This window comes from Kitasatospora sp. NPDC090308 (assembly GCF_044769485.1).
Classification (GTDB): Bacteria; Actinomycetota; Actinomycetes; order Streptomycetales; family Streptomycetaceae; genus Kitasatospora; species Kitasatospora fiedleri.
Map to the genome: position 1 here is coordinate 102,226 of NZ_JBIVXY010000009.1, position 110,381 is coordinate 212,606.

Annotated in this window: 115 protein-coding genes, 4 tRNA genes and 1 pseudogene (1 of these 120 running past the window's edge); 104 read left to right on the top strand and 16 right to left on the bottom strand. The window is 72.1% G+C overall.

The genetic code is table 11. From position 1 onward, the window contains the following. The 13 genes and pseudogenes from ACIQVD_RS21395 to ACIQVD_RS21455 form a co-directional block, all read left to right on the top strand. Window positions 1–793 (top strand): annotated as a pseudogene (locus ACIQVD_RS21395) (hypothetical protein); the annotation flags it as partial. Next, the gene (gene nuoH, locus ACIQVD_RS21400; RefSeq protein WP_100837764.1) at window positions 790–1,749 is read left to right on the top strand and encodes an NADH-quinone oxidoreductase subunit NuoH; all 960 of its coding nucleotides are present in this window, start codon (window positions 790–792) and stop codon (window positions 1,747–1,749) included. The pseudogene ACIQVD_RS21395 and the gene nuoH, both read left to right, overlap by 4 nt. After that, window positions 1,749–2,309, top strand: coding sequence for a NuoI/complex I 23 kDa subunit family protein (locus tag ACIQVD_RS21405; RefSeq protein ID WP_402291151.1), 561 nt, complete (start codon window positions 1,749–1,751; stop codon window positions 2,307–2,309). The genes nuoH and ACIQVD_RS21405 overlap by 1 nt, the downstream gene beginning before the upstream one ends. Then, window positions 2,306–2,953 (top strand): NADH-quinone oxidoreductase subunit J, encoded by a 648-nt coding sequence (locus tag ACIQVD_RS21410; protein ID WP_400687382.1) that lies wholly within the window; start codon window positions 2,306–2,308, stop codon window positions 2,951–2,953. The genes ACIQVD_RS21405 and ACIQVD_RS21410 overlap by 4 nt, the downstream gene beginning before the upstream one ends. Before the next feature lies 1 nt (window position 2,954). Beyond that, entirely contained in the window at window positions 2,955–3,311 is a 357-nt protein-coding gene (nuoK, locus tag ACIQVD_RS21415; RefSeq protein ID WP_402291153.1) for an NADH-quinone oxidoreductase subunit NuoK, read from the top strand. Then, window positions 3,308–5,326 (top strand): NADH-quinone oxidoreductase subunit L, encoded by a 2,019-nt coding sequence (locus ACIQVD_RS21420; RefSeq protein ID WP_402291155.1) that lies wholly within the window; start codon window positions 3,308–3,310, stop codon window positions 5,324–5,326. The genes nuoK and ACIQVD_RS21420 overlap by 4 nt, the downstream gene beginning before the upstream one ends. Window positions 5,327–5,369: 43 nt before the next feature. After that, complete coding sequence (locus ACIQVD_RS21425) at window positions 5,370–6,896, top strand: NuoM family protein (RefSeq protein ID WP_402291157.1); 1,527 nt, start codon at window positions 5,370–5,372, stop codon at window positions 6,894–6,896. 32 nt (window positions 6,897–6,928) lie between these two features. Further along, window positions 6,929–8,425: an NADH-quinone oxidoreductase subunit N gene (locus ACIQVD_RS21430; RefSeq protein WP_402291272.1), complete on the top strand. Its 1,497-nt coding sequence runs from the start codon at window positions 6,929–6,931 to the stop codon at window positions 8,423–8,425. Window positions 8,426–8,530: 105 nt separating this feature from the next. Beyond that, window positions 8,531–9,388 carry a zinc metalloprotease HtpX gene (htpX, locus tag ACIQVD_RS21435; RefSeq protein WP_400687374.1) on the top strand — a complete coding sequence of 286 codons (858 nt, stop codon included), beginning with the start codon at window positions 8,531–8,533 and terminating at the stop codon, window positions 9,386–9,388. A gap of 170 nt (window positions 9,389–9,558) precedes the next feature. After that, a complete protein-coding gene (gene ctaD, locus ACIQVD_RS21440) occupies window positions 9,559–11,265 on the top strand; it encodes a cytochrome c oxidase subunit I (RefSeq protein WP_400687592.1) in 1,707 nt (568 codons plus the stop codon). A gap of 168 nt (window positions 11,266–11,433) precedes the next feature. Beyond that, complete coding sequence (locus tag ACIQVD_RS21445; RefSeq protein ID WP_400687372.1) at window positions 11,434–11,853, top strand: SHOCT domain-containing protein; 420 nt, start codon at window positions 11,434–11,436, stop codon at window positions 11,851–11,853. Between the two features lie 174 nt (window positions 11,854–12,027). Beyond that, the gene (locus ACIQVD_RS21450) at window positions 12,028–12,429 is read left to right on the top strand and encodes a YccF domain-containing protein (RefSeq protein WP_402291160.1); all 402 of its coding nucleotides are present in this window, start codon (window positions 12,028–12,030) and stop codon (window positions 12,427–12,429) included. A gap of 133 nt (window positions 12,430–12,562) precedes the next feature. Then, window positions 12,563–13,348, top strand: coding sequence for a phosphotransferase enzyme family protein (locus ACIQVD_RS21455; RefSeq protein WP_400687369.1), 786 nt, complete (start codon window positions 12,563–12,565; stop codon window positions 13,346–13,348). 31 nt (window positions 13,349–13,379) lie between these two features. Here ACIQVD_RS21455 and mug read toward each other — a convergent pair whose 3' ends face one another. Then, window positions 13,380–13,967, bottom strand: coding sequence for a G/U mismatch-specific DNA glycosylase (mug, locus tag ACIQVD_RS21460; RefSeq protein WP_400687367.1), 588 nt, complete (start codon window positions 13,965–13,967; stop codon window positions 13,380–13,382). A gap of 189 nt (window positions 13,968–14,156) precedes the next feature. On the opposite strand from mug, the gene ACIQVD_RS21465 reads away from it, so the two are divergent. Beyond that, window positions 14,157–14,594 (top strand): hypothetical protein, encoded by a 438-nt coding sequence (locus ACIQVD_RS21465; protein ID WP_402291162.1) that lies wholly within the window; start codon window positions 14,157–14,159, stop codon window positions 14,592–14,594. A 103-nt stretch (window positions 14,595–14,697) separates the two neighbouring features. Here the strand turns inward: ACIQVD_RS21465 and ACIQVD_RS21470 are convergent, their stop codons facing one another. Continuing rightward, window positions 14,698–15,186, bottom strand: coding sequence for a YajQ family cyclic di-GMP-binding protein (locus ACIQVD_RS21470; RefSeq protein WP_100837775.1), 489 nt, complete (start codon window positions 15,184–15,186; stop codon window positions 14,698–14,700). 214 nt (window positions 15,187–15,400) lie between these two features. Here ACIQVD_RS21470 and ACIQVD_RS21475 point away from each other — a divergent pair. Next, window positions 15,401–15,481: transfer RNA gene (locus ACIQVD_RS21475), tRNA-Tyr, on the top strand. A 91-nt stretch (window positions 15,482–15,572) separates the two neighbouring features. Continuing rightward, a complete protein-coding gene (locus ACIQVD_RS21480; protein ID WP_100837788.1) occupies window positions 15,573–15,761 on the top strand; it encodes a hypothetical protein in 189 nt (62 codons plus the stop codon). Here the strand turns inward: ACIQVD_RS21480 and ACIQVD_RS21485 are convergent. Further along, window positions 15,758–17,011 (bottom strand): hydrolase, encoded by a 1,254-nt coding sequence (locus ACIQVD_RS21485; protein WP_402291165.1) that lies wholly within the window; start codon window positions 17,009–17,011, stop codon window positions 15,758–15,760. The two genes, ACIQVD_RS21480 and ACIQVD_RS21485, sit on opposite strands and share 4 nt — an antisense overlap. Before the next feature lie 329 nt (window positions 17,012–17,340). Here ACIQVD_RS21485 and ACIQVD_RS21490 point away from each other — a divergent pair. From ACIQVD_RS21490 to ACIQVD_RS21530, 9 genes are all read left to right on the top strand, one after another. Further along, window positions 17,341–17,413: transfer RNA gene (locus ACIQVD_RS21490), tRNA-Thr, on the top strand. Between the two features lie 42 nt (window positions 17,414–17,455). Further along, window positions 17,456–17,528, top strand: a tRNA-Met gene (locus ACIQVD_RS21495). A gap of 82 nt (window positions 17,529–17,610) precedes the next feature. Further along, complete coding sequence (gene rpmG, locus ACIQVD_RS21500; RefSeq protein WP_006604855.1) at window positions 17,611–17,775, top strand: 50S ribosomal protein L33; 165 nt, start codon at window positions 17,611–17,613, stop codon at window positions 17,773–17,775. A gap of 133 nt (window positions 17,776–17,908) precedes the next feature. Continuing rightward, complete coding sequence (locus tag ACIQVD_RS21505; RefSeq protein ID WP_400687362.1) at window positions 17,909–18,370, top strand: MaoC family dehydratase N-terminal domain-containing protein; 462 nt, start codon at window positions 17,909–17,911, stop codon at window positions 18,368–18,370. Beyond that, a complete protein-coding gene (locus ACIQVD_RS21510; protein ID WP_100837791.1) occupies window positions 18,367–18,795 on the top strand; it encodes a MaoC family dehydratase in 429 nt (142 codons plus the stop codon). Before ACIQVD_RS21505 ends, ACIQVD_RS21510 begins: the two co-directional genes overlap by 4 nt. A 116-nt stretch (window positions 18,796–18,911) precedes the next feature. Then, window positions 18,912–19,466 (top strand): TetR/AcrR family transcriptional regulator, encoded by a 555-nt coding sequence (locus tag ACIQVD_RS21515; RefSeq protein ID WP_400687590.1) that lies wholly within the window; start codon window positions 18,912–18,914, stop codon window positions 19,464–19,466. 133 nt (window positions 19,467–19,599) lie between these two features. Beyond that, on the top strand, window positions 19,600–20,973 hold the full coding sequence (locus tag ACIQVD_RS21520; protein WP_400687588.1) for a DHA2 family efflux MFS transporter permease subunit: 1,374 nt from the start codon (window positions 19,600–19,602) through the stop codon (window positions 20,971–20,973). Window positions 20,974–21,050: 77 nt separating this feature from the next. Continuing rightward, window positions 21,051–21,446 (top strand): DUF3291 domain-containing protein, encoded by a 396-nt coding sequence (locus tag ACIQVD_RS21525; protein ID WP_402291168.1) that lies wholly within the window; start codon window positions 21,051–21,053, stop codon window positions 21,444–21,446. A 93-nt stretch (window positions 21,447–21,539) separates the two neighbouring features. Continuing rightward, entirely contained in the window at window positions 21,540–22,577 is a 1,038-nt protein-coding gene (locus ACIQVD_RS21530; RefSeq protein ID WP_400687586.1) for a UDP-N-acetylmuramate dehydrogenase, read from the top strand. 23 nt (window positions 22,578–22,600) lie between these two features. Here the strand turns inward: ACIQVD_RS21530 and ACIQVD_RS21535 are convergent, their stop codons facing one another. Continuing rightward, a complete protein-coding gene (locus ACIQVD_RS21535; RefSeq protein WP_100837794.1) occupies window positions 22,601–23,629 on the bottom strand; it encodes an adenosine deaminase in 1,029 nt (342 codons plus the stop codon). A gap of 93 nt (window positions 23,630–23,722) precedes the next feature. Then, window positions 23,723–24,961 (bottom strand): pyridoxal phosphate-dependent aminotransferase, encoded by a 1,239-nt coding sequence (locus ACIQVD_RS21540; RefSeq protein WP_402291170.1) that lies wholly within the window; start codon window positions 24,959–24,961, stop codon window positions 23,723–23,725. 309 nt (window positions 24,962–25,270) lie between these two features. Between ACIQVD_RS21540 and ACIQVD_RS21545 the strand changes: the two genes are divergently transcribed. From ACIQVD_RS21545 to ACIQVD_RS21635, 19 genes are all read left to right on the top strand, one after another. Beyond that, a tRNA-Trp gene (locus ACIQVD_RS21545) sits at window positions 25,271–25,343 on the top strand. A gap of 142 nt (window positions 25,344–25,485) precedes the next feature. Beyond that, window positions 25,486–25,851, top strand: coding sequence for a preprotein translocase subunit SecE (secE, locus tag ACIQVD_RS21550; protein WP_100837796.1), 366 nt, complete (start codon window positions 25,486–25,488; stop codon window positions 25,849–25,851). A 177-nt stretch (window positions 25,852–26,028) separates the two neighbouring features. After that, window positions 26,029–26,937, top strand: a complete 909-nt coding sequence (gene nusG / locus ACIQVD_RS21555) for a transcription termination/antitermination protein NusG (RefSeq protein WP_400687353.1) — start codon at window positions 26,029–26,031, stop codon at window positions 26,935–26,937. A 166-nt stretch (window positions 26,938–27,103) separates the two neighbouring features. After that, on the top strand, window positions 27,104–27,538 hold the full coding sequence (gene rplK, locus ACIQVD_RS21560; RefSeq protein WP_100837798.1) for a 50S ribosomal protein L11: 435 nt from the start codon (window positions 27,104–27,106) through the stop codon (window positions 27,536–27,538). A 77-nt stretch (window positions 27,539–27,615) separates the two neighbouring features. Next, window positions 27,616–28,338 carry a 50S ribosomal protein L1 gene (rplA, locus tag ACIQVD_RS21565; RefSeq protein WP_402291173.1) on the top strand — a complete coding sequence of 241 codons (723 nt, stop codon included), beginning with the start codon at window positions 27,616–27,618 and terminating at the stop codon, window positions 28,336–28,338. Between the two features lie 185 nt (window positions 28,339–28,523). Beyond that, the gene (locus ACIQVD_RS21570; protein ID WP_402291175.1) at window positions 28,524–29,375 is read left to right on the top strand and encodes a hypothetical protein; all 852 of its coding nucleotides are present in this window, start codon (window positions 28,524–28,526) and stop codon (window positions 29,373–29,375) included. 100 nt (window positions 29,376–29,475) lie between these two features. Next, complete coding sequence (locus ACIQVD_RS21575) at window positions 29,476–30,279, top strand: hypothetical protein (RefSeq protein ID WP_400687348.1); 804 nt, start codon at window positions 29,476–29,478, stop codon at window positions 30,277–30,279. A gap of 314 nt (window positions 30,280–30,593) precedes the next feature. Beyond that, window positions 30,594–31,148 (top strand): 50S ribosomal protein L10, encoded by a 555-nt coding sequence (gene rplJ / locus ACIQVD_RS21580; RefSeq protein WP_014136320.1) that lies wholly within the window; start codon window positions 30,594–30,596, stop codon window positions 31,146–31,148. Window positions 31,149–31,231: 83 nt separating this feature from the next. Then, complete coding sequence (gene rplL, locus ACIQVD_RS21585) at window positions 31,232–31,615, top strand: 50S ribosomal protein L7/L12 (RefSeq protein WP_033214070.1); 384 nt, start codon at window positions 31,232–31,234, stop codon at window positions 31,613–31,615. A gap of 611 nt (window positions 31,616–32,226) precedes the next feature. Beyond that, window positions 32,227–35,700, top strand: a complete 3,474-nt coding sequence (gene rpoB / locus ACIQVD_RS21590) for a DNA-directed RNA polymerase subunit beta (RefSeq protein ID WP_100837803.1) — start codon at window positions 32,227–32,229, stop codon at window positions 35,698–35,700. 99 nt (window positions 35,701–35,799) lie between these two features. Next, on the top strand, window positions 35,800–39,693 hold the full coding sequence (locus ACIQVD_RS21595) for a DNA-directed RNA polymerase subunit beta' (protein ID WP_400687343.1): 3,894 nt from the start codon (window positions 35,800–35,802) through the stop codon (window positions 39,691–39,693). Between the two features lie 166 nt (window positions 39,694–39,859). Beyond that, window positions 39,860–40,528 (top strand): hypothetical protein, encoded by a 669-nt coding sequence (locus ACIQVD_RS21600; protein ID WP_400687341.1) that lies wholly within the window; start codon window positions 39,860–39,862, stop codon window positions 40,526–40,528. Window positions 40,529–40,631: 103 nt separating this feature from the next. Continuing rightward, complete coding sequence (locus ACIQVD_RS21605; protein WP_400687339.1) at window positions 40,632–42,086, top strand: WGR domain-containing protein; 1,455 nt, start codon at window positions 40,632–40,634, stop codon at window positions 42,084–42,086. Between the two features lie 90 nt (window positions 42,087–42,176). Continuing rightward, a complete protein-coding gene (locus ACIQVD_RS21610) occupies window positions 42,177–43,355 on the top strand; it encodes a sensor histidine kinase (protein WP_400687337.1) in 1,179 nt (392 codons plus the stop codon). Between the two features lie 56 nt (window positions 43,356–43,411). Further along, window positions 43,412–44,086, top strand: a complete 675-nt coding sequence (locus ACIQVD_RS21615) for a response regulator transcription factor (protein WP_111554903.1) — start codon at window positions 43,412–43,414, stop codon at window positions 44,084–44,086. A 140-nt stretch (window positions 44,087–44,226) separates the two neighbouring features. Continuing rightward, complete coding sequence (locus ACIQVD_RS21620; protein ID WP_400687333.1) at window positions 44,227–44,808, top strand: hypothetical protein; 582 nt, start codon at window positions 44,227–44,229, stop codon at window positions 44,806–44,808. Then, entirely contained in the window at window positions 44,805–45,554 is a 750-nt protein-coding gene (locus ACIQVD_RS21625; RefSeq protein WP_400687331.1) for an SIR2 family NAD-dependent protein deacylase, read from the top strand. The genes ACIQVD_RS21620 and ACIQVD_RS21625 overlap by 4 nt, the downstream gene beginning before the upstream one ends. 84 nt (window positions 45,555–45,638) lie before the next feature. Then, a complete protein-coding gene (locus ACIQVD_RS21630) occupies window positions 45,639–46,850 on the top strand; it encodes a cytochrome P450 (protein WP_402291180.1) in 1,212 nt (403 codons plus the stop codon). Between the two features lie 34 nt (window positions 46,851–46,884). Then, a complete protein-coding gene (locus ACIQVD_RS21635; protein ID WP_402291275.1) occupies window positions 46,885–47,859 on the top strand; it encodes an ADP-ribosylglycohydrolase family protein in 975 nt (324 codons plus the stop codon). A gap of 34 nt (window positions 47,860–47,893) precedes the next feature. On the opposite strand, the gene ACIQVD_RS21640 is transcribed toward ACIQVD_RS21635, so the two are convergent. The 4 genes from ACIQVD_RS21640 to ACIQVD_RS21655 form a co-directional block, all read right to left on the bottom strand. Beyond that, window positions 47,894–49,066 carry an ADP-ribosylglycohydrolase family protein gene (locus ACIQVD_RS21640; RefSeq protein WP_402291182.1) on the bottom strand — a complete coding sequence of 391 codons (1,173 nt, stop codon included), beginning with the start codon at window positions 49,064–49,066 and terminating at the stop codon, window positions 47,894–47,896. A 34-nt stretch (window positions 49,067–49,100) separates the two neighbouring features. Further along, the gene (locus ACIQVD_RS21645; protein WP_402291184.1) at window positions 49,101–50,417 is read right to left on the bottom strand and encodes a DUF2786 domain-containing protein; all 1,317 of its coding nucleotides are present in this window, start codon (window positions 50,415–50,417) and stop codon (window positions 49,101–49,103) included. A gap of 71 nt (window positions 50,418–50,488) precedes the next feature. Continuing rightward, a complete protein-coding gene (locus ACIQVD_RS21650) occupies window positions 50,489–52,108 on the bottom strand; it encodes a transporter (RefSeq protein ID WP_402291186.1) in 1,620 nt (539 codons plus the stop codon). Further along, entirely contained in the window at window positions 52,105–52,884 is a 780-nt protein-coding gene (locus tag ACIQVD_RS21655; RefSeq protein ID WP_400687321.1) for an ABC transporter ATP-binding protein, read from the bottom strand. The genes ACIQVD_RS21650 and ACIQVD_RS21655 overlap by 4 nt, the downstream gene beginning before the upstream one ends. Window positions 52,885–53,154: 270 nt before the next feature. On the opposite strand from ACIQVD_RS21655, the gene ACIQVD_RS21660 reads away from it, so the two are divergent. From ACIQVD_RS21660 to tuf, 7 genes are all read left to right on the top strand, one after another. Beyond that, a complete protein-coding gene (locus tag ACIQVD_RS21660) occupies window positions 53,155–53,706 on the top strand; it encodes a DUF1707 and DUF4190 domain-containing protein (RefSeq protein WP_400687319.1) in 552 nt (183 codons plus the stop codon). A gap of 186 nt (window positions 53,707–53,892) precedes the next feature. Further along, window positions 53,893–55,563, top strand: coding sequence for a hypothetical protein (locus ACIQVD_RS21665; protein WP_402291189.1), 1,671 nt, complete (start codon window positions 53,893–53,895; stop codon window positions 55,561–55,563). Further along, window positions 55,542–57,170, top strand: a complete 1,629-nt coding sequence (locus ACIQVD_RS21670) for a DUF2142 domain-containing protein (protein ID WP_402291191.1) — start codon at window positions 55,542–55,544, stop codon at window positions 57,168–57,170. The genes ACIQVD_RS21665 and ACIQVD_RS21670 overlap by 22 nt, the downstream gene beginning before the upstream one ends. Before the next feature lie 295 nt (window positions 57,171–57,465). After that, window positions 57,466–57,837, top strand: a complete 372-nt coding sequence (gene rpsL / locus ACIQVD_RS21675) for a 30S ribosomal protein S12 (protein ID WP_014144289.1) — start codon at window positions 57,466–57,468, stop codon at window positions 57,835–57,837. 2 nt (window positions 57,838–57,839) lie between these two features. Beyond that, a complete protein-coding gene (gene rpsG / locus ACIQVD_RS21680; RefSeq protein WP_030457432.1) occupies window positions 57,840–58,310 on the top strand; it encodes a 30S ribosomal protein S7 in 471 nt (156 codons plus the stop codon). A gap of 39 nt (window positions 58,311–58,349) precedes the next feature. Next, window positions 58,350–60,455: an elongation factor G gene (gene fusA / locus ACIQVD_RS21685; protein ID WP_100837819.1), complete on the top strand. Its 2,106-nt coding sequence runs from the start codon at window positions 58,350–58,352 to the stop codon at window positions 60,453–60,455. A gap of 205 nt (window positions 60,456–60,660) precedes the next feature. Further along, window positions 60,661–61,854 carry an elongation factor Tu gene (gene tuf, locus ACIQVD_RS21690; RefSeq protein ID WP_030457430.1) on the top strand — a complete coding sequence of 398 codons (1,194 nt, stop codon included), beginning with the start codon at window positions 60,661–60,663 and terminating at the stop codon, window positions 61,852–61,854. Between the two features lie 442 nt (window positions 61,855–62,296). Here tuf and rfbC read toward each other — a convergent pair whose 3' ends face one another. Further along, window positions 62,297–62,896 (bottom strand): dTDP-4-dehydrorhamnose 3,5-epimerase, encoded by a 600-nt coding sequence (gene rfbC, locus ACIQVD_RS21695; RefSeq protein WP_402291194.1) that lies wholly within the window; start codon window positions 62,894–62,896, stop codon window positions 62,297–62,299. Then, complete coding sequence (rfbA, locus tag ACIQVD_RS21700) at window positions 62,893–63,771, bottom strand: glucose-1-phosphate thymidylyltransferase RfbA (RefSeq protein WP_400687307.1); 879 nt, start codon at window positions 63,769–63,771, stop codon at window positions 62,893–62,895. Before rfbA ends, rfbC begins: the two co-directional genes overlap by 4 nt. Before the next feature lie 82 nt (window positions 63,772–63,853). On the opposite strand from rfbA, the gene rfbB reads away from it, so the two are divergent. The 43 genes from rfbB (at window position 63,854) to glmM (ending at window position 93,982) form a co-directional block, all read left to right on the top strand. After that, the gene (gene rfbB, locus ACIQVD_RS21705; protein WP_100837823.1) at window positions 63,854–64,831 is read left to right on the top strand and encodes a dTDP-glucose 4,6-dehydratase; all 978 of its coding nucleotides are present in this window, start codon (window positions 63,854–63,856) and stop codon (window positions 64,829–64,831) included. Further along, window positions 64,828–65,760 carry a dTDP-4-dehydrorhamnose reductase gene (gene rfbD, locus ACIQVD_RS21710; RefSeq protein ID WP_400687305.1) on the top strand — a complete coding sequence of 311 codons (933 nt, stop codon included), beginning with the start codon at window positions 64,828–64,830 and terminating at the stop codon, window positions 65,758–65,760. The genes rfbB and rfbD overlap by 4 nt, the downstream gene beginning before the upstream one ends. Further along, window positions 65,757–67,082 (top strand): hypothetical protein, encoded by a 1,326-nt coding sequence (locus tag ACIQVD_RS21715; protein WP_402291196.1) that lies wholly within the window; start codon window positions 65,757–65,759, stop codon window positions 67,080–67,082. The genes rfbD and ACIQVD_RS21715 overlap by 4 nt, the downstream gene beginning before the upstream one ends. 2 nt (window positions 67,083–67,084) lie before the next feature. Then, window positions 67,085–67,849 carry a glycosyltransferase family 2 protein gene (locus ACIQVD_RS21720; RefSeq protein ID WP_282205975.1) on the top strand — a complete coding sequence of 255 codons (765 nt, stop codon included), beginning with the start codon at window positions 67,085–67,087 and terminating at the stop codon, window positions 67,847–67,849. Beyond that, window positions 67,849–68,244: a DUF2304 domain-containing protein gene (locus ACIQVD_RS21725; protein WP_100837827.1), complete on the top strand. Its 396-nt coding sequence runs from the start codon at window positions 67,849–67,851 to the stop codon at window positions 68,242–68,244. Before ACIQVD_RS21720 ends, ACIQVD_RS21725 begins: the two co-directional genes overlap by 1 nt. Before the next feature lie 3 nt (window positions 68,245–68,247). Next, window positions 68,248–69,162 carry a glycosyltransferase family 2 protein gene (locus ACIQVD_RS21730; protein ID WP_402291199.1) on the top strand — a complete coding sequence of 305 codons (915 nt, stop codon included), beginning with the start codon at window positions 68,248–68,250 and terminating at the stop codon, window positions 69,160–69,162. Between the two features lie 13 nt (window positions 69,163–69,175). Continuing rightward, window positions 69,176–71,098 carry a hypothetical protein gene (locus ACIQVD_RS21735; RefSeq protein ID WP_400687298.1) on the top strand — a complete coding sequence of 641 codons (1,923 nt, stop codon included), beginning with the start codon at window positions 69,176–69,178 and terminating at the stop codon, window positions 71,096–71,098. Between the two features lie 426 nt (window positions 71,099–71,524). Further along, entirely contained in the window at window positions 71,525–71,833 is a 309-nt protein-coding gene (gene rpsJ, locus ACIQVD_RS21740) for a 30S ribosomal protein S10 (RefSeq protein ID WP_012785157.1), read from the top strand. A gap of 14 nt (window positions 71,834–71,847) precedes the next feature. After that, entirely contained in the window at window positions 71,848–72,495 is a 648-nt protein-coding gene (gene rplC, locus ACIQVD_RS21745) for a 50S ribosomal protein L3 (RefSeq protein WP_100837830.1), read from the top strand. 5 nt (window positions 72,496–72,500) lie between these two features. Beyond that, the gene (gene rplD / locus ACIQVD_RS21750; protein WP_100837831.1) at window positions 72,501–73,178 is read left to right on the top strand and encodes a 50S ribosomal protein L4; all 678 of its coding nucleotides are present in this window, start codon (window positions 72,501–72,503) and stop codon (window positions 73,176–73,178) included. Continuing rightward, a complete protein-coding gene (rplW, locus tag ACIQVD_RS21755) occupies window positions 73,178–73,495 on the top strand; it encodes a 50S ribosomal protein L23 (protein WP_099899929.1) in 318 nt (105 codons plus the stop codon). Before rplD ends, rplW begins: the two co-directional genes overlap by 1 nt. 44 nt (window positions 73,496–73,539) lie before the next feature. Next, window positions 73,540–74,376 carry a 50S ribosomal protein L2 gene (rplB, locus tag ACIQVD_RS21760; protein WP_100837832.1) on the top strand — a complete coding sequence of 279 codons (837 nt, stop codon included), beginning with the start codon at window positions 73,540–73,542 and terminating at the stop codon, window positions 74,374–74,376. Between the two features lie 11 nt (window positions 74,377–74,387). Then, window positions 74,388–74,669 carry a 30S ribosomal protein S19 gene (gene rpsS, locus ACIQVD_RS21765; RefSeq protein WP_014136283.1) on the top strand — a complete coding sequence of 94 codons (282 nt, stop codon included), beginning with the start codon at window positions 74,388–74,390 and terminating at the stop codon, window positions 74,667–74,669. 59 nt (window positions 74,670–74,728) lie between these two features. Then, complete coding sequence (gene rplV, locus ACIQVD_RS21770) at window positions 74,729–75,076, top strand: 50S ribosomal protein L22 (protein WP_014136282.1); 348 nt, start codon at window positions 74,729–74,731, stop codon at window positions 75,074–75,076. Next, complete coding sequence (rpsC, locus tag ACIQVD_RS21775) at window positions 75,076–75,912, top strand: 30S ribosomal protein S3 (RefSeq protein ID WP_100837833.1); 837 nt, start codon at window positions 75,076–75,078, stop codon at window positions 75,910–75,912. Before rplV ends, rpsC begins: the two co-directional genes overlap by 1 nt. Before the next feature lie 5 nt (window positions 75,913–75,917). Next, on the top strand, window positions 75,918–76,337 hold the full coding sequence (rplP, locus tag ACIQVD_RS21780) for a 50S ribosomal protein L16 (RefSeq protein WP_030457415.1): 420 nt from the start codon (window positions 75,918–75,920) through the stop codon (window positions 76,335–76,337). Then, window positions 76,337–76,561 carry a 50S ribosomal protein L29 gene (rpmC, locus tag ACIQVD_RS21785; protein ID WP_014136279.1) on the top strand — a complete coding sequence of 75 codons (225 nt, stop codon included), beginning with the start codon at window positions 76,337–76,339 and terminating at the stop codon, window positions 76,559–76,561. Before rplP ends, rpmC begins: the two co-directional genes overlap by 1 nt. After that, window positions 76,561–76,833 (top strand): 30S ribosomal protein S17, encoded by a 273-nt coding sequence (rpsQ, locus tag ACIQVD_RS21790; protein ID WP_014136278.1) that lies wholly within the window; start codon window positions 76,561–76,563, stop codon window positions 76,831–76,833. Before rpmC ends, rpsQ begins: the two co-directional genes overlap by 1 nt. A gap of 102 nt (window positions 76,834–76,935) precedes the next feature. Beyond that, complete coding sequence (rplN, locus tag ACIQVD_RS21795) at window positions 76,936–77,307, top strand: 50S ribosomal protein L14 (RefSeq protein WP_030300391.1); 372 nt, start codon at window positions 76,936–76,938, stop codon at window positions 77,305–77,307. Between the two features lie 15 nt (window positions 77,308–77,322). Then, window positions 77,323–77,634, top strand: coding sequence for a 50S ribosomal protein L24 (rplX, locus tag ACIQVD_RS21800; protein ID WP_033214113.1), 312 nt, complete (start codon window positions 77,323–77,325; stop codon window positions 77,632–77,634). Further along, window positions 77,634–78,203, top strand: coding sequence for a 50S ribosomal protein L5 (rplE, locus tag ACIQVD_RS21805; RefSeq protein ID WP_030457412.1), 570 nt, complete (start codon window positions 77,634–77,636; stop codon window positions 78,201–78,203). Before rplX ends, rplE begins: the two co-directional genes overlap by 1 nt. Before the next feature lie 3 nt (window positions 78,204–78,206). Continuing rightward, on the top strand, window positions 78,207–78,392 hold the full coding sequence (locus ACIQVD_RS21810) for a type Z 30S ribosomal protein S14 (protein WP_008747480.1): 186 nt from the start codon (window positions 78,207–78,209) through the stop codon (window positions 78,390–78,392). Window positions 78,393–78,660: 268 nt separating this feature from the next. After that, entirely contained in the window at window positions 78,661–79,068 is a 408-nt protein-coding gene (rpsH, locus tag ACIQVD_RS21815; RefSeq protein ID WP_100837834.1) for a 30S ribosomal protein S8, read from the top strand. Between the two features lie 22 nt (window positions 79,069–79,090). Further along, window positions 79,091–79,630, top strand: a complete 540-nt coding sequence (gene rplF, locus ACIQVD_RS21820) for a 50S ribosomal protein L6 (protein WP_100837835.1) — start codon at window positions 79,091–79,093, stop codon at window positions 79,628–79,630. A 3-nt stretch (window positions 79,631–79,633) separates the two neighbouring features. After that, window positions 79,634–80,017 (top strand): 50S ribosomal protein L18, encoded by a 384-nt coding sequence (rplR, locus tag ACIQVD_RS21825; RefSeq protein WP_014136272.1) that lies wholly within the window; start codon window positions 79,634–79,636, stop codon window positions 80,015–80,017. Between the two features lie 48 nt (window positions 80,018–80,065). Further along, window positions 80,066–80,686, top strand: a complete 621-nt coding sequence (gene rpsE / locus ACIQVD_RS21830) for a 30S ribosomal protein S5 (RefSeq protein WP_014136271.1) — start codon at window positions 80,066–80,068, stop codon at window positions 80,684–80,686. Then, window positions 80,686–80,868: a 50S ribosomal protein L30 gene (gene rpmD / locus ACIQVD_RS21835; RefSeq protein WP_014136270.1), complete on the top strand. Its 183-nt coding sequence runs from the start codon at window positions 80,686–80,688 to the stop codon at window positions 80,866–80,868. Before rpsE ends, rpmD begins: the two co-directional genes overlap by 1 nt. Window positions 80,869–80,870: 2 nt before the next feature. Beyond that, on the top strand, window positions 80,871–81,323 hold the full coding sequence (gene rplO / locus ACIQVD_RS21840; RefSeq protein ID WP_400687289.1) for a 50S ribosomal protein L15: 453 nt from the start codon (window positions 80,871–80,873) through the stop codon (window positions 81,321–81,323). A gap of 261 nt (window positions 81,324–81,584) precedes the next feature. Next, window positions 81,585–82,892 carry a preprotein translocase subunit SecY gene (secY, locus tag ACIQVD_RS21845; protein WP_100837837.1) on the top strand — a complete coding sequence of 436 codons (1,308 nt, stop codon included), beginning with the start codon at window positions 81,585–81,587 and terminating at the stop codon, window positions 82,890–82,892. Then, the gene (locus tag ACIQVD_RS21850; protein WP_400687287.1) at window positions 82,892–83,551 is read left to right on the top strand and encodes an adenylate kinase; all 660 of its coding nucleotides are present in this window, start codon (window positions 82,892–82,894) and stop codon (window positions 83,549–83,551) included. The genes secY and ACIQVD_RS21850 overlap by 1 nt, the downstream gene beginning before the upstream one ends. A gap of 115 nt (window positions 83,552–83,666) precedes the next feature. Further along, window positions 83,667–84,503, top strand: coding sequence for a type I methionyl aminopeptidase (map, locus tag ACIQVD_RS21855; protein ID WP_400687582.1), 837 nt, complete (start codon window positions 83,667–83,669; stop codon window positions 84,501–84,503). A 153-nt stretch (window positions 84,504–84,656) separates the two neighbouring features. After that, window positions 84,657–85,091: a large conductance mechanosensitive channel protein MscL gene (gene mscL / locus ACIQVD_RS21860; RefSeq protein ID WP_400687285.1), complete on the top strand. Its 435-nt coding sequence runs from the start codon at window positions 84,657–84,659 to the stop codon at window positions 85,089–85,091. A gap of 192 nt (window positions 85,092–85,283) precedes the next feature. Then, on the top strand, window positions 85,284–85,505 hold the full coding sequence (infA, locus tag ACIQVD_RS21865) for a translation initiation factor IF-1 (RefSeq protein WP_003956442.1): 222 nt from the start codon (window positions 85,284–85,286) through the stop codon (window positions 85,503–85,505). Window positions 85,506–85,540: 35 nt separating this feature from the next. Beyond that, window positions 85,541–85,654, top strand: a complete 114-nt coding sequence (rpmJ, locus tag ACIQVD_RS21870; protein WP_003956441.1) for a 50S ribosomal protein L36 — start codon at window positions 85,541–85,543, stop codon at window positions 85,652–85,654. Between the two features lie 179 nt (window positions 85,655–85,833). Next, window positions 85,834–86,214 carry a 30S ribosomal protein S13 gene (rpsM, locus tag ACIQVD_RS21875; protein WP_033250918.1) on the top strand — a complete coding sequence of 127 codons (381 nt, stop codon included), beginning with the start codon at window positions 85,834–85,836 and terminating at the stop codon, window positions 86,212–86,214. 72 nt (window positions 86,215–86,286) lie between these two features. Beyond that, window positions 86,287–86,694: a 30S ribosomal protein S11 gene (gene rpsK, locus ACIQVD_RS21880; protein ID WP_014136257.1), complete on the top strand. Its 408-nt coding sequence runs from the start codon at window positions 86,287–86,289 to the stop codon at window positions 86,692–86,694. A gap of 133 nt (window positions 86,695–86,827) precedes the next feature. After that, window positions 86,828–87,850 carry a DNA-directed RNA polymerase subunit alpha gene (locus ACIQVD_RS21885; RefSeq protein ID WP_030457404.1) on the top strand — a complete coding sequence of 341 codons (1,023 nt, stop codon included), beginning with the start codon at window positions 86,828–86,830 and terminating at the stop codon, window positions 87,848–87,850. A gap of 128 nt (window positions 87,851–87,978) precedes the next feature. Next, window positions 87,979–88,479, top strand: a complete 501-nt coding sequence (gene rplQ, locus ACIQVD_RS21890) for a 50S ribosomal protein L17 (protein WP_100837840.1) — start codon at window positions 87,979–87,981, stop codon at window positions 88,477–88,479. Window positions 88,480–88,570: 91 nt separating this feature from the next. Further along, on the top strand, window positions 88,571–89,545 hold the full coding sequence (truA, locus tag ACIQVD_RS21895) for a tRNA pseudouridine(38-40) synthase TruA (RefSeq protein WP_400687281.1): 975 nt from the start codon (window positions 88,571–88,573) through the stop codon (window positions 89,543–89,545). Window positions 89,546–89,587: 42 nt separating this feature from the next. After that, window positions 89,588–91,246, top strand: coding sequence for an ABC-F family ATP-binding cassette domain-containing protein (locus tag ACIQVD_RS21900; RefSeq protein ID WP_402291209.1), 1,659 nt, complete (start codon window positions 89,588–89,590; stop codon window positions 91,244–91,246). Window positions 91,247–91,483: 237 nt separating this feature from the next. Further along, on the top strand, window positions 91,484–91,927 hold the full coding sequence (rplM, locus tag ACIQVD_RS21905; protein ID WP_014136251.1) for a 50S ribosomal protein L13: 444 nt from the start codon (window positions 91,484–91,486) through the stop codon (window positions 91,925–91,927). A 47-nt stretch (window positions 91,928–91,974) separates the two neighbouring features. After that, complete coding sequence (gene rpsI, locus ACIQVD_RS21910) at window positions 91,975–92,481, top strand: 30S ribosomal protein S9 (protein ID WP_033213973.1); 507 nt, start codon at window positions 91,975–91,977, stop codon at window positions 92,479–92,481. A gap of 136 nt (window positions 92,482–92,617) precedes the next feature. Then, complete coding sequence (gene glmM / locus ACIQVD_RS21915) at window positions 92,618–93,982, top strand: phosphoglucosamine mutase (RefSeq protein WP_400687276.1); 1,365 nt, start codon at window positions 92,618–92,620, stop codon at window positions 93,980–93,982. 71 nt (window positions 93,983–94,053) lie between these two features. Here the strand turns inward: glmM and ACIQVD_RS21920 are convergent, their stop codons facing one another. From ACIQVD_RS21920 to ACIQVD_RS21930, 3 genes are read right to left on the bottom strand one after another with little or no spacing between them, the layout of a single operon-like run. Next, window positions 94,054–95,817: a phospholipid carrier-dependent glycosyltransferase gene (locus ACIQVD_RS21920; RefSeq protein ID WP_402291212.1), complete on the bottom strand. Its 1,764-nt coding sequence runs from the start codon at window positions 95,815–95,817 to the stop codon at window positions 94,054–94,056. Next, on the bottom strand, window positions 95,817–96,836 hold the full coding sequence (locus ACIQVD_RS21925) for a glycoside hydrolase family 26 protein (RefSeq protein WP_402291214.1): 1,020 nt from the start codon (window positions 96,834–96,836) through the stop codon (window positions 95,817–95,819). The genes ACIQVD_RS21920 and ACIQVD_RS21925 overlap by 1 nt, the downstream gene beginning before the upstream one ends. Continuing rightward, entirely contained in the window at window positions 96,833–98,293 is a 1,461-nt protein-coding gene (locus tag ACIQVD_RS21930) for a glycosyltransferase family 2 protein (RefSeq protein ID WP_402291278.1), read from the bottom strand. The genes ACIQVD_RS21925 and ACIQVD_RS21930 overlap by 4 nt, the downstream gene beginning before the upstream one ends. Before the next feature lie 456 nt (window positions 98,294–98,749). On the opposite strand from ACIQVD_RS21930, the gene ACIQVD_RS21935 reads away from it, so the two are divergent. Both ACIQVD_RS21935 and ACIQVD_RS21940 read left to right on the top strand, forming a co-directional pair. Continuing rightward, window positions 98,750–99,610, top strand: a complete 861-nt coding sequence (locus ACIQVD_RS21935; RefSeq protein WP_402291216.1) for a hypothetical protein — start codon at window positions 98,750–98,752, stop codon at window positions 99,608–99,610. A 26-nt stretch (window positions 99,611–99,636) separates the two neighbouring features. Further along, complete coding sequence (locus ACIQVD_RS21940) at window positions 99,637–100,710, top strand: glycoside hydrolase family 26 protein (protein ID WP_402291218.1); 1,074 nt, start codon at window positions 99,637–99,639, stop codon at window positions 100,708–100,710. A gap of 60 nt (window positions 100,711–100,770) precedes the next feature. Here ACIQVD_RS21940 and coaA read toward each other — a convergent pair whose 3' ends face one another. Beyond that, window positions 100,771–101,763, bottom strand: coding sequence for a type I pantothenate kinase (gene coaA, locus ACIQVD_RS21945; protein WP_111554935.1), 993 nt, complete (start codon window positions 101,761–101,763; stop codon window positions 100,771–100,773). A 138-nt stretch (window positions 101,764–101,901) separates the two neighbouring features. Between coaA and glmS the strand changes: the two genes are divergently transcribed. The 7 genes from glmS (at window position 101,902) to ACIQVD_RS21980 (ending at window position 109,126) form a co-directional block, all read left to right on the top strand. Continuing rightward, complete coding sequence (gene glmS / locus ACIQVD_RS21950; protein WP_400687580.1) at window positions 101,902–103,758, top strand: glutamine--fructose-6-phosphate transaminase (isomerizing); 1,857 nt, start codon at window positions 101,902–101,904, stop codon at window positions 103,756–103,758. A 61-nt stretch (window positions 103,759–103,819) separates the two neighbouring features. Further along, window positions 103,820–104,188 (top strand): holo-ACP synthase, encoded by a 369-nt coding sequence (locus ACIQVD_RS21955; RefSeq protein ID WP_100837848.1) that lies wholly within the window; start codon window positions 103,820–103,822, stop codon window positions 104,186–104,188. 166 nt (window positions 104,189–104,354) lie between these two features. Further along, window positions 104,355–105,794 (top strand): NAD(P)H-hydrate dehydratase, encoded by a 1,440-nt coding sequence (locus tag ACIQVD_RS21960; protein WP_402291220.1) that lies wholly within the window; start codon window positions 104,355–104,357, stop codon window positions 105,792–105,794. Window positions 105,795–105,909: 115 nt separating this feature from the next. Then, window positions 105,910–107,094, top strand: coding sequence for an alanine racemase (gene alr / locus ACIQVD_RS21965; RefSeq protein WP_402291222.1), 1,185 nt, complete (start codon window positions 105,910–105,912; stop codon window positions 107,092–107,094). 3 nt (window positions 107,095–107,097) lie between these two features. Next, a complete protein-coding gene (locus tag ACIQVD_RS21970; RefSeq protein ID WP_402291224.1) occupies window positions 107,098–108,252 on the top strand; it encodes an alpha/beta fold hydrolase in 1,155 nt (384 codons plus the stop codon). A 61-nt stretch (window positions 108,253–108,313) separates the two neighbouring features. Then, a complete protein-coding gene (tsaE, locus tag ACIQVD_RS21975; RefSeq protein ID WP_402291226.1) occupies window positions 108,314–108,823 on the top strand; it encodes a tRNA (adenosine(37)-N6)-threonylcarbamoyltransferase complex ATPase subunit type 1 TsaE in 510 nt (169 codons plus the stop codon). Window positions 108,824–108,925: 102 nt separating this feature from the next. Further along, window positions 108,926–109,126 (top strand): hypothetical protein, encoded by a 201-nt coding sequence (locus tag ACIQVD_RS21980; protein WP_402291228.1) that lies wholly within the window; start codon window positions 108,926–108,928, stop codon window positions 109,124–109,126. Between the two features lie 15 nt (window positions 109,127–109,141). On the opposite strand, the gene ACIQVD_RS21985 is transcribed toward ACIQVD_RS21980, so the two are convergent. Beyond that, window positions 109,142–109,711 (bottom strand): L,D-transpeptidase, encoded by a 570-nt coding sequence (locus tag ACIQVD_RS21985; protein WP_400687256.1) that lies wholly within the window; start codon window positions 109,709–109,711, stop codon window positions 109,142–109,144. 147 nt (window positions 109,712–109,858) lie between these two features. Between ACIQVD_RS21985 and tsaB the strand changes: the two genes are divergently transcribed. Continuing rightward, window positions 109,859–110,381, top strand: the 5' portion of a protein-coding gene (gene tsaB, locus ACIQVD_RS21990) for a tRNA (adenosine(37)-N6)-threonylcarbamoyltransferase complex dimerization subunit type 1 TsaB (protein WP_402291230.1). It continues 125 nt past the right edge of the window; 523 of the gene's 648 nt are visible here — the first part of the coding sequence; its start codon is at window positions 109,859–109,861; its stop codon lies beyond the right edge, outside the window.

A 110,381-nucleotide genomic window follows, 5' to 3' on the forward strand; every position in this document is an offset into this window, starting at 1 on the left:
CGAGCAGGTCGAGCAGGCTGGGCTGGTGAAGCCCGAGCAGGCTGAGCAGCGCGGGTCGGTGAAGCCGGAACGGCCGCAGGCCGGGCAGGCCGGGTCGGCAAAGTCCGAGCAGGTCGAGCAGGCTGGGCTGGTGAAGCCCGAGCAGGCTGAGCAGCGCGGGTCGGTGAAGCCGGAACGGCCGCAGGCCGGGCAGGCCGGGTCGGTGGAGAGCGAGCAGGCTGGGCAGGCCGGGTCGGCAAAGTCCGAACAGGTCGAGCAGGCTGAGCCGGTGGAGCCTGAGCAGCATGAGTCGGCGAAGCCGGAACAGCGGCGGCCTGAGCAGCCCGGATCGGTGGAGAGCGAGCAGGCCAGGCAGGCCAGGTCGGCAGAGCCCGGGCGGGCGGAGCCGGAGCAGGCCGGGCAGGCCGAATTGGCGGAGCTCGAACAGCCGAAGCCTGAGCAGGTCGAGCAGGCTGGGCTGGTGAAGCCCGAGCAGGCTGAGCAGCGCGGGTCGGTGAAGCCGGAACAGCCGCAGGCCGGGCAGGGCGGGTCGGTAGAGCCGGAGCAGGTGCAGCCCGAGTCGGCGCAGCCGGAGGCCGGGCGGGCGAGGCCGGGGCAGGCCGAGCAGGCCCGATCGTCGGAGCCGGAACGGCCGCAGCCCGAACAGTCGCCGCCCGGGTCGGCGCAGCCGGAGTCCGGGCCGACGCGGTCGGAGCAGTCCGAGCAGTCCGAGCAGTCCGAGCGGTCGGAACAGCCGCAGCCGGAGCAACCGCAGCCCGAGCACCCCACCGAGCAGGACGGAGACAGCGCGTGAACCTCCTCGACACGCTGCTGCGCTGTGTCGGCACGCTGGTGGCGTTCCTGGTGCTGCCGCTGGTGGTCGGCCAGGCCGAGCACAAGGTGATGGCGCACATGCAGGGCCGGCTCGGTCCGATGTACGCGGGCGGGTTCCACGGGTGGGCGCAACTGGTCGCGGACGGGGTGAAGTTCGTCCAGAAGGAGAACGTCGTCCCGTCCGGGGCCGACCGGCGGATCTTCCAACTGGCCCCGGCCGTCGCGCTGCTGCCGTACCTGCTGGTGCTGCTGGTGATCCCGGTCGGGCCGGACGGGATGGTCGGCCAGGTGGTCGACGCGGGCATCTTCTTCGTGCTGGCCGTGATGGGCGTCGGTGTGCTGGGCTCGCTGATGGCGGGTTGGGCGTCGGCCAACAAGTTCTCGCTGCTGGGCGCGCTGCGCACGGCCGCGCAGCTGATGTCGTACGAGCTGCCGATGCTGCTGGCCGCCGCCTCGGTGGCGATGGCGGCGGGCACCGTCTCGCTGCCGGGCATCGTGGACGCCTTCCACTGGTGGTGGGTGCCGTGGCAGTTGATCGGTGCGTTCGTGTTCTTCACGGCGGGGCTGGCCGAGTTGCAGCGTCCGCCGTTCGACATGCCGGTGGCCGACTCGGAGATCATCTTCGGCGCGTACACCGAGTACACCGGCCTGCGCTTCGCGCTGTTCCTGCTCGCCGAGTACGCGGGCATCGTGGTGCTCTGCGGCCTGACCTCGGTGCTGTTCCTGGGCGGCTGGCACGGCCCGTTCTCGGACGGCCTCGGCTGGCTGTGGACGCTGGTGAAGACCTTCGCGCTGGCCTTCGTGGTGCTCTGGCTGCGGGTCACCTACCCGCGGCTGCGCGAGGACCAGCTGATGCGCTTCGCGTGGACGGTGCTGATCCCGCTGGCGCTGGCCCAGCTCGCCCTGACCGGCATCATCAAGGTGGCGATCTCGTAATGGGAATTCCCGGCTCCGGCCTGGCCAAGGGCCTGGCCGTCACCCTGCGCACGATGGTGCGGAAGACCGTCACCGCGCAGTACCCCGACGTGCAGCCCGACCTGCCGCCGCGCTCGCGCGGCGTGATCGCGCTGCTGGAGGAGAACTGCACGGTCTGCATGCTGTGCGCCCGCGAGTGCCCGGACTGGTGCATCTACATCGACTCCCACAAGGAGACGCTGCCCGCCGCCGACCCGAACGCCCGCGCCCGCACCCGCAACGTGCTGGACCGCTTCGCGATCGACTTCTCGCTCTGCATGTACTGCGGGATCTGCGTCGAGGTCTGCCCGTTCGACGCGCTGTTCTGGTCCCCGGAGTTCGAGTACGCGGAGACCGACATCCGCGAGCTCACCCACGAGCGCGAGCGGCTGCGCGAGTGGATGTGGACCGTCCCGCCGCCGCCCGCGCACGACGCCGCGGCGGAGGAGCCCAAGGAGATCGCCATGGCCCGCAAGGCCGCCGACAAGCTGGCCGCCGCCGCAGCGGCGGCGGCTTCCGCCGAGGAGGGTGAGGAGAGTTGAGCACCCTGCTGGCCGCGGCGGGCCCGCTGGAGCCCGCCGCGCGCTCGTACCTCTCGCCGACCGGGCAGGAGATCGTCTTCCTGCTGGTCGGTGTGCTCGTGCTCGGCGCCGCCGTGGTCTCGGTGACCACCCGCCGGCTGGTGCACGCCGCGCTCTGGCTGGTGGTCGCGCTGGGCGGACTGGCGGTCGAGTTCCTGCTGCTGACGGCCGAGTTCGTGGCCTGGGTGCAGGTGCTGGTGTACCTGGGTTCGGTGATCGTGCTGGTGCTGTTCGGCCTGATGCTGACCCGCGCCCCGATCGGCCGCTCCCCGGACGCCGACTCCGGCAACCGCCCGGCCGCGCTCGCGGTCGGCCTGGCCTCCGCCGCGACCCTGGTCACCCTGGTGGTCGACGCGTTCCGCTCGTCCTGGATCGACCTGTCCGGCGCGGTCGGCACCACCCGGCTGACCGGCGAGTACCTGTTCTCGCACTGGGTGCTGCCGTTCGAGGCGCTGTCGGTGCTGCTGCTCGCCGCCCTGGTCGGCGCGATCGTGCTCTCCCGCACCGGGGACGGCCGGGCCCGGCCCCGGGCCGGGAAGCTGCGCACCGGGAAGCTTCGCACCGGGAAGCCGCGCACCGCCTCGACCCAGCCGAAGGAGCGCTGACGTGCACCTCGTCTACCCCGCCGTCCTCGCCGTGCTGCTGTTCAGCGTCGGCGTGTACGGCGTGCTCGCCCGGCGCAACGTCGTCCTGGTGCTGATGTCCGTCGAGCTGATGCTCAACGCCGTCAACCTCAACCTGGTCGCCTTCGACGTCTGGCTGCGCGACACCCTGCACGCCGGCCAGGCGCTCACCCTGTTCACCATCACCGTCGCCGCCGCCGAGATCGGCCTCGGCCTGGCCGTCGTGCTGCTGGTCTACCGCACCCGCCGCACCGCGGCCGTCGACGAGGTCACCGCGCTCGGCGACCGCCACGAGGCGGACGACCCCGCCGGTGCCGAGAAGGAGCGGGCCGCCGCATGAACCTCGCGCTGCCCATCCTCGTCCCCGTGCTGCCCGCGCTCGGCGCCGCCGCGGGCCTCGCCACCGGCCGCCGGTACCCCGGCCTGGCCCGCCCGCTGGCGGTGCTGCCGGTCGCGGTGTCCGCCGTGCTCGCCCTGGTCACCGCCCTGCAACTGGGCACCGGGAGCACCCTGGACGCCGGCACCCGGCTCGCCCCCACCGGCGGCCCCGACATCTCGCTCGCCCTGCACCTGGACGGCTTCTCCTCGCTGATCTCGGTGCTGGTCGGCCTGGTCGCCACCTGCGTGCAGGTCTACTCCACGGCCTACCTCAAGGACGACCCGCGCTACCCCTCGTACGCGGCCCTGGTCTCGCTGTTCACCGCCGCGATGTTCCTGGTCGTCTACTCCGGCGACCTGATCGTGCTGCTGGTCGGCTGGGAGGTGATGGGCATCTGCTCGTACTTCCTGATCGGCCACCACTGGGAGACCGCCGACGCCCGCACCGCCTCGCTCAAGGCGTTCCTGGTCACCAAGCTCGGCGACGTGCCGTTCCTGTTCGGCCTGTTCCTGCTCGGCGCCGACGCCGGGACGTTCCGGATCACCGACGTGCTGCACACCGCCGCCACCGGCGGACTCCAGCACCCCACCCTGATCGCCCTGCTGCTGCTCGGCGGCGTGGCCGGCAAGAGCGCCCAGTTCCCGCTGCACACCTGGCTGCCGGACGCGATGGCCGGCCCCACCCCGGTCTCCGCGCTGATCCACGCCGCCACCATGGTCGCGGCCGGCGTCTACCTGGTCGCCCGGCTGCTGCCGGTGTTCCTGCTGTCCTCCGCCGCGCTGCTGGTGCTCGCCGTGCTGGCCGCCGTCACCATGGTCGGCTCCGCGCTGTGCGCGCTCGCCCAGGACGACCTCAAGCGGGTGCTCGCCTACTCGACGGTCGGCCAACTCGGCTACATGACCGGCGCGCTGGCCGCCGGCGACCGGCAGGCCGCGGTGTTCCACCTGGTCGGCCACGGCGCGTTCAAGGCGCTGCTGTTCCTCACCGCCGGCGTGGTCATCCACGCCGCGCACACCAACTCGATCAGCGCCATGTCCCGGATCGAGGGCCTGCGCCACCGCGTCCCCGACGCCTACTGGACGATGGGCATCGCCCTGGTCGCCCTGGTCGGCCTGCCGCCGTTCACCGGCTTCTTCACCAAGGAGTCGGTGCTCACCGCCGCCGAGCACGCCGCCCACGGCGAGGCGCTCACCGGCACCCTCGGCCCCGCCTCGGCCGTCCCCGCCGCGGCCGGCTGGACGGTCCTGGCGGCCGGCCTGCTCACCGCGCTGCTCACCGCCGCCTACGCCGCCCGTTTCTGGCTGGTCGCCTTCCACGCCCGGCCGGTGGCCGCCCCCGCCGACGCCCCGTACTCCCCGGAGATCGACGAGGCCGACCCGGCGCACGCCGAACCGGCCGCGATGCGCTGGCCGCTGTGGGTGCTGGCCCTCCCCACCATGGGCTTCGGCCTGCTCGGGCTGCGCACCGACTGGCTGCCCGCCCTGCTCGACGGCGAACCGCTGCGCCCCGCCACCGCGACCATGGTGCTCGGCACCGGCGCCGCGGTGGCCGGCCTGCTGGTCGGCTACGCCGCCTGGCGCACCGCCGCCGCCCGGGCCGCCGCCGCCCCGCCCGTCCGGGTCCCCCCGCAGGCCGGTCCGCCCGCCGCCGAGACGCTCACCGCGCCCGCCGCGCCCCCGGCCGCCGCCGACCCCGGACGCCTGCTGCTCGGTCCGCTGTACGGGCCCGCCCAGCACGGCTTCGGCGTCGACCGGCTGTACAGCGCCCTGTTCGTCCGGCCCACCCGGGCCGCCGCCCGGCTGGTCCGCTTCCTGGACCGGGCCGTGGTGGAGACGTACGTGCGCGGCGCGGGCGCCGCCCCCGGCTGGCTCGGCCGCGCCGTCCGCCTCGCCCAGACCGGCAACGCCCAGGGCTACCTGAACGCGCTGCTGGCCGGGGCCGTGCTGCTCGCCGTCCTGGTGGCGGTCGGCTCATGACCCGTCCTCACCCCCCCGTCCCGGCACGCCCTTGGAGCCCCCGATGAACGCGGTCCTCATCGCCCTCCTGGCCCTGCCGCTGCTCGGCGCCGCCCTGACGCTCGCCCCGATCGGCGACCGGCGGGCCCTGCGCCTCGGCACCGCCGTCACCGGCGGCACCCTGCTGCTGGCGATCGCCCTCGCGGCCGGCTTCGACCACGGCGACCCGGGCCGGATGCAGGCCGTCACCGACGTGTCCTGGATCCCCGCCCTGGACGTGCGCCTGCACCTGGGCACCGACGGCATCTCGCTGCCGCTGCTGGTGCTCACCGCGCTGCTCACCTTCCTGTGCGCGCTGTACTCGCTGAAGAAGCTCCCCGCGGGCCCCGGCGGCCGGGCCTTCACCGGCCTGCTGCTCCTGCTGGAGACCGGCATGCTGGCCACCTTCGCGGTGCTCGACCTGGTGCTGTTCTTCCTGGCCTTCGAGATCGTGCTGATCCCGATGTACTTCCTGATCGCGCGCTGGGGCAGCGGGCAGAAGGTCGCGGCCGCGAACCGGTTCATCCTGTACACCCTGCTCGGCTCCGCCGTGATGCTGCTCGGCTTCCTGCTGATCGGCGTCCAGGCCGGGACGTTCGACATGGTGCGGCTCGCCGCCGCGCACGGCGGCGGCCTCTCGCACACCACCCAGCTGATCGCCGCGCTCGCCGTCCTGGTCGGCCTCGCCGTGAAGGCCCCGGCCTGGCCGCTGCACTCCTGGCTGCCCGACGCGCACACCGCCGCCCCCACCGCCGGCTCGGTGCTGCTGGCCGGCGTGATGCTCAAGATGGGCACCTACGGCCTGGTCCGCGTCCTGCTGCCGATCGTCCCGGACGGCACCGCGACCTTCGCCCCCTACCTGGGCGCGTTCGCCGCCGTCGGCATCGTCTACGGCTCGCTCGCCTGCCTCGCGCTGGCCCGGCCGGGCGCCAAGGGCGACCTCAAGCGGCTGATCGCCTACTCCTCGGTCGGCCACATGGGCTTCGTGCTGCTCGGCATCGCCTCGCTCACCCCGGCCGGCCTGAACGGCGCGCTGTTCGCCAACATCGCGCACGGCCTGATCACCGGCCTGCTGTTCTTCGTGGTCGGCGCGGTCAAGGACCGCTACGGCACCGCGGACCTCGACACCCTCGCCGGGGCCACCGGCGCCGCCCTGTACGGCCGCGCCCCCCGGATCGGCGCGCTGCTCGCGTTCGCCGCCGTGGCCAGCCTCGGCCTGCCCGGGCTGGCCGGGTTCTGGGGCGAACTGCTCGCCATGTACGGCGCGTTCGACCCGGCCGCCGGGCTCTCCCGGCCCGCGTTCCTCACCTACATGGTGCTGGCCGGCCTCGGCACCCTGCTCACCGCCGGCTACCTGCTGGTCGTGGTCAAGCAGGTCTGCACGGGCGACCCGAAGCAGCCCGCCCCGGTCGCCGCCCTGCCCGACCTCCAGGGCCACGAGGCCGCCAGCTGGACGCCGCTCGCCGCGCTCACCCTGCTCGCGGGCCTGTGGCCGGCCCTGCTCCTCGGCCTCTCCGACCCGGCCGTCAAGCACCTCCTCGGAGGCGGCTGATGACCACCGCTCACGACCTGGGGCAGCCCCTCATGACTCCGCTCGCCGTCGCCGACCCGGGCGGCCTGATCCAGTCCGTCGACTGGGTGGCCGTCGCCCCGCCGCTGATCGCCGCGCTCGCCGCCCTCGCCGTGCTGGTCACCGACCTGTTCCTGCCCGCGGCCCGCAAGCGCCTGCTGGGCCGGCTGAGCGCGGCCGGCCTGCTGGCCGCGCTGGCCGCGCTGATCCCGCTGGTCGGCGACACCCGCTCGACGTTCTGCTTCAGGAGCGGCGGCTGCTCCTACACCGCCGACCACTTCGCGCTCGCCTTCCAACTGCTCGCCCTCGGCGGCGCGCTGCTCACCGTGCTGCTCTCGCTGCACACCGTCGAGGACGAGAAACTGCCGGGCGGCGAGTACTGGTTCCTGCTGCTCTGCTCGGCCTGCGGCGCCGCCCTGCTGCCCGCCGCCCGGGACCTCGCCACCCTGGTGATCGCCCTGGAGGTGGCCACCCTGCCCGCGTTCGCCCTGGTCGCGCTGCGCCGGGACGGCCGGGGCGCGGAGAGCGCGCTCAAGTTCTTCCTCTCCTCGGTCACCGCGACCGCCGTGATGCTGCTCGGCGTCAGCTTCGTCTACGCCGCCGCCGGGACGCTCCAGCTCCAGGGCGTCGCCGACGGACTGGCGCACGCTCCCGGCCAGTTGAAGCCGCTCGCCGAGGCGGGCGCGGTGCTCACCCTGGTCGGCTTCGCGTTCAAGACCGCCGCCGTCCCGTTCCACTTCTGGGTGCCCGACACCTACGTCGGCGCCCCGCTCCCGGTGGCCGGCTACCTCTCGGTGGTCGGCAAGGCGGCCGGCCTGTCCGGCCTCGCCCTGGTCACCACGCTGGCCTTCCGCCCGTACGGCCACACCTGGGGCCTGGTGCTGGCGGTGCTCGCCGCGCTCACCATGACGGCCGGCAACGCCGCCGCGCTGCGCCAGCGCCCCGACACCCCGCACGGGGCGGTCCGGCTGCTGGCCTGGTCCTCGGTCGGCCAGGCCGGGTACCTGCTGGTGCCGCTGGCCGCCGCCGGGTACGCCGACTCGGCCGAGCCGCTGGGCGCGACCGTGGCGTACGCGCTGATCTACGGCCTGGTGAACCTGGGCGCGTTCGGCGCGGTCGCGCTGGTCGGCGGCTCCGGCCGGCTGGACGGCTTCCGCGGCCTGGCCGGGCGCGACCGCTGGGCGGCGCTCGCCCTGGCCTTCTTCCTGCTCTGCCTGGCCGGCCTGCCGCCCGGCGTGGTCGGCCTGTTCGGCAAGGTCGTGGTGTTCCGCGCGGCCGTGGACGCGGGCCTGGGCTGGCTGGCCGTGGTGATGGCGGTGAACGTGGTGATCGCGCTCGCCTACTACCTGAAGTGGACCGCCCTGCTGTTCGCGCCGTCCGCCGAAGCGGCCGAGCCGCGCCGTTCCCCGGCTCCGCTCCGGGCCGCGCTGGGTCTGGCGGCCTGCGGCGCGGCGGTGCTCTCGGTGGCCCCGCAGCTGGTCCTCCAGGTGGTGTCGGGCAGCCTGTTCTGACCTGTGGTCGAATGCCGAGGGGAACGAACCGGCCAGTTCGGGGCGTTGATCCCGGCAGAGGGAAGCGGTTCCACGGCTTCCACCGGCACCACAGGAGGGTCCGCAGTGCACAGCCACCACAACGGATTGCGGACGGCCGTCCTGTTGGGCGGCCTGTCCGCGCTGATCCTGGTGATCGGCAGCTTCTTCGGCCGCACCGGTCTGCTGGTGGCCCTGCTGGTCGCGGTCGGCACCAACGCGTACGCGTACTGGAACAGCGACCGGCTGGCGCTGCGCGCGATGCGGGCCCGCCCGGTCAGCGAGATCGAGGCCCCGCAGCTGTACCGGATCGTCCGCGAGCTCTCCACCTCGGCCCGCCAGCCGATGCCCCGGCTGTACATCTCGCCGACGCCCGCGCCGAACGCCTTCGCCACCGGCCGCAACCCGCGCAACGCGGCGGTCTGCTGCACCGACGGCATCCTGCAACTGCTCGACGAGCGCGAGCTGCGCGGCGTCCTCGGCCACGAGCTGAGCCACGTCTACAACCGGGACATCCTGATCTCCTCGGTGGCCGGGGCGCTCGCCTCGGTGGTGATGTTCCTGGTCAACTTCGCCTGGCTGATCCCGGTCGGCCGCTCGGACGACGACGACGGCCCGGGCCTGGTCGGCATGCTGGCGATCATGATCCTGGGCCCGGTCGCGGCCGGCCTGATCCAACTGGCCGTCAGCCGCTCCCGCGAGTACCAGGCGGACGCCGACGGCGCCCGGATCACCGGCGACCCGCTCGCCCTGGCCGACGCCCTGCGCAAGCTGGACACCGGCACCCAGCGGCTGCCGCTGCCGCCCGAGCCGCAGCTCCAGACCGCCAGCCACATGATGATCGCCAACCCGTTCCGCCCCGGCGAGCGCGGCGCGAAGCTGTTCTCCACCCACCCGCCGATGCGCGAGCGGATCGCCCGCCTGGAGCGGATGGCCGGGCGCTGACCGACCCGCCGCTCCCCGTGGTTCCTCCCGGGGCCGCTCCTCCCGTCGTCCGCGGGCACGCGCTGACCCCTTCGGGCGACCGTCCGGCGAGCGTCCCGGTGCCGCCGCCGCCCCGCTGGTAGGGCTGGACGCACTGCCAGACCCGAGGCCGGAGGTGCGGTGCGGTGACCATGCTGCCGAGCGATGCAGAACTGGGCCGGAGCGGTCCACCGCCGCCCCCGCCCCCGCACCGCCGCTTCGGCCGGGCCTCCCGCCCGCGCCGGGGCCGGGCGCTGGTGGTGTGGCTGACCACCACCGACCACAAGCAGATCGGCACCCTCTACCTGGCCACCTCGTTCGCCTTCTTCCTGCTCGGCGGGGTGCTGGCGCTGGTGATGCGGGCCGAGCTGGCCCGTCCCGGGACGCAGATCCTGTCGAACGAGCAGTTCAACCAGGCGTTCACCATGCACGGCACGATCATGCTGCTGATGTTCGCCACCCCGCTGTTCGCGGGCTTCGCGAACTGGTTCATGCCGCTGCACATCGGCGCCCCCGACGTGGCCTTCCCCCGGCTGAACGCCTTCGCCTACTGGATGTACCTGTTCGGCTCGCTGATCGCGGTGGCCGGTTTCCTGACCCCGCAGGGCGCGGCCGACTTCGGCTGGTTCGCGTACGCGCCGCTGAACAGCGAGGTGCACTCGCCCGGGGTCGGCGCCGACCTGTGGATCATGGGCCTGGGCTTCTCCGGCTTCGGCACCATCCTCGGCTCGGTCAACTTCGTCACCACGATCGTCTGCCTGCGCGCCCCCGGCATGACGCTGTTCCGGATGTCGATCTTCACCTGGAACATCCTGCTGACCTCGATCCTGGTGCTGATGGCCTTCCCGGTGCTGGCCGGCGCGCTGCTCTGCCTGGAGGCGGACCGCAAGTTCGGCGCGCACGTCTTCGACCCGGCCAACGGCGGGCCGCTGCTCTGGCAGCACCTGTTCTGGTTCTTCGGGCACCCGGAGGTCTACATCATCGCGCTGCCGTTCTTCGGCATCGTGACCGAGATCCTCCCGGTGTTCTCCCGCAAGCCGGTCTTCGGCTACTCCGGCCTGATCGCCGCCACCATCGCCATCGCGGGCCTGTCGATCACCGTCTGGGCGCACCACATGTTCGTCACCGGGCAGGTGCTGCTGCCGTTCTTCTCCTTCATGACCTTCCTGATCGCGGTGCCGACCGGTGTGAAGTTCTTCAACTGGGTCGGCACCATGTGGCGCGGCTCGCTGAGCTTCGAGACGCCGATGCTCTGGTCGATCGGCTTCCTGGTCACCTTCCTGTTCGGCGGCCTGACCGGCGTCCTGCTGGCCTCGCCGCCGATCGACTTCCACGTCTCCGACTCGTACTTCGTGGTCGCGCACTTCCACTACGTGGTGTTCGGGACGGTGGTCTTCGCGATGTTCGCGGGCTTCTACTTCTGGTGGCCGAAGATGACCGGACGGATGCTGGACGAGCGCCTCGGGCGGATCCACTTCTGGACGCTGTTCGTCGGCTTCCACACCACCTTCCTGGTCCAGCACTGGCTGGGCGCCGAGGGCATGCCGCGCCGCTACGCGGACTACCTGGCCTCGGACGGCTTCACCACGCTCAACACCGTCTCCAGCATCGGGTCCTTCCTGCTCGGCCTCTCCACGCTGCCGTTCCTCTACAACGTCTGGCGGACCGCCAAGTACGCGCCCAGGGTGGAGGTCGACGACCCGTGGGGCTACGGCCGCTCGCTGGAGTGGGCGACCTCCTGCCCGCCGCCCCGGCACAACTTCACCACCCTGCCGCGGGTCCGCTCCGAGTCCCCGGCGTTCGACCTGCACCACCCGGAGATCACCGAGTTCGACCGGCTGCAGAACGAACCGCGCTGACCTCCCGCCGCGAGGGCCGCGCCGGGGCCGCCTCGGGGCCGTACCGGCGTCGCACCGGCGGTCCGCCCCGGGTGCGGCGTCCGTTTCGCGGTGGTACGAATCGTTTCGTCCCCGTGCCGTCCGACGCGCGGGGGCGTTCGGTCTGACCGCGCGCGGGATCGGAGCGTCATGGACAACTATCCGCTGCTCGACATCTTCTGGACGATGCTGGAGCTGTTCCTCTGGATCCTCTGGTTCTTCCTGCTGTTCAAGATCATCACGGACATCTTCCGCAGCCACGACATGGGCGGCGGCGCCAAGGCGGCCTGGACGATCCTGGTGATCCTGCTGCCCTTCCTGGGCGTGCTGCTCTACCTCATCGTCCGCGGCGGCTCCATGCACGAACGCGACCTCGCCCAGGCCAAGCAGGCCGACGCCGCCTTCCAGGAGTACGTCCGCAAGGCGGCCGGCACCGGCGGCGGCCCGGCCTCCTCCGCGGGCTCCTCGGGCGGCCACGTGGCGGACCTGGCGAGGCTGGCCGACCTCAAGAACAGCGGCGCGCTGACCGAGGAGGAGTACCAGCGGGCCAAGGACAAGCTGCTCACCTGACCCCCGTCCGGCGCAGCGGCGCGCGGCCCGTCCCGACCCCGGGGCGGGCCGCGCGCCGTCCCCGGCCACCGCGCGCGCCGCCCCGCGCCCACCTGGTGACCCGCCCGTCACACCCCTGCCACAAGGCCGATCCGCCACCTGCCCCTTCCGGCCCCGGTGTGCGAGCCTGGAGGCATGAAGCTGATCAACTTCCTGCTCAACGTGATCTGGCTGTTGTTCTGCGGCCTGTGGATGGCGATCGGCTACGCGGTCGCCGGGATCGTCTGCTTCGTCCTGATCGTCACGATCCCGTTCGGCGTCGCGTCCTTCCGCCTCGCGGGCTTCATGCTCTGGCCCTTCGGCCGCACCACCGTGGTCCGCGCCGACGCCGGGGCCCCCTCCTGCGTGGGCAACGTGATCTGGCTGGTGTTCGCGGGCTGGTGGCTGGCGCTCGGGCACATCGTCACCAGCATCCCGCTGTTCCTGTCGATCATCGGCATCCCGTTCGACTGGGCCAACCTCAAGATGGTCCCGGTCTCGCTGACCCCGCTCGGCCGCGACATCGTCTCCACCGACCAGGGCTTCGGCGCCCGCTGACCGGGCCCCGCCGACCGGCCCCGCCGACCGGGCTGTGCCGGTTCGGCCCTGCCGGTCGGAAAGGGTTCGCGTCCCGGCGCCCGGCGGGGTAGAACCGTCCGGTCGGAGCAGGGCGGCGGACGAGGAGCGGCACGTGGCGGACGGCGAGAACGCGCCGGGCGGGATCATGGCGGGCGGGGTCAACCGGATCGAGCGCCGGGGCGACCGGGTGCTGCGGCCGACCGGGCCGTGGTCACCGGCCGTGCACGGGCTGCTGGCGCACCTGCGGGCGGCCGGGTTCACGGCGGGGCCGCAGTTCCACGGGATCGCCGAGGACGGGCGGGAGGTCCTGGACTTCCTGCCCGGCGAGGTGCCGAACTACCCGGCCACCCCGGCCTCCGCCTCCCGCACCGCGCTGCTCGACGCCGCCCGGCTGCTGCGGCGGTACCACGACGCCACGGCGGGCTACCGCGCCGAGGGCTGGATGCTGCCCGCCCGGGAGCCGGTCGAGGTGGTCTGCCACGGCGACTACGCCCCGCACAACTGCGTGCTGGACGGCGAACGGGTGGTCGGCGTCATCGACTTCGACACCGCCCACCCAGGCCCCCGGCTGTGGGACGTCGCCCACGCGGTCTACCGCTGGGCGCCCACCACCGCGCCGGGCAACGCCGACGGCTTCGGCACCCCGGACGAACAGGCCCGCCGGGTACGGGAGTTCTGCGACGCGTACGGCCTCGGCCGGGCCGACCGGGAGGGCCTGGTGGACGCGATCGAGGCCCGGCTGCACGCCCTGGTGGCGCACATGCGGGCCGAAGCCGCCGCCGGGAGCGCCGCGTTCGCCGCGCACCTGGCCGACGGGCACCACCTGATGTACCTCTCCGACGCCGCGTACGTGGTGCGCGAGCGCGCCCGCTTCGAAGACCTGCTCCTGGCGGAGTGACGGGGGCCGGCCCGGCGGCCGGCCCGCCCGTTCACCCGTCCGTCCGCTCCAGGTGCTCGCGCAGGGCCCGGAACTCGGCCGCGATCCCGTCCAGCGTGTAGTGCGCGTTCAGTCCGCTCGGGTTCGGCAGCAGCCACACCTCGGTGTCGCCGATCGGCTCCGGCTGCGGCCCGACCGCCGCCCGCGGCCGGCCGAACGCCGCCCGGTACGCCCCGATCCCGAGCACCGCCAGCGCGCGCGGGCGCAGCCGCCGCACCCGGGCCTCCAGGGCCCGTCCGCCCGCCAGGTACTCCTCGGCGGTCAGCTCGGCCGCCTTCGCGGTGGTCCGGGCCACCACGTTGGTGATCCCCAGCCCGAGCCCGAGCAGCTCCTGCTGCTCGTCCGGCCGCAGCTGCCGGGGGGTGAAGCCGGAGCGGTGCAGGGCGGGCCAGAACCGGTTGCCCGGCCGGGCGAAGTGCCGGCCGGTGGCGCCCGACCACAGGCCGGGGTTGATCCCGCAGAACAGCACCCGCAGGCCGGGCGCGGCCACGTCCTCGATGGCGGTGTCCTGGGCGGCGGCGAGCTGTTCGGGCGTGGGCTTGGCGCCGTTGGCCGGGCGCTGCGGCGGAGTACGGGTCACCCCGCCCACTCTGCCGTACCGGCGGGCGCGCGCACGTCGCCGAGCGCCCGCGAACGGTTTTCGGAACCGACCTCCGGGAAGGGCGTTCCGGCAGGTCGGGGCCGGTACGGCCGAGGTTCAGCATATCGGATGGATAGTCAGTTCGATTGTTTTCCTGACCTGATGACTTCTCTGGCGGAGAATGGGGCGGTGTCATACGAACTGAACGCGCTGGTCGCCACCGCGGAACTGATCGCGGTGGTCGCGGCCGAAGTCCCGCTCGCGCGCAGCGCGCCCCTGCCGCACGGCCTCGCGCTGGTGCCGATGACCGACGAACTCCACGACGCCCTCCAACACCCCTCCAACGCACCGGACTTCGGCTTCAAGCGGTTCCCCTCCGGATTCGCCCTGCGGATCGCCGGCTGGTCCAAGTCCGCCCCGATCGCCTACGCCGAGATCGACGAGGAGCACCCCGCCGGACGCCGCGCCGCGCTCTGGTACGACGGCCGGATCACCCTCGGCCCGCTCGCCCCCGCCGACGGCGCCCCGCTCGACCGCGTCCTGCGCGCCCTCGGCGCCACCGACACCACCGCCCCGGCGATCACCGCGGCCCTCGACACCCACCGCCGCCGCCCCGCCGGGGACTGACCCGGCCCCGCCCGACGCCTCCTGCGCGCACCGCGAACGCCAGGAGGGCGCACCGTCCCCGGTACGCCCTCCCTGGTGGCCCGTCCCGCCGCTCGGCAGTGGTTCAGCGGTAGTTGACGAACTGGATCGCGAACTCCAGGTCCTTGCCCTTGAGCAGCGTCTGCACGGTCTGCAGGTCGTCCCGCGACTTCGAGCTGACCCGCAGCTCGTCGCCCTGGACCTGCGCCTTGACGCCCTTCGGACCCTCGTCGCGGATGATCTTCGCGACCTTCTTGGCGTCCTCGGTGGTGATGCCTTCCTTCACGTCGGCGAAAATCTTGTACTCCTTGCCGGACAGCTGCGGCTCCGCCGCGTCCAGCGCCTTCAGCGACAGCCCGCGCTTGACGAACTTGGTCTGCAGCACGTCCAGGATCGCCCGGACCCGCTCCTCGCCGTTGGCCTTCATCTCGATCTTCTCGCCGGACCGCTTGATCTCGGCGCCCACGTTCTTGAAGTCGAACCGGGTGGCGATCTCGCGGGAGGTCTGGTTGATCGCGTTGTCGACCTCCTGCCACTCGACCTTCGAGACGATGTCGAAACTGGAGTCGGCCATGGGTGTTGGTCTCCTTGCACTACAGGCTGCACGGTCACGCCACCCGCCACCGGCGGGCGACGCCCCAGCCTATCCAGCGCCCCGCACCCCCGCCCGCAACAGCCGCGCGCCGACCTTGATCGCGACGTGACGGAACAGAGTGGCGGACCACCCCCCACCATCGGGTATCGTTTACGACGTCGAACGGGGCACCACCCCGCAAGACACCATCCCTGGCGGGTTGCCCGAGCGGCCAAAGGGAGCAGACTGTAAATCTGTCGCGCAAGCTACGCAGGTTCGAACCCTGCACCCGCCACTGGATCGCAAGGAAGCCCCCGGGCTGCGGAGACGCAGACCGGGGGCTTTTTCGTTGGCCCGGTGGGCCGGTGGCGGGGAAGGATGGCGGCATGGAGTTCACCGAGCGCCGGCCTGTCGCGCCGCGGATGCTGTTGGTGCGGCGGATAGGGCCGTGGTTCGTCCTGGCGCGGCCGGTGTTCATCCCGGCCGGGTGCCGGTTCTGGACGGAGCGGGGAGCGTTGGTGGTGGAGCACCCGACCGGGGAGCGGCGCAGGTACGCGGGGGAAGTCTGTCGCTAGCCCGGGTGGTTCTGGCGGGGGAGGGCGAGGGTGACGGTGTCGGCGAACTCGCGGACGGCGCTGGTGCGGGAGACGATGCGGCCGCAGTGGACGACCAGGCGGGAGTGGCCGGCGGTGAGGGCGCTGGTCAGGTCGTCGCCGCGGACGGCGAGGAGTTCGGCGGGGAAGCCGGCGTCGACCCGGACGGGGGGGAGGCCGAGGGTGGTGCGGGCCTGGGCGGAGACGGCGTCGTAGGCGGCTTCGGGGGAGAGGGCGCCGCTCGCGGCGAGGAGGCGGGCGGCGTCCAGCGGGTCGGCCCGGCCGACCGGGTTGGAGGTGTCGCGCAGGGCTCCGGCGCCGGCCGTGAGGGCGACCCGGGCCTGGGACAACTCCCGGACCAGGGACGGGCGCAGGCCGGTCGGCGGGTCGTCGAGGCCGGTGCAGCCGCCGTTCTGCGGCAGGCAGACCACCCGGACGCCGGCGCCGGCCAGCAGGCCCGCGCCGCCGGGCGGCAGCGCGCTGCACGGGCCGAGCGTGACCCGGGGCAGGTGGGGGGCCAGCGCGGCGACCAGGCGGGCGAGTTGGGCCGGGTCGGCGGCGGCGGTGTGCAGGTCGACCGGGCAGTCCGCCTCGGCCGCGGCGTCCAGCAGGACCCGGGCGTAGCCGACCGGGTCCGGGTCGAGGTCGGGGCAGCCGCCCGCCGCGTCCGCGCCGAGCTTGAGGGCGTCCCGGAGCAGGGCCCGCCCGTCCGCCCCGGCCCGGCCGGTGAGCAGCCGGGGCATCGCCACCGCCTGGAGCTCGGCCAGCCCGCGCAGCGACTGGCGCGCGGTCAGCACGGCCTCCAGCCGGCGCAGCCCGTGCCCGCCGCCGATCCGGACGTGGGTGCGCTGGGCGGTGGCCCCGTAGCCGAGCGAGGTGAGCGCGGACTCGGTGGTCCGGCGCACCAGTTCGGCCGGGCCGTCCCCGGCCGGTTCGGGCGGCCCGGCGCGGAGCGCGCTGTCGTAGTGTCCGTGCGGCTCGGCGGGGGCGGGCAGCAGCAGGTAGCCGGACAGGTCGATCCGGGCGCCGGTGGTGACCGTCGGCTGCCCGGGCATCGCGGGCAGCGGCCCGAGGCTGCCGGTCGCGCCGACCTCCTGGATCCGGTCCCCGCTGATCCGGACGTCCACCACCCGCCCGTCCAGCAGCCGGGCCCCGGCGAGCAGCAGGACCGGCCCGTGCCCGAGCGGGTTGGCGGACGGGGGCGGCTGGGGTTCCTCGCCCTGTTCGCTCATCGGCCCGCTCCTCCAGTCCCGTTGACCGCCCGGCGGCCTCGGGGGCCCGGTGCGGGGCGGCCGACCCGCGGCGCACCCGTGCGGCCGCGAGGGGCCACGTGAGAGGTCACTGACGGTCGAGCCTAGGCCGGACCCGGCGGGGACCGGTGGATGCGGGCCGCCCTGACGTGTCGGGACGTGTCGGGGCGGGCCGGGCGGGTTCCGGTTGCGGCGGAGGCCGAACGGGTGTCGGGTGACGGCCCGTCAGTGCGGGCCCGCCGACCTGCGGAGATCCACCGCGGATACGGATTTCACCTCTGGCCCGGAACCGTGTAATCTCTTCCTCGTTCGCCCCTATAGCTCAGTCGGTAGAGCGTCTCCATGGTAAGGAGAAGGTCTGCGGTTCGATTCCGCATGGGGGCTCTGGTGAGAAGCTCCCCGCCTCGGCGGGGTTCCGATCATCAAAGCGGTGTAGCTCAGTTGGTAGAGCAAGCGGCTCATAATCGCTGTGTCACCGGTTCAAGTCCGGTCACCGCTACTCCGCGTAGTCGATCGGGGGGTCACTCCCGATCGGCTACTCTTGTCTGTGTTCTTATTCGTTGTCCCAGGAAGGCACTCCCGTGGCTGCCACCGACGTCCGCCCGAAGATCACGCTGGCCTGCGTGGAGTGCAAGGAGCGGAACTACATCACCAAGAAGAACCGGCGCAACGACCCGGACCGTCTTGAGATGAAGAAGCACTGCCCGCGTTGCAACTCTCACACGGCGCACCGCGAAACCCGCTGACTTTGCCTCGACTCCAGGCCGCACCCCACCACGGGGAGCGGCCTGGAGTCATTTCTGCATGCCCCGCACGCCCCGCACGCCCTGCACGAACGGGCCGGACGCCGGGCCGGCCGTACGACCAGAGGAGTTGCCCATGCCGCTCGACCCCTCGTTCATCGGGCGGACCTACCCGCCCACCGAACCGTACGAGGTGGGCCGCGAGAAGATCCGCGAGTTCGCCGTCGCGATCGGTGACGCCAACCCGGCGTACACCGACGCGGAGGCCGCCAAGTCGCTCGGCCACCCGGACGTGATCGCCCCGCCGACCTTCCCCTTCATGCTGACCTTCCGGGCCGCGGCGCAGGTGGTCAACGACCCCGAACTCGGCCTCGACTACAGCCGGGTCGTGCACGGCGACCAGAAGTTCGCCTACACCCGCCCGGTGCGGGCCGGCGACCGGCTCTCGGTCACCGTGACCATCGACGCGATCAAGTCGCTGGCGGGCAACGACGTGCTGACCGTCCGCGGCGAGGTGGACGACGCCGGCGGGGAGCACGTCGTGACATCGACCATGACGCTGGTGGCGCGCGCCGCCGACGAAGCCGGGGAGGAGTGACCGTGGCGGTCCGCTTTGACGAGGTCCAGGTCGGCACCGAGCTGCCGGCGCGGTCGTTCCCGGTCACCCGGGCGACGCTGGTGCAGTACGCCGGAGCCTCCGGGGACTTCAACCCGATCCACTGGAACGAGAAGTTCGCCCTGGAGGTCGGCCTCCCGGACGTGATCGCGCACGGCATGTTCACCATGGCCGAGGCCGCCCGGGTGGTCACCGACTGGGTCGGCGACCCGGCCGCCGTCGTCGAGTACGGCGTCCGGTTCACCAAGCCCGTGATCGTCCCCAACGACGGCGTCGGCGCCACCGTCGAGGTCACCGCGAAGGTGGCCGCGCTGCTGGAGGACAACCGGGTCCGGGTCGACCTGGTCGCGACCAGCGCGGGCCAGAAGGTGCTCGGCATGGCCCGCGCGGTCGTCCGGCTGGGCTGAGGCGCTCCCGGCAGGGCCCCCGGCGGGCCCTGCCGGTCGGTCTGCGCCCACCCGCCCGCTTGCCAAAGTTATTGGCCAATCACTAATCTGTGGGTGTGGCCAGGAACAGCATCCGGATGTCCGCCGAGGAGCGGCGCGAGAGCGTCGTCCGGGCGGCCATGGTGGAGTTCGCCCGGGGCGGGTATCGGGGGACGTCCACCGAGGCGATCGCCCGCCGGGTGGGCGTCTCGCAGCCGTACCTGTTCCGGCTCTTCCCCAACAAGCAGGCGATCTTCGAGGCCGCGGCCGAGCACTGCATCGAGCAGACCTGGGGGATCTTCGACCGGGCGTCGGAGGGCCTGACGGGGGAGGCGGCGTGCGACGCGATGGGCGAGGCGTACCTGAACCTGGTCGAGGACCGGGAGCAGGTCATGATGCAGATGCAGATCTACGTCTCGGTGTTCGCGGCGGAGTCGGCCGGCGAGGAGGGCGTCGGCGAGACGGCCCGCGCGGGCTGGCTGCGGCTGTTCGAGCGGATCCGGGAGCGGATCGGCGACCGGGCGCTGGCCACCGAGTTCATGGCGCACGGAATGCTGATCAACACCCTGGTGGCCCTCGGGTACCCGGGGGAGCACCCGATCTGGTCGGGGTTCGACGAGCTCGACGAGAAGCGGGCCGGGAAGCAGGACTGAGGCGCTCCGCCCGGACGGCGGCGCGCCCTTTTTTCGGCCCACGAAAGTTATTGATCAATCACAACCTTTGGGGGAACCGCACGTGAACAGGCAAGCCGTCTGGACCCTGGTGGTCGTCAGCGTGGCGAGTTTCATGGCCGGACTCGACAACCTGGTGGTCACCACCGCACTCCCCGCGATCCGCACCGACCTGGGCGGCGCCCTCGCCGACCTGGAGTGGACGGTCAGCGCGTACACCCTGACCTTCGCCGTCCTGCTGATGCTCGGCGCGGCCCTCGGCGACCGCTTCGGCCGCCGCCGGATGTTCGTCGCCGGGCTCGCCGTCTTCACCCTCGGCTCGGCCTCCGCCGCGCTCGCCCCGACCATGGGCGCGCTGATCGCGGCCCGCGCCGTCCAGGGCGCCGGCGCGGCGGTCATGGTGCCGCTCACCCTGACCCTGCTGACCGTCGCGGTGCCCGCCGCCAGGCGCGGAACGGCCTTCGGCATCTGGTCCGGCGTCGCCGGGCTGGCCGTCGCCACCGGGCCGCTGATCGGCGGCAGCCTCACCGAGCACTTCTCCTGGCAGTGGATCTTCTGGGTGAACGTCCCGGTCGGCCTGGTGCTGCTGCCGCTGGCCCGCGCCGTGCTCGGCGAGAGCCGCAGCGCGGACCGCCGCCTCGACCTGCCCGGCACCGCGCTGGTCAGCGCCGGACTGTTCGGCCTCGTCCTCGGCCTGGTCCGCGGCAACCCCGACGGCTGGACCGACCCGCTGGTCCTCGCCGCGCTGACCGCCGGCACCCTGCTGCTGGCCGCCTTCGTCGGGTACGAGATCCGCCGGGCCCCGCAGCCGATGCTCCCGATGCGGCTGTTCCGCAGCCGGGCGTTCAGCGCCGTCAACGCCGCCAGCCTGCTGATGTACCTCGGCATGTTCGGCTCGATCTTCCTGATCAGCCAGTACTTCCAGGGCGTCAACGGCTACACCGCCGAACAGGCCGGCGTCCGGATGCTCCCGTGGACGGCCATGCCGCTGCTGGTCGCCCCGGTCGCCGGACTCCTCACCGACCGGATCGGCGGCCGCCCCATCGTCGTCACCGGACTCGTCCTCCAGGCCCTCGGTCTGCTCGGCATCGCCCTGCTCGCCCGGCACTCCGCCGGGTACGGGCAGCAGGTGCCGGTCCTGATGGTCTGCGGCGTCGGGATGTCCCTGTACTTCGCCCCCACCGCCAACCTGGTGATGGCCAGCGTCCGCCCCGCCGAACAGGGCATCGCCTCCGGCGCGAACAACGCCATGCGCGAGGTCGGCGGCGCGCTCGGGGTGGCCGTGCTGTCCGCGGTGTTCTCCGCCCGGGGCGGCTACGGCAGCACCGCGGCCTTCACCGACGGGCTCACCGCCGCGCTGCTGGTCGGCGCCGCCGCGATCGGGGCCGGCGCGGTCGCCGCGGCGCTCATCCCGCGGCGGCGGGACGGGCGGACGGTGAGGACCGCCACCGGGGAGCGGCCCGCGGCCGTCCCGGCCGGCCGGTCCTGAACCGGCGTCCCCCGAGCCCCCGAGCCCCCCGCACCGCAACGCACCGCACCGCACCGCACCGACGAGGAGGAACCACCGTGATCGCCATGACACTCCCCTGGACGCCGGGGCCCGCCGCGCAGCAGCCGCCGGATCGGCCCGTCGTGATGGCCGCCGAACTCCGGGTCCGCGGCCTGCGGCACGTCCCCGGCTTCCTGCGGCAGTCCCTGAAGGTCCGCGACCAGGCCCGCCGGGCCCCCGGCGCGCTCGGCGTCGGCCTGCGCGCCGCGCCCCTGCGCCGCACCTTCTGGGTGCTCTCCAGCTGGAGCGACCCCGAGACGCTCGCCGCGTTCGTCCGCTCCGAGACCCACCGGCGGGCGATGACCGCGCTGCGCCCCGCGATGGCCCACTCCGCGTTCGCCACCTGGGAGGCGGAGACGGCGGCCGAGCCGGGGTGGACCGAGGCCGAGCGGCGGTTGGCGGCCGACGGCTAGGCCCCGGGCCCCGGTCGGCCCGGTCGGCCCGGTCGGCCCGGCCGGTCCGGGGGAGCCGGGCGGGGGCGGGGCTTGGCTTACGCTGGGGCGGTGATCGAGGAGATGGATGCGCCGCTGGCCCCGTTGACGACGCTGCGGCTGGGCGGACCGGCGCGGCGGTTGGTGACGGCCCGGACGGACGCCGAGGTGGTGGCCGCCGTGCGCGCGGCCGACCGGGCCGGGGAGCCGCTGCTGGTGCTGGGCGGCGGCTCGAACCTGGTGATCGGGGACGCCGGCTTCCCCGGGACGGTGCTGCGGATCGCCACCGAGGGCTTCGCGCTGGACGGGACGCTGCTGGAGCTGGCCGCCGGCGAGGTCTGGTCGGACGCGGTGGCCCGCACCGTCGCCGCCGGACTGGCCGGGATCGAGTTCCTGGCCGGCATCCCGGGCTCGGCCGGGGCCACCCCGGTGCAGAACGTCGGGGCGTACGGGCAGGAGGTCGCCGAGACCGTCACCGAGGTGGACGCCTACGACCGCCTGCTCGGCGAGACCGTCACGCTGGCCAACGCGGACTGCGCCTTCTCGTACCGGCACAGTCGCTTCAAGGCGGACCCGGACCGGTACGTGGTGCTGCGGGTGCGCTTCCGGCTCGCGGACGAGGGCGGGCTGTCCTCGCCGGTGAAGTACGCCGAGGCGGCCCGTTCGATGGGCGTCGAGCCGGGGCAGCGGGTGAAGCTGGGCGACGCCCACGCCGAGGTGCTGCGGCTGCGCAAGGGCAAGGGCATGGTGCTGGACGCCGCCGACCACGACACCTGGTCGGCGGGCTCGTTCTTCACCAACCCGATCCTGACGGACGATCAGTTCGCCGCGTTCACCGCCCGGTTGGGCGACCTGCGGGCGCCGAGCTACCCGGCCGGGGAGGGTCGCGTCAAGACCTCCGCGGCCTGGCTGATCGACAACGCGGGCTTCCGCAAGGGCCACGGCAGCGGCCCGGCCACCCTCTCCACCAAGCACACCCTGGCCCTGACCAACCGGGGCTCGGCGACCACCGAGGACCTGCTCGCGCTGGCCCGCGAGGTGCGGGACGGCGTGCGCGCGGCGTTCGGCGTGGAGCTGGTGAACGAGCCGGTGATGGTCGGCGTCAGCCTCTGAGCCCGCGGGCGGGCGGGCGGGCCTTAGGCGGGCTCCGCCGCCAGCCAGGCGTCGACCTCGCCCAGCAGTTCCTTCACCACGTGTTCGGGGGCCTGCGAGGAGCGGATCGACTGGCGGGCGAGTTCGGCCAGCTCGGGGTCGGTGAAGGCGTGCGACTCGCGGGCCAGGGTGTACTGGTCGGCGAGCCGGGAGCCGAACAGCAGCGGGTCGTCCGCGCCGAGGGCGAGCGGCACGCCGGCCTCGAAGAGCGTCCGCAGCGGGACCTGCTCGGGGCTGTCGTAGACGCCCAGGGCGACGTTGGAGGCGGGGCAGACCTCGCAGGTGACCTGGCGGTCGGCGAGGCGCTGGAGCAGCCGCGGGTCCTCGGCGGCGCGCACGCCGTGGCCGATCCGGGTGGCGCCCAGGTCGTCCAGGCAGTCGCGGACGGACCCGGGCCCGGCGAGCTCGCCGCCGTGCGGCGCGGCGATCAGGCCGCCGTTCCGGGCGATCGCGAAGGCCCGGTCGAAGTCCCGGGCCAGGCCCCGGCGCTCGTCGTTGGACAGGCCGAAGCCGATCACCCCCCGGTCGGCGTACCGGACGGCGAGCCGGGCCAGCGTCCGGGCGTCCATCGGGGACTTCATCCGGTTGGCGGCGACCAGCACCCGGATGCCGACGCCGGTGGCCTCGGACGCCTCCCGGACGGCGTCCAGGACCAGCTCCAGGGTCGGGATCAGGCCGCCGAGCAGCGGCGCGTACGAGGTCGGGTCGACCTGGATCTCCAGCCAGCGCGAGCCGTCGGCGCGCTCGTCCTCGGCGGTCTCCCGGACCAGCCGGCGGATGTCGGACTCGTCGCGCAGGCAGGAGCGCGCGGTGTCGTAGAGCCGCTGGAACCGGAACCAGCCGCGTTCGTCGGTGGCCCGGAGTTTGGGCGGATGCTCGGAGCTGAGCGCCTCGGGCAGCCGGATGCCGTGCTTGTCGGCGAGTTCGAGCAGCGTCGCGGGGCGCATCGAACCGGTGAAGTGCAGGTGCAGATGGGCCTTCGGCAGGCCCCGGACATCACGCAGGCGATCCATTCACCGATCCTGCCGCAAAACCCCCCGGAACAGGAACCGCCCCCCGCACATCGCCCGAAGGGGTGAGGTGCGGGGGGCGGCCGTGACGGCGGGTCAGTCGCGGGCCTCGGCGAGCAGCTTCTGCAGCCGGCTGACGCCCTCGACCAGGTCGGCGTCGCCCAGCGCGTAGGACAGCCGCAGGTAGCCCGGGGTGCCGAAGGCCTCGCCGGGGACGACCGCGACCTCGGCCTCGTCCAGGATCAGCGCGGCCAGCTCGGCGGAGCTCTGCGGGCGCTTGCCGCGGATCTCCTTGCCCAGCAGGTCCTTGACCGACGGGTACACGTAGAACGCGCCCTCCGGCTCGGGGCAGAGCACGCCGTCGATCTCGTTCAGCATCGCCACGATGGTGCGGCGGCGGCGGTCGAACGCGGTCTTCATCTCGTCCACCGCGGCCAGGTCGCCGGAGACGGCGGCCAGCGCCGCGCGCTGCGCCACGTTGGAGACGTTCGAGGTGGCGTGCGACTGCAGGTTGGCGGCCGCGTTGACGACGTCCTTGGGGCCGATCAGCCAGCCCACCCGCCAGCCGGTCATCGCGTAGGTCTTGGCCACGCCGTTGACCACGACGCACTTGTCGGCCAGCTCGGGCAGCAGGGCCGGCAGCGAGGTGAAGGTCGCGTCGCCGTACACCAGGTGCTCGTAGATCTCGTCGGTGAGCACCCACAGGCCGTGCTCCAGCGCCCAGCGGCCGATCGCCTCGGCCTCGGCCTCGGTGTACACCGCGCCGGTCGGGTTGGACGGCGAGACGAACAGCACCACCTTGGTGTTCGCGGTGCGGGCGGCCTCCAGCTGCTCCACCGAGACCTTGTAGCCGGTGGTCTCGTCCGAGACGACCTCGACGGGGGTGCCGCCGGCCAGCTTCACGGCCTCCGGGTAGGTGGTCCAGTACGGGGCCGGGATGATCACCTCGTCGCCCGGGTCGAGGATCGCGGCGAAGGCGTTGTAGATCGCCTGCTTGCCGCCGTTGGTCACCAGCACCTGCGAGGCGTCCACCTGGTAGCCGGAGTCGCGCAGCGTCTTGGCGGCGATCGCGGCCTTCAGCTCCGGCAGGCCGCCGGCCGGGGTGTAGCGGTGGTTCGCCGGGTCCTGGCAGGCGGCGACCGCGGCGTCCACGATGTAGCCGGGGGTCGGGAAGTCGGGCTCGCCGGCGCCGAAGCCGATCACCGGGCGCCCGGCGGCCTTGAGGGCCTTGGCCTTGGCGTCGACGGCGAGGGTGGCGGACTCGGCGATGGCGCCGACCCGGGCGGAGACCCGGCGGTTCGCGGGGGGGACGTTCTCGGGGGTGGGTGCGCTCATGCCTGAATGCTCCCAGACCGCACGGGCGCCGGTCATCGCGGTTCCGGCGGGCGCTCCGGGGCGTTCCAGCGTCCGCGTCGCCGACCCGGACGATCTCGGGCGGAAGGCGATCGAAGCCGGAGGATCTCGGGCGGACGGCGTCGAAAGTCGGCGAATGTGGATCTCGGTGAATGAGGTTCGACCAATCGGCGAAGAACCCGTACACTCACTGCTCGATGGCTTCCGAAGTGCGGTTCCTTCGGCCGGGTACACCACACGGCCGACGGGATGCGGTAGGTTGGGGGCCGCAGCGGAACCGCGAGGCTCCGTAGGGCACTAGCTCAATTGGTAGAGCACCGGTCTCCAAAACCGGCGGTTGGGGGTTCGAGTCCCTCGTGCCCTGCTGCTTGATCCGTGACAAGCCCGTTCGCTCCGCAGAGCGAGCGGGCTTGATGCGGAGAGGGCCCCACCCAAGCACAGCTTTCGCCGGATCGCCCGTGCACCAGGCACGGACCTCCGCAGGACCCGGATTCAGGTGAGGACGAGTGACGGAGACCACGGGCTCCACCGCAACGCCTGAGAGCGGCAACCCCGAGGGGACCGAAGGCGCCGCGGACGAGACCACCGCCGAGGGCGGCAAGCTCTCCCGCCGCGAGCGTCGGCGGGCGAACAAGTCCGCCGACGGCGAGGGCGGCAAGAAGTCCGGCAAGCGGGCCAAGAAGGGCCTGTTCGCCCGGGCGGCGATCTTCTACCGCCAGATCATCGCCGAGCTCCGCAAGGTGGTCTGGCCCTCCCGCAGCCAGCTGATCCAGTACACCACCGTCGTGGTGACCTTCGTGATCGTGCTGATGCTGGTCGTCGCCGGCCTCGACTGGGTCTTCGCCAAGGGTGCCTTCTGGATCTTCGGCTGACGCCCGATCCGGCCGGACTCCGGAGGGGCCCGCAGGCCCCGCACCGCATACCTCACCCCGACCCGGGCCGAACACTTCGGCCCGGGTCGAGCTGTCGGCGCGAAGGACAGCGGGCGACTACCGTTGAGTCGGTACTGTTGAGGTATCCGTTCCACAACCAGGAAAGAAGCAGCGACCGTGTCTGAGTCCCCCCTGTACGACGCCGACGAGACCGTCCGCGAGGCGGATGTCGCCGCCGAGCTGGACGCGGCCGAGGCTGCCGACGTTGAGTCTTCCGCCGAGGAGACCGTCGATTCGGCCGAGGCGGACGCCGAGGAGGACGAGGTCGAGGCCGCCGACGAGCTGGAGGCGGGCGAGCCGGCCGAGGCCGCCGCCGTGCACGAGGTGGACGAGACCGAGGCCGCGGCCGGGGAGGCCCCCGCCGAGGCGGAGGCCGAGGAGGCCGAGGAGGCTGCGGAGGAGCCCGCCGAGGAGGTCGAGAGCGACCCGGTCGCCGAGTTCCGCGAGCAGCTGCGCCGCGCCCCCGGCGAGTGGTACGTCATCCACACCTACGCCGGCTACGAGAACCGGGTGAAGCAGAACCTGGAGCAGCGCTCCGTCTCGCTGAACGTCGAGGACTACATCTTCGAGTCCCAGGTTCCGCAGGAGGAGGTCGTCCAGATCAAGAACGGCGACCGCAAGACCATCCGGCAGAACAAGCTCCCCGGCTACGTGCTGGTCCGGATGGACCTCACCCCGGAGTCCTGGGGCGTCGTGCGCAACACCCCCGGTGTCACCGGCTTCGTCGGCAACGCCTACGACCCGTACCCGCTGACCCTGGACGAGGTCGTCAAGATGCTCGCCCCCGACGTGGAGCGCGCCGCCGCCAAGGAGGCCGGCAAGGCCTCGCCGGTGCGCCCGGTCGAGGTGCAGGTGCTGGACTTCGAGGTCGGCGACTCGGTCACCGTCACCGACGGTCCGTTCGCCACCCTGCAGGCGACCATCAACGAGATCAACCCCGACTCGAAGAAGGTCAAGGGCCTGGTGGAGATCTTCGGCCGGGAGACCCCGGTCGAGCTCTCCTTCGACCAGATCCAGAAGAACTGACCCACAGGTCTCCGGTGCCGGGGCGGGGCGAGAGCCTCCGCCCCGGCACCGTTTTGGTCCAGCACCGCCTCAGCGGTTAGCCTGGTCCGATGTGTGTCCTGGCGGCCGGGTTTCGCCCCGGGGCCGGGCACATCAGCAATCACCTCTCGGAAGGACCCGGAGAGACATGCCTCCCAAGAAGAAGAAGGTCACGGGGCTTATCAAGCTCCAGATCAACGCCGGTGCGGCCAACCCGGCCCCGCCGGTCGGCCCCGCGCTGGGTCAGCACGGCGTCAACATCATGGAGTTCTGCAAGGCGTACAACGCGGCCACCGAGTCGCAGCGCGGCATGATCGTGCCGGTGGAGATCACGGTCTACGACGACCGCTCCTTCACCTTCGTCACGAAGACCCCGCCGGCCGCTCGCCTGATCCTCAAGGCCGCGGGCGTCGACAAGGGCTCCAAGGAGCCGCACAAGACCAAGGTCGCCAAGCTGACCTCGGCCCAGGTGCGCGAGATCGCCACCACCAAGCTGCCCGACCTGAACGCCAACGACCTGGACGCCGCGGAGAAGATCATCGCCGGCACCGCCCGGTCGATGGGCATCACCGTCGAGGGCTGACCAGCCCGTACGTCCTTCCGTGGTAGGGCCCAGCGCGGCCCGTCGGTACCACGACTCCATTAATCACAGGAGCAGCAGTGAAGCGCAGCAAGGCCCTCAAGGCCGCGGACGCCCAGGTCGACCGCGCCCGGATCTACGCCCCGCTCGAGGCCGTCCGCCTCGCCAAGGCGACCTCCACCTCGAAGTTCGACGGCACCGTCGAGGTCGCCATGCGTCTGGGCGTCGACCCGCGCAAGGCCGACCAGATGGTCCGCAGCACCGTCATCCTCCCGCACGGCACCGGTAAGACCGCCCGGGTCCTGGTCTTCGCGAACGGTGAGCGTGCCGAGGCCGCGCGTGCCGCGGGTGCCGACATCGTCGGCTCCGACGAGCTGATCGACGAGGTCGCCAAGGGTCGTCTGGACTTCGACGCCGTCGTCGCCACCCCGGACCTGATGGGCAAGGTCGGCCGCCTGGGCCGCGTGCTCGGTCCCCGTGGCCTGATGCCGAACCCGAAGACCGGCACCGTGACCCCGGACGTCGCCAAGGCCGTCAACGAGATCAAGGGCGGCAAGATCGAGTTCCGCGTCGACAAGCACTCGAACCTCCACCTGATCATCGGCAAGACCTCGTTCTCCGACGAGCAGCTGGTCGAGAACTACGCCGCCGCGCTCGACGAGGTCCTCCGGGCCAAGCCGTCCGCCGCCAAGGGCCGCTACCTGAAGAAGATCACCTTCTCCAGCACGATCGGCCCCGGCATCCAGGTCGACCCGAACCGCACCCGCAACCTCCTCGTCGAGGAGGACCCGGCGGCGGTCTGACCCCGAGTCAGCCCCCGCGCGGAGCACGCCTGACCGGGCCCGCACCCCCTCGGGGGTGCGGGCCCGGTGGTCTGTGCAAACGGTTTGCGCGGCCGTCGGAGCGGTTCGGTAGAGTCCGGAGGTCATCACCAGGATGAGAATCCGATTAGAGGGGGACCTCCGTGCGCGCACTGCGTACCCTTGCCGTGGCCTGTCTGGCCCTCGGCGCCCTGACCGCCTGCAGCAGCTCCGGCTCGGCCGGCGCGACCGGTTCGGCCGGCCCGGCCGGCTCGACCGCCCCGGCGGGCGGCACCGGCAGCACGGGCGCCTCCGCCCCGGCGGCGGACGGAGCCGGCCAGGGCGGGACCAAGCTCGCGCCCAAGGAGGCCCTGCTCGCCTCGGCCGCGGTCATGGACAAGGCGGGCAGTGCCAAGCTGACCGTCAAGGGCGGCGAGACCGACGGCACCGCCGACTACGTCTGGACCTCCCCGTCCTCCTTCCTGCTCACCAGCAAGACCGAGGGCAAGGACGTCAACGTCCTGTTCACCAACGACCAGATGTACATCGGCGCCACCCCCGAGATGGCCGCCGTGGCCCAGGGCAAGAAGTGGATGGTCATCAGCACCAAGGACGCTGCCGGCGCCGACAGCGCCGAGGCCGGCTCCTTCGCCGCGATGATGCAGCTGATGAACCCGTCGGTGCAGCTGACCGCCGCCGCGCCGACCGCCACCCTGGTCGGCACCGAGACCGTGGCCGGCCAGAGCGCCACGCACTACCGCAGCGAGCTCAAGGTGGACGACCAGGTCGCCAAGATGCAGCTCGACCCGGCGCTCAAGGCCCAGGTGCTCGCCGAGCTCAAGAAGAAGGGCGGCACCGCCACCGTCGACCTGTGGATCAACGCCAAGGGCGAGCTGGTCCAGCAGTCCAGCGTCGACCCGACGGCCGAGACCGGCGACGCGACCAACGTGGTCACCTACGCCCAGCTGGGCTCGGTCAAGGCCACCCCGGCCCCGGCCGCCTCCGAGGTGTTCTCCCTCTCCGACCTGCTCCAGCAGTAGCGGTACCCGCGTCCGGGCCCCGGGGGTGGCTCCGGGGCCCGGACGGGCCGCATGGCATCGTGGGGGGGACGGACGGGCACGAGGGCGGGAGGAGGACCTGATGGCGGTACCGGCGCGCGGGGCCGCGGTCCTGCTGACGGCCGTCCTGCTGGCCGGCACGGCCGCCGCCTGCACCGGCGCGGGCCGGGCCGCGGAGCCGCCCGCCTCCTCGTCCAGCGCCGTCCCGTCCACCGGCCAGCCCAGCCCGACCGACCGCTCCCCGCACGGGGTGCTGCTCTCCGCCCAGCTGGTGCTGCACGACGCCCGGCGGGCCGAGTACACGGCGGTGCTCGGCGGCCAGGAGGCCGGGGGCGCGCTGTTCTGGGCCCCCAAGACGGTGCTGAAGTACCAGGCCGACGGCGAGGACCGGACGCTGATGGTGCTGGACACCTCCGCCTACCTGGGCGGCGACGCGGAGAGCGCGGCGCGGCTCGGCGGCCCGCACTGGCAGAAGTTCTCCAACGGCCGGATCCCGTACGCTGACCTGATCGACCGGCTCAGCCCGGTGGTCGCGGTGGCCGCCGCGGCCGCCGCGGACGACCCGCTGCTGGTCGGCGAGGAGAAGCTGCTCGACACCACCGTCCGGCACTACCGGGTCACCCTCGGCGCCGCCCGGTACGCCGCCGCGCAGACCCAGCTCGACCCGGCCCGGCGGCAGGCGCTGGAGACCGCGCTGGGCCCCGGCGACGTGGTGCTCGACCTCTGGCTCGACGACAGCGACCAGCTGGTCCGGCTGCGCCGGGCCGCCGCCGCGGTGGACACCGTCGACTACAGCGAGTTCGGCAGCTCCGCGCTCTCGGTCCAGGCCCCCGCCGAGGCCGACACCGCGCCCGGCACCGGCGCCAGCCCGCCGGCCTTCCCGTAGGGCGGTCCGGCTTCCCCGAGGGCGATTTGGTCAAACCCGTTCCGTCCGGTTAGGCTGGCCGAGCCAAAGACCGCTGGTTGTCGCCGTGCCCCGCGAGGGGAACGGCACCGAAGGGTCCGCACTCGCTGCGGATCGCCCGCGCAGGTTGTGGAGCCTAGTGAGGACTTCCGGACCGATCCGGTCCGTCGAGGTCACTGCGAGCCCCGTGCGCCTGCGCGCCGGGGCTTCTTCGTTTTCCCGGGGTCCGCGGCGATGGATGGTCGACTTCTCGAAGGTCGGCCCGACTTCGACATCACGGAAGGAGGCGTAAGCCTATGGCCAGGCCCGACAAGGCTGCCGACGTCGCCGAGATCACGGACAAGTTCCGTGCCTCCAGCGCCGCCGTTCTGACCGAGTACCGCGGTCTCACGGTGAAGCAGCTGAAGACGCTGCGTCGCTCGCTCGGCGGCAACGCCGATTACGCCGTGGTGAAGAACACGCTGACCAAGATCGCGGCCAACGAGGCCGGGATCTCCGAGCTCGACGACCTGTTCGCCGGTCCGACGGCTGTCGCCTTCGTCACCGGTGACCCGGTGGAGTCGGCGAAGGCTCTGCGTGACTTCGCCAAGGAGAACCCTGCTCTCATCATCAAGGGCGGTGTCCTTGACGGTAAGGCGCTGTCCGCCGATGAGATCAAGAAGCTCGCGGACCTCGAGTCCCGCGAGGTGCTGCTCGCCAAGCTGGCGGGCGCCCTGAAGGCCAAGCCCTCCCAGGCTGCCGCGGTCTTCCAGGCGCTCCCGTCCAAGCTCGTTCGCACCGTGGAAGCGCTGCGCGAGAAGGTCGAGCAGGGCGGTGCCGGTACTCCGGCTCCCGCCGAGGACGCGGAGTAACCACTCCCGTCCCAGCGGGCCCGTAAGCACGCCCGCCAACCCGTACATCCGGCACCTGCCGATTTAGTGGAAGGACGCCAATCATGGCGAAGCTCAGCACCGAGGACCTGCTCGAGCAGTTCGAGGGCATGACCCTGATCGAGCTCTCCGAGTTCGTGAAGGCCTTCGAGGAGAAGTTCGACGTCACCGCCGCCGCCCCGGTCGCCGTTGCCGCCGCCGGTGGCGCTGCCCCGGCCGCCGAGGCTGCCGAGGAGCAGGACGAGTTCGACGTCATCCTCGAGGGTGCCGGCGACAAGAAGATCCAGGTCATCAAGGAGGTGCGCGCCCTCACCTCCCTCGGCCTGAAGGAGGCCAAGGACCTCGTCGACACCGCCGGTGCGAAGGTCCTGGAGAAGGTCGCCAAGGACGTCGCGGAGAAGGCCAAGGCCCAGCTCGAGGGCGCCGGCGCCAAGGTCACCGTCAAGTGACTTCCTCCTCTCTCTGAGAGGTGCTCCACAGGCCGGGTCGGCCACCCTTCGGGGTGGCCGACCCGGCCTGCGCGCGTTCCGGGCCGGGCCGGCCGGGGTTGCTCCCGATGGCCCAAGCCGGACTCGGCCGCTGTCGGGGCCCGGGGGTAGGGTGATCGCTGTCACCGGCCCTCCCGCTGCGGGCGGCGTGTAACGCGCGGCGAGGTCCGGACGATGGGCAGTGCGAGGTCCACACCCTGGTGCGGGCCTTGACGAACAGCACGAGGCGCGCGATTCTCGAGGCGCGTGCCCAAGCGGAACCGCCTCCGATGCATATTCGGCGGCGGCACTGGGAAGGTTCCCGGTGACGCAGACGTGGGTGCGACGGCCCGGCCGGTGAGGGATCACTGCCCGGGTTGTCGGTTGTACGGGAGGAGCGTCCGATTCGGTCTCCGAATCAGGGCTTGCTAGCAGTGTCGCCTTTGGCTACACTGTCCCTTTGCGCTGCCTGTTAGCTGCTCCGTGACTCGTCGCCCGGAGTGGTCCCTGTCCTGACCTGGGGTTTTCCGCCTCGGCCAAGGCCCGGCCGGTATGCGCGTAGTGAGCTCCGAGCCCTCGGAAGGACCCCCCTCTTGGCCGCGCCGCGCAACGCCTCGAACAATTCCGCATCCACCGCCCCGCTCCGCGTCTCGTTCGCGAAGATCAAGGAGCCCCTCGAGGTCCCGAACCTCCTGGCCCTGCAGACCGAGAGCTTTGACTGGCTGCTCGGCAACGCGGCCTGGAAGTCCCGGGTCGAGGCTGCCCTGGAGAGTGGTCAGGACGTCCCCACCAAGTCCGGTCTGGAGGAGATCTTCGAAGAGATCTCCCCGATCGAGGACTTCAGCGGGTCGATGTCCCTGACCTTCCGGGACCACCGTTTCGAGCCGCCGAAGAACTCCATCGACGAGTGCAAGGACCGCGACTTCACCTTCGCGGCCCCGCTCTTCGTCACCGCGGAGTTCACCAACAACGAGACCGGTGAGATCAAGTCCCAGACCGTGTTCATGGGCGACTTCCCGCTCATGACCAACAAGGGCACGTTCATCATCAACGGCACCGAGCGTGTCGTCGTGTCCCAGCTGGTCCGCTCCCCGGGCGTCTACTTCGACTCCACCCTGGACAAGGTGTCCGACAAGGACATCTTCTCCGCCAAGATCATCCCCTCCCGCGGTGCCTGGCTGGAGATGGAGATCGACAAGCGCGACATGGTCGGTGTCCGCATCGACCGCAAGCGCAAGCAGTCGGTCACCGTGCTGCTCAAGGCCCTCGGCTGGACCACCGAGATGATCCTGGAGGAGTTCGGCGAGTACGAGTCGATGCGCGCCACCCTGGAGAAGGACCACACCCAGGGCCAGGACGACGCGCTGCTCGACATCTACCGCAAGCTGCGCCCGGGCGAGCCGCCGACCCGCGAGGCCGCGCAGACGCTGCTGGAGAACCTGTACTTCAACCCGAAGCGCTACGACCTGGCCAAGGTCGGCCGCTACAAGGTCAACCGGAAGCTGGGCAACGCCGAGTCGCTCGACTCCGGCGTGCTCACCGAGCCGGACATCATCAACACCATCAAGTACCTGGTGAAGCTGCACGCCGGCGAGACCGAGTGGCGCGATGACGAGGGCCGCGACATCGTCATCGAGGTCGACGACATCGACCACTTCGGCAACCGCCGCCTGCGCAACGTCGGCGAGCTGATCCAGAACCAGGTCCGCACCGGCCTCGCCCGCATGGAGCGGGTGGTCCGCGAGCGGATGACCACCCAGGACGTCGAGGCGATCACGCCGCAGACCCTGATCAACATCCGGCCGGTCGTCGCCTCCATCAAGGAGTTCTTCGGCACCAGCCAGCTGTCGCAGTTCATGGACCAGACGAACCCGCTGTCGGGCCTGACCCACAAGCGCCGGCTGTCCGCGCTCGGCCCCGGTGGTCTGTCCCGCGAGCGGGCCGGCTTCGAGGTCCGTGACGTGCACCCCTCGCACTACGGCCGCATGTGTCCGATCGAGACCCCCGAAGGCCCGAACATCGGTCTGATCGGCTCGCTCGCCTCCTACGGCCGGGTCAACGCGTTCGGCTTCATCGAGACCCCGTACCGCAAGGTCGTCGACGGCGTGGTCACCGAGTCGGTGGACTACCTGACCGCCGACGAGGAGGACCGGTACGTCATCGCGCAGGCCAACGCCCCGCTCACCGCGGAGCTGACCTTCGCCGAGCCCCGCGTCCTGGTCCGCCGCCGCGGCGGCGAGATCGACTACATCCCCGGCACCGAGATCGACTACATGGACGTCTCGCCGCGCCAGATGGTGTCGGTCGCGACCGCCATGATCCCCTTCCTCGAGCACGACGACGCCAACCGCGCGCTGATGGGCTCGAACATGATGCGCCAGGCCGTCCCGCTGCTGCGCAGCGAGGCGCCGCTGGTCGGCACCGGCATGGAGTACCGCTGCGCCGTCGACGCCGCGGACGTCATCACCGCCGACAAGGCCGGCGTGGTGCAGGAGGTCTCGGCCGACTACGTCACCGTCGCCAACGACGACGGCACGTACAACACCTACCGGGCCGCCAAGTTCACCCGCTCCAACCAGGGCACCGCCTTCAACCAGAAGGTCCTGGTGGACGAGGGCGCCCGGGTCGAGGCCGGCCAGGTGCTGGCCGACGGCCCGTGCACCGACGAGGGCGAGATGGCCCTCGGCAAGAACCTCCTGGTGGCGTTCATGTCCTGGGAGGGCCACAACTACGAGGACGCGATCATCCTGTCGCAGCGCCTCGTCCAGGACGACGTCCTCTCCTCGATCCACATCGAGGAGCACGAGGTCGACGCCCGCGACACCAAGCTGGGCCCCGAGGAGATCACCCGGGACATCCCGAACGTCTCCGAGGAGGTCCTCGCCGACCTCGACGAGCGCGGCATCATCCGGATCGGCGCCGACGTCGTCACCGGTGACATCCTGGTCGGCAAGGTCACCCCGAAGGGCGAGACCGAGCTGACCCCGGAGGAGCGCCTGCTCCGCGCGATCTTCGGCGAGAAGGCCCGCGAGGTCCGCGACACCTCGCTGAAGGTGCCGCACGGCGAGTCCGGCAAGGTCATCGGCGTCCGCGTCTTCGACCGCGAGGAGGGGGACGAGCTCCCCCCGGGCGTGAACCAGCTGGTCCGCGTCTACGTCGCCCAGAAGCGCAAGATCACCAACGGTGACAAGCTGGCCGGCCGCCACGGCAACAAGGGCGTCATCTCCAAGATCCTGCCGGTCGAGGACATGCCGTTCCTGGAGGACGGCACCCCGGTCGACATCATCCTGAACCCGCTGGGCGTCCCGTCCCGGATGAACCCGGGACAGGTCCTGGAGATCCACCTCGGCTGGCTCGCCATGCAGGGCTGGGACGTCTCCGGCCTCGCCGACGAGTGGGCCCAGCGCCTCCAGGCGATCGGCGCCGACACGGTCGAGGGCGGCACCAACCTCGCCACCCCGGTCTTCGACGGCGCCCGCGAGGACGAGATCACCGGCCTGCTGGACAACACCACCCTCACCCGTGACGGTGAGCGCCTGGTGAACTCCACCGGCAAGGCCCGGCTGTTCGACGGCCGCTCCGGCGAGCCGTTCCCGATGCCGGTCTCGGTCGGCTACATGTACATCCTCAAGCTGCACCACCTGGTCGACGACAAGCTGCACGCCCGTTCGACCGGTCCGTACTCGATGATCACCCAGCAGCCGCTCGGTGGTAAGGCGCAGTTCGGTGGTCAGCGCTTCGGCGAGATGGAGGTGTGGGCCCTCGAGGCGTACGGCGCGGCCTACGCGCTGCAGGAACTGCTCACCATCAAGTCCGACGACGTCCTGGGCCGCGTGAAGGTCTACGAGGCGATCGTCAAGGGCGAGAACATCCCCGAGCCCGGCATTCCCGAGTCCTTCAAGGTCCTCATCAAGGAAATGCAGTCGCTCTGCCTCAACGTGGAGGTGCTGTCCTCGGACGGCCAGTCCATCGAGATGCGCGACAGCGACGAGGACGTGTTCCGCGCCGCCGAGGAGCTCGGCATTGACCTGTCCCGGCGCGAGCCGAGCAGCGTCGAAGAGGTCTGACGGAGGCCGGGCCGACCCCTAGTCCGGGTCGGCCCGCCCCCAGGCCCCCCTCAGACCAACAGACAGACTCTCGAATCACGAAAGAGGGCTTGACGACCAGTGCTTGACGTCAACTTCTTCGACGAGCTCCGCATCGGACTGGCCACCGCCGACGACATCCGCCAGTGGTCGCACGGCGAGGTGAAGAAGCCGGAGACCATCAACTACCGCACGCTGAAGCCGGAAAAGGACGGCCTCTTCTGCGAGAAGATCTTCGGTCCCACCCGGGACTGGGAGTGCTACTGCGGCAAGTACAAGCGCGTCCGCTTCAAGGGCATCATCTGTGAGCGCTGCGGCGTCGAGGTGACCCGCGCCAAGGTGCGCCGCGAGCGGATGGGCCACATCGAGCTGGCCGCCCCGGTCACCCACATCTGGTACTTCAAGGGCGTCCCGTCGCGCCTGGGCTACCTGCTCGACCTGGCGCCGAAGGACCTCGAGAAGGTCATCTACTTCGCCGCCTACATGATCACCTGGGTGGACGACGAGCGTCGCCAGCGCGACCTCCCGTCCCTGGAGGCGCACGTCTCGGTCGAGCGCCAGCAGATCGAGAATCGGCGCGACGCCGACCTGGAGGCCCGGGCCAAGAAGGCCGAGTCCGACCTGGCCGAGCTGGAGGCCGAGGGCGCCAAGGCCGACGTGCGCCGCAAGGTGCGCGAGGGCGCCGAGCGCGAGATGAAGCAGCTGCGCGACCGCACGCAGCGCGAGATCGACCGCCTCGACGAGGTCTGGACCCGGTTCAAGAACCTCAAGGTCCAGGACCTGGAGGGCGACGAGCTGCTCTACCGCGAGCTGCGCGACCGCTTCGGCACCTACTTCTCCGGCTCGATGGGCGCCGCGGCCCTCAAGGACCGCCTGGAGTCCTTCGACCTGGGCGAGGAGGCCGAGCGCCTCCGCGAGATCATCCGCACCGGCAAGGGCCAGAAGAAGACCCGCGCGCTCAAGCGCCTCAAGGTCGTCTCCGCCTTCCTGCAGACCAGCAACAAGCCCAAGGGCATGGTGCTCGACTGCGTCCCGGTGATCCCGCCGGACCTGCGCCCGATGGTCCAGCTCGACGGTGGCCGCTTCGCCACCTCCGACCTGAACGACCTGTACCGCCGCGTCATCAACCGCAACAACCGCCTGAAGCGGCTTCTCGACCTCGGCGCGCCCGAGATCATCGTGAACAACGAGAAGCGCATGCTCCAGGAGGCCGTCGACGCGCTCTTCGACAACGGCCGCCGCGGCCGCCCGGTCACGGGCCCCGGCAACCGTCCGCTGAAGTCGCTGTCCGACATGCTCAAGGGCAAGCAGGGCCGCTTCCGGCAGAACCTGCTCGGCAAGCGCGTCGACTACTCGGCCCGTTCGGTCATCGTCGTCGGCCCGCAGCTCAAGCTGCACCAGTGCGGCCTGCCCAAGGCCATGGCGCTGGAGCTCTTCAAGCCGTTCGTGATGAAGCGCCTGGTCGACCTGAACCACGCGCAGAACATCAAGTCGGCCAAGCGCATGGTCGAGCGCGCCCGCCCCGTGGTGTGGGACGTCCTCGAAGAGGTCATCGCCGAGCACCCGGTGCTGCTGAACCGCGCGCCCACCCTGCACCGCCTCGGCATCCAGGCCTTCGAGCCGCAGCTGGTCGAGGGCAAGGCCATCCAGATCCACCCGCTCGTCTGCACCGCGTTCAACGCGGACTTCGACGGCGACCAGATGGCCGTGCACCTGCCGCTGTCCGCGGAGGCGCAGGCCGAGGCCCGCATCCTGATGCTGTCCTCGAACAACATCCTGAAGCCGGCCGACGGCCGCCCCGTCACCATGCCGACCCAGGACATGGTGCTGGGCCTGTTCTTCCTCACCTCGGACCGCGAGGAGGTCAAGGGCAAGGGCCGTTCCTTCTCCTCGACCGCCGAGGCGATCATGGCCTTCGACGCCCGCGAGCTGGACGTCCAGGCCCCGATCGACCTGCGCCTGGCCGGCGGCACCGTGCCGCCGCGCGGCTGGACCCCGCCGGTGGACGAGGACGGGCAGCCGGCCTGGACCGAGGGCGAGCCGTTCCGGATCACCACCACCCTGGGCCGCGCGCTCTTCAACGAGCTGCTGCCCGAGGACTACCCGTTCGTCGACTACGAGGTCGGCAAGAAGCAGCTGTCGGCGATCGTCAACGACCTCGCCGAGCGCTACCCGAAGGTCGTCGTCGCCGCGGCGCTCGACAACCTGAAGGCGGCCGGCTTCCACTGGTCGACCCGTTCCGGTGTCACCGTCTCGATCTCGGACGTCATCGTCCCGCCGAGCAAGCCCGCCATCCTGGAGGGCTACGAGGCGCAGGCGGAGAAGGTCCAGAAGCAGTACGAGCGCGGTCTGATCACCGACAACGAGCGCAAGTCCGAGCTGGTCGGCATCTGGACCCGCGCGACCAACGAGGTCGCCGACGCGATGGCCGCGAACTTCCCGAAGACGAACCCCATCTTCATGATGGTCGACTCGGGCGCGCGCGGAAACATGATGCAGATGCGTCAGATCGCCGGTATGCGTGGTCTGGTGTCGAACGCGAAGAACGAGACCATCGCGCGTCCGATCAAGGCCTCGTTCCGTGAGGGCCTGTCCGTGCTGGAGTACTTCATCTCCACCCACGGTGCCCGTAAGGGTCTGGCCGACACCGCGCTGCGCACCGCCGACTCGGGCTACCTGACCCGTCGTCTGGTGGACGTCTCGCAGGACGTGATCATCCGCGAGGAGGACTGCGGCACCGAGCGCGGCCTCAAGCTGTCGATCGGCTCGGTCGGCGCGGACGGCGTGCTGCGCAAGGCCGACGACGTCGAGACCAGCGTCTACGCCCGCATGCTCGCCGAGGACATCACCGTCGACGGCAAGCTGATCGCCACCGCCAACACCGACCTCGGCGACGTCCTGATGGACGAGCTGATCCGGCACGGCGTGAGCTCGGTCAAGGTCCGCTCGATCCTGACCTGCGAGTCCGCGGTCGGCACCTGTGCCTTCTGCTACGGCCGTTCGCTGGCCACCGGCAAGCTGGTCGACATCGGCGAGGCGGTCGGCATCATCGCCGCCCAGTCCATCGGTGAGCCCGGCACCCAGCTGACCATGCGCACCTTCCACACCGGTGGTGTGGCCGGTGACGACATCACCCAGGGTCTGCCGCGTGTCGTCGAGCTCTTCGAGGCCCGCACCCCCAAGGGTGTGGCCCCGATCTCGGAGGCGCAGGGCCGCGTCCGGATCGAGGACACCGAGAAGACCCGCAAGGTCGTCGTCACCCCCGACGACGGCTCGGACGAGATCGCCTACCCGGTCTCCAAGCGCGTCAAGCTGCTGGTCAGCGAGGGCGAGGCGGTCGAGGTCGGCCAGAAGCTGACCGTCGGCGCCACCAACCCGCACGACGTGCTGCGCATCATGGGCCAGCGGGCCGTCCAGATCCACCTGGTCGCCGAGGTCCAGAAGGTCTACAACTCGCAGGGCGTGTCGATCCACGACAAGCACATCGAGATCATCATCCGGCAGATGCTCCGCCGCGTGACGATCATCGAGTCGGGCGACGCGGAGCTGCTGCCGGGCGAGCTGGTCGAGCGCGGCCGCTTCGAGCAGGAGAACCGCCGGGTGGTCTCCGAGGGCGGCCACCCCGCCTCCGGCCGCCCGCAGCTGATGGGTATCACCAAGGCCTCGCTGGCCACCGAGTCCTGGCTGTCGGCCGCCTCCTTCCAGGAGACGACCCGGGTGCTCACCGACGCGGCGATCCACGCCAAGTCGGACCCGCTGCTGGGCCTCAAGGAGAACGTCATCCTCGGCAAGCTCATCCCGGCCGGTACGGGTCTGCCCCGCTACCGCAACATCCGGGTCGAGCCGACCGAGGAGGCCAAGGCCGCGATGTACTCGGCCGTCGGCTACGACGACTACGACCTGTCGCCGTTCGGCGCGGGCTCCGGTCAGGCCGTCCCGCTGGACGACTACGACTACGGCCCGTACACCGGCTGATCCTCCGGTCCCGATCGCAGGGCGGTCACCCCACTCGGGGTGGCCGCCCTGCGGCGTTTCCCCTAGGGGGATCCCCCGGGGGGAGGAGGCGCCGGAACCACTCTCCGGAGGGAGGCGGCCGGGGGAGGCGGGCCGGGAGACTGGTGGTCGTCGAGAGGAGGCCGCGGTGAAGCGGTTCGTGGGGGCGGCGGCGGTCGTGGGGCTGCTGGCGGTCGGGGCGGTCGGGTGCGGGCCGTGGGACGAGCAGCGCAAGACGGTGTCGTACGAGGTGCCCGGGCAGGTCACCGCGTTGGAGGTGACCGGGGAGGTCGGCGGGATCGAGGTGCGGGCCGGGGACGGGCCGGTGCAGGTGGTGGAGAAGCGCACCTGGCAGGACGAGGAGCCGCGGGCCGGCCACGAGCTGAGCGGCGGGGTGCTGAAGCTGACGTACTCCTGCTCGCAGTGCGGGATCGGCTACCAGGTGCGGGTGCCGGCCGGGACGGTGCTGCGGCTGGAGGAGACCACCGGCGGCATCACGCTGCGCGACCTGGGCGGCGACATCACCGCGCGGACCGTCACCGGCGGCGTGGAGGCGACCGGGCTGCGCGGGGCGAACGTCACGCTGGAGGCCGGGACGGGCGGCGTCAGCGCCCGGTTCGCGGCGGCGCCGACCCGGGCCGAACTGCGCACCGGGACCGGCGGGGTGGAGCTGACGGTGCCCGCCGGCGAGGCGTACACGGTGGACGCGCACGCCTCGGCCGGCGGCACCGAGGTGAGCGTCCCCTCGCAGGCCGGGGCCGGGCACGCGCTGGTCGCCCGGGCGGACACCGGCGGCGTGAAGGTCGCCACCGGCTGATCGCCAACTGTCGGTGCCGGGACGTAGATTGAGGGTGTCGGACGGAGGGCGCAGGCCCCGCCGGCACCCCTCCCGAACTCTGTGCCCGAAAGGGGCGTCGGCCATGTCCGCCACCGTTTCCGCCGACCCGCAGGTGACCTACCTGGAGCTCTCCGAGGACGAGGGGAGCGCCCACAAGTTCTACGAAGTCACGGTCAAGGAAGCCGAGTTGACCATCCGCTACGGCCGGATCGGCGAGCCGGGCACCACCAGGACCACGGTCTGCGCGAGCGCCGAGAAGGCCGCCGCGCAGGCCGCCAGGAAGATCGGCGAGAAGGTCCGCAAGGGCTACGCACCGGCCGTGCGGGGCGTGCGCCAGCGCCGGTCGGTGACCCGCCGGCAGATCACCTCGACCCGCTCCACCGCCCGCCAGGCCCCGCTGCTGTGGCGCTTCCGCTCCGGCTCGCCCGCGTTCGGGGTGTACGTCGGCGAGGAGCACGCCTGGGTCGGCAACGAGCAGGGCGACGTCTACACGCTGACCACGGACGGCCGGGTCACCGGCCGGTTCGGTCTGCCCGACGGCGTCAAGTGCATCGTCGCCGACGACTGGTGGATCTACGCGGGCTGCGACGACGGCAAGGTGTACGACCTCGGCGGGAAGGTGCCGCGGGTGGCGTACGAGATCGCCCAGGACGTGGACATCTACTGGCTGGACATCCACGACGGCGTGCTCGGCGTCGCCGACGAGCGCGGCGGGCTGACCACCGTCGACCACGAGGACGAGTTCCAGTGGCGGCGCAACGCCCAGGGCTCCTCCGGCTGGATGGTGCGCTGCGACGCCGAGTCGGTCTACCACGGCTGGTCGGCGGGCGTGGCCCGGTACGCCAAGCGCGGCGGCGACCAGCTCTGGCACACCCGCACCAAGGGCTCGGTGCTGTTCGGCTGGCAGGAGCGGGACGAGGTGTTCGCCGGCACCTCGCAGGGCTGGGTGCACCGGCTGCGCAAGTCCGACGGCGCGGAGACCGCCGCGTACCGGTGCGACGCCGCGGTGTTCTCCTGCGCGGCCTCCCCGGACGGGGAGTTCGTGTTCGCGGGCGACAACCACTCGTCCGTCTACTGCTTCGCCGCCGACGGCACCCGGCTGTGGAAGCTGGGCACCGGCTGCGGCTCGGCGTACAGCATGCAGTACCGCGACGGGCGGCTGTACCTGGTCACCACCGACGGCTCGCTGGCCTGCCTGGACGCCTCCCAGGGCGCCGTGCAGGCCGCCGAGCAGGGCACCCTGCCGGCCACCGCCGAGGTGAGCGGCGCGGGCGTCGAGCGGGTCGCGGCCGGCGCCGAGCTGGAGACCGTCAGCGCCGGCGCGCTGGCGGGCGCCGGGGGCGTCGAGGTGGAGTGCGTGGCCGAGGGCGGGCGGCTGCGGGTCCGGGTGGTCACGCCCGGCTACGACGCCGCGCTGCGGGTGCAGTTCCCCAAGGACGTCCGGGTCGCCGGGGCGCGGTACCTGGTCGCCGAGGTGCGCCGGTCCGAGTCCGGCGGGTTCTACCGGGCCCGCGGGGAGATCAAGCGGCTGCTGTGACGCCCCGGGGCGTTCGTCCGGGGCGCCCCCGGCGTTCCGCGCCGGGAGGCGCGCGCGGCGGCCGGCCGACGATGCGGGAGGATGCGGGCCATGGGGACGCGGGGGACGTGGGGGAAGCGGACGGACGGGCTGCTGGCCTGGGGGCGGGCCCGGCCCTGGGCGGTGGACGGGCCGCTGCTGGTGCTCGCCGTCGGCGTCTCGCTCTGGGGGGTGTACACCGACGAGCACGCGGCCGAACGGCAGTGGTGGGCCTACGCGCTGGCGCTGGCCGGGGCGCTGCCGCTGTGGTGGCGCCGCCGCGCCCCGTGGGCGGTGCTGCTGGCCTGCGCGGTGCCCACCTGCACGCTGTCGGTGGTCGCGCACTTCGCGATGCCGCAGATCCAGGTCGCCATGGCGGTCGCCGTCTACACCGTCGCCGACCGCGGCCGGGACTGGCAGCGCGCCGCGTTGCTGGCCTTCGCGGTGGTCGGCAACGTGGTCGGCACCCGCTCCTTCGGCGGCATGCTGTTCAGCCTGGTGGTGTCGGTCGGCAGCTTCGTGCTCGGCTCGCTGGTGCGGGAGCTGCGCCGACTGGCCGGCGTCGAGGCCGAACGGGCCCGGCAGGCCGGGCTGCGGGCCGCCAGCGACGCCGCCCGCGCGGTCGCCGAGGAGCGCGCCCGGATCGCCCGCGAGATGCACGACATCCTGGCCCACGCGGTCTCGCTGATGGTCGTCCAGGCCGAGGCCGGGCCGCTGGTGGTGCGCAGCGACCCCGACCGGGCGGTCCGCGCGTTCGACGCCATCGCCGACTCCGGGCGCGACGCCATGGTCCAGCTCCGGCGGTCGCTGGGCGTGCTGAAGGAGGGCGGCGCGGCGCCCGCGCTCGCCCCGCAGCCCCGGCTGGCCGAGCTCGCGGACGTGCTGCAGCGGGTCCGCGACTCCGGGGTGGCGGTCGACGCCGAGATCGAGGAGGCCGGGCCGGCCGAGGTGCAGGCGGCGGCCTTCCGGATCGTCCAGGAGGCGCTCACCAACGTGGTCAAGCACGCCGGCGCCCGGCGGGTCGGCGTCCGGGTCGCGGTCCGCGACGGGGCGCTGCTGGCGGTCGAGGTGGTCGACGACGGCGCGGGAGCGGGGGCGGGCGCGGCGGCCGGGGTCGACGGGCGCTCCGGCGGGCGCGGCCTGCTCTCCATCCGGGAGCGGGCGGCGGCCTGCGGCGGCAGCGCCGAGACCGGGCCCCGACCCGACGGGCCCGGCTACCTGGTGGCCGCCGTACTGCCGCTCGACGCCTGAGAGCTGCCGCTCGACACCTGAGAGCTGCCGATCAACGCCTGAGAGAGGGACGGAAGTTGACCATACGCGTGGTGATTGCCGACGACCAGGAACTGGTCCGGGCCGGGTTCGGCATGATCCTCGACGCCCAGCCCGACATCGAGGTCGTCGCCGAGGCCGGCGACGGGCGGCAGGCCGTGGAGGCCGTCCGCGCGCACGCCCCCGACGTCCTGCTGCTGGACGTCCGGATGCCCGTCATGGACGGCCTGGAGGCCGCCCGCCGGGTCTGCGCCGAGCACCCCGGCTGCCGGGTCATCATGCTCACCACCTTCGACGTGGACGACTACGTCTTCGACGCGCTGTACGCCGGGGCCAGCGGCTTCCTGCTCAAGGACGTCCGCCGCGACGACCTCGCCCACGCCGTCCGGGTCGTCCACTCCGGCGAGGCGCTGCTCGCCCCGTCCGTCACCCGCCGGGTGATCGGCGAGGTGACCGCCCGCAAGACCGGCGCCGCCCCGGCCGTCGCCCGGCCGCTCCGGCGCCTGCTGGAGTCGCTCACCGCCCGGGAGTCGGAGACCCTGCGGCTGGTCGCCCGGGGCATGTCCAACGCCGAGATCGCCGCCGAACTGGTGGTCAGCGAGCACACCGTGAAGACCCACGTCAGCAACCTGCTGCAGAAGCTCGGCCTGCGCGACCGCGTCCACGCGGTGGTCTTCGCGTACGAGGCGGGGGCGGTCACGGCGGGGGAGTGAGACCCGCCCGCCGCCGGGGCGGGCGGTGCGCTCCCCCGCGGGAGGGAGACCGGGCATCGCCGTCGCGGGGGAGGCGCGGCGGCGCCCGCCGCGGGAGGGTGGGGGTGTCAGGAAGGCACTCTCACGAGGGGGTTGGGGCGATGGTGACGGGACGTCGGGCGCTGGGCTGGGCGGCGGGGCTGCTGGCGGTGTACGGGCTGGTGCGGCTGCTGCCGGGCTCGCGCGGGGTGGGCGTCGGCTGGACGGCGGGGCACCTGGCGCTGTTCGCCGGGCTGGCGCTGCTGGGCGCGGGGCTGCCGGAGCTGTGGCGGCTGGGCGGCCGGGACGGGGCGTGGGGCCGGGCCTGGCTCGGCCTCGGCTGGGCCGGGGTGGCGGCCGGCCTGGCGCAGGCCGGGATCGACCTGTACGCGAACGCCGTCTCGGCCGACCGGGCGGCCCGCTCGGCGCTGTTCGACCGGGTGCAGTCGGTGCCGGGCGTGCTGCCGCTGGTGTACACCGTCGTCCCGCTGCTGCTGTACGTCGGCCTGCTCGGGCTGCTGGCCCGCCTGGCGCTCCGCCGGGCCGTCCCGTGGTGGAGCCCGGCGCTGGTGCTGCTGGGCACCCTGGCGATGGGCGCGTCGCTGGACTTCCTGGCGCTCGGCGCGGCGCTCTACCTGCTGGCGTTCCGGCCGGTGATAACCGCTGGCCGCGGCGGGCCGCGGGCCGTACCGTCCGGGGCATGAACGGGAAGCGGCCGCTGGTGGCGGTCTTGACGGGGGCGGGCATCTCCACGGACTCGGGCATCCCCGACTACCGGGGCCCGCAGGGGCTCTGGCAGCGGGACCCGAGCGCGCAGGAGCTGGTCACGATCGGCCCGTACCTGGCGAGCGCCGAGGTGCGGCGCCGGGCCTGGCTGATGCGGCGGGACGCGGGCGCGATCGGCGCCCGGCCGAACGCCGGGCACCGGGCGCTGGCGGACCTGGAGCGGGCGGGCGTCCCGGTGCGGGTGCTCACCCAGAACGTGGACGGGCTGCACCAGGCGGCCGGCGTCTCCCCGCGCAAGGTGCTCGAACTGCACGGCACGGCCACCGGGGTGCGGTGCGCGGGCTGCGGGGAGTCCGGCCCGATGGCGGCGGCGCTGGCGCGGGTCGCCGCCGGCGAGGACGACCCGGCGTGCGAGCGCTGCGGCGGGGTGCTGCGGCCGTGCACCGTGATGTTCGGCGAGGCGCTGGACGAGCGGGTGCTGGAACAGGCGGGCACGATCGCCCGGAACTGCCAGGTGTTCCTGGCGGTCGGCAGCTCGCTCCAGGTGCACCCGGCGGCGCTGCTGCCGCGGATCGCGCTGGAGCACGGCGCGCGGCTGATCGTGGTCAACGGCGAGCCCACGCCGTACGACGGGGAGGCGCACGAGGTGGTCCGCACGCCGATCTCGACCGCGCTGCCCGCGCTGGTGGCCCGCCTGGTGGACGGCGACCTGTCCGGTCCCTGAGCCGCCGCCCGCCCGGGGCGCCCGGCCCGCCGCGCGGCGGGCCGGGGCCCGTAGCATGGCGGCCCGACGAGCAGGGAGGACCCCATGGCGATCGACGCCTTCGACCCGTGGTCGGCCGCGTTCGTGGCGCACCCCTACCCGGCGTACGCCGCGCTGCGCGAGCGGGCGCCCGTCCACCACTACGCGCCGACCGGCCAGTGGCTGGTCTCCCGGCACGCCGACGTCAACGCGCTGCTGCGGGACCGGCGGCTCGGCCGCACCCACACGCACCGGTTCACCCACGAGGAGTTCGGGCGGCCCGCGCCGGACCCCGCCCACGAGCCGTTCCACACCCTCAACGACCACGGCCTGCTGGACCTGGAGGGCCCCGACCACGCCCGGATCCGCCGCCTGGTCGCCAAGGTCTTCACCCCGCGCACGGTCGAGTCGCTGCGCCCCGCCGTCCGCAGGCTGGCCGGCGAACTCGTCGACGGCCTGCTCGCCGAGGGCGGCGGCGACCTGATCGCCCGGGTCGCCGAACCGCTGCCGGTCGCGGTGATCGCCGAGCTGCTGGGCGTCCCCGAGCCGGACCGGCACCTGCTGCGCCCCTGGTCCGCCGACATCACCGGCATGTTCGAACTCCACCCGAGCGCGGAGACGGCCCGCCGCGCCGTCACCGCCAGCATCGAATTCTCGTCCTACCTGCGGGAGTTGATCCGCCGCCGACGCGCCGACCCGGGCCCCGACCTGATCAGCGCGCTGGCCCTGGCCGCCGAGGACGGGCAGTCGCTCAGCGAGCAGGAGGTGGTCTCCACCTGCGTGCTGCTGCTCAACGCCGGCCACGAGGCCACCGTCAACACCACCGGCAACGGCTGGCTCGCCCTGTTCCGCAACCCCGGCGAACTCGCCCGGCTGCGCGGCGCGGTGGACGAACTGCTGCCCACCGCCGTCGAGGAGCTGATGCGCTACGACACCCCGCTGCAGATGTTCGAACGCTGGGTGCTGGACGACATCGAGGTGGCCGGCACGCACATCCCGCGCGGCGCCGAGGTCGCCCTGCTGTTCGGCTCCGCCAACCACGACCCCGAGCGCTTCACCGACCCCGAGCGGCTCGACCTCGGCCGCACCGACAACCCGCACCTCAGCTTCGGCGCCGGAATCCACTTCTGCCTCGGCGCCCCGCTCGCCAGAATGGAACTCACCGAGTCCTACGGCGCGCTGCTCCGCAAGGCCCCCGGGCTGACGCTGCGGCGCGAGCCCGACCGGCGCCCCGGCTACGTGATCCGGGGGCTGGAGGAACTGCTGGTCGAGATCTGAGGGGGAACGCACGGTGAAGCGGGCGACCGGGGCGATGCTGGGGCTGGCGATCGGGGACGCGCTCGGCAAGCCCACCGAGTTCCTGGACCTGGACGAGATCGGGCGGATCAGCGCCGACTGGCGGCGCCTCCCGCTCCCGAAGAAGGCCGAGGTCACCGACGACACCCAGATGACGCTCGCGCTGGCCCGCGCCCTGCGCGACGCCCTGGCCGAGGGCCCGCTCGTCCCGCTGCGCCTCGAACTCCCGCTGCGCGAGGAGTTCGTGGACTGGTGGCGCTCCCCGGACAACGACCGCGCCCCCGGCACGACCTGCCTGCGCTCCTGCTTCCGGCTCTCCACCGGCCGCCCCTGGCAGGACGCCGGCGACCTCGGCTCCAAGGGCTGCGGCGCGAACATGCGGGTCGCCCCGCTCGGCCTGGTCCGCGAACTGACCGACCGCCAGGTCGCCGGCGCCGCCCAGTTGCAGTCCGGCCTCACCCACGGCCACCCCACCGCGCTGGCCGCCAGCGAACTCACCGCGTTCACCGTCCGCTGGCTCGCCCAGGGCGTCGAGCCGGCCGAACTCCCGGCCCGGCTGCGCGCCCACGCGCACCGACAGCGCACCCGCTACGACGAGTTCTGGCTCGGCGACCTCGCCGCCCGGGACCACACCGGCACCCCGGAGCAGTTCATCGCCCGCGGCTGGGACGACTGCCTGGACGTCCTGGACCGGCTCGACGCCGCGCTCGCCGCCCCCGACCTCGACGCCGACCCGTGCGAGCGCACCGGCGCGGGCTGGATCGCCGAGGAGGCCCTCGCCACCGCCCTGCTCTGCTTCCTGCTGCTGCCCGACGACCCGGTCGCCGCCGTCCGCCGCGCCGCGGTCTCCTCCGGCGACTCCGACTCGCTGGCCTGCCTGGCCGGTGCCTTCGCCGGGACCCGGCACGGCGCGGACGCCTGGCCGCGCGAGTGGACCGACCGGATCGAGTACCGCCGCGAACTGCTGGCCCTCGGCGCGCTCTGGGACTGAACCGCGGGCTCCCGGGCCGCCGCCGGGGAGCGGCTCAGGCTCGGCCGCGCGGCCGGAACCGCGCCCGCTCCGGCCCGCCCGGCCCGCCCGGCCCGCCCGGGGCGGCGGGGGCGGTGGGGACGGGTGCGGCAACGGCGGCGGGGACGGGCCCGGCGGCGGGTCCGGGCGCCGTCGCGGGCCGCGGGTAGCGGGCGTCCAGGGCCGACCGGTCGCCGCCGGTGGCGGCGGCCGCGGCGGCGGTGACGAGGTCGTCGGCGACCTGGAGGACCACCTCGCGGCCCTCCACCAGGGCGCACCAGTCGGCGGGCAGGCCGGACCGCCCGTGCAGGGCGCCGACCAGGTTGCCGCAGACCGCGCCGGTGGAGTCGCTGTCGCCGGAGTGGTTGACCGACAGCACCAGGGCGGCGCGGGCGTCCGGCCCGGCCAGGGCCGCGTACACGGCGATGGCCAGGCACTCCTCGGCGATCCAGCCCAGCCCCACCCGCTCCACGGCCTCCGCCGTGCCCGGGCCCTCCGCGGCGATCCGGACGGCCCGGCGCAGCGCGTCGCCGGTCTCCGCGCCCAGCCGGTGCGCGTCCAGCTGGGCGAGCACCGCGTCCACGGCCGGGCGCAGCGGCGTCCCGGCGGCGACCCGGTCGACCAGGGCCGCGAACGCGCCCGCCGCGAGGTAGCCGGTGGGGTGGCCGTGGGTCAGCTGCGCGGCCACCGCGGCCTGCCGGAACGCCTCCTCCGGGCCCAGCCCGAGCAGGCCGAACGGGGCCGAGCGCATCACCGTCCCGCAGCCCTTGGAGCCCGGGTTGACCGGGCCGTCCTGGCCGAACGGGGCGGCCGGCCGGTAGGCGGCGGCCACCCCGGTGGTGCAGGCGTTGCCCGGGGCCCGGGAGGCGTACAGGAAGTCCTGGGCGGCCAGCCAGCCGTCGGGGTCGCGCTCCGGTCCGGGCAGCCGCTGGGTGAGGAACCAGCGCCGGTAGGCGGCGTGCAGGTCCTCCGGGCGGCCGCCGCGCAGCAGGCCCTCCGCGGTGAACAGGGTCATCTGGGTGTCGTCGGTGACCTGCCCGCCGAGCCCGGCGTCCGCCAGGTCGGTCAGGCCGTCCGGCCCGAACCTCTCCCGGATCCGCTCCAGCCGCTGGAACTCGATCGGCCAGCCCAGGGCGTCGCCCAGCGCGCCCCCGAGCAGCGCGCCGCGCACCCGGTCGGTGAAATCCATCGGTCCTCCCCCGTCACGGGGTGCCGCCGGCCGGTCAGCGCGCGATGCGCCCCGAACCGCGGTGCAGGGAAGCCCGGTCGGCGGCGGCCCGGCCCTCGACCCAGCCCTCGCCGTCGCTCACCCGCACCCGCTGCGACACCAGTTTGGGGAACATCTTGCCCACAGCGTCGTCGACGGCCTCCGCCCGGGCCGCCAGTACCGGCAGCAGGCCGCCGTCCGGGACGGCCGGCAGCGGCGCGCGGTCCGGGTCGGCGCCGTCCGGGTGCCCGGCCGCGCCCCCGGCCGTGCGCCCGGCCGCGGCGTCCTCGTCGGCCTGCGCGGTGGCCCGCTCGGTGGCCTCGGCCAGCCGCTCCCGGATCCGGGCCGCGTACGCCACCAGGAAGGACTGCCGGAACGCCTTGGTCCGGGCCGCGCCGTCCTCGTGCTTGCGGCTGCCCGCCCGGTGCATCGCCGCCGTCGCCTGCACCAGCAGCGAGGTGTACAGCAGCTCCACCGCGTCCAGGTCGGCGTCGAAGCCGACCACCGTGCAGAACCCGAACTCCTTCGCCCACACCACCCGGCACCGGTTCGCCGCCGCCACCGCGTCCAGCAGCATCGTCTTGGGGCCCTCGTACGGGTTGTCCACCCCGATCCGGACCGCCGCCGGATCGTCCGCCGACCGGCCGCCGCCCGCCGCCAGCAGCGCCTCGTCGATCGAGTGGCGGGCCATCAGCTCCTGCGCCTTCGCGGTCAGCGCCTCCGCCTCGTCCGGGAACCCGGTCGACTCGGCCTTCGCCAGCAGCGCCCGGATCCGCCCCAGCATCCGCGGCTCGTCCGCGCGCGGCCCGCCCGCCCGCGGGGCCGACTGCCCGGGCCCCGGACCCACCGGCTGCACCGGCGGCAGCAGCGCCCAGGCCCGCAGCAGCTCCAGCGCCGCCGTCGCCAGCGCGAACCGGTCCAGCCGGTGCCGGGCCGCGAACTCCGACAGGTACGCCTCGTCGGACGGCCACCACGGGTGGGCGTCCAGCTCCCGCACCTGCTCGCGCCAGCGCCGGTCCAGCGCCGCCGCCGGGTGCCGCCGGCCCTCCGCCGCGATCAGGTCCACCGCCAGCGCGACCTGCACCGGGCCCAGCTCCCGCCGCGCCACCCGCACCAGGTCGGCCGGCTGCCACCCGGCCGCCCAGCAGCGGCCCACCGTCCGCTCGGCGGCCCCCAGCAGCGCCCGGCTCACCCCCGGCCACCGCTCCGCGGACGCCGCCAGCAGCGACGCCGCCCCGTCCACCACGTACTCCAGCCCCCCGGCCGGCGCCCCCGCCACCCGGGCCACCGCCTCCGCCACCAGCTCGTCCACGGGCTGATCGGTGCTGGCCACGGCGGTTCCTGCTTCCTACGAGGGGGACGGGGGAGGGGACGCCCTCCATGATGCCGGAGCCCGGCGGGCCGTCACCGCTCGATCACCCCGGCGAGGATCTCCGGCGCCCGCTCCACCAGTCGCCCCGAGGCCAGTCGGACGCCCAGCAGGGCCAGGCCCGCCCCGTACAGCACGCCGACCGGCAGCACCGGCCAGACCGGGTGGTGGCCGTGCAGCAGGAGGGCGAGCAGCGCGCCGAGCGGCAGGCAGAGCACCGCCACGCCGACCATCGAGCCGAAGGCGTTGAGCAGCACCGCGCCGTTCTGGCCGGGCGCCGCGTTGCGCATCGGGTTGCCGTCGGCGGGCAGCGCGTACGGGGCGCGGACGCTGATCACGCAGCCCAGGCCGACCGCGGTGCCGAGCACGGCCAGCGCCAGCCCGAGCGCCGGGGCCAGGCCGCTCCAGTCGCCGGTGAGGGCGGCCACCGGCGGGCCGAACAGCAGCAGCACCGGCACCGCGTACGCCAGGACCGCCAGCGCCCGGCCGCGCAGCTCGTCCCGGGCGTCCCGCCGGGTGGCGAGGGTGGCGGCGATCATCCAGAAGCCGGAGCCGTCCATGCCGAACAGGTTGCCGGCCTGCAGGCCGAGCATCAGCCCGCCGATCGCGATCACGTACACCGAGCCCCAGCCCTGCACCACCGACAGCACCGAGAAGACCGCGGTCATCCCGATGCCGGTGAACACCGCGGCCTTCGCCCGGGGCTCCCGCCAGGCGTACCGCAGCTGCCGCTGGGCGACCGCGCCGACCCGGCCCGGGGGCAGCAGCCGCCACCGGCCCGCCGCCCGGGCCGCGGCGGCGGGCGAGCGCTCCAGCAGGGTCGAGGAGTCGCCGCTGACCATCAGGTCCCGCAGGCTCCGCAGCCACCAGCGCAGCAGCCCGGCCAACAAAGCCGCGGTCAGCAGCAGCTGTCCGGCCGCGACCGGGTAGGCGCCCTCCCCGGCCGAGCGCACCGCGTCGATCGCCGCGACCGGCGGGAGCCACCGCACCACCGAGGCGTACGGGTGCAGCACCGACAGGTCGACGCCCGGGCCGGAGCCGTTCAGCGAGCTCTGCAGGGCGAGGTTGCCGCCCTGCGCCAGCACCGCGAACAGCAGGCCGCCGAAGACGGCGAAGTCCTTGCCGCGCCGGCTGGACAGCATCCGGGCGTTGGCCGCCCCGACCGCCCGGATCAGCGCGACCAGCACCAGCAGGGTCAGCGGCACCGCGAGCACCGCCACCACCGCCGAGGCCGCGCCCCGCCCGGCCGCCACCGCGGCGCCGGCCAGCAGCAGCAGGCTGACCAGCGGCCCCGGCCCGACCAGGCCGCCCAGCAGGGTGCCGCGCAGCAGCACGGCCGGCCGCAGCGGCAGCATGGTCAGCCGGGTCGGGTCGGCGCTCTCGTCGCTGGAGAAGAAGAACAGCGGCATCGCCGCCCAGGACGCCGTCAGCCCGGTGACCAGCACCGCGGCCGCGTCGGCCGCCCCCGCCCGGCCGTGCAGCACGGCCAGCCCGGCGGCGCCGCCCAGCCCGAACAGCAGCCCGACGACGAGGCCGAGGACGTACCCGGCGGCCAGCCCGGGCGTGCGCCGCAGCCCGTTCCGCAGCAGCCGGAGCTTGAGCGCGACGAGGGACCGGACGACGGCGCGGTCCCCGGCGGCGGCGGTGGTGCTCACCGGTGGCCCCCGCCCAGCCAGTCGAGCGCCTGCCCGTCGTCCTCGCGGACGCCGACCAGCCCGAGGAACGCCTGGTGCAGCGACGTCCCGCCGCGCACCCCGTCCAGCGGCCCGGCGGCGACCACCTGCCCGGCGTTCACCACCGCGACCCAGTCGCACAGCGACTCGACCAGCTCCATCACGTGGCTGGAGAACACCACCGTCGACCCGGAGGCGGCGTACCGGGTGAGCACGCCGCGGATGGTCTGCGCGGAGACCGGGTCGACGCCCTCGAACGGCTCGTCCAGGAACAGCACGTCCGGGTTGTGCAGCAGCGCGGCGGCCAGGCCGATCTTCTTGCGCATGCCGGTGGAGTAGTCGGCCACCAGCTTGTCGGCGGCGCCGGCCAGGTCGAGCACCGCCAGCAGCTCCTCGGCCCGCCGGTCGGTCTCCGGGCCGTCCAGCCCGCGCAGCCGGCCGTTGAACCGCAGCAGCTCGCGCCCGCTGAGCCGCTCGAACATCCGCAGCCCCTCCGGCAGGATGCCGATCCGGGCCTTCACCGCGACCGGGTCCCGCCACACGTCCGCGCCGTGCACCAGCACCGTGCCCCGGTCGGGCCGCAGCAGCCCGGTGACCATCGACAGCGTGGTGGTCTTGCCGGCCCCGTTCGGGCCGACCAGGCCGATGAACGACCCGGCGGGCAGGTCGAGGCTCAGCCCGGCGACGGCGGTCTGCGCGCCGAAGCGCTTCCACAGGTCGCGGATCGAGACGGCGGGCGGCGGGGTGGTCGCCTCCATGGCGGGTGGCCTCCTGGTCGAGGTCGGTCCGGACGGGTCCTGCGGTCCGGACGGATTTTTTTTCCGACGCGTTCCGGCCGGGCGCCCGGCCGGGCGGGGCGGCGGCCGGGGCGGGCCTGACGTGACCCTACGACCGTTCCTCCACCCGCACATCCCCCGTTCGGCGGTACGCCGTCCCTTCTCCCGCCGGGACCGGCAACTACCCGGGCCCTCCGTTCGTCCTGCATGCTGGGAGCGCACGCGCAGCACGGGGAACGGGAGGAGGCCGCGGTGGCAGGTCAGTGGGGGTCGCCGGCGCCGTACGGGCAGCAGCCCTGGCAGCCGGCGCCGACGCCGCAGTCCGCGATGCGGGCCGCCAACTCCGACCGGGAACGCACCATCGACGTGCTGAAGGCCGCCTTCTCCGAGGGCCGGCTGACCGCCGCCGAGTACGAGCACCGGATGTCCGCGGCCCACCAGGCCGCCACCTACGGGCAGTTGGCCTCGCTGGTGGCCGACCTGCCGTCCGGGCCGATGGTGCAGCCCTTCGGCGCGCCCGTGCCGGTGGTGCCGCCGACCTTCATGCCCGCCTACCTGCCGCCGCCCTCGCGGCCCGTCCGCAACAACGGCCTGGCGGTGGCCTCCGCGACGCTCGGCTGCCTGACCGTGCTCACTTTCGGCGTCACCGGGCTGCCCGCCGTGATCACCGGCCACATGGCCCGCAACCGGATGCGCGTCACCCGCGAGGACGGCGACGGCCTGGCGGTGCTCGGCCTGGTCCTGGGCTGGCTGTCGGTGGCCGGCTGGGTGCTCTTCCTCCTGCTGGCCCTCGTCTCGGCCTGAGCCGGGGTCGCCCGGCGCGTCCTGCCGCGCCCTACCTGCACCTGCGCCCGGACCGCGCACGCCCCCGGCCCGGCTTCCCCGGTGGTCGCGCCCGCAAACCCCCGTTCGTGGGCCGCCCAGTAGGATGCGAGATCGCTGCCCCCTCTGCGGCGCCGGACGACGACCAGCGATCGAGGAAGCCAACCAGTGACTGTCAGTACCGAAGGGTCGGCTGCCGTCGTGCCGGGCCCCGACAAGAACCGCGGCGCGCGCGGCCGCGGCGGGTCCGGATGGGCCCGGCTGCTGGGATCCCCGCCCGCACTGCTGGCCGCCGAGGCGGCGGTGGCCTTCGCCGCCGCGCTGGTCCTCCCCTACCTGGCGCACCGCTTCAAGCTCAACCCGCTGGACCGGATCGCCCAGGTCAGCGGCCTGGCCGCGATCCAGTTCCGGTTCGCCCTGCTGGGCCTGCTCTGCGTCGCCGCGGTGCTGCTGGCCGCCCGGTTCCGCCGCGGCCGGCACTTCGACCTGGTCACCCGGTTCGCCGCGGCCGCCGTGGTCGGCCTGGCCAGCGGCTTCGTCGCCGCGGGCGCCGTGGTCGCGCTGCTCGGCACGCCCTGGCCGATGTTCGGCCTGAACGGCGACAGCGGCCGGATCGTCGAGTGGGCGCACGCGGTCGCCAACGGGCAGCCGTCCGGCTCCCCGGTGTACCCGCCCGGCCCGCTCTACACCCTCGGCTACTACGCCGAGTGGTTCCGCGGCGGCAACACCGCCTACGCCTTCAAGGACCTCCAGATCCTGGGCGCGGCGGCGTTCGGCCCGCTGACCTACCTGGCCTGGCGGATGCTGCTCAGCCCGGTCCGGGCGCTGGCCTTCGGCGTCGCCCCCGCCTTCACCCTGATCGACGCCTACAAGCCGTACAGCCAGACCGTGCTCGCCGTGCTGATCCCCACCCTGGTGGCGATGGTGGTGGCGCTGCGCCGCAGCGGGAACCAGCGCTGGCCGCTGCTGCTGGCGGTCGGCGGCGGCTTCGGCGTGCTGCTGGGCGTCATGTTCCTCACCTACTCGGGCTGGTTCCTGTGGAGCGCGGCCGGCGTGCTGCTCGCCGCCCTGCTCTACTTCCCGTGGCGCACCGGCCGGTGGAAGGGCCTCGGCTACCTGGCCGCCTCGCTGGTCGGGTTCCTGGTGGTGGCCGGGAGCTACCTGCACGTGATGCTGGTCGAGGGCCAGAACACCAAGGACACGAACTTCCGGTTCGACAACTACACCGACCCCGCCTACTACCTGATGTGGCGCACCGACATGCCGGGCAAGAACGTCGGCGACTGGCCGCCGCTCGGCGAGTACGGCGGCGTCGGCCTGTTCGCGGTGGTCACCTTCGTCTGCCTGGGCCTGGTGCTCTGGATGGGCCTGCGCCAGCCGCTGCCGGTCACCATCGTGGCGATGTTCGTCAGCGCCTGGCTGATGCGGATGTACATCGCCTCGCACATGTACTCCACCCAGACCGTGCAGCTGTACACCCGCACCAACAACCAACTGCTGTACTGCGGCATGGTGGTGTGCGCACTGACCGTGCACCTGGTCACCAAGCGGCTGGCCGAGCGGCGGAACACCGCCGGCGACACCGACCCGGCCGCGCTGTTCGGCCCGGTCGGCCGCACCGGCGCGGTGGCCGGCGCCCTGGTCGGGCTGCTGCTCCTGCTCGGCACCGTCTCCTCCTCGATGGCGGACCGCTACATGCCCGCCCAGGACGGCACCTACCGGGTGCTGCCGTGGGTCTCCCACACCGTGCGCAAACTGGACGGCAGCTGCCCGAAGTTCGCGCCCGGCCACACCTGCTCCGCGGAGGGTGACCAGTCGTGGCTGAGCTACATCCGGTGAGGCCCAGCCGCCTCGCCGCCGGGCTGACCCGGCTGGCCGACTGGGCCGTCCGCACCCGCCGCCGCCTGTGGCTGTGCTCCTTCGCGGTGTTCCTCGCCCTCGCCGGGGCCTGGGCCGCGGCCACCCCGCTGGCCGCCTCCCCGGACGAGCACGCGCACTTCATCCGGGCCGCCGCGGTCGCCCGCGGCCAGTTCGGCGGCCCCGAGGTGATGGTCGAGCACACCGTCGCCGGGGTGGACTCGGAGTTCGCCGAGACCGGCGTCCGACTGCCCGGCTGGTATGCCCAACTGCCGCACGAGCACGAGTGCTACAGCTGGCAGCCCGCCGTCCCGGCGAGCTGCGCCCCGAAGATCGGCTCCGGCGGCCCGACCGTCCAGGTCACCACCGCGGCCGGCCGCTACCACCCGGCCTACTACCTGTACGCCGGACTGCCCAGCCTGGTCACCGACGGCCCGACCGCGCTCTACCTGATGCGCCTGCTGTCGGCGGTGCTCTGCGCCGCCCTGCTGGCCAGCGCGATGGTCACCGCCGCGGAGTGGCGCAGCCGGCGGCCCGCGATGACCGGCCTGCTGGTCGCCGCGACCCCGACGGCGCTGTTCCTGGCCGGCATGGTCAACCCCAGCGGCGGCGAGATCGCGGCGGGCATCCTGGTCTGGTCGGCGATGCTGGCGATGCTGCGCTCGCCCGACCCGCTGCTGCTCAACCGCCGGCTGGCCCGGCTCGGCATCGGCGGCCTGGTGCTGATCAACATCCGTCCGCTGGGCCTGCTCTGGTTCGCCGGCGCGGCCGTCGTCGGCCTGCTGGTGCACCGGCGCGGGGCGCTGCGCCCGCTGCTGCGCCGCAAGGCGCTGTGGGGCTGGACGGTGCTGCTCGGGACCGCCTCGGTCGGGGCGCTGCTCTGGTCCCGCAGCCACCCGGACCACTCGGTGATCACGCTCCCGCCCTGGTACAACTCGCCCGCCGTCGCGGCCAAGGACGCGTTCGGCAACAGCATGGACTACATCCACCAGATGATCGGCTGGTTCGGCTGGCTGGACACCAAGCCGACGGTCCTCACCTGGGTGGTGTGGACCGCGGCGATCGGCCTGCTCGCGGTGCTGACGGTGGTGCTGGGCCGCCGCCGGGACGCCCTCTCGGCGGTCCTGGTCGCGCTCGGCATCGTGCTCGCCCCGCCGCTCGCCCAGGCCGCCCAGTACCACCTCGGCCCGGTCTGGCAGGGCCGCTACCTGATGCCCTTCGCGGTCGGCCTGCCGCTGCTGTGCGGCGCCGTGCTGGCCGACCGGACGGCCTCCGGCGGCCCCGCGCTGCCCTGGCGCCGGCTCACCGCGACGGTGGTGCTCCCGCTGGCCCTGGCCAACCTGGCGGCCTTCTACTGGACGCTGCGCCGCTTCGGGGTCGGCACCAGCGGCTCGCTGTTCAACCGGCACGCGCACTGGCTGCCCCCGGGCGGCTGGGTGGTGTGGACCGCGCTGTACGCGCTGGCCGCGCTGCTGCTGGTCGTCCCGGCGTTCGCCTCCGACCACGCCGGCACCCCGTCCGCCGGGCGTCGCGCCGGACGCCGCCACCGGCTGCGCGCCGACGGCCCGCCGCTGGCGGCCGTGGACTGATCCACGGGCCCGCGCAACCGGGCGCACTCCATTTGTTTTGACCGCCGCCTGTGCGCTAGGTACGCTCTGACCTTGTGCCTGGGGTGTGCCCGGGTCCTTGTGCGTGCCAGCAGATCGGCCGCCGCAGCGGAGACTCCACCCGCTCGGTGTGCGCCGTAGCCGCAGCGCAGCTCATGGGATTCCGCGATTCTTCCCCCGAAGAAGGCCCAACACGCCCGACCGCGTGGGTCGGAGTGTGCGGGCCATACCGCAGGTTAGTTCCACCAAGCCTTGGCACACAGAAAACGGAGAAACGGTGCCTACGATCCAGCAGCTGGTCCGAAAGGGCCGGCAGGACAAGGTCGAGAAGAACAAGACGCCCGCACTGAAGGGTTCGCCCCAGCGCCGCGGCGTCTGCACGCGTGTGTACACGACCACCCCGAAGAAGCCGAACTCGGCTCTCCGCAAGGTCGCCCGTGTGCGCCTCACCAGCGGGATCGAGGTCACCGCTTACATTCCGGGCGAGGGCCACAACCTGCAGGAGCACTCCATCGTGCTGGTCCGCGGTGGCCGTGTGAAGGACCTTCCTGGTGTCCGCTACAAGATCATCCGCGGCTCGCTCGACACCCAGGGTGTCAAGAACCGCAAGCAGGCTCGCAGCCGCTACGGCGCCAAGAAGGAGAAGTAAGAATGCCTCGTAAGGGCCCCGCCCCGAAGCGCCCGGTCATCATCGACCCGGTCTACGGCTCCCCGCTGGTGACCTCGCTGGTCAACAAGATCCTGCTGCACGGCAAGCGCTCCACCGCCGAGCGGATCGTCTACGGCGCCCTCGAGGGCGTCCGCGAGAAGACCGGCGCCGACCCGGTGGTCGCGCTCAAGCGCGCCCTGGAGAACGTCAAGCCGACCCTCGAGGTCAAGTCCCGCCGCGTCGGTGGCGCCACCTACCAGGTGCCGGTCGAGGTCCGTCCGGGCCGCGCCAACACCCTGGCGCTGCGCTGGCTGGTCGGCTACTCCCGCGCCCGCCGCGAGAAGACCATGACCGAGCGCCTGCTCAACGAGATCCTCGACGCCAGCAACGGTCTGGGCGCCTCCGTGAAGCGCCGCGAGGACACCCACAAGATGGCCGAGTCGAACAAGGCCTTCGCGCACTACCGCTGGTAGTCCGAACCCCGTCACTAGACAGAGAGAGAACGAGCCACCATGGCTGCAACCTCCCTTGACCTCGCCAAGGTCCGCAACATCGGGATCATGGCGCACATCGACGCGGGCAAGACCACCACCACCGAGCGGATCCTGTTCTACACCGGTGTCTCGTACAAGATCGGTGAGGTCCACGACGGCGCTGCCACGATGGACTGGATGGAGCAGGAGCAGGAGCGCGGCATCACCATCACGTCGGCCGCGACGACCTGTCACTGGACCCTCGATGGCGTCGACAACACCATCAACATCATCGACACCCCGGGCCACGTCGACTTCACCGTCGAGGTGGAGCGCTCGCTGCGCGTGCTCGACGGTGGCGTGACGGTGTTCGACGGTGTCGCCGGTGTCGAGCCCCAGTCCGAGACCGTGTGGCGGCAGGCTGACCGCTACGGCGTCCCGCGCATCTGCTTCATCAACAAGCTGGACCGCACGGGTGCCGACTTCTACTTCTGCGTGCAGACCATCGTGGACCGCCTCGGCGCCACCCCGCTGGTCATGCAGCTGCCGATCGGCGCCGAGGGTGACTTCACCGGTGTCGTCGACCTGGTGAAGATGAAGGCCCTGGTCTGGTCCGCGGACGCGCCCAAGGGCGAGATGTACGACGTCGTCGACATCCCGGCCGACCTCGCCGACAAGGCCGAGGAGTACCGCGAGGCCCTGCTCGACACCGTGTCGAACGTCAGCGACGAGGTGATGGAGCTCGCCCTGGAGGGCGAGGACATCCCCGAGGAGCTGCTGGTCGCCGCGATCCGCAAGGGCACCCTGAACTCGGACTTCACCCCGATCTTCTGCGGCTCGGCCTTCAAGAACAAGGGCGTCCAGCCCCTGCTCGACGCGGTCGTGAAGTACCTGCCGTCGCCCCTCGACATCGAGGGCATCGAGGGTACGAAGCCGAACAACCCCGACGAGAAGATCGTCCGGCAGGCCTCGGACGACGAGCCGCTCGCCGCGCTCGCGTTCAAGATCATGTCCGACCCGCACCTGGGCAAGCTCACCTTCGTCCGCGTGTACTCCGGCCGCCTGGAGTCCGGCACCTCGGTGCTGAACTCCGTCAAGGGCAAGAAGGAGCGCATCGGCAAGATCTACCGCATGCACGCGAACAAGCGTGAGGAGATCGACTCGGTGGGCGCCGGCGACATCATCGCCGTGATGGGCCTCAAGCAGACCACCACCGGTGAGACGCTGTCCGACGAGAAGCAGCCGGTCATCCTGGAGTCCATGGACTTCCCGGCCCCGGTCATCCGCGTCGCGATCGAGCCCAAGTCCAAGGGCGACCAGGAGAAGCTGGGTGTCGCCATCCAGCGCCTGGCCGAGGAGGACCCCTCCTTCCAGGTCAACACCGACGAGGAGACCGGCCAGACGATCATCGCGGGCATGGGCGAGCTGCACCTCGAGGTGCTGGTCGACCGCATGCGCCGTGAGTTCAAGGTCGAGGCCAACGTCGGCAAGCCGCAGGTCGCGTACCGCGAGACGATCCGCAAGGCCGTCGAGCGCATCGACTACACGCACAAGAAGCAGACCGGTGGTTCCGGCCAGTTCGCGAAGATCCAGATCGCGATCGAGCCGCTGGAGTCCGGCGAGGGCTACGAGTTCGTGAACAAGGTCACCGGTGGCCGCGTTCCGAAGGAGTACATCCCCTCGGTCGACGCCGGTTGCCAGGAGGCCATGGAGTTCGGCGTGCTCGCCGGCTACCCGCTCCAGGGCGTCCGCGTGAGCCTGCTCGACGGTGCGTCGCACGACGTCGACTCGTCCGAGCTCGCGTTCAAGATCGCCGGTTCCATGGCGTTCAAGGAAGGTGCCAAGAAGGCGTCGCCGGCTCTGCTGGAGCCGATGATGGCCGTCGAGGTCACCACCCCCGAGGACTACATGGGCGACGTGATCGGCGACATCAACTCCCGCCGTGGCCAGATCCGGGCCATGGAGGAGCGTCACGGTGCCCGCGTCGTCAAGGCGCTGGTGCCGCTCTCCGAGATGTTCGGCTACGTCGGTGACCTGCGCAGCAAGACCTCTGGTCGCGCAAGCTACTCGATGCAGTTCGACTCGTACGCCGAGGTTCCGCGGAACGTGGCGGACGACATCATCGCCAAGGCCAAGGGCGAGTGACGTCCCGGTAATCGGGATGATTCAGACCCTTTAGGCTAGAAGGAGGGCACCCGGACGCTTGCCCGTCCGGGTTCCGCCCGGGAGCCCTCCGGCACCCCCACCCGCGGGACGGCAATGGGGCGCGACACCAGCGCCCCGTTCCAACAACCCGATCCAGACCAACTGACGTCGTACGGCGTACAGAACTGTCCTCAGGAGGACTGCAGTGGCGAAGGCGAAGTTCGAGCGGACGAAGCCCCACGTCAACATCGGCACCATCGGTCACATCGACCACGGTAAGACCACGCTGACCGCGGCCATCACCAAGGTGCTGCACGACGCGTACCCGGACATCAACCCCTTCACGCCGTTCGACCAGATCGACAAGGCGCCGGAGGAGCGTCAGCGCGGTATCACCATCTCCATCGCGCACGTCGAGTACCAGACCGAGGCGCGTCACTACGCCCACGTCGACTGCCCGGGTCACGCGGACTACATCAAGAACATGATCACCGGTGCGGCCCAGATGGACGGTGCGATCCTCGTCGTCGCCGCCACCGACGGCCCGATGCCGCAGACCAAGGAGCACGTCCTCCTGGCCCGCCAGGTCGGCGTCCCCTACATCGTCGTCGCCCTGAACAAGGCCGACATGGTGGACGACGAGGAGATCCTGGAGCTCGTCGAGCTCGAGGTCCGCGAGCTCCTCTCCGAGTACGAGTTCCCGGGCGACGACCTGCCGGTCGTCCGCGTCTCGGCGCTGAAGGCGCTCGAGGGCGACAAGGAGTGGGGCGAGAAGCTCCTCGGCCTGATGCACGCCGTCGACGAGGCCATCCCGACCCCGGCCCGCCTCACCGACCAGCCGTTCCTGATGCCGATCGAGGACGTCTTCACGATCACCGGTCGTGGCACCGTCGTCACCGGCCGCATCGAGCGCGGCATCCTCAAGGTCAACGAGACCGTCGACATCATCGGCATCAAGACCACCAAGACCACCACCACGGTCACCGGTATCGAGATGTTCCGCAAGCTGCTCGACGAGGGCCAGGCCGGTGAGAACGTCGGTCTGCTGCTCCGCGGCATCAAGCGCGAGGACGTCGAGCGCGGCCAGGTCATCATCAAGCCGGGTTCGGTCACGCCGCACACCGACTTCGAGGCCCAGGCCTACATCCTGTCGAAGGACGAGGGTGGCCGTCACACCCCCTTCTTCAACAACTACCGCCCGCAGTTCTACTTCCGCACCACGGACGTGACCGGCGTCGTGACCCTCCCCGAGGGCACCGAGATGGTCATGCCGGGCGACAACACCGCCATGACCGTCGCGCTGATCCAGCCCGTCGCCATGGAGGAGGGCCTGAAGTTCGCCATCCGTGAGGGTGGCCGCACCGTCGGCGCCGGCCAGGTCACCAAGATCGTCAAGTAAGTGCCGATCTGACCCCCGGTCAACCGCGAGGGCCCGGCCCCGTCCCGCAAGGGAGGGAGCCGGGCCCTCCGGCGTTCCCGGGGACCGGGCGCGAGCGCGTCCTACGTGGCTCCCCGCGGGGTGTCGCGCCCGCCGGGGACCCCGAACCGTCCGGGCGGCTCCGGAAGCCGCACAGGTGGGGTGACAGGACGGGGAGGACGCCGTGGGGCGCGACCAGCGGGCGAAGCGGCCGCCGCCGCGCCGCAGGCCGTTGCCGACGGGCGGGGCGGGGCGGTGCGGGACCCCGGAGCTTGGAGTGCCGGCGGGCGGCGCGCGACGACGGCGGTACCGGGAGCGGTCGGGGAGCCTGCCGGCGGTGGGTGCCGAACAGCCGGCGGGAGGGGCCCACCCGGCCGGGTGGGCCCCTCCCGCCGGGCTCGCGGAGGTCGGGGACTTCGTGGCGTCAGACGGCGCGCAGCGAGGCGTAGTACGCCTGGCACTCGTCCCAGCGCGGCAGCAGGCCGGAGGCCAGGGCCTCGGCCAGGGTGGGGGCCTGCTCGTCCTTGGCGGAGAGCTGCGGGGCCCCGGCCGGCCAGTCGATGCCGAGGTCCGGGTCCAGCGGGTGGATGCCGTGCTCGCCGGTCGGGTTGTAGGTCTCCGAGCAGACGTACGACAGCGTGGCGTCGTCGGTCAGCGCGCAGAAACCGTGGCCCAGGCCCTCGGGGAGGTACACCGCGCGGCGGTCGTCCTCGTCGAGCCGGACGAACTCCCAGCGGCCGAAGGCGGGGGAGCCGACCCGCAGGTCCACCACGACGTCCAGCACCGCGCCGCGCACGCAGCTGACGTACTTGGCCTGGCCGGGCGGCACGTCGGCGAAGTGCACGCCGCGCACCACGTCCTTCGCGGACACCGACAGGTTGCCCTGGGCCAGCCGCAGCGGGTGGCCGACCACCTCGGACAGCTTGTCGAAGCGGTACCACTCCATGAACAGGCCACGGGGGTCGCCGTGCTGCTGCGGGGTCACCTCGAAGGCGCCCGGGATCGACAGCTCGCGGAACTTCACCGCTCGTTCTCCTCCTCTTCCAGCAGACGGACCAGGTACTGGCCGTAGCCGCTCTTCAGCAGCGGCTCGGCGAGCCCGCGCAGCTCGGCGGCGCCGATCAGGCCGGCCCGCCAGCAGGCCTCCTCGATGCAGCCGATCTTGAAGCCCTGGCGCTCCTCGATGACCCGGACGAACTCCGACGCCTGCACCATCGAGACGTGCGTGCCGGTGTCCAGCCAGGCGGTGCCCCGGTCGAGGATGGTGACGTGCAGCTCGCCGGCGTCCAGGTAGGCCTCGTTGACGGCGGTGATCTCCAACTCGCCGCGGGCGCTGGGCCGCAGGCCGCGGGCGATCTCCACGACCCGGTTGTCGTAGAAGTAGAGGCCCGGCACCGCGTACCGGGACTTCGGCTCGGCCGGCTTCTCCTCGATGGAGATCGCCTGGCCCCGCTCGTCGAACTCGACCACGCCGTACGCCGTCGGGTCGGCCACCGGGTACGCGAACACCCGGCCGCCCTTGGCCTCGGTGTGCTCGGCGAGCCTGGTGCCCAGGCCGCTGCCGTGGAAGATGTTGTCGCCGAGGATCAGCGCCACCGGCTGGTCGCCGATGAAGTCTGCGCCCAGCAGGAAGGCCTGGGCGATCCCCTCGGGCTTCTCCTGGACGGCGTACTCCAGCCGCAGCCCGAGCTGGGAGCCGTCGCCGAGCAGCCGCTCGAACTGGGCTCGGTCCTCCGGCGTCGTGATGATCAGGACCTCGCTGATCCCGGCCATGACCAGGGTGGAGAGCGGGTAGTAGATCATCGGTTTGTCGAAGACGGGGAGCAGCTGTTTCGAGACTGCCCGGGTCAGCGGCCACAGGCGCGATCCGGTGCCGCCGGCCAAAAGGATTCCACGCATGGGTGCACCCTATGCGAAAGCGCCCGACGCCTCCGGGCCCGCCGCCGGGGCCTGCTCCACGGACGGTTAGACTCGCCCCACTATGCGCATCCTCGTGACCGGCGGTGCCGGCTTCATCGGTTCTGAATTCGTCCGCCAGCAGTTCGCCGCGGACGCGACGGCCCAGATCACCGTCCTCGACAAGCTGACCTACTCGGGCGTCGAGGAGAACCTCGCCCCGGTCGCGGGCCTGCCGGGCTACCGCTTCGTCAAGGGCGACATCTGCGATCCGCAGGTGGTCGGCGAGGTGATGGCCGGCCACGACGTGGTGGTCCACTTCGCCGCCGAGTCGCACGTCGACCGCTCGATCGCCGGCGCCGGCCCGTTCGTGATGACCAACGTGGTCGGCACCCAGGTGCTGCTGGACGCGGCCCGCGAGCACGGCGTCGGCCGCTTCGTCCACGTCTCCACCGACGAGGTCTACGGCTCGATCGACGAGGGCTCCTGGACCGAGGAGTGGCCGCTGCGGCCGAACTCCCCGTACTCCTCCTCGAAGGCCGGCTCCGACCTGCTGGCGCTCGCCTACCACCGCACCCACGGCATGGACGTGGTGGTCACCCGCTGCTCCAACAACTACGGGCACTACCAGTTCCCGGAGAAGGTCATCCCGCTGTTCACCACCAACCTGATCGACGGGCTGAAGGTGCCGCTGTACGGCAACGGCGGCAACATCCGCGACTGGCTGCACGTCTCCGACCACTGCCGGGGCATCGACCTGGTGATGCGCGGCGGCCGGGCCGGCGAGGTCTACAACATCGGCGGCGGCACCGAGGTCACCAACAAGGAGCTGACCGGCCTGCTGCTGGACGCGGCCGGCGCCGGCTGGGACATGGTCGAGCACGTCGAGGACCGCAAGGGCCACGACCTGCGCTACTCCCTGGACATCTCCAAGATCCGCACCGAGCTGGGCTACGAGCCGCAGGTCCGGTTCGAGGACGGCCTGGCCGCCACCATCGCCTGGTACCGCGACAACCGCGCCTGGTGGGAGCCGCTGAAGGCGAAGGCGGCGCTGCAGAAGTGACCGCCGCCCCGGACCTCTCCACCACCCCGGACGCCCCGGCCGGCCGCTGGCTGGTCACCGGCGCGGCCGGCATGCTCGGCCGGGACGTGCTCCGCGTCCTGGCCGCCGCCGGCGTCGGGGCCACCGCGCTGACCCGCGCCGAGCTGGACGTCACCGACCCGGCCGCCGTCGCGGCCGCCGTCCGCGGCCACGCCGTGGTGGTCAACTGCGCGGCCTGGACGGACGTCGACGGCGCGGAGGCCGACGAGGCCGCCGCCACCGCCGTCAACGGCACCGCCGTGCGCCACCTGGCCGCCGCCTGCGCCGCCTCCGGCGCCCGCCTGGTGCACGTCTCCACCGACTACGTGTTCCCCGGCGACGGCACCGAGCCCTACGCCGAGGACGCCCCGACCGGCCCGGTCAACGCCTACGGCCGCTCCAAGCTGGCCGGCGAGCTGGCCGTCCTGGAACTGCTGCCCGACACCGGCTACGTGGTGCGCACCGCCTGGCTGTACGGCGCCGGCGGCAACAACTTCGTCGCCACCATGCTCCGCCTCGGCGCCCAGCGCGACACCCTCGACGTGGTCGACGACCAGCAGGGCCAGCCCACCTGGACGTACGCGCTGGCCGAGCGGCTGGTCGAACTGGGGTGCAACCTCCGGGCCCCGGCGGGCGTCTACCACGGTACGGCGAGCGGCCGCACCACCTGGTTCGACCTGGCCCGGGCGGCCTACCGCCTCGGCGGGCTGGACCCCGAGCGGATCCGGCCCACCACCTCGGCCGCCTTCGTCCGGCCCGCCGTCCGGCCCGCGTTCAGCGTGCTGGGCCACGCGCGCTGGGCCGAGGCCGGACTGCCCCCGCTGCCCGACTGGCGGGAGCAGCTCGCACAGGCGCTCACCGACCCCGTCTTCACCGACCTCGCCGCTGCCGCGGGGAAGAACGACAGATGACATCCCTCCTCCGCAAGCTCGCCTCCGCGCTGCCTCCGGGGACCCTCGCGGTCGCCGGGGGCACCGTCGTGCTCGGCGCCGCCTCCTACGTCCACCTCGGGGTGGCCGGGCACAGCCTCGACACCGAGGACATGGCCAACGTCTCGGTGCTGTGGACCATCGTGATGTCGGTCGGCATCGGCGTGTTCTTCCCGATCGAGCAGGAACTCACCCGGATCGTCGCCGCCCGCGCGGTGCTCGGCCACGGCGCCGCCCCGGTGCTGCGCCGGGCCGCCGTGATGACCGCGGCGATCCTCGGCACCGTGCTGCTGGTGCTGGCCGTCGCGGCCGGCCCGATCGCGGACGGCCTGTTCCACGGCGACCGCGGCCTGGTGGCCGCGCTCGGCGGCGCCTTCGCCGGCATGGCGGTCTGCTACCTGACCCGCGGCGTGCTGGCCGGCCTCGGCCGGTTCGGCGCCTACGGCACCCAGCTGGGCGTCGACGGCGGCCTGCGGATGGTGCTGGCCTTCGGCTGCGCGGCGTTCGGCCTGCACTCCGCGCTGGCGTTCAGCCTGGTGCTGGCCGTCGCCCCGGTGATCGCCACGCTGGTCACCCTGCCGCCGCTGCTGCGCGCGGTCGGCCCCGGCGAGCGGATCGGCTGGCGCGAGCTGACCTCCGGCCTCGGCCTGCTGGTGTGCTCCACCCTGCTGTCCCAGGCGGTGGTGAACGCGGCGGTGCTGAGCACCAAGCTGCTGGCCCCGACCGACAGCGTGCTGATCGCCGCCCTGCTGAACGCCCTGGTGTTGGCCCGCGTCCCGCTGTTCGTCTTCGGCTCGCTCCAGGCCTCGCTGCTCAACGGCCTGTCCGCGGCCTTCGCGGCCGGCGACCGGGCGGCGTTCTCGGCGATGCTCCGCAAGATCGCGGTGGTGGTCGGCGGACTGGGCCTGCTCGGCGGCATCCCGGCGACCGCGCTCGGCCCCTGGCTGATCCAGGTGCTCTTCGGCGCCCAGCCGCGGCTCGGCTGCCTGGACTTCCTGCTGCTCTCGGCCGGCACCGTGGCCTACATGTTCGCGATGGTGCTGGGCCAGGCCCTGATGGTGTTCGAACGACACAACCTGCAGCTGGCCTGCTGGGGCCTGGGCACCGCGGTGCTGGTCGGCGTCACGGCCGTCCCCGGGGACGTCGCGACCCGGGTGATCCTGGCCTACGCGCTTGGATCGCTCGCCACCGTGCTCGGTATGCTGGCCGCGCTCAGGAGGAGTTTCCCGAGCGCACCGGAGCGTCGGCCGTCACCCCTCTCGGCGGACCCGGGTCGCCTGGTCGGCAACCCCATGGCGGACTGACCATGCAGAGCGACGCGAACCCCCCGATCAACCCGATCAACCCGGCCGACCAGGCCCGACTAGCCGATGCTGGAGCCACTGTGTCCGACTACGACGACGTCTGGCTGGTCATTCCGGCTTACAACGAGGGCCAAGTGATCGCCGAGGTGGTGGAGGCGGCCCGCAAGACGTTCCCCAACATCGTGGTGGTCGACGACGGCAGCGCGGACAACACCGGCGAGCACGTCGAGGGCACCGGCGCCCACCTGGTCCGGCACCCCGTCAACCTCGGCCAGGGCGCCGCCCTGCAGACCGGCCTGCGCTACGCCCTGGCCCAGCCCGGCGCCGAGTACTTCGCGACCTTCGACGCCGACGGCCAGCACCAGACCAAGGACGTCGAGGTGATGGTGCAGCTGCTGCGCACCGGCCAGGCCGACGTCGTGCTGGGCTCGCGGTTCATCGAGCAGAACGGCCAGGTGCCGTGGATCAAGCGGGTGGTGCTGCGCACCGCCGCCGCGGTCAGCCCCACCGCCCGCAAGCTCAAGCTCACCGACGCCCACAACGGCCTCCGGGTGCTCAACCGGGAGGCCGCCGGACGGCTCCGGATCACCATGAACGGCATGGCCCACGCCTCGGAGATCGTCAGCTTCCTCGCGGGCTCCGACCTGAAGGTCGCCGAGGTCCCGGTGGACGTGCTCTACACCGAATACTCCCGCGCCAAGGGGCAGTCCCTGATCAACGGCGTGAACATCCTCTTCGACATCTCGCTCCGGGAGCGTGGCCGGTAATGAAGTACTTCTGGATCCAGCTGGTCCTCATCCTGGGCTCGCTCTCCCTGGCACTGATGTTCATCCGCCGCTGGGACCGGGCCAACACCCGCGCCTGGAAGCGCATCGCCTTCTCGATCTTCGTGATCGTCAACATCTTCGCGGTGCTCCGCCCCGGCGACGTCACCTGGCTGGCCAAGCAGATGGGCGTCGGCCGCGGCACCGACCTGGTGCTGTACGTGATGGTGCTCGGCGTGGGCTTCCTCACCCTGAACACCTTCCTGCGCTTCCGCTCGCTGGAGAAGAAGATCACCGACCTGGCCCGCACCGTCGCCATCAACGAGGGCGCGCGCGCCAACGACGAGCGCCTCGGGGCCGACGAGGACCCCCGTCCCTCCGGCACCCTCAAGGTCTGAGCGATGGCCGGCTTCGACTTCATGCTCCCCTACTACGGGGACGTCAGGCAGATGCAGGACGCGGTGCGCAGCGTCCTCGCCCAGACCGACCCCGACTTCCGGCTGGTCGTCATCGACGACGGCCGGGAGCCGGAGGTCCCGGGCTGGTTCGCCCGGCTCGGCGACCACCGGGTGGAGTACCTGCGCAACGAGCAGAACCTCGGCATCACCAAGAACTTCCAGAAGTGCGTCCGGCTCTCCGAGGCCGACCACGTGGTGATCATGGGCTGCGACGACCTGCTGCACCCGCACTACCTGGAGACCGTCCGCAAGATCCTCGCCGACCACCCCGGCGTCGGCATGGTGCAGCCCGGCGTCGAGGTGATCGACGGCGACGGCCGGCCGGTCTCCGGCCTGGTCGACCAGACCAAGCGGCGGCTGTACGCGCCCAAGGTCGAGGGCCGGCGGCTGATGGGCGGCGAGGAGCTGGCCGCCAGCGTGCTGCGCGGCAACTGGCTGTACTTCCCCTCGATCACCTGGCGGGGCGAGGCGCTGCGCGCGGTCAACTTCCGCGACGAGTACTCGGTGATCCAGGACCTCGCGCTCGTCGTCGACCTGCTGGAACTGGGCGAGCAGATGGCGGTGGACACCAGCACCACGGTGTTCCAGTACCGCCGGCACGCGGTCTCCGAATCCTCGGTGCAGGCCTACTCGGGCACCCGCTTCAGCGAGGCCGAGCGCTACTTCGCCGCGGTCGCCGAACGGATGGACGCCCGCGGCTGGACCAAGGCCGCCAAGGCCGCCCGGGTGCACAGCGCCTCCCGGCTGCACGCGATGACGATGCTGCCCGGCGCGCTGCGCCGCGGCCGGTCCGACGGCGTGAAGGTGCTGGCCCGGCACGTGTTCACGGCCGGCGAGCGCCCGTCGCCGCGGGCCTGACTCAAGGATGATGATGACGGACCTGGCCTCCCACCCGGTGGGCTCCCACCCGGCACCCGGCACCCCGGGCGCCGCCGACCCCGGCCGCCCCTGGTGGCGGCGGCGCTGGGCGCCCGTGCTGGGCGAGGCGGTCGTGAGCGTGGGCGCCGCCGGCCTCTACACCCTGCTGTGCACCAGGATCAGCGTCAATCCGATCAACCGGATCGGCCAGGTCAGCGGCCTCGCCAAGCTCCAGGAGTACGTGGCCGTCCTCGGCCTGCCGCTGCTCGCGGTGCTGCTCTTCACCGCCTACCGCGGCAGCGCGCTCCGGCACCAGCTGACCAAGCGCCTGGTCTGCGCCGCGCTGGCCGGCCTGGCCACCGGCGTGGTGGCCGGCGGCGTGGTGGTCGCGCTGCGCGGCACCCCCTGGCCGCTCGGCGGCCAGGAGGGCGACCCGGGCGTCCTGATGGCGATGGCCACCACGATCATGGACGGCAAGGGCCTGCCCGGGGTCTACCCGCCCGGCTTCCCGGCGGTCATGGCCCTCTGGTCGGAGCTGTTCTACGGCGGCCGCACCGGCGCCGGCTTCGCCCTGCACGACCTGCAGATCCTGTTCACCGCGCTGTTCGGCCCGATGGCGTACCTGTCCTGGCGGCTGGTGCTGCGCCCGTTCTGGGCGCTGCTGATCGCGCTGCCCGCCTCGGTGGTCTTCCTCGACCCGATCCGCCCGTACAGCCACATCGTGATGGTCATGCTCGTCCCGGTGCTGGTGGCGTTCTTCCGCGCGATGGGCCGGGCCCCCGAACGCCGGCCGCGCACGGTGCTGCTGCTCGGGGCGGCCTTCGGGGCGGCCTTCGGCGCGCTGTTCCTCTGGTACTCCGGCTGGTTCCTGTGGGCCGCGCCCGGCGTCCTGCTGCTGGCGCTGTTCTGCTTCCCGTGGCGCCGGGGCGGCCGGTCGGCCAAGGCGCGGACCGGGCTGTACCTGGCCGGGGCGGCCGCGGGCTTCGCCGTGGTCGGCTCGCCGCTGCTCTACGAGCTGGCCAAGGCGAGCGGCTCGGTCCCCGACCGGTACGCCTTCCTGGCGGTCTACGCCGACCCGTCCTACGTGCTGAACTTCGTCTCCGACCGCAGCGGCGACCTGACGTACGACACCTGGCCCGGCACCGGCGACCTGGCCGGGCAGAGCGGCATCTCGCTGCTGCTGCTGCTCGGCGCCGGCCTGGCCCTGGGCCTGGCGCTGCGCCAGCTGACGGTGCGGGTGGCGGCGGCGGTGCTGATCGGCTCCTGGCTGCTGCGCTTCTACTACGCGGGCAGGATGGCGCACGACCGGGCGGTGCAGCTGTACCCGCGGACCACCTGGATCATCATGTACTGCCTGATGATCCTGGCGGTGTTCGGCGTGATGGCCCTGGTCAACCGGGGCAGCGGCTGGGGCGACCGGGTGCTCGCGGTGCGCGGCGCGGCGACCGAGGCGATCCCGCGCCGGGTGGTGCGGCAGGTCGCGGCCGGCATGGTCTGCGCGCTCGCGGTGTTCGGCACGATGGCGGCCGGCTGGTCGATCAACCGGTACATGCCGGAGGACCCGGCCAAGAACACCATGGGCATGGATGCCTGGCGGGCCCACCTGCTGCAGAAGCCGGACGGGAAGTGCCCGAAGTACGCCCCGAACGGCAAGTGCGTGGTGCACGAGGTCAAGGACCGCACCCAGTACCCGGACGACGGCGTGCTCTGGTGCGCCGGGATCGTCGCGGCGGAGTGGCCGACGGTCTGCGGCCGGAAGGCGCCCTTCGACGACCTGTCGACCAAGCCGTCCCCGACCCCGGCGCCCGCCCCGCCGGCGGCCCCGTCCGAGTCGCCGCAGCCGAGCGGCGCGGCGCAGGACCCGGCCAAGTCGGGGGAGTCGGCCAGGTCCGCGGAGTCCGCCAAGCCGTCCGCGACGAAGTCCGGCACCCGGTAGGCCCGGTCCGCCGGCCGATCGGCCCCCGACCAGGTGACCTGGTCGGGGGCCGATTGGCGTACGGCCCGCTTTCTGTGGCAGGATGTCCGGGTTGCTCGGTTGAGTACCGATGCTGCGCGCCTCCCGCCGGGAGGACCGGAAGCGAGTCCCATGTACTCGTCGTTCCCGTGAATGGCCGTTCATGTGCCCACGTGCTGTGTGTGGGTGCAGTGGTGTGTAAGCGACACCGCGGCAGCTGCGGGGCGAAAGTACGGGAATCTTCCGGGAAGCGTGTGCGGGGTACCGGCCCGGCTCACCCCATCCCAGCAGTTCGAACCGACGAGATGTCTCGCCGGTTTTTGCAAGCGCAAGGGCGACACGCCCGAGCGCGGGGGTCGGAGGAGGAGTCGTGCAGCAACGGACGACACAAAGGACTACGAAGTAGCCATGGCGGGACAGAAGATCCGCATCCGGCTCAAGGCCTACGACCACGAGGTCATCGACTCTTCGGCGAAGAAGATCGTCGAGACGGTGATCCGTACTGGTGCGCAGGTCGCGGGCCCGGTGCCGCTGCCCACTGAGAAGAACGTGTACTGCGTCATCCGCTCGCCGCACAAGTACAAGGACTCGCGCGAGCACTTCGAGATGCGCACTCACAAGCGTCTGATCGACATCCTCGACCCCACGCCGAAGACGGTTGACTCGCTGATGCGTCTCGACCTGCCGGCGGGCGTCGACATCGAGATCAAGCTCTGAGAGGCGCACCGAAGATGGCTAAGCAGATTAAGGGCATCCTGGGCGAGAAGCTCGGCATGACCCAGGTCTGGGACGAGAACAACCGGGTCGTCCCGGTGACCGTCGTCAAGGCTGGGCCCAATGTCGTGACCCAGGTCCACACCGCCGACAGCCCGGCCGGCTACGACGCCGTCCAGATCGGCTTCGGCGAGATCGACCCCCGCAAGGTGAACAAGCCCCTCCAGGGCCACTTCGCCAAGGCCGGCGTCACCCCCCGCCGCCACCTGGTCGAGCTCCGTACCGCGGACGCGTCCGAGTACACCCTGGGCCAGGAGATCACCGCCGAGACCTTCGAGGCGGGTGTCAAGGTCGACGTGACCGGCACCTCCAAGGGCAAGGGCTTCGCCGGTGTCATGAAGCGTCACAACTTCAAGGGCCTCGGCGCCGGTCACGGCACCCAGCGCAAGCACCGCTCGCCCGGCTCCATCGGTGGCTGCGCCACCCCGGGCCGCGTGTTCAAGGGCATGCGCATGGCGGGTCGGATGGGCCACGAGCGTGTGACCACCCAGAACCTGACCGTGCACGCGGTCGACGCGGAGAAGGGCCTGCTCCTCATCAAGGGCGCGATCCCGGGTCCGAACGGCGGCCTCGTCCTCGTCCGCACCGCGGCGAAGGGGCTGTGAAGGATATGAGCACCATTGACATCCTGTCGCCGGCCGGCGACAAGGCCGGCAGCGTCGAGCTGCCCGCCGAGATCTTCGACGCCAAGGTCAGCGTCCCGCTGATGCACCAGGTCGTCGTGGCGCAGCTCGCCGCGGCTCGCCAGGGCACCCACAAGGTCAAGCGTCGTGGCGAGGTCCGCGGTGGCGGCAAGAAGCCGTACCGCCAGAAGGGCACCGGCCGCGCCCGCCAGGGCTCGACCCGCGCCCCGCAGTTCGCCGGTGGTGGCGTCGTGCACGGTCCCGTGCCGCGCGACTACTCGCAGCGGACCCCGAAGAAGATGATCGCCGCCGCCCTGCGCAGCGCGCTCACCGACCGGGCCCGCCACGAGCGCATCCACGTCGTGACCGGCGTGACCGCGACCGAGGCTCCGTCGACCAAGGCCGCCAAGGTCCTGTTCGGCAAGATCTCCGAGCGCAAGAACCTCCTCCTGGTGGTCGAGCGCGAGGACGAGCTGGGCATCCTGTCCGCTCGCAACCTGCCGAACGTGCACATCCTGGACGCCGGCCAGCTGAACACCTACGACGTGCTCGTCTCCGACGATGTGGTCTTCACCCAGGCCGCCTTCGAGCGTTTCGTGGCCGGTCCGGCCGCGTCCGCCAAGGCCGTTGCTGCTGAGGGCGAGCTCGAAGGGACTGCCGCCTGATGAGCGAGATCACCTCCAAGACGTTCACGGACCCCCGTGACGTCCTGATCAAGCCGGTTATCTCCGAGAAGAGCTACTCGCTCCTCGACGAGAACAAGTACACGTTCGTCGTGGCTCCCGGTGCCAACAAGACCCAGATCAAGCAGGCCGTCGAGGCGGTCTTCTCGGTCAAGGTCGAGGCCGTGAACACGCTGAACCGCCAGGGCAAGCGCAAGCGCTCCCGCACCGGTTTCGGCAAGCGCAAGGACACCAAGCGCGCGATCGTGACGCTGGCCGAGGGCAACCGCATCGACATCTTCGGTGGTCCGGTCTCCTGACGTTGCGTCAGGGACCGCGATCGTCGTAAAGGACGAGGACAGAAATGGGTATCCGCAAGTACAAGCCGACTACGCCGGGCCGCCGTGGCTCCAGCGTGGCCGACTTCGTCGAAATCACGCGGTCCACGCCGGAGAAGTCGCTGGTTCGCCCGCTGCACAGCAAGGGCGGCCGTAACAACGCCGGTCGTATCACCGCTCGCCACCAGGGTGGCGGTCACAAGCGCGCCTACCGTCTGATCGACTTCCGTCGTCACGACAAGGACGGCGTGCCGGCCAAGGTCGCGCACATCGAGTACGACCCGAACCGCACCGCGCGCATCGCGCTCCTGCACTACGCGGACGGCGAGAAGCGCTACATCATCGCCCCCCGCGGCGTCGCGCAGGGTGACCGGATCGAGAACGGCGCGGGCGCCGACATCAAGCCGGGCAACAACCTGCCGCTGCGCAACATCCCGGTCGGTACCACCATCCACGCGGTGGAGCTCCGTCCCGGCGGTGGCGCCAAGCTGGCCCGCTCCGCGGGTGCCGGCATTCAGCTGCTCGCCCGTGAGGGCCGCATGGCGCACCTGCGCATGCCCTCCGGTGAGATCCGCCTGGTGGACGCGCGCTGCCGCGCGACCGTCGGCGAGGTCGGCAACGCCGAGCAGTCGAACATCAACTGGGGCAAGGCCGGCCGTATGCGCTGGAAGGGCGTCCGCCCGACCGTGCGTGGTGTGGCCATGAACCCGATCGACCACCCGCACGGTGGTGGTGAGGGTAAGACCTCCGGTGGTCGCCACCCGGTCTCGCCGTGGGGCAAGCCCGAGGGCCGCACCCGTCGCCCGAACAAGGCGTCGGACAAGCTCATCGTGCGCCGCCGCAAGACCAACAAGAAGCGCTAGGAGCAGGTCAGATGCCGCGCAGTCTCAAGAAGGGCCCCTTCATCGACGACCACCTTCAGAAGAAGGTGGACGTGCAGAACGAGGCGGGCACGCAGAACGTCATCAAGACCTGGTCCCGTCGTTCCGTGATCTCGCCGGCCATGCTCGGCCACACGATCGCGGTTCACGATGGCCGCAAGCACGTCCCGGTGTTCGTCACCGAGTCGATGGTCGGCCACAAGCTCGGCGAGTTCGCTCCCACGCGCACCTTCAAGGGGCACGTGAAGGAAGACCGCAAGTCGAAGCGTCGCTAATCGCTTCCGAGCTGTAGCGCCAGAACGACAAAGTGACTTACTCCATTAAGGGGACAACCATGGAAGCCAGGGCCCAGGCGCGGTACATCCGCGTCACGCCCATGAAGGCCCGCCGCGTGGTGGACCTCATCCGTGGCCTGCCGGCCACGGAGGCCCAGGCGGTCCTGCGTTTCGCTCCGCAGGCCGCCACCGTGCCGGTCGGCAAGGTGCTCAACAGCGCCATCGCCAACGCCGCGCACAACTACAACCACTCCAACGTGGACGACCTCTACATCTCCGAGGCGTACGTTGACGAGGGTCCGACCCTGAAGCGGTTCCGTCCGCGTGCCCAGGGCCGTGCCTACCGGATCCGCAAGCGGACCAGCCACATCACCGTGGTCGTCAGCAGCAAGGAAGGGACCCGGTAATGGGCCAGAAGGTTAACCCGCACGGGTTCCGCCTCGGCATCAGCACGGACTTCAAGTCCCGCTGGTACGCCGACAAGCTGTACAAGGACTACGTCAAGGAAGACGTCGCCATCCGGCGTCTCATGACGCAGGGCATGGAGCGCGCCGGCATCTCGAAGGTGGAGATCGAGCGCACCCGTGACCGCGTCCGCGTGGACATCCACACCGCCCGCCCGGGCATCGTGATCGGCCGCCGTGGCACGGAGGCCGACAAGATCCGCGGCAAGCTGGAGAAGCTGACCGGCAAGCAGGTCCAGCTGAACATCCTCGAGGTCCGCAACCCCGAGATGGACGCCCAGCTCGTGGCCCAGGGCGTCGCGGAGCAGCTGTCCTCCCGCGTCTCCTTCCGTCGCGCCATGCGCAAGAGCATGCAGTCGACCATGAAGGCCGGCGCCAAGGGCATCAAGGTCCAGTGCTCCGGTCGTCTCGGCGGCGCCGAGATGAGCCGTTCGGAGTTCTACCGCGAGGGCCGTGTGCCGCTGCACACCCTGCGCGCGAACGTCGACTACGGCTTCTTCGAGGCCAAGACCACCTTCGGCCGCATCGGCGTGAAGGTCTGGATCTACAAGGGCGACGTCAAGAACATCGCCGAGGTCCGCGCTGAGAACGCCGCCGCCCGCTCCGGCAACCGCCCGGCCCGTCCCGAGGGCGGCCGTCCCGCCCGCGGTGGCGAGCGCGGTGGCCGTGGTGGCGAGCGCGGTGGCCGTGGCCGTCGTCCCGCCGCTGCCGAGGCCCAGGCCCCGGCCGCCGCGGTGGAGGCTCCGGCCGCCGCTGAGAACACCGGAACGGAGGCCTGACCGCAATGCTGATCCCCCGTCGGGTCAAGCACCGCAAGCAGCACCACCCGAAGCGCCGCGGCGCGGCCAAGGGTGGCACCGAGCTGGCGTTCGGCCAGTTCGGCATCCAGGCCGTGACCCCGGCCTACGTGACGAACCGCCAGATCGAGTCCGCTCGTATCGCGATCACCCGTCACATCCGTCGTGGCGGCAAGGTCTGGATCAACATCTACCCGGACCGCCCGCTCACCAAGAAGCCGGCCGAGACCCGCATGGGTTCCGGTAAGGGTTCGCCGGAGTGGTGGATCGCGAACGTGCACCCGGGTCGGGTCATGTTCGAACTGTCGTACCCGAACGAGAAGATTGCTCGCGAGGCGCTCACCCGTGCCGCGCACAAGCTTCCGATGAAGTGCCGGATCGTTCGGCGCGAGGACGGTGAGAGCTGATGTCGGCCGCTACCAAGGCTGCTGAGCTTCGCGAACTGGACAACGAGGGCCTCGTTGCCAAGCTCCGTGAGGCCAAGGAGGAGCTGTTCAACCTCCGCTTCCAGGCGGCGACCGGGCAGCTCGACAACCACGGACGGCTCCGGCTGGTCCGTAAGGACATCGCGCGGATCTACACCCTGATGCGCGAGCGCGAGCTGGGCATCGAGACGGTGGAGAACGCCTGATGACTGAGAACACCAACGAGACGCGCGGCTTCCGCAAGACCCGTGAGGGTCTCGTCGTCAGCGACAAGATGGACAAGACCGTCGTCGTCGCCGTCGAGGACCGCGTCAAGCACGCGCTGTACGGCAAGGTCATCCGCCGTACCAACAAGCTGAAGGCGCACGACGAGCAGAACGCGTGCGGTGTCGGCGACCGTGTCCTCCTGATGGAGACCCGGCCGCTGTCCGCGACGAAGCGCTGGCGCGTCGTCGAGATCCTCGAGAAGGCCAAGTAACAAGGTTGTTCGCGGTACGGCCGTATGTGCACCAGGCCCCCAGGGGCGCGGGTGTGAGCAGCGGCCGGCCCGTCAACACTTGTTGACGATCAGGAGAAAGCTGTGATCCAGCAGGAGTCGCGACTGCGCGTCGCCGACAACACGGGTGCCAAGGAGATTCTCTGCATCCGCGTTCTCGGTGGCTCCGGTCGCCGCTACGCCGGTATCGGGGACGTCATCGTCGCCACCGTCAAGGACGCGATCCCCGGCGGTTCGGTGAAGAAGGGCGACGTCGTCAAGTGCGTCGTCGTTCGCACCGTCAAGGAGCGCCGCCGTCCGGACGGTTCGTACATCCGCTTCGACGAGAACGCCGCTGTGGTTCTCAAGAACACCGATGGCGACCCCCGCGGTACCCGCATCTTCGGCCCGGTGGGCCGCGAGCTGCGTGACAAGAAGTTCATGAAGATCATCTCGCTGGCGCCGGAGGTGCTCTGACCCATGGCGAACAGCATGAAGATCAAGAAGGGTGACCTGGTCCAGGTCATCACCGGCAAGGACAAGGGCAAGCAGGGCAAGGTCATCCAGGCCATCCCCGCCGAGAACAAGGTCCTGGTCGAGGGTGTCAACCGGGTCAAGAAGCACACCAAGCCGGGCCCCGGCACCCAGGGTGGCATCGTGACCGTCGAGGCCCCGGTGCACGTCTCCAACGTCCAGCTGGTCGTGGAGAAGGACGGCAAGAAGGTCGTCACCCGCGTCGGCTACCGCTTTGACGACCAGGGCAACAAGATCCGCGTTGCCAAGCGGACCGGTGAGGACATCTGATGTCTGAGACGACTGTTGAGAAGGTGACCCCCCGCCTCAAGGAGAAGTACCTCTCCGAGGTCAAGGGTCAGCTGCACGAGCAGTTCTCGTACGAGAACGTCATGCTGATCCCCGGCCTGGTCAAGGTCGTGGTCAACATGGGTGTCGGCGAAGCCGCCCGTGACAGCAAGCTGATCGAGGGTGCCATCAAGGACCTGACCGCGATCACCGGTCAGAAGCCGGCCGTCACCAAGGCCCGCAAGTCCATCGCGCAGTTCAAGCTGCGCGAGGGTCAGCCGATCGGCGCCCACGTCACCCTCCGCGGTGACCGCATGTGGGAGTTCGTGGACCGTCTGGTGTCGCTGGCGCTGCCGCGTATCCGTGACTTCCGCGGCCTCTCGCCCAAGCAGTTCGACGGCCGTGGCAACTACACCTTCGGTCTGACCGAGCAGGTCATGTTCCACGAGATCGACCAGGACAAGGTCGACCGTCAGCGCGGTATGGACATCACCGTCGTGACCACCGCTCAGACCGACGATGAGGGCCGGGCGCTCCTGCGCGCTCTGGGCTTCCCGTTCAAGGAGGCGTGAGCCATGGCGAAGAAGGCCCTGATCGCTAAGTCCGAGCGCAAGCCGAAGTTCGGCGTCCGGGCGTACACCCGGTGCCAGCGCTGCGGCCGTCCGCACTCGGTGTACCGCAAGTTCGGCCTCTGCCGCGTGTGCCTCCGTGAGATGGCGCACCGCGGCGAGCTGCCGGGCGTGACCAAGAGCTCCTGGTAGTCACTACCGGTCGTTCTGACATCGGCGAGTAGCGTGCCCGACCTCGACGCTTTTGGGTTCCCGGAGGGGATCCCGTAAGGTGTTGGGGTCGGGCCCCTGCTGCGGCGTCCCCTCCGGGGCGATCCGCGGCCCTCATCCGAGGGTCCGCACACACCCAGTCTTACTACGTCGCAGGTCCCCTGCGCTTGTGCCCCTTTCGCACTCCAGCGAGTGCGCGGAGGGGGACCTGGCGCGGAGAAACCACGGCGGGAGAGGCCTGAGGCCATCCATGACCATGACCGACCCCATCGCAGACATGCTCACTCGTCTGCGTAACGCGAACTCGGCGTACCACGACTCCGTGGCGATGCCGGCCAGCAAGATCAAGGCGCACGTCGCCGAGATCCTGCAGCAGGAGGGGTACATCTCCTCCTACAAGGTTGAGGAGCCCGCCGAGAACGAGGTCGGCAAGAAGCTGACCATCGAGCTCAAGTTCGGCCCCAACCGCGAGCGTTCCATCGCCGGCATCAAGCGCATCAGCAAGCCGGGTCTGCGTGTGTACGCAAAGTCCACCAACCTGCCGAAGGTGCTCGGCGGCCTGGGCGTGGCGATCATCTCCACGTCCTCCGGCCTCCTCACCGACAAGCAGGCCGCCAAGAAGGGCGTAGGCGGAGAAGTTCTCGCCTACGTCTGGTAATTCGGGAAACGGAGGTACAGCAATGTCGCGCATTGGACGGCTGCCCATCCAGGTTCCCGCTGGTGTGGACGTCACCATCGACGGCCAGACGGTCTCGGTGAAGGGCCCCAAGGGTTCGCTCACCCACGTCGTCGCCGCGCCGATCGAGATCGGCAAGGGCGAGGACGGCACGCTGCTCGTCACCCGCCCCAACGACGAGCGTCAGTCGAAGGCCCTGCACGGCCTGTCGCGCACGCTGGTGGCGAACATGATCACCGGCGTGACCGCGGGCTACCGGAAGTCGCTGGAGATCAGCGGCGTCGGCTACCGAGTCACGGCGAAGGGCTCCGACATGGAGTTCGCGCTGGGCTACAGCCACCCCATCCTGGTCACCGCGCCGGAGGGGATCTCCTTCGTCGTCGAGACGCCCACCAAGTTCCACGTGGACGGCACCGACAAGCAGAAGGTCGGCGAGGTCGCCGCGAAGATCCGCAAGCTGCGCAAGCCCGACCCGTACAAGGCCAAGGGCGTCAAGTACGCGGGCGAGGTCATCCGCCGCAAGGTCGGAAAGAGTGGTAAGTAAGCGATGAGCGTCTCTGTCAAGATCGGCAAGGGCAACGCCTACAAGAACGCCGCCCGCAAGCGCCGCGCCATTCGCGTTCGCAAGCGCGTCGTCGGCACCGAGGTGCGTCCGCGCCTCGTCGTGACGCGTTCGAACCGCCACATGGTCGCCCAGGTCATCGACGACGCCAAGGGTCACACCCTGGCGTCGGCGTCCACCCTCGACGTGTCCATCAAGGGCACCGAGGGCGACAAGACCGAGCTGGCCAAGAAGGTCGGAAGCCTGGTCGCCGAGCGCGCCAAGGCCGCCGGCGTCGAGTCGGTCGTCTTCGACCGCGCGGGCAACCGGTACGCCGGCCGCATCGCCGCCCTGGCGGACGCGGCCCGCGAGTCCGGGCTCGACTTCTAAGCCGCTCGTCGACCCTGTCGACGGACGTAAACGAGAGAGGTAATTCCAATGGCTGGACCCCAGCGCCGCGGTAGCGGCGCCGGCGGCGGCACCGGTGGCGAGCGGCGCGACCGCAAGCGTGACGACCGGGGCGGCGCCCCCGTCGCCGAGAAGACCGCTTACGTCGAGCGCGTCGTCGCGATCAACCGTGTCGCCAAGGTTGTCAAGGGTGGTCGTCGTTTCAGCTTCACCGCGCTGGTCGTGGTGGGCGACGGTGACGGCACCGTGGGTGTCGGTTACGGCAAGGCGAAGGAGGTTCCGGCCGCCATCGCCAAGGGTGTTGAGGAGGCCAAGAAGAACTTCTTCAAGGTCCCCCGTATCCAGGGCACCATCCCGCACCCGATCCAGGGCGAGAAGGCCGCCGGCGTCGTGCTGCTGAAGCCGGCGTCCCCCGGTACCGGCGTCATCGCCGGTGGCCCGGTGCGTGCCGTCCTGGAGTGCGCCGGCGTTCACGACATCCTGTCGAAGTCGCTCGGCTCGGACAACGCGATCAACATCGTGCACGCCACCGTGGCCGCTCTGAAGGGCCTCGTGCGCCCCGAGGAGATCGCCGCCCGCCGTGGCCTGCCCCTGGAGGACGTGGCCCCGGCCGCGCTGCTCCGGGCCCGTGCGGCTGGGGTGAGCGCCTGATGGCTCGCCTGAAGGTCACCCAGACCAAGTCGTACATCGGTAGCAAGCAGAACCACCGTGACACCCTGCGTTCGCTCGGCCTGAAGCGGCTGAACGACACCGTGGTGAAGGAGGACCGCCCGGAGATCCGCGGCATGGTCCACACCGTTCGCCACCTCGTCACGGTCGAGGAGGTGGACTGATCATGACGGACTCGCCGATCAAGCTCCACAACCTGAAGCCCGCCCCGGGTGCCAAGAAGGACAAGATCCGTGTTGGTCGCGGTGAGGGCTCCAAGGGCAAGACTGCAGGTCGTGGTACCAAGGGCACCAAGGCCCGCTACCAGGTTCCGCAGCGCTTCGAGGGTGGCCAGATGCCGCTCCACATGCGCCTGCCGAAGCTGAAGGGCTTCAAGAACCCGGCCCACAAGCAGTTCCAGGTCGTGAACCTGGACAAGCTGGCCGAGCTCTACCCGAACGGTGGCGAGGTCACCGTGGCCGACCTGATCGCGAAGGGCGCCGTTCGCAAGAACGAGCTCGTCAAGGTCCTCGGCCAGGGCGACATCGCGGTGGCGCTGCAGGTGACGGTCGACGCCGTCTCCGGCTCCGCGGCCGAGAAGATCGCCGCGGCCGGCGGTTCGGTCACCGAACTGCTCTGACGCGGTAGATCCGACGCACGGAACGACACCGGGCCCCGCGCCCCTCTTGCGAAAGGGGGGCCGGGGCCCGGTGCCGTTCCGGCCGGAGCCGCTGCTCCGTATTTGTGTGTCAAACCCGGGCAAGCCGTACCCCGTGAGTGGGGGAGCGGCCGCACGCGCTTCTTTCCGGGACCCGGGCACTGTTAGAGTCCGTGAAGTTCCCTTTCCCCACATCAGGACCGACCCTTCCGCCGACGACGCGCGGGAGGCGCAGGAGGCACCGTGCTCAGTGCGTTCGCGCGGGCGTTCCAGACGCCCGACCTGCGCAAGAAGCTGCTGTTCACGCTGGGCATCATGGTGCTGTTCCGGCTGGGCGCCCACGTCCCCATGCCCGGAATCAACTTCCAGGCCGTCCACGCGTGCGTCAACGGGCAGAAGGAAGGCCTGTTCGGGCTGGTCAACCTGTTCAGCGGCAACGCGCTGCTACAGCTGACCATCTTCGCGCTCGGCATCATGCCGTACATCACGGCCAGCATCATCCTGCAGCTCCTCACCGTGGTCATCCCGCGGCTGGAGGCCCTGAAGAAGGAGGGGCAGGCCGGCACCGCGAAGATCACCCAGTACACCCGCTACCTGACGATCGCCCTCGCCGTGCTCCAGGGCACCGGCATCCTGGCGACCGCCTCCAGCGGCGCGCTGTTCTCCGGCTGCGCCGAGGGCAACAACATCGTGCCGGACCAGTCGATCTTCCGGATCGCCACCATGGTCATCATCATGACCGCCGGCACCACCGTGATCATGTGGCTGGGCGAGCTGATCACCGACCGCGGCATCGGCAACGGCATGTCGATCCTGATCTTCACCTCGATCGCGGCGGGCTTCCCCGGCTCGATGTGGGCGATCAAGCAGTCCGGCAAGCTGCTGGACGGCTGGGGCGAGTTCGCCTCGGTCATCGCGGTCGGCATCATCGTGGTCTGCCTGGTCATCTTCGTCGAGCAGGCCCAGCGCCGGATCCCGGTGCAGTACGCGAAGCGGATGGTGGGCCGCCGGTCCTTCGGCGGCACCTCGACCTACATCCCGCTGAAGGTCAACCAGGCGGGCGTGATCCCGGTCATCTTCGCCTCCTCGCTGCTGTACATCCCGGCGCTGGTGGTGCAGCTGACCAACTCCCAGTCGGGCTGGGCGGTCTGGATCCGGAACCACTTCGTCAAGGGCGACCACCCGGTCTACATGGCGACCTACTTCGTGCTGATCGTCTTCTTCGCCTTCTTCTACGTCGCGATCTCCTTCAACCCCGAAGAAGTTGCGGACAACATGAAGAAGTATGGTGGGTTCATCCCGGGCATCCGGGCCGGCCGACCGACGGCCGAGTACCTGAACTACGTGCTCACCCGCATCACGTGGCCGGGTTCCCTCTACCTGGGCCTCATCGCGTTGATCCCGATGGTCGCCCTGGTCGCCTTCGGACAGCAGACCAACTTCCCGTTCGGCGGCACCTCCGTGCTCATCGTCGTCGGTGTCGGACTCGAAACTGTGAAGCAGATCGAGAGCCAACTCCAGCAGCGCAATTACGAAGGGTTCCTCCGCTGATGCGAATCGTCCTCGTCGGACCCCCCGGGGCCGGGAAGGGTACTCAGGCGCACGTCCTGGCCAAGACCCTGTCCATTCCCCACATCTCCACCGGTGACCTGTTCCGTGCCAACATCAGCCAGGGCACCCCCCTGGGTGTCGAGGCGAAGTCCTACATGGACGCCGGGCGCCTGGTGCCCGACGAGGTCACCATCGGGATGGCCAAGGACCGCATGCTCCAGCCGGACGCCGCCAAGGGCTTCCTGCTGGACGGCTTCCCGCGCAACCTGGGCCAGGCGGAGGCGCTCGACGCCTTCCTGGCCGAGCAGGGCATCGCGCTGGACGGCGTGCTGGACCTGGAGGTCTCCGAGGACGAGGTCGTCAAGCGGATCGCCGGCCGCCGGCTGTGCCGCAACGACGGCTCCCACGTGTTCCACGTGGTGTACAACCCGCCGAAGACCGAGGGCGTCTGCGACGAGTGCGGCGGCGAGCTGTACCAGCGCTCGGACGACACCGAGGAGGCCGTGCGGGTCCGGCTGGAGGAGTACCACTCCAAGACCGAGCCGATCATCGGCTACTACCAGGAGCAGGGCCTGCTGGTCACCATCCCCGCCCTCGGCAAGGTGGACGAGGTGACCGAGCGCGCGGTCGCCGCCCTGGAGCAGAAGAAGAGCGCCTGACGCCGCACGGCGCCGCGTGAGACGGCCGGGTCGCCCCGAAGCGGGCGGCCCGGCCGTCTCGTGCGTCGTACGGTGGAGGGCAGTCCGAATTCAGAACGTGGAAGGCGTGGACCAGATGGTGGAGATCAAGACCCCCGAGCAGATCGCCAAGATGCGGGCGGCCGGGCTGGTCGTCGCCGAGGCGCTGAAGGCCTGCCGCGAGGCGGTCGCCCCGGGGGTGACCACCGGCGAGCTGAACGAGGTCGCCGACGCGGTCATCGCCAAGCACGGCGCCACCTCCAACTTCCGCGCCGACCACGGCGGTCTCTGGTTCCCGGGCGTGATCTGCGCCTCGGTGAACGAGGAGGTCGTGCACGGCATCCCCGGCGAGCGGGTGCTGAAGGCCGGCGACCTGATCTCGATCGACTGCGGCGCGATCCTGGACGGCTGGCACGGCGACGCGGCGATCACCGTCGCGGTCGGCGGGACCGCCGCCGAGAACGTGATGCTGTCGAAGGTCACCGAGGGCTCGATGTGGGCCGGCATCGCCCAGATGAAGAAGGGCAACCGGCTGGTCGACGTCTCCCGGGCGATCGAGGGCTTCATCCGCCGCCAGCCGCTGCCGCCCAAGGGCAAGTGGGGCATCACCGAGGGCTACGGCGGCCACGGCATCGGCACCGCGATGCACATGGAGCCGCACGTGCTGAACTACGTCGCGGGCCGCGGCAAGGGCATGAAGCTGGTGCCCGGCACGGTGCTGGCGATCGAGCCGATGGTCTCGCTGGGCACCCCGCACACCGCGGTGCTGGAGGACGACTGGACGGTCGTCACCACCGACGGCACCTGGGCCTCGCACTGGGAGCACTCGGTGGCCGTCACCGAGCAGGGCCCGCTGGTGCTGACCGCCTTCGACGGCGGCAGGGCCGAGCTGGCCAAGCTGGGCGTCACCGCGGCGCCGGACCCGCTGGGCTGAGCGCCCCGGCGGGGGAGCGGACGGGTGCGGGCGCGCCGGGCTGAGGGACTTCTCTCACCGCGGCCGGATCGGGGCCCGGGGGTTTGGTCCTCCGGGCCCCTTGTCCTATTTTCGTCAGCTGACACCCGCAGCAACCCCAGGGGAGAGAAGACAGTGCTCAAGGGCTTCCGCGACTTCATGATGCGCGGCAACGTCATCGACATGGCCGTCGGTGTGGTCATCGGTGCCGCGTTCACCGGCGTGGTGACCGGCTTCGTCAGCGCGTTCCTGACCCCGGTGCTCGGCGTGGTGGTCGGCGCGGCCGGCGACTTCAGCGCCTACAAGTTCCACGTCGCGGGCGTCATCTTCCCGTACGGCCAGTTCCTGAACGTGCTGATCGCGTTCGTGCTGACCGCCGCGGTGCTGTACTTCTGTGTGGTGCTGCCGGTCTCCAAGGCCACCGCCCGGTACCTGCCGAAGAAGCCCTCGGTGCCCAAGCGCCCCTGCCCCGAGTGCCTGACCGAGATCCCGGAGGCGGCCCGCCGCTGCTCGGCGTGCACCGCCGTGGTCGAGCCGGCCGTCCCGGTCCAGGTCGCCGCGAAGCGCTGAGCCGGTGCGCGGCGCCGCCGGGCGCTGATTTCGCTCCGGCGCGGTGCTTGGTTTACGATGGTGCGTCGGCTCTCTCGTAGCGTGTTCCCGCACGCCCTCAGCCCAGGGGAATCCCCCGGGCGGAGGTGAAGCCTGGTTCGCACGAGCGTTCCGCATACGGTAGCCGGACCCGAAGGGTGGATCTCGCAGTTCATGGCTAAGAAGCAAGGCGCCATTGAGATCGAGGGCACCGTGATCGAGTCTCTTCCGAACGCGATGTTCAAGGTCGAGCTGCAGAACGGTCACAAGGTCCTCGCGCACATCAGCGGCAAGATGCGCATGCACTACATCCGCATCCTCCCGGATGACCGGGTCGTGGTGGAGCTCAGCCCCTACGACCTGACCCGCGGCCGGATCGTCTACCGCTACAAGTAACAACCGCCAGATCTAGACCCCGGAGAACCTGAATCATGAAGGTCAAGCCGAGCGTCAAGAAGATCTGCGACAAGTGCAAGGTGATCCGCCGCCACGGCCGGGTCATGGTGATCTGCGACAACCTGCGCCACAAGCAGCGCCAGGGCTGACGCCACCCCCCCAGCATTTCTCGTAGGACCTTCGCGCGACGCGCACCAACGTCATACGCGGGCCGCCCGATCCGTCCGATGGACGGACTGCCACCCCCGGTCAGAGGCCGGGGCTCCCTGTCGAGAGACAGCGAGTAGGCGGCACGTCAGACCTCTGAAAAGAACCACAGGAGCCTTGAATGGCACGCCTTTCCGGCGTTGATCTCCCCCGCGAGAAGCGGATCGAGATCGCCCTCACCTACGTCTACGGCATCGGCAAGACCCGCGCCCAGCAGGCGCTCGCCGAGACCGGCGTGAGCGGTGACATCCGCGTCCGCGACATCAGCGAGGACGACCTCGTCAAGCTGCAGAAGTTCGTGGACGCGAACTTCGAGGTCGAGGGTGACCTCCGCCGCCAGGTCGCCGCCGACATCCGCCGCAAGGTCGAGATCGGCTGCTACGAGGGCCTGCGCCACCGTCGCGGTCTGCCCGTCCGCGGCCAGCGCACCCACACCAACGCGCGTACCCGCAAGGGCCCGCGTCGCGCGATCGCCGGCAAGAAGAAGCCGGGCAAGAAGTAGTCCGTCCCGTCACCGGACATCCCTCCGGCCCGCGGGTCAGCGGACCGACCACCTCAGTAGGAGAACAGACTTATGCCCCCCAAGGGTCGTCAGGCTGCCGGCGCGAAGAAGATCCGCCGCAAGGAGAAGAAGAACGTCGCCCACGGGCACGCTCACATCAAGAGCACGTTCAACAACACCATCGTTTCGATCACCGACCCCTCGGGCAACGTGATCTCCTGGGCCTCGGCCGGCCACGTCGGTTTCAAGGGCTCGCGCAAGTCCACCCCGTTCGCCGCGCAGATGGCCGCCGAGGCCGCTGCCCGTCGCGCGCAGGAGCACGGCATGCGCAAGGTCGACGTCTTCGTCAAGGGTCCGGGCTCCGGCCGTGAGACCGCGATCCGCTCGCTCCAGGCCACCGGCCTGGAGGTGGGCTCGATCCAGGACGTCACCCCCACCCCGCACAACGGCTGCCGTCCGCCGAAGCGCCGCCGCGTCTGACGCGACGCCTGGGGTCACCAGGCGGTCGGTGTTTTAAACCTGGTACGGGGTCCCGTTCTTCGCGGGACCCCGTACGCTTGAGTTCTGTCGGCATCAAATAGTGGGTGCCGAAGACAACTGGAGGATCCAGAACATGCTGATCGCTCAGCGTCCGTCGCTGACCGAAGAGGTCGTCGACGAGTTCCGCTCGCGGTTCGTGATCGAGCCGCTCGAGCCGGGCTTCGGCTACACCCTCGGCAACTCGCTCCGCCGCACGCTCCTCTCCTCGATCCCCGGTGCCGCCGTCACCAGCATCCGGATCGACGGTGTCCTGCACGAGTTCACCACCGTGCCGGGCGTCAAGGAGGACGTCACCGACCTCATCCTGAACATCAAGCAGCTGGTCGTCTCCTCGGAGCACGACGAGCCGGTCGTGATGTACCTGCGCAAGCAGGGCCCGGGTGTGGTCACCGCCGCCGACATCGCGCCCCCGGCCGGTGTCGAGGTGCACAACCCCGAGCTGGTCCTCGCCACCCTGAACGGCAAGGGCAAGCTGGAGATGGAGCTGACCGTCGAGCGCGGTCGCGGCTACGTCTCCGCCGTGCAGAACAAGGCCTCGGGCCAGGAGATCGGCCGCATCCCGGTCGACTCCATCTACAGCCCGGTGCTCAAGGTCACCTACAAGGTTGAGGCGACCCGTGTCGAGCAGCGCACCGACTTCGACAAGCTGATCGTCGACGTCGAGACCAAGCCGGCCATGCGTCCGCGCGACGCGATGGCCTCGGCCGGCAAGACCCTGGTCGAGCTGTTCGGCCTGGCCCGCGAGCTGAACGTCGACGCCGAGGGCATCGACATGGGCCCGTCCCCGACGGACGCCGCCCTGGCCGCGGACCTGGCGCTGCCGATCGAGGAGCTGGAACTCACCGTCCGCTCCTACAACTGCCTCAAGCGCGAGGGCATCCACACCGTGGGTGAGCTCGTCGCCCGCTCGGAGGCCGACCTGCTCGACATCCGCAACTTCGGTGCGAAGTCGATCGACGAGGTCAAGGCGAAGCTGGCCGGCATGGGCCTGGCCCTCAAGGACAGCCCGCCCGGGTTCGACCCGACCGCCGCCGCCGACGCCTTCGGCGCCGACGACCTGGACGACCAGGGCTACGCGGAGACCGAGCAGTACTGAGTTTCGGCACCGGAGGCGGTCCGCTGAGGACCGCCTCCGGTGGCGCGAGAAAGTCGTGCGGACGCGGTGTCCGCACGCCCGCCGCGGTACCTGGTACGGCCGCGGTCGGAGATTCGAGGAGCTAAGTCATGCCCCGTCCCACCAAGGGCGCCCGCCTCGGCGGCGGCCCGCACCACGAGCCGCTGCTGCTGGCCGGCCTGGCCCGCGAGCTGTTCCAGTACGGCCGCATCACCACCACCGAGGCCAAGGCCCGCCGCCTGCGCCCGCTGGCGGAGAAGCTGATCACCAAGGCGAAGAAGGGCGACATCCACAACCGTCGCCTGGTGCGCAAGACCATCACCGACGTGTCGGTCCTGCACACCCTCTTCACCGAGATCGCCCCGCGGTTCGAGAACCGCCCCGGCGGCTACACCCGCATCACCAAGATCGGCGGTCGCCGCGGCGACAACGCGCCGATGGCCGTGATCGAGCTGGTCGAGGGCGAGATCGCCACCAAGGCGACCGTCGCCGAGGCCGAGGCCGCCACCAAGCGCTCCGTCAAGGAGGCCGAGACCAAGGCCGCCGAGACCAAGGCCGCCGAGGCCGAGGAGACCAAGGCCGACGAGGCCGCCGAGACCACCGAGGCCTGAGCCTCCCGGTAGGTCTTCGTCCGGGCCCGCCCTCCCGCTCGTCGGGGGAGCGGGCCCGTTCGCTTTCCGCTTGTCAGACAGGGGAGTTGGAGTGGTGAACGACTGCGCCGAGCTGCCGCCGGTGAAGGACGGCCCGGCGGACGGGCACACCCGGGTCCGGCTGGACCTCGCCTACCACGGCGCGGAGTTCTCCGGCTGGGCCCGGCAGCGCGAACGGCGCACCGTGCAGGGCGAGTTGGAGGACGCGCTGCGGATCGTGCTGCGCAGCGAGGAGAACTTCCCGCTGACCGTGGCCGGCCGCACCGACGCCGGGGTGCACGCCCGCGGCCAGGTCGCCCACGTCGACCTCCCCGACGGGCTGTGGGCCCAGCACGGCGCCAAGCTGCTGCGCCGGCTGGCCGGCCGGCTGCCGGCCGACGTCCGGGTGTACCGGGTCGCCGAGGCGCCGCACGGCTTCGACGCCCGGTTCGCGGCGGTCTGGCGGCGCTACGCGTACCGGGTGGCCGACCACCCCGGCGGGGTCGACCCGCTGCTGCGCGGCCACGTCCTCTGGCACGACCGGCCGCTGGACCTGGAGCGGATGAACGAGGCGGCGGCGCTGCTGGTCGGCGAGCACGACTTCGCGGCGTACTGCAAGAAGCGCGAGGGCGCGACCACCATCCGCACCCTGCTGGAGCTGCGCTGGGACCGGGTGCCGATCGACCCGTACGCGGCCCAGGAGGGCTCGCTGGCGGTGGCCACGGTGCGGGCGGACGCCTTCTGCCACAACATGGTGCGCGCCCTGGTCGGGGCGATGCTGCTGGTCGGCGACGGGCACCGGCCGGTGGGGTTCCCGGGCGAGGTGCTGGCCGGCGGGGTGCGCAACTCCGCGGTCAACGTGATCCGGCCGCACGGGCTGACCCTGGAGGAGGTCGGCTACCCGGCCGACGAACTGCTCGCGGAGCGCAACCGCGTCTCGCGCCGACTGCGGACGCTGGGCGAACCGGCCGGGAACGCCGCCGGGGGCGCCGTCGGGGACGCGACCGGGGGCGCCGCCGCGCGGACGCCGGGCGAACCGGCCGGGTAATCCGTTTTGTCGCGGGGTGGGGGCTTGGCACAATTCCGTGGCATGGGACACGTCGAGATTTCGCACCTTGAGTACTACCTGCCGGACGGGCGGGTGCTGTTCGACGACGCGTCCTTCCGGGTCGGCGAGGGCGCGGCCGTCGCGCTGGTCGGCGCGAACGGCGCGGGCAAGACCACGCTGCTGCGGATGATCGCGGGCGACACCCAGCCGCACGGCGGCTCGGTGACGGTCACCGGCGGCCTGGGCGTGATGCGCCAGTTCGTCGGCACCACCGGCCGGGAGAGCGCCGAGGACGCCCCGGGCGCGCTGCCCGCCGACGCCTCGGTGCGCGACCTGCTGGTCTCCGTCGCCCCGAAGCGGATCGCCGACGCGGCCCGCGCGGTGGACGCCGCCGAGCTGGCGATGATCGCGCAGGACGACGAGAAGTCGCAGATGGCCTACGCCCAGGCGCTGTCCGACTGGTCGGACGCCGGCGGCTACGAGTACGAGGCCGACTGGGACGTGTGCACCACGGCCGCGCTCGGCATGCCCTTCGACCGGGCGCAGTGGCGCGGCCTGAACACCCTCTCCGGCGGCGAGCAGAAGCGCCTCGTCCTGGAGGCCCTGCTGCGCGGCCCCGACGAGGTGCTGCTGCTGGACGAGCCGGACAACTACCTGGACGTGCCGGGCAAGCGCTGGCTGGAGGAGGCGATCCGGGCCACCTCCAAGACCGTGCTGTACATCTCGCACGACCGCGAGCTGCTCTCCCGCACCGCCGAGAAGATCATCGCGGTGGAGTCCGGCGCGGCCGGCTCCAGCGTCTGGGTGCACGGCGGCGGCTTCGAGTCCTTCCACCAGGCCCGCCAGGACCGCTTCGCGCGCTTCGAGGAGCTCGGCCGTCGCTGGGACGAGGAGCACGCCAAGCTGAAGAAGCTGGTGGTCAACCTGCGGCAGGCGGCCTCGGTCAGCCACGCCCTGGCGACCCGCTACGCCGCCGCGCAGACCCGGCTGAAGAAGTTCGAGGAGGCCGGCCGGCCGGAGGAGCCGCCGCGCGAGCAGTCGATCACCATGCGGCTCAAGGGCGGCCGCACCGGCGTGCGGGCGTTCACCCTGCAGGGCCTGGAGCTGTCCGGCCTGATGAAGCCGTTCGACCTGGAGGTCTACTACGGCGAGCGGGTCGCGGTGCTGGGCTCCAACGGCTCCGGCAAGTCGCACTTCCTGCGGCTGCTGGCGGGCGACGGGTCGGTGGAGCACGGCGGCAGCTGGAAGCTCGGCGCCCGGGTCGTCCCCGGCCACTTCCGGCAGACCCACGCGCACCCGGAGCTGCTCGGCCGGACGGTGCGCTCGATCGTCGAGGAGGAGCACGCGCTCTCCCGCGGGGCGGCGATGTCCGCGCTGCGCCGCTACGAGCTGGACCGGCAGGAGGAGCAGAAGTTCGAGTCGCTCTCCGGCGGCCAGCAGGCCCGGCTGATGATCCTCAAGCTGGAGCTGTCCGGCTCGACCGCGCTGCTGCTCGACGAGCCGACCGACAACCTGGACCTGGAGAGCGCCGAGGCGCTCCAGCAGGGCCTGGAGGCGTTCGAGGGCACCGTGCTGTGCGTCACCCACGACCGCTGGTTCGCCCGCAGCTTCGACCGCTTCCTGGTGTTCGGCTCGGACGGCCGGGTCTACGAGTCCCCGGAGCCGGTCTGGGACGAGGCCCGGGTGGTCCGGGACCGCTGATCCGCGGCTCCGGAACCCGCGCTGCCGGGCCGGTTTGGAATCCGCCCCACCGGCCCGGTATCGTTGGCCGCTGTTGTGCGTATTGGCTCGCTCTATCTCACGTGAGAGGTCGGTACGCCGGAGACGACAGGCCGAACTCCAGCGGCTGCCCGAATTGCGTCCGGGCGGATCGGCTGGAGGCCCCGGGCCTTGGTGCTCCTGTCAGGACCCACTCACTGAAAAGCGAAGGCTACGACCGTGCGTACGTACAGCCCCAAGCCCGGCGACGTCCAGCGTCAGTGGCACGTCATCGACGCGACCGACGTCGTGCTCGGCCGCCTGGCCTCCCAGGCCGCCAACCTCCTGCGGGGCAAGCACAAGGCGATCTACGCGCCGCACGTTGACACTGGTGACTTCGTCATCATCATCAACGCCGACAAGGTGCACCTCTCGGGCAACAAGAAGACCCAGAAGCTGGCCTACCGCCACAGCGGCTTCCCGGGCGGCCTCCGCTCGGTCCGCTACGACGACCTGCTCGCGAACAACCCGGAGAAGGCCGTCGAGAAGGCCATCAAGGGCATGGTTCCGAAGAACAGCCTGGGCCGTCAGATGCTCTCGAAGCTGAAGGTCTACTCGGGCGACCAGCACCCGCACGCTGCGCAGCAGCCGGTGCCGTTCGAGATCACCCAGGTCGCGCAGTAATTCCGGCCACCCGCACCCCGACTGACGTAGAAGAGCTGAGGAACACCGTGGCCGAGACTGCCATCGAGAGCACCCTCGAGGTCGACTTCGACGACGAGAACGTCGACGAGTACACCACCGAGACCGAGTACACCACCGAGTCGCTGGCCGGCCGCTTCGGCGAGGCCGTCCCCGGCGCCGGCCTCGGCCGCCGCAAGGAGGCGATCGCCCGCGTGCGCATCGTCCCCGGCACCGGCCAGTGGAAGATCAACGGTCGCACCCTGGAGAACTACTTCCCCAACAAGGTGCACCAGCAGACCGTGAACGAGCCCTTCAAGCTCCTCGAGCTGGACGGCCGTTACGACGTCATCGCCCGCATCGCCGGCGGCGGCGTCTCCGGTCAGGCCTACGCGCTGCGCCTCGGCGTGGCCCGTGCGCTGAACGAGGCGGACGTGGACAACAACCGCGGCCCGCTCAAGAAGGCCGGCTTCCTGACCCGCGACTCGCGCGCCGTCGAGCGCAAGAAGGCCGGTCTGAAGAAGGCCCGCAAGGCGCCGCAGTACAGCAAGCGCTAATCGCACCCTTCATGCGATCCTCGCCCCGGAGCACTCCCGTGCTCCGGGGCGTTGTGCCTCCCGGACCGGTGCGGAGTCCGCGGGGGCGGCACCACCCGAGCCAAGCACAGGCGCGACAGGACGGACGAACGCGAACATGACACGACTCTTCGGTACCGACGGAGTGCGCGGGGTGGCCAACGAGGGCCTCACCGCGGAACTGGCCCTGGGCCTGTCGGTGGCCGCCGCCCACGTGCTCGGCGACGCGGGCGCGTTCGAGGGCCACCGGCCGGTGGCCGTGGTCGGCCGGGACCCGCGGGCGTCCGGAGAGTTCCTGGAGGCCGCCGTGATCGCCGGCCTGGCCAGCGCCGGCGTCGACGTGCTGCGGGTCGGCGTGCTGCCCACCCCCGCGGTCGCCTACCTGACCGGCGCGCTCGGCGCCGACTTCGGCGTGATGCTCTCCGCCAGCCACAACGCGATGCCCGACAACGGCATCAAGTTCCTCGCCCGCGGCGGCCACAAGCTGGACGACGCGATCGAGGACGCGATCGAGGAGCACTACCGCCGCTACGGCGTCGGCGACGAGACCTGGCACCGCCCGACCGGTGCCGCGGTGGGCCGGGTCCGCCAGTACAACGAGGGCTTCGACCGGTACGTGGCGCACCTGGTCGCGGTGCTGCCCAACCGGCTCGACGGCGTGAAGGTCGTCATCGACGGCGCGCACGGCGCGGCCGCCCGGGTCGCCCCCGAGGCGTTCGCCCGGGCCGGCGCCGAGGTGGTGCACACCCTGGGCACCGAGCCGACCGGCCTGAACATCAACGACGGCGTCGGCTCCACCCACCTGGACAAGCTGCGCGCCGCGATGAAGGAGCACAAGGCCGACCTGGGCATCGCCCTGGACGGCGACGCCGACCGCTGCCTGGCCGCCGACGCCGACGGCAACGAGGTCGACGGCGACCAGATCATCGCCGTCCTCGCGGTCGCCATGAAGGAGGCCGGCACGCTGCGCCGCAACACCGCGGTCGCCACCGTGATGTCCAACCTGGGCTTCAAGCTGGCGATGGAGCGCGAGGGCATCGAGCTGGTGCAGACCGCGGTCGGCGACCGGTACGTGCTGGAGGAGATGAAGCAGCACGGCTACGCGCTCGGCGGCGAGCAGTCCGGGCACGTCATCCTGCTCGACCACGCCACCACCGGCGACGGCACCCTGACCGGCCTGATGCTGGGCGCCCGGCTGGCCGCCACCAAGCAGCCGATGGCCGACCTGGCCGCGGTGATGACCCGGCTGCCGCAGGTCCTGATCAACGTCAAGGGCGTGGACAAGAACCGGGTCGAGTCCTGCGTCGAGCTCCAGGCCGCGGTCGCCGCCGCCGAGGCCGAACTCGGCGCCACCGGCCGGGTGCTGCTGCGCAAGTCCGGCACCGAGCCGCTGGTGCGGGTGATGGTCGAGGCGGTCGGCCACGAGCAGGCCCAGGACGTCTGCCAGCGCCTCGCCGACGCGGTCCGGCTGCACCTGGGCTGAGACGGGTGCGGCGGGGCCCGCCGGGCCCCGCCGCCTGTGCTGCCGCCTGCCGCTTGCCTACTGCCGCTCGCCTACTGCTGCGGGGCGGCGTTCTTCTTCACCGGGATCCACACCTGGTAGAAGCCGCTGCCGTAGCTGTTGCGGTACGGGATGCTGACCAGCAGCCGGTACTTGCCCTCGGTGCGCAGCTGCTTGGTGAGCTTCTCGTCCAGCGCCCCGGTGACCGTCCGGTCGAACACCACGACGTCGAAGTAGCTGTCGGTGAGGGCGGCCTGGAAGCCCGCCTCGCCGGTGAGCAGCTTCTTGTCCTTGGTCTGGTAGGTGATCGTGTACGTGGACGTCCACTGGTTGAAGCCGACCTGCTCGCGCAGGTAGTAGCGCGGCACCGAGTTCGCCTCGACCAGGTAGTGGCCGTCCGGCACCAGCTGCCGGTTCAGGGTGGCGATCAGCTGGTCGGAGTTCGGCCAGGCGTGGTACAGGCTGGTGGACTGCACCATGCCGAGCACCAGCATGGTGACCCAGGCGAGGATGCCGAGCTGCGGGTGGCGGAAGTGCGAGCCGACGATCCGGGTGATGCCGAGGGCGGCCATCGGGGTGGCGAACAGCAGGCCGTAGCCGATGTGCTTGTGCAGCGAGACGCTCTCGTGGATCCAGATCTGGTACGCCGGGGCGAGCAGCGCGGTGCCGGTCAGCAGCAGGCCCATCAGGACCCGCCACAGCCGCCGCGGCACCCGGACGGTCTGCAGGGTGGGGGCCTCGCTCATCCGGCCCTTGAGGGCGTACAGGACGGTGCCCAGCACCGCGAGGGCGAACAGCAGGCCGCCCCACTCGGCGCAGTCGCGGAGCATGTCGATCCGGACGCCGTGGCCGGTGGCGCGGCCGGTGGTGGTGGACCGCAGGCCGTCCAGGACGTCCGAGCCGGTCAGCCGCAGCGCGGCGTACGCGCCGCCGACCGCGACGGCGGGGATCAGGAACAGCCGCAGCAGTGACCGCCACGCGTGGTACGGGACGGCGGCCAGGCAGGCCAGCGCGACGACCACCGGGGCGTACATCAGCGCCGCGTACTTGACCGCGACGGCCAGCAGCAGGACCGGCGGGATGGTCAGGGTGCCCAGCCACCAGCCGCGCCGCGCGGTGCGCACCGCGAGCCAGGCGGCGACCGCGATCAGGAACAGCGCCATCGCGTCGTAGGTGGCCAGCGCGCCCATGAAGAGGGTGGACTGGGTGACCGCGAAGCAGCCCGCGGCGACCAGCGCGACCCGCTCGTTGAACAGCCGGCGGGTCATCATGTACAGCAGCGTGGTGGCGCCCAGCATGAACGCCAGCGACAGGGCGCGGGCGCCGGCCAGGCCGAAGTGGGCGTCGGCCGCGGCGGCCAGCGGCGGGTAGAGCAGCGGCGAGCCGGAGAAGTACGAGGCGAAGGAGTCCGGCAGCGGGGCACCGCCGTCCAGGTGGTGCAGCTGGAGGTGGCCGGCGTACAGGTACAGTGCCTCGTCCTCGAAGGCGCTGTTGCTCAGCCGGAGCGTCAGCAGCGCCTGGGCGACCAGGACGCCCAGCAGCACCAGGCGGCTGATCCAGGTCCGGCGGCTGCTCGGCAGCGGGTCCCAGCCGACGTCGGGGACCTCGGGGAGGGTGTACCCGGGCTCGGCGGGCGCCGCCGGCTGCTGCGGGACCACCGGCTGCCGGGGCGCCGCGGGCTGCTGCGGCACCGCGGACTGCTGCGGCACCGCGGGCTCGGGCTCGGCGGTGAACCAGCCGAAGTTCCGCTCCGCGTGGTAGCGGTCCTCCGCGGCCTGGGCCTCGGGCGAGTATGCGTCGTCGCGCTGCTGCGTCATCAGGGTTTTCTCGGGTCGAAGCCGTACCGCGGGTCGGCGGCGTGCTGCTTGAAGGCCTTCAGCGAACTGGGCGTCTTCTCTAGCCGCCAGTCGGCGCGCTTGCTGATGTTGAACCAGACGAAGCCCAGGACGTCGGGGTGCTCCTCCACGCCCGCGAACAGCTGGTCGACGAACGAGGACGCCTTCTTGCCGGGTTCGGCGGCGGTCTCGCTGATGATGAACGGCTTGCCGCTGAACTTGCGGACCTGGGCCATGGTCGGGCCGTAGAGCTGCTCGAAGTCCTTGTCGCAGCACTCGGTCCAGTAGCCGACCATGCCGACCCAGTCGATGTAGCCGTCGCCCGGGTAGTAGGGCTGGAGGGCGACCTGCTGCACCGGGTTGACGATGTTCGGGCTCCACACCCAGATGACGTTGGACGCGCCGCGGTCCTGGAAGATGTCGTGGATCCGGCGCCACGCCGCGACGAAGTCCTCGGCGCTGTTGGTCTTGGTGCCCCAGTCGTACCAGTGGCCGTTCATCTCGTGGGCGAAGCTGATCGCCACCGGCACGTTGGTCTTCTGCACCGCGGTGGCGAACGCCTTGATGTACGGGTCGGAGTCACCCTTGGCGATGTCGGCCAGCGGGGTCTTGTGCGGCTCCCAGGCGATGTACGGCAGGGCGCCGTTCTGCCAGCTCAGCCGGACGCCGGTGGAGTCGAACTGGTCGCCCCAGCCGGCGTAGTTCTCGATGATGTTGGGCTGCTTGCCGACCATCTCGGTGTACTTCTGCACCGGCTCCATGGAGGCCGGCGCGCCGTCCAGCGCGACACCGAGGTACTTGCCGGCGGGCTGCAGCAGCGGCGTCAGGTCGACCGGCGCCCGGGCCTGGCCGCTGGGGTCGGCGGAGGCCACCTGGGTGTCACCGGTGCCGAAGGCGTCGCCGCCGGCCGACGGGCCGGGCCGGTCGCAGCCCGGCAGCAGCAGGAGCACGCCGGTCAGCAGCAGGCAGGCGGCCGTTCTGGCTCGACGGGTCGGGTTCACGCGGCCTTCTCGCTTCGGGGCTGGAGGAGGGTGCGGCCGACCACCAGGGCGTAGAACAGCCCGGAGGCGAGCACCAGGGCGTAGTCCGGCGGGTACCCGGTCAGGATGCGCCACACGGCGATGCCGACCCAGGCGAGCGCGGTGCCGCCGCCCCAGACCCACAGCCCGACCCAGAGCCGGCGGGTCCGGTTCTTCTTGGCGGTGCTGGAACCGGTCGCCTGCCAGGACATCCGCTTGCGGCGCAGGATGTCCCAGATCGCGAAGAAGTGCGCCCAGCCGTACATCATCCGGCAGGACCAGGCTTCCAGGCGGTACGGGACGCGGTGCCAGAGCGGGAAGATCACCGTGGTGTACACCAGGCTGGGCAGCACCAGCCAGAGCCGCTCGACCAGGAACATCTCCGGGTGCCAGACCAGCAGCGCGAGCGGGATCACCGGCGACAGGAAGATGAAGATCGCGGTGTGGATGTAGTAGAAGAACCCGGACATGTAGCACAGCCGGCTGCGCCAGCGGAGCTTGGTGTCCCAGAACTTGCGGCTGCCGAGCAGGCTCATCGAGCCGGAGCACCAGCGGTACTGCTGGTTGTAGAAGGCGCCCGCGGTGTCCGGGCAGACCCCGGTGGCCAGCGCCAGCGGCACGTAGCGCAGCCCCCAGCCGAGGCGGCGCAGGTCGAAGCCGGTGTGCACGTCCTCGGAGTGCTCGATCAGCGTGGTGCCGCCGTTCTCCTCCAGCGCGGACCGCCGGTAGACGGCGCAGCTGCCGACGCAGATCGCGCCGTCCCTGGCCTGCCGGGAGACCTGCACGGAGCGGTAGAACAGCTCCTGCACGGCGCCGGCGCCGCGCTCGACCCAGCTCTGCGAGTCCAGCACCCGGAAGTACTGCGGGGACTGCACGATGCCGAGCTTCGGGTCGGCGTCCAGGTGCGGGAGGAGCTCGCTCAGCAGGTCGGCGCGCGGGGTGAAGTCGGCGTCCAGGATGAGGATGTACTCGCCGTCGGAGTTGCCGAACCCGAAGTGCAGGTTGCCGGCCTTCTTGTACCAGCCGCGGTTCGGGCGGGTGCCGTAGCGGAAGCCGAAGTCGGCGGCCATCGCCTCGAGTTCGGGGCTGGCCGAGTCGTCGAGGACGTAGGGCATGCACAGGCCGGGGTAGTTGTCGGCCATCTCCCGGACGTGCGTCCAGGTGTTGTGCAGGATCTCGATCGGCTCGCCGCACACCGGGAGGAAGACGTCGACCGTCGGGTACTCCCGCGGGTGCCAGGAGCGCACCAGCTGCCGGTGGCCCTTGAGGTCGAAGTCGCCGTTGAGTCCGGTGACCCGCAGCGAGATCAGGTAGTAGACCACGGTGAACAGCAGGAACGGGGCGTAGATCCACAGCCAGGGCGCGCTCGCCAGCAGGCCGACCTGGCTGGTGGTCAGGCAGCCGAAGCTGATCAGCGAACTGAGCGTCAGCACCCACAGGTGGCGCTTGGTGTACGCGAACTTCTCGGCGTCGTCCGGCGGTTGCGGCAGCAGTCCGAGCTGCGGCGCGGCCGGGGCCTTGCGGCGGCGCGGCGCGGGGACAGCTCCGCGCCGCCGGGTGCGGCGCGTGGATTCGATGCTGCTGGACAAAGAGGGCCCCCGTGGCCGTGCTTCGGACTCGATTCAGCCTGCCTGCGCGGAGATTGGCGTGGACCGGCGGCCGCTAGAGTTTAACCGACGGTGTTCGCCGGGCCGGGGCCGGGTAGTGACGTTTGCATTACGGTGGGGCGCGCCGGCGCGGCGGAAAGCGGACATTTCGGCCTGCTGTGGAGGCGGCATCACCGAACGGGCGCACATGCCCTAGCATTCACGCACATGAGCGATGGGATGGGTGTACCGCAGAGTCCGAACACTCCTGGCGGCCAGCCGCAGCAGCCTCTGAGCGGCGCTCAGCCGGTGCCCGGTCAGCCGCCGGTCCAGGGGCCGCCGGTCCAGGGCGCGCCGCCGTTCCCGCACCAGCCGCAGCAGTGGCAACAGACACAGTACTCCTACCCGGGGCCGCCCCCGTTGCAGCAGCCGCCCGCGCCGGACTGGCAGCAACTCGCCGACGAGCGCGAGGCGCAGGCGCGCCGCAAGCGGCTGATGCTCACCCTGGGCATCGGCATCGGCGTGGTGGTGCTCGCCGCGGGCGGGGTCGCCATCGCGCTGCTGAGCCAGGGCAGCGGCGATCCGGACCCGGTCGCCTCCGGCTCGCCCTCCCCCTCCGCTCCGGCCACCGGTTCCGCCAAGCCCTCGGCCTCCGGCTCCGCCAAGCCCTCGGCCAGCCCGTCGCCGGAGAAGCCGCTGCCGCCGGCGATCACCATCGACGCGCTCTTCGCCGACCAGTCGCTCAACATCGGCGGGCACAACTACGTCCGCAAGACCACCGCCACCGACACCCCGTGCTGGAAGGCAACCGGCAACGGCCTCGGCGACGTCCTCAGCAACGCGAACTGCGACCAGCTGATGCGCGGCACCTACTACACCGGCAACACGGCGGTGACGGTGGGCGTCGCGGCCTTCAAGACCGGGGCCGACGCGGCGAAGGCGGGCGGCGGGCTCAAGGGGCAGATCCAGCCGCTGTTCGGCAAGGACGGCGTCGCCGAGTTCTGCCGCAACGTGGCCTGCGCGCTGACCAGCCGGGTCGAGGGCCGCTACCTGGTCTTCACGGTCGCCGGCCCGATCAGCGGCGGGGCCGGCGAGCAGGACCCGGTGGCCCAGAGCTCCGGCAAGGAACTCGACGGCTACTTCGACCAGTTGCTGGCCAAGGGGGCCTGACGGTCGAACGAGGGGGGACGGAACGGATGAACCGCCGATCGTGGTGCCGCGGCGCGGCAGCCCTCGTGCTGCTCGCCGCCGGGGTGTCGTGCTCGGCGCAGTCCGACGGCACCGGCCCGGCCGGCGCGCTGTTCGGCGAGGAGGCGGACCAGTCCACGTCCCCGGCGGCCACCGCGCCGCCGTCCCCCGCGGCATCCGTCCCGCCCACCAAGGACGAGCTGCTCCGCTCCGCCGGCGTGTACTTCGGGGTGAGCACCTACCAGACGCCGCTGGCCGCCGAGACCGACGCGGTCGCGGCGGCGGCCGGCCGGCGGCCGACGATGCTCCAGTACTTCCTGGACTGGCGCAAGGAGTTCGACCCGGCGACGGTGCGGGAGGTCTACCGCCAGGGCGCGGTGCCGATGCTCACCTGGGAGCCCGGCGACGCCCCGTACGAGGCCGACCAGTCCTGGTACGCGACCCGCCGGATCGCCGACGGCGAGTTCGACGCCTACATCACCCGCTTCGCCCGCGGGGTGCGCGACCAGGGGTGGCCGGTGGTGCTGCGGTTCGCGCACGAGATGAACGGCGACTGGTACCCGTGGGCGGCGAACGTGAACGGCAACCGGCCGGGCGACTACGCGGCGGCCTGGCGGCACGTGCACGACGTCTTCGCCCAGGAGCACGCGGACAACGTGATCTGGCTGTGGAGCCCGAACGTGCTGCGCGGGACCTCCGCGGACCTGCAGAGCCTCTACCCGGGCGACGCGTACGTCGACTGGCTGGGCATGGACGGCTACGGCTTCGGCGAGCGCACGGCCTCCGAGGTCCTCGACCAGACCTACGTCCGGCTGCGGGAGATCGCCGACAAGCCGGTGTTCATCTCGGAGACCGGCGCGATGCCCGACCCGGGCAAGCCCGGCTGGATCACCGACCTGTTCCGGTGGATCGCCGACCACCCGAAGGTGCCCGGCTTCGTCTGGTTCGAGCACAGCGTCGAGGAGGGCGGCCGCTACGACTACCGGTTCGCCGCCGACCCGGCCGCCCGCAAGGCGTTCGCGGACGGCCTGGCCACGCTGAAGCTGCGCGGCTGGCCCGCGACGCAGCAGCCCGCGTCCTGACGTCCCTCCGACGCGCACCGTCCTGGCGCGCGCCGTCCTGGCGCCCCGTCCGGCCGCCGCTCAGAGCTTGCGCAGCAGCGCCCGGCGGACCTTGTGGTCCGGCCCCTTCTGGAGCACCAGGGTGGCCCGGCCGCGGGTGGGCAGCACGTTCTCCAGCAGGTTGGGCTTGTTGATGGTCCGCCAGACCTGGCGGCCGTAGTCCATCGCCTCCTCCTCGGGCACCTCGGTGAAGCGCCGGAAGTAGGAGTTCGGGTCCTGGAAGGCGGTCTGCCGCAGCTTGCGGAAGCGGTCCAGGTACCAGGCCTCGATGTCGTCGGTGCGGGCGTCGACGTAGATCGAGAAGTCGAAGTAGTCGGCGACGGCCATCCTGGTCCGGCCGTCGGTGCCGGGCAGGGCCGGCTGGAGCACGTTCAGGCCCTCGACGATCAGGATGTCGGGGCGCTCCACCACCAGCCGCTCGCCCGGCACGATGTCGTACACCAGGTGGGAGTAGACCGGCGCGGTGACCCGGTCCTTGCCGGCCTTCACGTCGGCGACGAAGCGCATCAGCGCCCGCCGGTCGTACGACTCGGGGAAGCCCTTGCGGGCCATCAGGCCGCGCCGGCGCAGCTCCGCGTTGGGCAGCAGGAAGCCGTCGGTGGTGACCAGTTCGACCCGGGGGTGCTCGGGCCAGCGGGCCAGCAGCGCCTGGAGCAGGCGGGCGGTGGTGGACTTGCCGACCGCGACGGAGCCGGCCACGCCGATGATGAACGGGGTGCGCACCCGTTCGGTGTCGGGCGTGTCCAGGAAGCTCCCGATGGCGCCGCGCAGCTCGTGGGTGGCGTGCACGTAGAGGTTGAGCAGCCGGGACAGCGGCAGGTAGACGTCCCGGACCTCGTCGAGGTCCAGGGCGGTGCCGAGTCCGCGCAGGCGCTCGACCTCCTCGGCGGTCAGCGGCAGGGGGGTGCGCTCGCGCAGCGCGCTCCACTCGGCGCGGTCCAGATCCACGTACGGGGAGGGAGTGGGCGCGGGCGGCGCACCCTTCGTACAGAGTTCGGTCAGCACGGTGTCCATTGTGGGCCGTGTCCGGGTCGACGGGTGTTGTGGTGTCGGTCACCCGGCGCGGCCGGCCCGTGCCGCCGCCCCGTGCGGTCACCCGGTGTGGTCATCCGGCGCACCGGGGGCCGAACGTCCGCACTTATGCTGGCGCACATGTGCGGAATTGTTGGATATACCGGGCCTCAGGAGGCCCTCGACGTAGTGATCGCAGGTCTGCGGCGGCTGGAGTACCGGGGCTACGACTCGGCCGGCGTCGCGGTGCAGACCGCAGGAGCCGACGGGCAGTGGCTCCTGTCCACCGACAAGCGGGCCGGAAAGCTCGTCAACCTCGAGAAGTCGCTGGCCGAAACCCCTCTCCCGGCCGGCACCACGGGCATCGGACACACCCGGTGGGCCACCCACGGCGGCCCCACCGACGCCAACGCCCACCCCCACCTGGACGACCACCGCAAGGTCGCGGTGGTCCACAACGGCATCATCGAGAACTTCGCCCGGCTGCGCGCCGACCTCACCGACCGGGGCCACACCCTCCGCTCCGAGACCGACACCGAGGTCGTCGCCCACCTGCTCGCCGAGGCCTACGACGGCGACCTGGCCGAGGCCATGCGCGCCGTCTGCCGCCAGCTCGACGGCGCCTTCACCCTGGTCGCGGTGCACGCCGACGCCCCCGGCACGGTGGTCGGCGCCCGCCGCAACTCGCCGCTGGTGGTCGGCGTCGGCGACGGCGAGAACTTCCTCGCCTCGGACGTCGCCGCGTTCATCGCGCACACCCGCGAGGCGATCGAGCTCGGCCAGGACCAGGTCGTCGAGCTGCGCCCCGAGGGCGTCACGGTGACCGACTTCGACGGCGCCCCCGCCGAGGTCCGCGAGTACCACGTGGACTGGGACGCCTCGGCCGCCGAGAAGGGCGGCTACGACTACTTCATGCTCAAGGAGATCGCCGAGCAGCCGAAGGCCGTCGCCGACACCCTGCTCGGCCGGATCGGCACCGACGGCCGGCTCACCCTCGACGAGCTGCGCATCCCCGACCAGGTGCTGCGCGAGGTCGACAAGGTGGTGATCGTCGCCTGCGGCACCGCGTTCCACGCCGGCATGATCGCCAAGTACGCGATCGAGCACTGGACCCGGGTCCCCTGCGAGGTCGAGGTCGCCAGCGAGTTCCGCTACCGCGACCCGATCATGGACGACCGCACCCTGGTGATCGCCATCTCGCAGTCCGGCGAGACCATGGACACCCTGATGGCGCTGCGGCACGCCCGCGAGCAGGGCGCCAAGGTGCTGGCGATCTGCAACACCAACGGCTCGACCATCCCGCGCGAGTCCGACGCCGTGCTGTACACCCACGCCGGCCCCGAGGTCGCGGTCGCCTCCACCAAGGCGTTCCTGACCCAGCTGGTCGCCTGCTACCTGGTCGCCCTCTACCTGGGCCAGGTGCGCGGCACCAAGTGGGGCGACGAGATCTCCTCCGTCATCCGCGAGCTCGGCGACGCCCCCCGGCAGGTCGAGCAGGTGCTCGGCACCATGGAGCCCGTCCGGGCGCTGGCCCGCTCGCTGGCCGGCGCCCGCTCGGTGCTCTTCCTCGGCCGGCACGTCGGCTACCCGGTGGCCCTGGAGGGCGCGCTCAAGCTCAAGGAGCTCGCCTACATGCACGCCGAGGGCTTCGCGGCCGGCGAGCTCAAGCACGGCCCGATCGCCCTGATCGAGGAGGGCCTGCCGGTGGTCGTGGTGGTGCCCTCGCCGCGCGGCCGCTCGATCCTGCACGACAAGATCGTCTCCAACATCCAGGAGATCCGGGCCCGCGGCGCGCGCACCATCGTGATCGCCGAGGAGGGCGACGAGGCCGTCGTCCCCTACGCCGACCACCTGATCCGCATCCCGGTCACCCCGACCCTGCTCCAGCCCCTGGTCTCCACCGTCCCGCTCCAGGTCTTCGCCTGCGAGCTGGCCACCGCCAAGGGCCACGAGGTCGACCAGCCGCGCAACCTGGCCAAGTCCGTCACGGTCGAGTAGCGCGCGTATCGTCCGTGCCGGTGCGGAGCGCTCCGCACCGGCACGGACGAGGGAGCGGGACGTGATCATCGGGGTCGGCATCGACGTGGCGGACATCGGGCGGTTCGGGGAGTCCCTGGAACGCACCCCCGGGCTGGCCGAACGACTCTTCACCCCCGCCGAACTGACCCTCCCCTCCGGACAGCGCCGCGGCACGGCCTCGCTGGCGGCCCGGTTCGCCGCGAAGGAGGCCGTCGCCAAGGCCCTCGGCGCGCCCCCCGGCCTGCGCTGGGAGGACGCCGAGGTCCGGGTCGAGGAGTCCGGCCGCCCGCTGCTGCACGTCACCGGCACCGTCGAGGCCCGGGCCGCCGCCCTCGGCGTGACCTCCTGGCACCTCTCCCTCAGCCACGACGCGGGCGTCGCCTCGGCGGTCGTCATCGCCGAGGGCTGAGGACGCCGGAGCCGGGGAAGGAGCGGCAGGCCGCCACCAGGGGGCAGGGTGGGAACGGCGGGCCCCGCACCGGGGGCCCCGGCCCCTCCCGGGCCGTCCGCCGAGAACCGCCGAGCACGTCGAGAACCGCCGAGCACGCCGAGAACCGCCGAGCAGGGGAGCCGCCATGCGCCACGCCCACACCGTCGAGCAGGTCCGTTCCGCCGAGGCCGCCCGGATGGCCGGACTGCCGGAGGGCACCCTGATGCAGCGGGCCGCGGCCGGGCTGGCCGCGGTCTGCGCGGGGCTGCTGCCCCGGGTGTACGCGAGCCGGGTGCTGGTGCTGGCCGGCTCCGGGGACAACGGCGGCGACGCGCTGCACGCGGGCGCCCGGCTGGCCCGCCGGGGCGCCCGGGTGGAGGCGCTGCTGCTCGACCCGGCCAAGGCGCACGCCGGGGGGCTGGCCGCGCTGCTGGCGGCCGGTGGCCGGACCACCGCGGACCCGGACGCGTTCACCCGGGCCGACCTGGTGCTGGACGGCGTCGTCGGCATCGGCGGCCGCGGCCCGCTGCGCCCGGCCGCCGCCCCGTTCGCCGAGCTGCCGCGCCGCGGCCGGGTGGTCGCCGTGGACGTCCCCTCCGGCGTCGACCCCGACAGCGGCGAGGTCGCCGGGCCCGCGCTCCGCGCCGACGTCACGGTCTGCTTCGGCACCCACAAGCCCGGCCTCCTGATCGACCCCGGCGCGCGGTACGCGGGCGTCGTCCACCTGGTCGACCTCGGACTCGACCTGCCGCCCGCCCCCGTCGAGTCGCTCCAGCACGCCGACGCGGCCGCGCTGCTGCCCGCCCCCGGCGCGGAGAGCGACAAGTACCGGCGCGGCGTGGTCGGCGTCGCCGCCGGGTCCGCCCGCTACCCGGGCGCGGCCGTGCTGGCCGTCACCGGGGCGCTGTACGGCGGGGCCGGCGCGGTCCGCTACACCGGGCACGCGGCGGCGGAGGTGGTCCGCCGCCACCCCGAGACGCTCGTCACCGAGGACGGCCCGGCCCGCGCCGGGCGGGTGCAGAGCTGGGTGGTCGGCCCGGGCGGCGGCCAGGACGCGGAGCGCGCGCTGCGCGAGGCGCTGGACACCGAGGTGCCCGTCCTGGTCGACGCCGACGCGCTCACCGAACTCGCCCGGCTCGGCCCGTCCGTCCTGGCCGGCCGCCCCGCGCCCGTCCTGCTCACCCCGCACGCCGGGGAGGCCGCCCGGCTGCTCGCGGGCGTCGACGAGTCCTCCGACGCCGAGCAGGTCGCCGCCGGCCGGCTCCGGGCGGCCCGGCTGCTCGCCGCCCGCTACGGGGCGACCGTGCTGCTCAAGGGCTCCACCACGGTGGTCGCCGACCCGGACGGCCGGGCCCGGGTCAACTCCACCGGCACCGGCTGGCTCGGCACCGCCGGCAGCGGCGACGTCCTCTCCGGCCTGACCGGCTCGCTGCTCGCCACCGGGCTCGCCCCGCTGGACGCCGGGTCCGCCGCCGCCTACCTGCACGGCCTGGCCGGCCGCCGCGCGGCGGGCCCCGGCGCCCCGATCACCGCCGTCGACCTCGCCGCGGCCCTGCACCCGGCCTGGGCCTCCCTCGTCGAGTAGCCCGCGGACAGGAGAGCCCCGGCGGGCCTTCGGCGGGCCCCGGCCGCGTTCCGGACCCGCCGTTGCCCGGGCCCCTGACGGGGCTTTCCGCCGCGGTCTGGGAGACTGATACGCGATGACGACTGCGAACACCGCCGGGACGCCCGCGCTGACCCAGGGGGCGCGGGCCGAGGCGACCATCGACCTGGCCGCGCTGCGCGACAACCTGGCCGCGCTGCGCGCCCGCACGGCCGGGCCCGAGCTGATGGCCGTGGTCAAGGCGGACGCCTACGGCCACGGCGCGCTGCGGTGCGCCCGGGAGGCGGTCGCGGCCGGCGCGGGCTGGCTGGGCACCGCCACCCCGGAGGAGGCGCTCGCGCTGCGGGCCGCCGGGATCGGCCCCGAGCAGGCCCGCATCCTGTGCTGGCTGTGGACGCCGGGCGGCCCGTGGGCGCGGGCGCTGCGCGAGTCGGTGGACGTCTCGGTGAGCGGCCAGTGGGCGCTGGACGAGCTGCTGGCGGCCGTCCGGGAGACCGGCGTCCCGGCCCGGGTGCACCTGAAGGCGGACACCGGGCTGGGCCGCAACGGCTGCCAGCCGCGCGACTGGCCGGACCTGGTGGAGAACGCGGTGCGGGCGCAGGCCGAGGGCCTGCTGCGGGTGGTCGGCGTCTGGTCGCACTTCGCGGCGGCCGACGAGCCGGGCCACCCCTCGATCCAGGCCCAGCTCGACCTGTTCGCCCAGGTCCTGGCGTTCGCCGAGCGGGCCGGCGTCGACCCCGAGGTGCGGCACATCGCCAACTCCCCGGCGACGCTGCTGCTGCCGCAGTCGCACTACGACCTGGTCCGGCCGGGCCTGGCCATGTACGGCCTGTCGCCCGTCCCGGAGGTCGGCGGGCCCGCCGACTTCGGCCTGCGGCCGGTGATGTCGCTGTCGGCCCGCCTCGCGCTGGTCAAGCACGTGCCCGGCGGCCACGGCGTCTCGTACGGGCACCACTACACGACGCCGGGCCCGACCACGCTCGGTCTGGTCCCGCTCGGCTACGGGGACGGCGTGCCGCGGCACGCCAGCAACACCGGGCCGGTGCAGATCGTCGCCACCCGCTACCGGGTGGCCGGGCGGGTCGCGATGGACCAGTTCGTCGTCGACCTCGGCGGGGACACCCCGGAGACCGGCGCGGAGGTCCTGCTGTTCGGGGCCGGCGACCGGGGCGAGCCCACCGCCGAGGACTGGGCGGTGGCCTGCGACACCATCGCGTACGAGATCATCACCCGGATCGGGGGCCGGGTCGCCCGACGCTACGTCGGCGGACTGCGGGGGTGAGCGGTGGCTGAGGAGTCCTCTTCCGGCGGGGTGTCCCGGGCCGGGCTGATCGGCATATCGCTGGGCGTGCTGGCCGCCGGGGCCGCCGCCGGGGTGGCCGTGGAACGGCTGACGGTCGGGCGGGCGATGCGCCGGCGGGCCCGCGAGGAGCTCGACGCGGCGGCCGCCTTCGGCTCGCTGCGCGGCACCGCCACCACCGTGCCCGCCGCCGACGGCACCGGACTGTACGTCGAGGTCGACGAGGCCCCGGCGGGCGGCGGGCCGACCGTGGTGTTCTGCCACGGCTACTGCCTCAACCAGGACGGCTGGCACTTCCAGCGGGCCGCGCTGCGCGGCGCGCTGCGCACCGTGTTCTGGGACCAGCGCAGCCACGGCCGCTCCGAGCGCTCCCGCTCGTACGCGGGCGGCGAACCGGCCTCGATCGACCAGCTCGGCGCGGACCTCGAGGCGGTGCTGGACGCGGTCGTCCCCGAGGGGCCGATCGTGCTGGTCGGGCACTCGATGGGCGGCATGACCGTGATGGCGCTGGCCGACCGGCGCCCCGAGCTGTTCGGCCCGGGCGGCCGGGTGGCCGGCGTCGCGCTGATCGGCACCCTGGCGGGCGACTGGGACGCGGTGCCGCTGGGCCTGCCCGCGGTCGGTGCCAAGGTGGTCAAGCGGGTCGTCCCCGGGGTGATACGGCTGCTGGGCCGCCAGGTCGAGCTGGTCGAGGCCACCCGGCGCTGGGGCGCCGACCTGGCCGCGGTCTTCTACCGGCGGTTCTCGTTCGGGAGCCGGGACGTCGACCCGGCGGTCGCCCGGTTCGCCGAGCAGCTGCTGGACGCCACCCCCATCGACGTGGTCGCCGAGTTCTACCCGACCTTCTCCGCGCACGACAAGCGCGCCGCGCTGGCCGCCCTGGACGGCCTGCCCGTCCTGGTGCTGGCCGGCACCAGGGACCTGCTGACCCCGCCCGAGTACTCGGAGGCGATCGCCGCCGCGCTGCCCGGCGCCCGGCTGGTGCTGGTGCCGGACGCCGGGCACCTGGTGATGCTGGAGCGCCCCGGCACCGTCGACCGGGAGCTGGCCGCGCTGCTGGAGCGGGCCGCCGAGCGGGCCGGGACGGGCCCGCTGCCGGAGGCGCTGCGGGAGCTGGTCCGGGAGCGGCCGGAGGGCTGAGCGGCGGGCGCCGCGCGGTGTGGCACCTTAGGGGTGGCCGCATCGATCGAAGAAGGACGCCATGGGTTCGCAGACCACTCTGACCGTCGACACCGCGGAGCGGATGACCGGCCTCGGCCGGCGGCTCGCCGCGCTCCTGCGCCCCGGCGACCTGGTCCTGCTGTCGGGGGAGCTGGGCGCGGGCAAGACCACGCTGACCCGCGGCCTGGGCGAGGGCCTGGGCGTGCGCGGCGCGGTCACCTCGCCGACCTTCGTGATCGCCCGGGTGCACCCCTCGCTGACCGGCGGCCCCGCGCTGGTGCACGTGGACGCGTACCGGCTGGGCGGCGGCCTGGACGAGATGGAGGACCTCGACCTGGACGTGTCGCTGCCCGAGTCGGTGGTCGTCGTCGAGTGGGGCGAGGGCAAGGTCGAGCGGCTGTCCGAGGACCGGCTGGAGATCCGGATCGAGCGGACCCTGGGCGGCGAGGCGGCGGACGCGCTGGGGGAGTCGGACGGGCGGCGGGTCACCCTGACCGGGCTGGGCGGCCGCTGGGACGTCGCGGACCTCACCGGTTTGGGTGAGAACTGAACCGGGTTTCCGACAGCGCGTCGGGAAACGGTTGCGGCGCACCGCGCGGGCGTGATGGGATGGCGTCAGCAGGTTAGGTATGCCTAACTAGGGAGGCGCCCCATGGTGAGCACACCCCCCAGGACCACCGAGGACCGTTCCGCCGCCCCGGCCGCCGTGCCGGAGCGCACCGCCGGGGCACCGGCCGCCGGAGCCACCGCCGCCGGGGCGCCGGCCGCCGCGCCGGTGCCGATGCGCGCCCTGCTGGCGGCCTGCCGGGCCGCCGAGGCCGTCTCCACCCCGCCGGAGCGCCGCGCCGCCTGACCGGACCGCGGCCGGTCAGGCGACCACGACCACCCGGGTGCCGTTCGGCGCGAAGTCCCACAGCGCCTGGCCGTCCGCCCGGGACGCCCGGATGCCGCCGGTCCTGGTCCCCGGGTCCACCGACGGGGCCGGCGCCTTCTCGTCCACCAGCGCGCTGAACCCGAACACCGTGCCGGACTGCTGGGCGAACCGCACCACGTGCTCGATCTGCCGCCCGTCCGTGCCGGTGCCCGAGGCGGTGCGGCTGGTGACGGTGTAGGTGCCCGCCGCGGGCAGCGTGTTGCCCGGCACCACCTTGAACGCGGCCACCACCGGGTCCGGCTTCTTCGGGTCGACCAGCCAGACCTGCTGCGCCTGCAGCGCGAGCACCACCCGCAGGCCCGAACCGGACTCGGCGGGCAGCGGCGGCACGCTCGGCCGGGCGCTCTCCGGGGCGGAGGCCGACGGGGCGGCGCTCGACGCGGACGGCGCCGCCGCGACCGCGCGCGAGGCCGCGCCGTTCGCCTGGAAGGCCAGCAGCCCGATCACCGCCACGGCCCCCAGGGTCAGCCCGCCGACCACCGCACCAGGACCCAGCTTCGCCACGTCAGCTCCTCAACGCTCCGCGTCTCACCTTCGGGAAGGCCCATCGTGCCAGGTGCGGCGCGCGGTTCCGGACTCCTGGCGATCGTGTGTTCCCGACCGGTCCGGGGCGGTGCGGGCCCGCGCGCCGAACCCTCTAACCTTGGACCCGTGCTCCTCCTCGCCTTCGACACCGCCACCCCCGCCGTCACCGCCGCCGTCCACGACGGCGAGCGGGTGCTCGCCGAGTCCTACGAGGTCGACGCCCGCCGGCACGGCGAGCTGCTGCTGCCCACCATCGCGGCCGTGCTGCGCGCCGCCGGCGCGGACAAGCGCGACCTGACCCACCTGGCGGTGGGCGTCGGCCCCGGCCCGTACACCGGCCTGCGGGTCGGCCTGGTCACCGCCGCCGCCCTCGGCGACGCGCTCGGCCTGCCCGTGCACGGCGTCTGCACCCTCGACGCGATCGCCCACCAGGCGCGCGCCGAGGGCCTGGCGGGGGCGTTCGCGGTGGCCACCGACGCCCGGCGCAAGGAGGTCTACTGGGCCTCCTACGACGCCGACGGCACCCGGGTGGGCGGCCCCGCGGTGGACCGCCCGGCCGAGATCGACCCCGGCCCGCGGACGGTCGGCGCGGGCGCCCTGCTGTACGCGCTGCCCGCGGCCAGCGGCCCCGAGCACGTCTCGGCGGGCG

Excerpts from the sequence above, each read along its gene's own strand:
- rplF (WP_100837835.1), top strand. The coding sequence starts at position 79,091 with ATGTCGCGCATTGGACGGCTGCCCATCCAGGTTCCCGCTGGTGTGGAC.
- ACIQVD_RS21900 (WP_402291209.1), top strand. The coding sequence starts at position 89,588 with ATGGGACACGTCGAGATTTCGCACCTTGAGTACTACCTGCCGGACGGG.
- rplO (WP_400687289.1), top strand. The coding sequence starts at position 80,871 with ATGACGGACTCGCCGATCAAGCTCCACAACCTGAAGCCCGCCCCGGGT.
- rpsJ (WP_012785157.1), top strand. The coding sequence starts at position 71,525 with ATGGCGGGACAGAAGATCCGCATCCGGCTCAAGGCCTACGACCACGAG.
- rplR (WP_014136272.1), top strand. The coding sequence starts at position 79,634 with ATGAGCGTCTCTGTCAAGATCGGCAAGGGCAACGCCTACAAGAACGCC.
- rplK (WP_100837798.1), top strand. The coding sequence starts at position 27,104 with ATGCCTCCCAAGAAGAAGAAGGTCACGGGGCTTATCAAGCTCCAGATC.
- ACIQVD_RS21920 (WP_402291212.1), bottom strand. The coding sequence starts at position 95,817 with ATGACGCAGCAGCGCGACGACGCATACTCGCCCGAGGCCCAGGCCGCG.
- rplW (WP_099899929.1), top strand. The coding sequence starts at position 73,178 with ATGAGCGAGATCACCTCCAAGACGTTCACGGACCCCCGTGACGTCCTG.
- ACIQVD_RS21535 (WP_100837794.1), bottom strand. The coding sequence starts at position 23,629 with ATGGATCGCCTGCGTGATGTCCGGGGCCTGCCGAAGGCCCATCTGCAC.
- ACIQVD_RS21445 (WP_400687372.1), top strand. The coding sequence starts at position 11,434 with ATGGACAACTATCCGCTGCTCGACATCTTCTGGACGATGCTGGAGCTG.
- ACIQVD_RS21940 (WP_402291218.1), top strand. The coding sequence starts at position 99,637 with ATGAACCGCCGATCGTGGTGCCGCGGCGCGGCAGCCCTCGTGCTGCTC.
- glmS (WP_400687580.1), top strand. The coding sequence starts at position 101,902 with ATGTGCGGAATTGTTGGATATACCGGGCCTCAGGAGGCCCTCGACGTA.
- rpsE (WP_014136271.1), top strand. The coding sequence starts at position 80,066 with ATGGCTGGACCCCAGCGCCGCGGTAGCGGCGCCGGCGGCGGCACCGGT.
- ACIQVD_RS21640 (WP_402291182.1), bottom strand. The coding sequence starts at position 49,066 with ATGGATTTCACCGACCGGGTGCGCGGCGCGCTGCTCGGGGGCGCGCTG.
- ACIQVD_RS21485 (WP_402291165.1), bottom strand. The coding sequence starts at position 17,011 with ATGAGCGAACAGGGCGAGGAACCCCAGCCGCCCCCGTCCGCCAACCCG.
- rplQ (WP_100837840.1), top strand. The coding sequence starts at position 87,979 with ATGCCCCGTCCCACCAAGGGCGCCCGCCTCGGCGGCGGCCCGCACCAC.
- ACIQVD_RS21980 (WP_402291228.1), top strand. The coding sequence starts at position 108,926 with ATGGTGAGCACACCCCCCAGGACCACCGAGGACCGTTCCGCCGCCCCG.
- rplX (WP_033214113.1), top strand. The coding sequence starts at position 77,323 with ATGAAGATCAAGAAGGGTGACCTGGTCCAGGTCATCACCGGCAAGGAC.
- map (WP_400687582.1), top strand. The coding sequence starts at position 83,667 with ATGGTGGAGATCAAGACCCCCGAGCAGATCGCCAAGATGCGGGCGGCC.
- ACIQVD_RS21635 (WP_402291275.1), top strand. The coding sequence starts at position 46,885 with ATGCTGGGGCTGGCGATCGGGGACGCGCTCGGCAAGCCCACCGAGTTC.
- ACIQVD_RS21470 (WP_100837775.1), bottom strand. The coding sequence starts at position 15,186 with ATGGCCGACTCCAGTTTCGACATCGTCTCGAAGGTCGAGTGGCAGGAG.
- rpsQ (WP_014136278.1), top strand. The coding sequence starts at position 76,561 with ATGACTGAGAACACCAACGAGACGCGCGGCTTCCGCAAGACCCGTGAG.
- rplP (WP_030457415.1), top strand. The coding sequence starts at position 75,918 with ATGCTGATCCCCCGTCGGGTCAAGCACCGCAAGCAGCACCACCCGAAG.
- ACIQVD_RS21725 (WP_100837827.1), top strand. The coding sequence starts at position 67,849 with ATGAAGTACTTCTGGATCCAGCTGGTCCTCATCCTGGGCTCGCTCTCC.
- alr (WP_402291222.1), top strand. The coding sequence starts at position 105,910 with ATGACGACTGCGAACACCGCCGGGACGCCCGCGCTGACCCAGGGGGCG.
- rplL (WP_033214070.1), top strand. The coding sequence starts at position 31,232 with ATGGCGAAGCTCAGCACCGAGGACCTGCTCGAGCAGTTCGAGGGCATG.
- rpsG (WP_030457432.1), top strand. The coding sequence starts at position 57,840 with ATGCCTCGTAAGGGCCCCGCCCCGAAGCGCCCGGTCATCATCGACCCG.
- tsaE (WP_402291226.1), top strand. The coding sequence starts at position 108,314 with ATGGGTTCGCAGACCACTCTGACCGTCGACACCGCGGAGCGGATGACC.
- ACIQVD_RS21655 (WP_400687321.1), bottom strand. The coding sequence starts at position 52,884 with ATGGAGGCGACCACCCCGCCGCCCGCCGTCTCGATCCGCGACCTGTGG.
- ACIQVD_RS21850 (WP_400687287.1), top strand. The coding sequence starts at position 82,892 with ATGCGAATCGTCCTCGTCGGACCCCCCGGGGCCGGGAAGGGTACTCAG.
- ACIQVD_RS21810 (WP_008747480.1), top strand. The coding sequence starts at position 78,207 with ATGGCGAAGAAGGCCCTGATCGCTAAGTCCGAGCGCAAGCCGAAGTTC.
- ACIQVD_RS21420 (WP_402291155.1), top strand. The coding sequence starts at position 3,308 with ATGAACCTCGCGCTGCCCATCCTCGTCCCCGTGCTGCCCGCGCTCGGC.
- ACIQVD_RS21540 (WP_402291170.1), bottom strand. The coding sequence starts at position 24,961 with ATGAGCGCACCCACCCCCGAGAACGTCCCCCCCGCGAACCGCCGGGTC.
- ACIQVD_RS21430 (WP_402291272.1), top strand. The coding sequence starts at position 6,929 with ATGACTCCGCTCGCCGTCGCCGACCCGGGCGGCCTGATCCAGTCCGTC.
- rpmC (WP_014136279.1), top strand. The coding sequence starts at position 76,337 with ATGTCGGCCGCTACCAAGGCTGCTGAGCTTCGCGAACTGGACAACGAG.
- rplB (WP_100837832.1), top strand. The coding sequence starts at position 73,540 with ATGGGTATCCGCAAGTACAAGCCGACTACGCCGGGCCGCCGTGGCTCC.
- rfbA (WP_400687307.1), bottom strand. The coding sequence starts at position 63,771 with ATGCGTGGAATCCTTTTGGCCGGCGGCACCGGATCGCGCCTGTGGCCG.
- rfbB (WP_100837823.1), top strand. The coding sequence starts at position 63,854 with ATGCGCATCCTCGTGACCGGCGGTGCCGGCTTCATCGGTTCTGAATTC.
- ctaD (WP_400687592.1), top strand. The coding sequence starts at position 9,559 with ATGCTGCCGAGCGATGCAGAACTGGGCCGGAGCGGTCCACCGCCGCCC.
- ACIQVD_RS21405 (WP_402291151.1), top strand. The coding sequence starts at position 1,749 with ATGGGAATTCCCGGCTCCGGCCTGGCCAAGGGCCTGGCCGTCACCCTG.
- rpsK (WP_014136257.1), top strand. The coding sequence starts at position 86,287 with ATGCCCCCCAAGGGTCGTCAGGCTGCCGGCGCGAAGAAGATCCGCCGC.
- ACIQVD_RS21505 (WP_400687362.1), top strand. The coding sequence starts at position 17,909 with ATGCCGCTCGACCCCTCGTTCATCGGGCGGACCTACCCGCCCACCGAA.
- ACIQVD_RS21720 (WP_282205975.1), top strand. The coding sequence starts at position 67,085 with ATGCAGAGCGACGCGAACCCCCCGATCAACCCGATCAACCCGGCCGAC.
- ACIQVD_RS21450 (WP_402291160.1), top strand. The coding sequence starts at position 12,028 with ATGAAGCTGATCAACTTCCTGCTCAACGTGATCTGGCTGTTGTTCTGC.
- infA (WP_003956442.1), top strand. The coding sequence starts at position 85,284 with ATGGCTAAGAAGCAAGGCGCCATTGAGATCGAGGGCACCGTGATCGAG.
- rplE (WP_030457412.1), top strand. The coding sequence starts at position 77,634 with ATGTCTGAGACGACTGTTGAGAAGGTGACCCCCCGCCTCAAGGAGAAG.
- ACIQVD_RS21575 (WP_400687348.1), top strand. The coding sequence starts at position 29,476 with ATGGCGGTACCGGCGCGCGGGGCCGCGGTCCTGCTGACGGCCGTCCTG.
- rpmD (WP_014136270.1), top strand. The coding sequence starts at position 80,686 with ATGGCTCGCCTGAAGGTCACCCAGACCAAGTCGTACATCGGTAGCAAG.
- ACIQVD_RS21960 (WP_402291220.1), top strand. The coding sequence starts at position 104,355 with ATGCGCCACGCCCACACCGTCGAGCAGGTCCGTTCCGCCGAGGCCGCC.
- ACIQVD_RS21730 (WP_402291199.1), top strand. The coding sequence starts at position 68,248 with ATGGCCGGCTTCGACTTCATGCTCCCCTACTACGGGGACGTCAGGCAG.
- fusA (WP_100837819.1), top strand. The coding sequence starts at position 58,350 with ATGGCTGCAACCTCCCTTGACCTCGCCAAGGTCCGCAACATCGGGATC.
- rpsS (WP_014136283.1), top strand. The coding sequence starts at position 74,388 with ATGCCGCGCAGTCTCAAGAAGGGCCCCTTCATCGACGACCACCTTCAG.
- ACIQVD_RS21520 (WP_400687588.1), top strand. The coding sequence starts at position 19,600 with ATGGCCGGACTCGACAACCTGGTGGTCACCACCGCACTCCCCGCGATC.
- rplD (WP_100837831.1), top strand. The coding sequence starts at position 72,501 with ATGAGCACCATTGACATCCTGTCGCCGGCCGGCGACAAGGCCGGCAGC.
- rpsC (WP_100837833.1), top strand. The coding sequence starts at position 75,076 with ATGGGCCAGAAGGTTAACCCGCACGGGTTCCGCCTCGGCATCAGCACG.
- ACIQVD_RS21715 (WP_402291196.1), top strand. The coding sequence starts at position 65,757 with ATGACATCCCTCCTCCGCAAGCTCGCCTCCGCGCTGCCTCCGGGGACC.
- rpsH (WP_100837834.1), top strand. The coding sequence starts at position 78,661 with ATGACCATGACCGACCCCATCGCAGACATGCTCACTCGTCTGCGTAAC.
- ACIQVD_RS21735 (WP_400687298.1), top strand. The coding sequence starts at position 69,176 with ATGACGGACCTGGCCTCCCACCCGGTGGGCTCCCACCCGGCACCCGGC.
- ACIQVD_RS21620 (WP_400687333.1), top strand. The coding sequence starts at position 44,227 with ATGGTGACGGGACGTCGGGCGCTGGGCTGGGCGGCGGGGCTGCTGGCG.
- rplC (WP_100837830.1), top strand. The coding sequence starts at position 71,848 with ATGGCTAAGCAGATTAAGGGCATCCTGGGCGAGAAGCTCGGCATGACC.
- ACIQVD_RS21480 (WP_100837788.1), top strand. The coding sequence starts at position 15,573 with ATGGAGTTCACCGAGCGCCGGCCTGTCGCGCCGCGGATGCTGTTGGTG.
- rpsM (WP_033250918.1), top strand. The coding sequence starts at position 85,834 with ATGGCACGCCTTTCCGGCGTTGATCTCCCCCGCGAGAAGCGGATCGAG.
- ACIQVD_RS21885 (WP_030457404.1), top strand. The coding sequence starts at position 86,828 with ATGCTGATCGCTCAGCGTCCGTCGCTGACCGAAGAGGTCGTCGACGAG.
- ACIQVD_RS21425 (WP_402291157.1), top strand. The coding sequence starts at position 5,370 with ATGAACGCGGTCCTCATCGCCCTCCTGGCCCTGCCGCTGCTCGGCGCC.
- ACIQVD_RS21630 (WP_402291180.1), top strand. The coding sequence starts at position 45,639 with ATGGCGATCGACGCCTTCGACCCGTGGTCGGCCGCGTTCGTGGCGCAC.
- glmM (WP_400687276.1), top strand. The coding sequence starts at position 92,618 with ATGACACGACTCTTCGGTACCGACGGAGTGCGCGGGGTGGCCAACGAG.
- ACIQVD_RS21625 (WP_400687331.1), top strand. The coding sequence starts at position 44,805 with ATGAACGGGAAGCGGCCGCTGGTGGCGGTCTTGACGGGGGCGGGCATC.
- rplJ (WP_014136320.1), top strand. The coding sequence starts at position 30,594 with ATGGCCAGGCCCGACAAGGCTGCCGACGTCGCCGAGATCACGGACAAG.
- ACIQVD_RS21515 (WP_400687590.1), top strand. The coding sequence starts at position 18,912 with ATGTCCGCCGAGGAGCGGCGCGAGAGCGTCGTCCGGGCGGCCATGGTG.
- coaA (WP_111554935.1), bottom strand. The coding sequence starts at position 101,763 with ATGGACACCGTGCTGACCGAACTCTGTACGAAGGGTGCGCCGCCCGCG.
- rpmJ (WP_003956441.1), top strand. The coding sequence starts at position 85,541 with ATGAAGGTCAAGCCGAGCGTCAAGAAGATCTGCGACAAGTGCAAGGTG.
- ACIQVD_RS21610 (WP_400687337.1), top strand. The coding sequence starts at position 42,177 with ATGGGGACGCGGGGGACGTGGGGGAAGCGGACGGACGGGCTGCTGGCC.
- rplV (WP_014136282.1), top strand. The coding sequence starts at position 74,729 with ATGGAAGCCAGGGCCCAGGCGCGGTACATCCGCGTCACGCCCATGAAG.
- ACIQVD_RS21605 (WP_400687339.1), top strand. The coding sequence starts at position 40,632 with ATGTCCGCCACCGTTTCCGCCGACCCGCAGGTGACCTACCTGGAGCTC.